Below are 115,343 nucleotides of genomic sequence, written 5' to 3'. Positions count from 1 at the left end.
TGGCGAATCAGGGTCGCGTGCCAGTTCTGGTTCAATTGACAGTCCTTGTACAGCGGGCGCCGGGGCTTCGATCAGCTCTTGGTCGAGAAGCGATAGCCGGTGCCGCGGACGGTTTGTACCAGATTTTCATAGGCTTCACCCAGCGCCTTGCGCAGGCGACGGATGTGCACGTCGACGGTGCGTTCCTCGACGTAGACGTTGCCGCCCCAGACCTGGTCGAGCAACTGGCCACGGGTGTAGGCGCGCTCCTGGTGGGTCATGAAGAACTGCAGCAGGCGGTATTCGGTAGGACCCATCTCGGCCGGCTTGCCGTCGATGGTCACGCGGTGACTGATTGGGTCGAGCAGCAGGCCGCCGACTTCGATCGGCGCCTCGCTGTCGCTCGGGCCGGTGCGGCGCAGCACGGCCTTCAGGCGCGCCACCAGCTCGCGGGGCGAGAACGGCTTGGTGATGTAGTCGTCGGCACCGACTTCCAGGCCCTGGATCTTGTTGTCTTCTTCACCCTTGGCGGTGAGCATGATGATCGGGATGTCGCCGGTCAGTTCGTCGCGCTTGAGGCGGCGGGCCAGCTCGATGCCCGAAGTGCCCGGGAGCATCCAGTCGAGCAGGATCAGGTCCGGCTTGCGGTCGACGATGATGGCGTGGGCCTGTTGCGAGTTCTCGGCCTCGAGGCAGTCATAGCCGGCCATTTCCAATGCAACGGCGATCATCTCGCGGATAGGCGCTTCGTCGTCGACGATCAGAATGTTTCTGCCAACCATGCTCAATTACCTCTCCCAGGAACGGTGTCTTGGCCCGCATTAGATAACGGAATTATTGCAGCTGTGTGACAGGGTGTTGGCCATTCTGGCGACATTGCGTGACTGGACTAGGCTTCAGGGGGCCGCCTGAGCGGCGTGCAAACCCTCCAACCCCCCGAAACAATGGTGATTCCAATGACACGACATACGCTGAGCTGGATGGCCCTTTGCGCTGCGCTGGCAGTGCCGGGGGTGGCGTCGGCTCATCACGCCATGGAAAAGGACGGCATGTGGGTCGATCATGACGGCATGACGCTGTACACCTTCGACAAGGATGCCGGTGGCAAGTCCATGTGCAACGGCGAGTGCGCCAAGAACTGGCCGCCGTTGATGGTGAAGAAGGACGACGAGGCGCCGAAGGACAAGTGGAGCCACGTCACTCGTGACGATGGCTCGATGCAGTGGGCCTATGACGGCAAGCCGCTGTACACCTTCGTCAAGGACAAGAAGGCCGGGGAGACCACCGGCGATGGCATGAAGGACGTCTGGCACGTCGCCAAGCCCTGAAGGTTGTTACCTGACCCTGTGGGAGCGGGTTTACCCGCGAATGCGATTTTCGCTGCACCATCGCATTCGCGGGTAAACCCGCTCCCACAGGGTGCGATGAAGTTCAGCGCAACGCGTAATCCAGCACCACCCCGCCAAAGATCAGCATCCCCGCCCAATGGTTGTGCAGAAACGCCTTGAAGCACGACTCCCGATCCAGCTTGCGTGTCGACCAGAACTCCCAGGCGAAGCACACCACCGCCGCCAGAAGCCCCAGGTGGAACCAGCCGCCCAGCTCGAAGCGGTTGCCCGCCAGCAGCAGGCAGCCCAGCGACAGCAGCTGCAAGGTCAGGATGATCACCCGGTCGGCCTCGCCGAACAGGATGGCGGTGGATTTCACGCCGATCTTCAGGTCGTCGTCGCGATCCACCATGGCGTAGTAGGTGTCGTAGCCCACCGTCCACAGCAGGTTGGCGATGTACAGCAGCCAGGCACTGGCCGGCAGCTCGCCGCCCGCGGCAGTGAAGGCCATCGGGATACCCCAGGAGTAGGCGGCGCCCAGCACCACCTGCGGGTAATAGGTGTAGCGCTTCATGAACGGGTAGCAGAACGCCAGGGCGACCGCGCCGAACGACAGCCACACCGTGGTGGCGTTGGTGCACAGCACCAGCAGGAAGCTTACCCCCACCAGCAGGGCGAACAACACCAGCGCTTCGCGGGGTTTGACCCGGCCGCTGGCCAGTGGCCGGTCGGCGGTGCGCTTGACGTGGCCGTCCACCTTGCGGTCGGCGAAGTCGTTGATGCAGCAGCCGGCGGCGCGCATCAGCACCACGCCGAGGCCGAAGATCAGCACGTTGGCCAGGGTCGGCGAGCCGTTGCCGGCGATCCACACCGCCGACAGCGTCGGCCACAGCAGCAGGTAGATGCCGATCGGGCGGTCCATGCGGCTCAGCTGGATGAAGTCCCAGGCCCGTGGGTGCAGGCGGTTGAGCGACTTGAGCAGTTGCAGGTACATCAGCGGTTCTCCTCCTTGGCCGCGTGCCACATAGCGGGCAGGAACACCTCGGCCACCAGCAGGTCGAGGCCGTCACGCTCGAAGCGCGAGCGTCGCCCCCAAAGCCCCGCGCTGGCGACCTCAGCGGGCAGCCAGGGCTGTGGATAACTGCACACTTCGATCGGGTGGCGGACGAACGCCTGGTCACAGAACAGCAGCTCGCCCAGCGAGCGGCTGCCTAGGGTCTCCAGGTCCAGCCCGCCGCGTTCCAGCGCCGTGCGGCTGGCCACGCTGCGGGCGAACACCCACGGATGGCCATGGCCGCGCAGGTAGACCTCGCGCACCCAGCCCTGGGCGCCGGGGGCAAGGCTCAAGGCGGCGCATTCGTCATCGCGCAGAGGCTGCCAGCCCTCGAACAGGGGGGTGACGCTGAAGTGGTCGTGGGAGAGGCGGGTCAGGCGACGGGTCAGGGAGCCTTCGTCGAACAGCCAGCCCAGGGTCGGCTGGTCGAGGCTGGTCGCCAGCTGCGGATACGCCAGCCACGCGACAGCGGCTGCTTGCGGGGTTTCGTACGGCACGTCGGTATGCTTGATACAGGCCAGAGAGGCGGCGAGCTTAGCATGTTTGCCCGGACTGCTTGCATACTGCTGGCAGGGCCAGTACAAAGCCCCCACGAATTGCGCGGTGGCCTCATCGCGGGGCAAGCCCGCTCCCACAGGTCCCCTGTAGGAGCGGGCTTGCCCCGCGATGAGGCCGTCAGCTGCAACGCACCCTTAAGCCTGACCGAGGAACAGCAGTAAATGAAGAAGTGGCAATGTATTGTCTGCGGCCTGATCTACGACGAGGCCCAAGGCTGGCCGGACGACGGCATCGCCCCTGGCACCCGTTGGGAGGACGTACCGGAAGACTGGCTGTGCCCCGACTGCGGCGTGGGCAAGAGTGATTTCGAAATGATCGCCATCGGCTGATCGCAACCCTGGCTTGAAGAAGGAATGCACGACATGACGTCCCCCGTGGTGATCATCGGTACCGGCCTTGCCGGCTACAACCTGGCGCGAGAGTTTCGCAAGCTCGACGGCGACACGCCGCTGTTGCTGATCACCTCCGACGACGGTCGCTCCTACTCCAAGCCCATGCTGTCCACCGGCTTCGCCAAGCAGAAGGACGCCGACGGCCTGTGCATGGCCGAACCGGGCGCCATGGCCGAGCAGCTCAAGGCCGAGATTCGCACCCATACCCGCATCAGCGGCATCGACCCGGGTCACAAGCGCCTGTGGATCGGCGAGGAAGCGGTGGAATACCGCGACCTGGTGCTGGCCTGGGGCGCGCAGACCGTGCAGGTGCCGGTCGAAGGCGATGCGGGCGAGCTGATCTTCCCGATCAACGACCTTGAGGACTATGCACGCTTTCGCACTGCGGCCGCGGGCAAGCACCGTGTGCTGATCCTCGGTGCCGGCCTGATCGGTTGCGAATTCGCCAACGACCTAAGCCTGGGCGGCCTGCAGTGCGAGGTCGTCGCCCCCTGTGAGCAGGTGATGCCGACCCTGCTGCACCCGGCTGCCGCCGCGGCCGTGCAGGCGGGCCTGGAAGGGCTGGGCGTGCGCTTTCACCTCGGCCCGGTTCTGACCCGCCTGCAGCGTGCAGGGGAGGCGCTCGAGGCGCACCTGTCCGATGGCAGCGTGATTCCCTGTGATCTGGTGGTCTCGGCCATCGGCCTGCGTCCGCGCACCGACCTGGCGGCGGCGGCGGGTTTGCAGGTCAATCGTGGCGTGGTGGTGGACCGCCAACTGCGCACCTCCCACGCCAACATCTTCGCCCTGGGCGACTGCGCCGAGGTCGATGGCATCAACCTGCTGTACGTCATGCCGCTGATGACCTGCGCCCGTGCCCTGGCCCAGACCCTGGCAGGCAACCCGACCGCGGTGGCCTACGGCCCGATGCCGGTCACGGTGAAGACCCCGGCCTGTCCGCTGGTGGTATCCCCGGTGCCGCCCGGCCACGAGGGCACCTGGGTGGTCGAAGGCAGTGGCGCCGACCTGAAAGTGCTTTGCCATGGCGCTAACGGCCAACTGTTGGGCTACGCCCTGACCGGCGGCGCGGTCATGGAGAAACTGGCGCTGAATCGCCAGTTGCCGCCCTTGATGGCGTAAATAGCGGGCGTTCTGTCGGAATTATCCTGTTCTTGCCGCGACAATGGCCGCCCAGATACTGGCGCGGCCCCGGTCGGCGTGCCATCCTCACTGGCGTCTGCCGCAGCCTAGAGCCTGCGGTGCCTTGAACGCTGCTCCTTTCGGCAGCACGGCATAACAACAAGAAATCCCGTCAAAGAGGCTTCACTATGCGTAAACCAGAACTCGCCGCCGTCATCGCCGAAAAGGCCGATCTGACCAAGGAAAAGGCCAACCAGGTCCTCAACGCGATTCTCGACAGCATCACCGGCGCGCTCGACAAGGACACCGTCACCCTGGTCGGTTTCGGCACCTTCGAAAAACGCCACCGTGGCGCCCGCACCGGCAAGAACCCGCAGACCGGCCAGCCGGTCAAGATCAAGGCCAGCAACACCGTCGCCTTCAAGCCGGGCAAGAACCTGCGCGACAGCGTCAACGCACCGGCCAAGCCTGCCAAGAAAAAGTGACCGAACAGGTTCACCAGACGGGCGCCTGGAGGCGCCCGTTGCGTTTCTGGTAAGCAAATGCGGCGAACTTGCATAAACAGGGCGAGAAACGGATAAACTGCGCGACTCAGTCACTTTTCATTCGAGGCGTGTTGATGAAGTTTCGCTTTCTTCTCTGGGCCATGGGGCTGCTGATGGCCAAGGCCAGCCGCAACAACCCGGCGTTCCAGCAGCAGCTGCAGGACAAGGACCTGGTCTTCCAGATGCAGACGCTCGACGGCAAGGTCGCCCGGCACTTCATCGTCAAGGACCTGCGCATCAGCAGCAAGGGCGGCCTGCACCCGCAGCCGGCCTTCGCCATCGCCTTCAAGGACGCCGCCTACGGCTTCGCCACGCTGCAGGCCGGTAACAAGCAGCTGGCGTTCATGCAGGGGATCCAGGAGAAGAACATCCAGATCAAGGGCAATCCGGCGCTGGTGATCTGGTTCCAGGGCTTGATGAAGTACCTGAAGCCGAAGAAGAAGGCCTGATATAAAACACAGAACAAAGCACCTGTGGGAGCGGGTTTACCCGCGAATACGGCGGTGGGTTCACCACCGCATTCGCGGGTAAACCCGCTCCCACAGGACACAGGCCCGGCTACATCAATGCGGCGCGTGGAACTGCGACGCCAGTTCGCGCAGCAGGGCCTCGGCCTCCAGCACCTTGTTCACCACCTCTTCGGCCTTCTCTCGAGTCAGCCCCAGGCGCTCGAGCAGGGCATCCGGGATCTCATCCTTCGGCCCCGAACCGATCCCCCGGGCGCGCAGCAGGCGCGTCGCCAGGCACACCAGGTTGGGGAACGCCGCATAATCGCCGTCGTACGCCGGGTCGTGCTGGAAACGCAGGGCCGTGGACAGCTCATCGGGCATGTCCCACAGCTTCATCAGCCAGGCCCCGATCTGTTCACGGCTGATCCCCAGCAGGTGCTGTTCCACATAGCTGTGGCATAGGTGCGGGTTGACCTCCAGGTGGCGGCAGATCAGCGAGAAATGCGGCGGGAAGACATGGGCCAGCAACAGGTAGCCGAAGTTGTGCAGCAGGCCGGCCAGGTAGGTCAGGCCCGCTTCCGGGCGCTCGGCGCGCGGCATGGCGCGGGTCAGGCCCTCGATCACCGCGGCGGTGTAGATCGACTGCTGCCAGTACGGCGTGGCCTGTTGCGGATGGTCCTTGGGCAGGCTCAGGGTCTTGCCCAGCGCCAGGCCGAGGGCCAGGTTGATCACCAGGTCGAAGCCCAGCACACGGACGATGGCGTCCTCCACCGAGCGAATCTTGCCGGGTGAGGCGTAGTACGGGGAGGCAGCCCAACTGACCACCTGCGCGGCCAGGGCCGGGTCGGTCTCCACCACGCCGGTGATGTCGTCGATGCTGGCATTGGGGTCGACGCGCAGCTTGATGATCTTCTGCGCGGTGTCGGCCAGCGGCGGAATCTCGATGGTCTGCTCCAGGCGTTGCTGGATGCGACGGGCGGTGAAGGCCTGGACGGCGCGGATGACTTCCTTGGGAGGGCCGTCCAACGGGTCGAAACTCAGGCGAATATCGCTGATCTGCTGGCCGAAGGTGCTGGCGCTGGCCTTGAACAGCATCTTCTTGAAGGCCGTCCTGCCGATTTCCAGGAGCAGGCCGGCTTCGCCGGACTGGATCAGTACCGTCTCGTTGTCGAGCAGGCTCTTCTCGTACTGGCACGGCGAGCTGGTCAGGGCGGGAATCGCCGGCAGGGCCTTGAGGTGATGCTTGTCGAGCATCTGCTTCAGGCGCTCCAGCGGCACGGCCTTGAGCTTGCGGCCGGTCAGCTCTTCGAGGCGCTTGAGGTCCAGCAACTGGCTTTGCGGGAACAGCACCATCAAGGCACCGATCTCGTCATCGAGCAGCACGGCCTGTACCCGCGAGGCGGCCGGCAGCCCCGGGTGCTCGGGCACCTCGCGGAAGCTGACGCCGAGCTTGTCGAGCAACAGCCGGATGACAGACGGTGCGTGTAGGGTTGCGGTATCCAGGGCAACTTCAGTCATGGCCTGTATCCAATCATTCTGTAAACGCGAAGTATAACCAGCCTGGCCGCCAAGCTGGATCCATTATGGGACGGGCGTCACACCTGGCCATATTGTTGACCGTGGCGCAGCCAGCGGTCGAGCAACGGGCTGACATGGTCGGGCCAACGTGCCAGCAGGGCCTGGGCGGCGTCGCGCACGGCCGGCAGCAGGTCAGCGTCGCGCATCAGGTCGGCGACCTTGAACTGCAGCAGGCCGGTCTGGCGGGTCCCGAGCATCTCGCCGGGCCCACGCAACTCCAGGTCCTTCTCTGCTATGACGAATCCGTCGTTGGTTTCCCGCATGATGCCCAGGCGTTCACGGCCGATCTGCGACAGTGGCGGGTGGTAGAGCAGCACGCAGTGGCTCACCGCGCTGCCACGGCCGACCCGGCCACGCAGCTGGTGCAACTGGGCCAGGCCCAGGCGCTCGGGGTTCTCGATGATCATCAGGCTGGCATTGGGCACGTCGACGCCGACCTCGATCACCGTGGTGGCCACCAGCAGTTGCAGGTCGCCGGCCTTGAACTCGGCCATCACCGCGGCCTTTTCCGCAGGCTTCATGCGCCCGTGGATCAGGCCCACGCGCAGCTCGCCCAGGGCGCTGCCCAGCTCCTCGAAGGTGCTCTCGGCAGCCTGGCAGGTCAGTTCCTCGGATTCTTCGATCAGGGTGCACACCCAATAGGCCTGGCGGCCTTCGTCGCAGGCAGCGCGGACCCGCTCGACCACCTCGAAGCGGCGGCTGTCGGCGACCAGCACGGTGTTCACCGGGGTGCGCCCGGGTGGCAGCTCGTCGAGGATCGAAGTGTCCAGGTCGGCATAGGCGCTCATGGCCAGGGTGCGCGGGATCGGCGTGGCGGTCATGATCAGCTGGTGCGGGCACAGCTGGCCCATGACGCCCTTCTTGCGCAGGGCCAGGCGCTGCTGCACGCCGAAGCGGTGCTGTTCGTCGATGATCGCCAGGGCCAGGTGCTTGAACTGCACTTCGTCCTGGAACAGCGCGTGGGTGCCGACCACCATGGGCGCGCCATTGGCGATCTGCTCCAGGGCGTTGGCGCGGGCCTTGCCCTTGAGCTTGCCGGCCAGCCAGGCGACCTCGATGCCCAATGGCTCGAGCCAGCGCTTGAAGGTGATGAAATGCTGCTCGGCGAGGATCTCGGTGGGCGCCATCAACGCCACCTGGTAGCCGGCCTCCAGGGCCTGCAGCGCCGCCAGGGCGGCGACCACGGTCTTGCCGGCGCCGACGTCGCCCTGCACCAGGCGCATCATCGGCTCCGCCTGGCTGAGGTCGTAGGCGATCTCGTTGCCGACGCGCTGCTGGGCGCCGGTCGGGCTGAAGCCGAGGTTGGCCAGGTACTGCGCCGGCAGCCGGCTGGCCTTGGGCAGTACAGGCGCCCGCAGGCTGCGCAGGCTCTCGCGCAGGCGTTGCTGCGAGAGCTGGTGGGTCAGCAGCTCTTCGAAGGCCAGACGATGCTGGGCCCAGTGATGGCCCTCGGCGAGCTCCTCGAGGTCGGCGTCTGCCGGCGGGTTGTGCAGGTAGCGGATGGCGTCGCTGAGCGGCGCCAGCTGGTAGTCGCGGGCCAGTTCGTCGGGCAGCCAGTCGGGCAGGCTGCGCGGGCCGAGCAGGCCGAGGCTCTGCTGGCACAGCAGGCGCAGGCGCTGTTGGGTCAGGCCTTCGGTGGTCGGGTAGATCGGTGTCAGCGTCTGTTCGACCGGCGGCGGTGCTTCGTCGCCGTTCAGCGCCCGGTATTCCGGGTGGTAGATCTCCAGCCCCGAAGCGCCGGGGCGGGCTTCACCATAGCAGCGCAGGTGGGTGCCACGCTTGAGGCCCTCCTTCTGCGCATTGCTGAAATGGTAGAAGCGCAGGCTCAGCGTGCCGCTGCCGTCGCCCAGGCGCACCACCAGGCTGCGGCGCTTGCCCATGGTCACGTCGGCCCCGCTGACCACGCCCTCGATCACCGCGTCCTGGCCCGGACGCAGCTGGCCGATGGGCACCACGCGGGTGCGGTCCTGGTAGCGCAGCGGCAGGTGGAACAGCAGGTCCTGCAGGTTCTCCAGGCCGACCTTGGCGAGTTTTTCCGCCATGGCGTCGCCTACGCCCTTGAGCGTGGTGACCGGGACGTTCGACAGCTCGGTCATGGGTTCAGGCCGGTTGTTCCACCGGCGGCTTGGCCACCGAGCAGAGGCGGATCGAGTCGGCGAGGATCTCGATGGCCTTCGGCCGCGGGAAGCTGGCGCGCCAGGCGATGGCCACGGTGCGGAACGGTGCGGGCGCGGTCAGCGGACGGACTTCGATGACGCCCGGCGCATAATGATGGCTGTGCACCGCCGACAGCGGCAGGATCGATACGCCCAGGCCCGAGGCGACCATGTGGCGGATGGTTTCCAGCGAGCTGGATTCCACCGTAGTGTGCTTGGCGCCTTCGCCGCCCTTGTTCAGCGTCGGGCAGGCCTCGAGCACCTGGTCGCGGAAGCAGTGGCCCTCGCCGAGCAGCAGCAGGCTCTTGTCGTTGAGCATGGCGGTGTCGATGGTGTCCTTGGCGGTCCACGGGTGGTCGGCCGGCATCAAGGCGCAGAACGGCTCGTCGTACAGCGGCAGGGTCAGCACGTCGGCCTCGTTGAACGGCAGGGCGATGATCACCGCGTCCAGTTCGCCGTTGCGCAGCTTTTCGCGCAGCACGTGGGTGAAGTTCTCCTCGATGTACAACGGCATCTGCGGCGCCACGCGGTGCAGCTGCGGGATCAGGTGCGGGAACAGATAGGGGCCGACGGTGTAGATGGCGCCGACCTTGAGTGGCGCAGTCAGCTGGTTCTTGCCGGCCTGGGCCAGCTCGCGGATGCCCTGGGCCTGCTCCAGTACCTTCTGCGCCTGGGCGACGATGCTCTCGCCGACCGGCGTGAGGCGCACCGCGCTCTTGCTGCGCTCGAAGATCAGCACGCCGAGTTCGTCCTCGAGCTTCTTCACGCCCACCGACAGGGTCGGCTGGCTGACGTGGCAACGCTCGGCCGCGTGGCCGAAGTGCTGCTCTTGCGCGAGGGTGACGATATAGCGAAGTTCGGTGAGGGTCATAACGTGCGTCCATGAAGTTGCGGCCCCAGCATAGCGGCTGCAATTGATAGACGCACGTTATCAGACTTGCCGTTTTGTGACAGAAACAAAAAACGTCAACGTCGGTCCAGCGAGTAGACGAACGGCGCGACGACTTCGATCGTGCCATTGTTCAGCAACTCCGCCGGAGGCTTGGGCACCGTGCCGGCACGGCGGATCATCTCCAGCGTGGCCCGGTCCAGCGCCGCGCTGCCTGAACCGCCGGCCAGCGCGTACGAGACCACCTTGCCTTCGGCGTCGACCACGAAGCGCAGGCGGTTGATGCCCTGCAGCCCACGACGGCGAGCGTCCTCGGGGTACTTCTTGTACTTGGCCAGGTGGCGCAGCAGGTCGCTCTGCCAGCTCGGCAGGGCGTTGCTGTTGGACGCGATGCTCGGCTGCGGCGCCGCCGACTTCTGCGGTGGCGTGTTGCTCGGCGGGGTGTCCGCGACATCGTCCTTGGCCGGTGGCTCGTCCTTCGGCGGCTCAAGCTTCTTCTCGGGCTTGGGCGGCTGTGGCTTGGCCTTGGGCTTGGGTGGCTTGGGGATGGCGATCTTCGGTTTCGGCGCCTCTGCCAGCTTCGGCAGCGGCGGTTCCTCGACCGGCGTCGGCGGTTTCGGGGCGGCCTTGGGCGGCGGCGGCGGCGCGGGCTCGGGCAGCGGTGCCAGCTCGACCATCATCGCTGCCGGCGGCAACTCGAGGGCCTGGGGCACCGACCAGTTGAGCGTCAGCAGCACGGCGACCGCGTGCACACCCAGCACGATCGCCAGGCTGCCACCGTAGCGCGCCATGTTTGAGCGCGTTTTCGTCATTTCTTGGCTGCCGTCTCGAGTCCGACCAGGCCGACCTTGAGGTAGCCGGCGGCGCGCATGGTGTTCATCACTTCCATCAGGTCGCCGTAATCGACGCCCTTGTCAGCCTGGAAGAAGATGGTGGTTTCCTTGTCGCCCTTGGTCTTGGCGTCGAGCATGGCGCCAAGCTGGTCGCGCTGGGCCACCTCGTCGTCGCCGAGGTAAAGCTTCTTGTCGGCCTTGACGCTGACGAACACCGGCTTCTCGGGCCTCGGCGCGGGCTTCGCGGTCGAGGCGGGCAGGTCGACCTTGATGTCGACCGTGGCCAGGGGCGCCGCGACCATGAAGATGATCAGCAGCACCAGCATCACGTCGATGAACGGCGTGACGTTGATTTCGTGGTTCTCGGCGAGGTCATCGCCACCTTCGTTGAGATGCAGGCCCATGGCTTACCCCACTTTCACCATGTGCGGGGCGGCGCGCTCGCTGCCCTGGTGGTCCAGATCGCGGCTGACCAGCAGCAGCACCTGGGCGGAGGCGTCGGACACCTGTGCCTTGTAGCCGGCGATGGAGCGGGCGAAGACGTTGTAGATGACCACGGCCGGGATCGCGGCGACCAGGCCCAGGGCGGTGGCCAGCAAGGCTTCGGCGATGCCCGGGGCGACCACGGCGAGGTTGGTGGTCTGGGTCTTGGCGATGCCGATGAAGCTGTTCATGATGCCCCACACGGTGCCGAACAGACCGACGAACGGTGCGGTGGAACCGATGGTGGCCAGCACGCCGGTGCCGCTGCTCATGGTCCGGCCACTGGCGGCTACCAGGCGCTCCAGGCGGAAGCTGACGCGTTCCTTGATGCCTTCCTTCTCGCGGGCGTTGGCTGACAGGCGCATCTCTTCGAGGGCGTCATGCACCAGGGTGTGGGCCAGGGTGCCTTCCTTGTTCGACGCTTCGCTGGCCTCTTTCAGGCTTACCGAGCGCTTCAGGGCCGCGATCTCGCCACGCAGGCGGCGCTTGGCGCCCATCAGCTCGAAGCCCTTGGCGATCCAGATGGTCCAGGTGATGATCGAGGCGATGGCCAGGCCGATCATCACGGCCTTCACCACCACGTCTGCGTTCTTGTACATGCCCCATGGGGACAGGTCGTGGGCCATGCCCAGCGAGGTGTCTTCGACCATCGCCTGCACGTTCTCGTCGGCTGGAGCCTGACCTTCCACCGGCGCATTTGCGTCAGCAGGCGCGGCGACCGGGGCCTGGCCTTCGGCGGCAGGCGTGGCCGGAGCGGCGGCAGCGGCGGGTGCCGGGGTGGCGGCGACAGGCTCATCGGCCATGGCCGCCGGGGCCAGTACCAGGCTGAACATCAGCGCGGCAATGGCGCGCCAGGCGCGCGACGGGGTTGGCGAAGCGGAAGGTTGAGTACGTGTCATGCTGGCCGGACCTGATGAAGAGAAATGGGTTGAGTTCTTCAAGGCCTCGAAGCAGGCCGAGAACAGACAGGGTCGCCATTATTGCAAGTAATTCTTGTTAACAAAAGTAATACTGTTGCTTTTTTTGACCTTGGTATAGCCGTTTATCGCGCTAACCCGATAGCCTGTGCCTTTCGCATTAGGAGGTTTGGTATGTCAGACGTTTCAGCTTTGATCGTGGGTTGCGGTGATGTGGGCAGCCGCCTGGCCCGTCAACTGCTTGCTCAAGGCTGGCAGGTCAGCGGCTTGCGCCGTTCGGTCGATCAGTTGCCCGAAGGGGTTCGGCCGATCGCCGCCGATCTGGCCGAGCCGCAGATACCGAGCGCCTGGCCTGAGCAAGGGCCTGATTACCTGGTGTATTGCGTGGCGGCCAGCCAGCACGATGAAGCCGGCTACCAGGCGGCCTATGTCGAAGGTTTGCGCCATGTGCTGGGATGGCTGGCGGCGAAAGGGCAGCGGCCGCGACGCCTGGTGTTCGTGTCCAGTAGCAGCGTGTATGCGCAGCAGGACGGTGAATGGATTGCCGAAGCGGCAGCCACGCAGCCCGAGGGCTATTCCGGCAAGGTAATGCTCGAGGCCGAGCGGCTGGCGCTGGACAGCGGCATTCCCGCGACGATCGTGCGCCTGACCGGCATCTATGGTCCGGGGCGCGAGTGGTTGCTGAGTCAGGTGCGCCAGGGTTATCGCGTGGCCGAGGAGCCACCGTTGTACGGCAATCGCATTCATGCCGAGGATGCCGCCGGCCTGATGGCGCACCTGCTGCGGGCCGATGCCCGGGGTGTTGCGCTGGATGACTGCTATATCGGCGTGGATGACGATCCGGCGCCGCTGGCCGAGGTGGTGGCCTGGCTGCGTGAATACCTGGGCGTTACCCAGTGGTCGGATGAGCAGCGGGTGAGGCGCACCGGCAGCAAGCGTTGCAGCAATGCGCGCGCGCGGGCGTTGGGGTGGGTGCCGCAGTACCCGAGCTATAAAGAGGGGTATGCGGCCATTCTCGAGGGAAGAAACTAACCTTCAAGGCTTGATGCGCCCCCCTGTAGGAGCGGCCTTGCGCCGCGAAAGGGCCGCGCAGCGGCCCCGGCAACTCTGAGATCCTGGGGCTGCTTCGCAGCCCTTTCGCGGCGCAAGGCCGCTCCTACAGAGGGCGTGCGTGCTTCAGTTTTTCTCCAGCACCCACTGCCGCGCACCGGCGGCCAGTTGCGGCATTTCATCCGGCTGGGCGCGGTTCACCGCCTGGAAGATTTCCAGGGTGTCGCCGTCGCGCTTGAATATCCACGGCGCGCCAAGCTGGTTGCGCTCCAGCCACAGGCTGTCGTTGCCATCGCCCATGGTCGCGCAGTCGCCCGCCAGGCACAGGGCGAAGCGGTCGGGGCCGGGCAGGCCGGTGACGTTGCCGGTGTCGCTGAAGCGCACCACGGCGCCCTTGCCCTGGCCTTCGACGATCTTCCAGTCGCCGCCCAGGTATTGCTGGTACAGCGCCTTCTCGAAGCTACCGCCCAGCGGCGTGTTCTGTGGGCCTTCGCTGCGCACGAAGGTCTGCTGGTGACCGGATGGGTCGATCGCCAGCAACTCGTCGCCGTCGAGCTTGAGCTGTTCGACCAGGCCACCTTCGAAGCTGACCTGCCAGTCTTTCTCGTTGGCGCTCAGGCGTCCGTCGGCAGCCTCGAAGCCATTGCTGAAGCTGGCCTGCTGGTTCTTGACGTCGATCTTCCATTCGAACACCGGGCCCTGGGCGTCGAGGGCCTGGCGCAGGCTGGTGCCTTTGCGGGCGGCGTCGATGGCGGCCTGGTTGATCCAGGTGCCGTTGAAGTCTTCGGGTTTGTGGCTGGCGCAGCCGCCCAGGAGCAGGGCTGCCAGCGCGAGAGGCAATGCGTGGCGCATGGGGGAAACCTTGGGGCAGGAGAGGATGGTGACGGGCGTGGCGCCCGTCACCGGGGGTATTACTCGAGGACCAGGATCGCGTCCATCTCGACCTGGGCACCCTTCGGCAGAGCAGCTACGCCGATGGCGGCGCGGGCCGGGTAAGGCTGTTCGAAGTAACGGCCCATGATTTCGTTGACCTTGGCGAAGTGGCTCAGGTCGGTGAGGAAGATGTTCAGCTTGACGATGTCCTTGAACGAACCGCCAGCGGCTTCGGCCACCGACTTCAGGTTCTCGAACACCTGGACGGTCTGGGCTTCGAAGCCTTCGACCAGCTCCATGGTCTTCGGATCGAGCGGGATCTGGCCCGACATGTACACGGTATTGCCAGCCTTGATCGCTTGCGAGTAGGTGCCGATGGCGGCAGGGGCCTTGTCGCTGGTGATGACGGTCTTGCTCATGATGACTCCTTGCGGTTGGCGGACTACGCACGCATCCGGGTGATGCGGACCACGCCGGTCAAGGTGCGCAGCTTCTTGATCACGCGGGCCAGGTGCACGCGGTCGTGCACGCTGACTACCAGTTGGACCACGCTGATACGGCCGTCGCGTTCGTCCATGCTGATTTTCTCGATGTTGCCGTCGGCGGCGTTGACGCTGCTGGCCAGCAGCGCGATCAGGCCGCGCTGGTGTTCCAGTTCGACGCGCAGTTCGACGTTGAACTCGCCGGTGATGTCCTTGGCCCAGGAGAGCTGCAGGCACTTCTCAGGGTTGTGGCGGACTTCACTGATGTTGCGGCAGTCTTCCAGGTGCACGACCATGCCCTTGCCGGCCGACAGATGGCCGACGATCGGATCGCCCGGGATCGGGGTACAGCACTTGGCGTAGCTGAGCACCAGGCCCTCGGTGCCGCGGATCGCCAGCGGGCCTTCCGGCGCCGGCAGTTGCTCGCCTTCGGCGGACAGCAGGCGGCGGGCGACCACGTAGGCCATGCGGTTGCCCAGGCCGATGTCCTCGAGCAGGTCCTCGAGCAGTTCCAGGCGGTACTCGGCGAGGATCGACTGGATGCGTTCCTGGGGGATCTTTTCCAGGCTGCTGTCGAAGCCGGTCAGCACCTTGTTCAGCAGGCGCTCGCCGAGGCTGATGGACTCGGAGCGGCGCTGTTGCTTGAGGGCGTGGCGGATGTGCGTGCGTGCCTTGCCGGTGACCACGAAATTGAGCCAGGCCGGGTTCGGCCGGGCGCCCGGGGCGCTGACGATCTCGACGGTGGAGCCGCTCTGCAGTGGCTCGGACAGTGGCGCCAGGCGGCGGTTGATGCGGCAGGCGATGCAGCTGTTGCCGACGTCGGTGTGCACCGCGTAGGCGAAGTCGACGGCGGTGGAGCCCTTGGGCAGCTCCATGATCCGGCCTTTGGGGGTGAAGACGTAGACCTCGTCCGGGAACAGGTCGATCTTCACGCTCTCGATGAATTCCAGCGAGTTGCCGGCGCGCTGCTGCAGCTCGAGGATGCCCTTGACCCACTGGCGGGCGCGGGCGTGGCTGCCCTTGGGTTGTTCTTCCTCGTTGGACTTGTACAGCCAGTGCGCGGCAATGCCGTTGTTGGCCATCTCTTCCATTTCGCGGGTGCGGATCTGGATCTCGATGGGCACGCCGTGCATGCCGAACAGCGTGGTGTGCAACGACTGGTAGCCGTTGGCCTTGGGGATCGCGATGTAGTCCTTGAACCGGCCCGGCAGCGGCTTGTACAGGTTGTGCACGGCGCCGAGCACGCGGTAGCAGGTGTCGACCTTGTCGACGATGATGCGGAAGGCGTACACGTCCATGATCTCGGTGAAGGCGCGGCGTTTGCCGCGCATCTTCTTGTAGATGCCATAGAGGTGTTTCTGCCGGCCGCTGACCTCGCCCTGGATGCCGTCGGCGGCCAGGCAGTTGGCCAGCGAGGTCTCGATCTTGGCGACGATTTCCTTGCGGTTGCCCCGCGCGCTCTTGACCGCCCGGTGGATCAGCGACGAACGCATCGGGTGCATGGCCTTGAAACCGAGGTCCTCGAACTCGACGCGCACGGTGTGCATCCCCAGGCGGTTGGCGATGGGGGCGTAGATCTCGAGGGTTTCCTTGGCGATGCGTCGGCGTTTTTCGCCGGACAGCACTTCCAGGGTGCGCATGTTGTGCAGGCGGTCGGCCAGCTTGACCAGGATCACGCGGATATCGCGGGCCATGGCCATGGCCATCTTCTGGAAGTTCTCGGCCTGCGCCTCGGCCTTGGTCTCGAAGTTCATCTGGGTCAGCTTGCTGACCCCGTCGACCAGTTCGGCGACGGTCTCGCCGAATTGCTGGCTCAAGGCTTCCTTGGCGATGCCGGTGTCTTCGATCACGTCGTGCAGCATGGCCGCCATCAGGCTCTGATGGTCCATGTGCATGTCGGCGAGGATGCTGGCGACCGCCAGCGGATGGGTCACGTAGGGCTCGCCGCTGCGGCGGCGCTGGCCATCGTGGGCCTGCTCGGCGTAGAAGTAGGCCCGGCGAACCAGGTTGACCTGTTCGGGGCCCAGGTAAGTCGACAGCCGTTCGGCGAGGGCTTCTATACCCGGCATGGTTTCACCTCTCGCTGAAGAAGAGGGCCTTGCGCCGCACGGTGTCGACTGGGCATCAATCAGACGGCCTCGTTGTTCTCGTCCTCGAACGCGGCGAATACCGGATCCTCGGTGACGATCTCTTCGGCGGCGATGAACTCTGGAGTGACGATGCCTTCGGCGATTTCACGCAGGGCGACGACGGTCGGCTTGTCGTTTTCCCACGCAACGCGTGGCTCTTTGCCGCCGGTAGCCAGCTGGCGGGCGCGCTTGGTCGAGAGCATGACCAGCTCAAAGCGGTTATCCACGTGTTCCAGGCAGTCTTCAACAGTTACGCGGGCCATGGTCTTCCTCAGTAGCAAATGCGGTAGGCGTGCGCCCAGAATGGGCAGGCGGACTCGATAGTTTAAAAAATCACCAGCCAATAGGGAAGGGCTGTTTTGTCGGGTGTGCCTGTGGCGCTTCTATCGCGGGGCAAGCCCGCTCCCACGTTCCCCGTTTCGGGGACACATTCGTGGGAGCGGGCTTGCCCCGCGATAGGGCCGATCCAGACGACTGGAGCCCACCGCCGATGCCCGACAATAGCCTGCCGTCCATCGCCGACACAACCGCCCCTGACGCGTTAACGCAACATTGCGTCGCGCAGGCGCGGGGTCAGCTCCTCGAACAGCGTCTGCACCGAGCGCAGGGCGCGGCAATCGGGTCGGGTCAGCAACCACAACTGCGTGTCACAGCCAGGCAGCGGGCCGCTCAGCGCCTCGACGCCGGGCAGGTCGTGGACCATGTAGTCGGGCAGTGCCGCCACGCCCAGGCCGGTGGTCACCAGTTGGGCGATGGTCGACATGCCGCTGCACTGGTAGCGCGGAATCAGCCCCGGGTGATGCTGGTTGCGCCAGACCACCGTGGCGTGGTCCTGCATGGAGTCGTCGGGGGCGATCCATGGCACGCTGGCGGCGGATTCCTGCAGGCGCTCGCGCAGCGTCGGCAGGCCGCAGACCACGTAGGAGGTCGAGCCCAGGCAGCGGCCGACGAGGTGTTCCGGCGGCGTGTTGGTCAGGCGCAGGGCGATGTCGGCATCGCGGCGGCTGAGGTTGGCAAAGGTGTTGGAGGTGCCCATTTCCAGCGACAGCGCCGGGTAGTTGGGCATGAACTCGGCCAGCGCCGGCAGCAGCAGGCTGTGCAGCACCGCCTCGGTGCAGGTCAGGCGCACGGTGCCGCTGACCACCTGCTCGCCGCTGGTCAGGGCGATGCGCGCCGCGTCCAGCGCCTGTTCGGCGCGCTCCGCCTGCTCGGCCAGGGCCTGGGCGGTGTCGGTGGGCAGGTAGCCCTTGCGGCTCTTGACGAACAGCGCGGTGCCCAGCGCCGACTCCAGTCGGCGGATCGAACGGAAGACCGTGGAAACGTCGACCTTGAGCAGTTCGGCGGCCTTGGCCAGGGAGCGGCCACGCTCCAGTGCCAGGACCAGGGCGAGGTCCGCATGGTTGATCTGATATTGCATCGATGCACGCTCTGCTTGCCGAAATGCCAATGTCTGTTGCGTTGGGGCCATTTTATAGTGAAACGGCCCCCGGGAATCAATGCAGCCGGTCGGCAATCAGCCCCCCACGATGGGCCAGTGAAAAGAACAACAGCAGCACCATCGTCGCCTTTCGAGGCGTCATCCGCAGTTCCCCACATCGCCGCTCCGAATCAAAGGATGTACAGCCATGACGTCGGTCTCCCCGTGCGCCAGTTCTTCCCGCGAGATGAATGAGTTCCTGGATGCCCATCCGGATACCCAGTACGTCGACCTGCTGATCTCCGACATGAACGGGGTGGTGCGCGGCAAGCGCATCGAGCGCGCCAGCCTGCACAAGGTGTACGAGAAGGGCATCAACCTGCCGGCCTCGCTGTTCGCCCTGGACATCAACGGCTCGACCGTCGAAAGCACGGGCCTTGGCCTGGACATCGGCGACGCCGACCGCATCTGTTTCCCGATTCCCGGCACGCTCTGCGACGAGCCGTGGCAGAAGCGTCCGACCGCGCAGTTGCTGATGACCATGCACGAGCTGGATGGCGCGCCGTTCTTCGCCGATCCGCGCGAGGTGCTGCGCCAGGTGGTGAGCCGTTTCGACGACCTGGGCCTGGATATCTGCGCCGCGTTCGAGCTGGAGTTCTACCTGATTGACCAGGACAACCTCAACGGCCGTCCGCAGCCGCCGCGCTCGCCGATTTCGGGCAAGCGCCCGCAGTCGACCCAGGTGTACCTGATCGACGACCTCGACGAGTACGCCGACTGCTTGCAGGACATGCTCGAAGCCGCCAAGGAGCAGGGCCTGCCCGCCGACGCCATCGTCAAGGAAAGCGCCCCGGCGCAGTTCGAGGTCAACCTGCACCACGTCGCCGATCCTTTGAAGGCCTGCGACTACGCGATCCTGCTCAAGCGCCTGATCAAGAACGTCGCCTATGACCACGAGATGGACTCGACCTTCATGGCCAAGCCCTATCCGGGCCAGGCGGGCAACGGCCTGCACGTGCACATCTCGCTGCTGGACAAGAAGACCGGCAAGAACATCTTCGCCCACGACGATCCGCTGCAGAGCGAGACCCTGCGCCACGCCATCGGCGGCGTGCTGGAGACCATGCCGGCGTCGATGGCGTTCCTGTGCCCGAACATCAACTCCTACCGCCGTTTCGGCGCCCAGTTCTACGTGCCCAACGCGCCGAGCTGGGGCCTGGACAACCGCACCGTGGCGGTCCGCGTGCCGACCGACAGCAGCGAGAACGTGCGCATCGAGCACCGCGTGGCCGGTGCCGACGCCAACCCGTACCTGATGCTCGCGGCGATCCTTGCCGGTATCCACCACGGCCTGACCAACAAGGTCGAGCCGGACGCGCCGATCGAAGGCAACTCGTACGAGCAGCTGGAGCAGAGCCTGCCGAACAACCTGCGCGACGCCCTGCGCGCGCTGGACGACAGCGAAGTCCTCAACCAATACATCAGCCCGGACTACATCGACATCTTCGTGGCCTGCAAGGAGAGCGAGCTGGCCGAGTTCGAAGTGTCGATCTCCGACCTCGAGTACAACTGGTACCTGCACACGGTATAAGCCCATGAGCGCAATTGCGGTCCCCTTGATCGGTGTCAGCGCCTGCCGCCAGCAGGTGGGGAAGAACTCGTCGCACACGGTGGGCGACAAGTATGTCGAGGCCGCGGGCTTTGCCGGGCTGCCGCTGATCCTGCCGGCGCGTGATGGCGGCAGCGACACCCAGGCGCTGCTGGCCCGGCTCGATGGCATTCTTTTTACCGGTTCGCCTTCAAATGTCGAGCCGCATCATTACAATGGCGCCCCCAGCGCGGAAGGTACCCGACACGATCTTGCACGTGATCGCCTGACCTTGCCGCTGCTGCAGGCGGCCATTGCCGCCGGTGTGCCGGTGTTGTGCATCTGCCGTGGCTTCCAGGAACTGAACGTGGCCCTTGGCGGCAGCCTGCACCAGCGCGTGCAGGAACTGCCCGGCTACCTGGACCACCGCGAACCTGAGGACGCACCCCTGGAGGTGCAATACGGCCCTCGTCATCCCGTCGCGGTCACCGCGGGCGGGTTGTTCGAGCGCCTGGGCCTGGCTGCGCAGTTCGAGGTCAACTCGCTGCACAGCCAGGGCATCGACCGCCTGGCCCCGGGCCTGCGTGTCGAGGCACGGGCCCCGGATGGCCTGATCGAAGCGGTGTCGATGCCTGATGCGCCGGGCTTTGTAGTCGGCGTGCAGTGGCACCCTGAATGGCGTTTCGCCGAAAACCCGGTCTCGCTGCGCTTGTTCGAGGCGTTCCGCGAGGCTTGCATTGCCCATGCTGCTCGGGAGGGTGTGCGTCAGGAAACACGCTGACGTTAGCCGAAGGTCCAGGATGACCGTGCCCCCACCACGAGCTTTCAATGAGTGAAAGCGGGCCCTCTACGGCGGGCCTGTGAGAACAATTCCAATAGTTACGGCACAGACTCATGAATGAATACACAGAAGCCGGACGCCCACCCGACGCGGCGTCCGACTCGGGCAACACCCAGCGCAGCAAGGGCCTGGCCAAGGGCCGCCTCGGCCTGCTGGCCAGCGTCGTGCTGGGCATTTCCACCATCGCCCCGGTCTACACCCTGACCGGCGCGCTCGGCCCGACCGTGCGCGAAGTCGGCGCCCACCTGCCGGCGGTGTTCATCGTCGGCTTCCTGCCGATGCTGCTGGTGGCCCTGGGTTACCGCGAGCTGAACTCGGCCGAGCCCGACAGCGGCACCTCCTTCACCTGGTCGGCCCGGGCCTTCGGTCCGATGATCGGCTGGATCGGCGGCTGGGGGCTGGTGGTCGCCACCACCATCGTGCTGTCCAACCTGGCGGGCGTGGCGGTGGACTTCTTCTACCTGTTCCTGGCCCAGATCACCGGCAACCAGGAGCTGGCGGCGCTGGCGGACAACCTGTTGGTCAACGTCACCACCTGTTGTGTGTTCATCGCCCTGGCGGTGTGGATCTGCTGTCGCGGCATGGCCACCACCATGACCGTGCAGTACGGCCTGGTGGCCTTGCAGCTGCTGGTGCTGATCGGCTTCGCCTTCGCCGCCTTCGGCGAGACGACGGCGCCGCCACCGCTGGCATTCGATCTTGCCTGGTTCAACCCGTTCGGCGTCGAGTCGTTCTCGGCGTTCGCCGCGGGCCTGTCGTTGTCGATCTTCATCTTCTGGGGTTGGGACGTGTGCCTGACCGTCAGCGAGGAGTCGATCGGCAGTGAGGAAGTGCCGGGCAAGGCCGCCACCTGGACGGTGTTGCTGATCCTTGGCCTGTACCTGCTCACCGCCATCGCCACCCTGCAGTTTGCCGGGATCAGCGAGGATGGCCTGGGCCTGGGCAACCCGCGCATCCAGGAGAACGTGTTCGCCCACCTGGCCGGCCCGGTCATGGGGCCGTTGGCAATCCTGATGTCGATCGCGGTGCTGGCCAGCACCGCGGCCTCGCTGCAGTCGACCTTCGTCTCGCCGGCGCGCACCCTGCTCGCCATGGGTTACTACGGCGCCGTGCCGCAGCGCTTCGCCACGGTCTGCCCGCGTTCGCAGACGCCGCGCTACGCAACCATCTGTGCCGGTATCGCCGCGGGCCTGTTCTACGTGACCATGCGTACCTTGAGCGAGAACGTGCTGGCGGACACCATCACCGCCCTGGGCATGATGATCTGCTTCTATTACTCGCTGACCGCGTTCGCTTGCGTGTGGTACTTCCGCCGCAGCCTGTTCGACAGCGTGCGCCACTTCTTCATGCGCGGCGTCTGCCCGCTGGTGGGTGGGGTGATCCTGTCGGTGATCTTCGTGCGCACGGCGATCGACAGCGCTTCGCCGGACTTCGGCAGCGGCTCGCATGTGGGCGGGTTGGGGCTGGTATTCGTGATCGCGGCGATCATCTCGGCACTGGGGATCGTGCTGATGATGCTGTCGCGGTTGCGGGCGCCTGCGTATTTCCTGGGGGCGACCCTGCGTCAGCAGGCGACCATTCAGTTGCAGGAATGACGCATGGGGGCGCTCTGCGCCCCTTTCGCGGCACAAGGCCGCTCCTACAGGCGATCGCGTCAATTTGGACTGATGCGATCACCTGTAGGAGCGGCCTTGTGCCGCGAAAGGGCCTCGTAGAGGCCCCGGCAATCTTCAGCCGATCAGTTGTTCCAGCAGCTCACCATGGCGCTGTTGCTGCTTCTTCAGCAGCAGGCGATTGGCCTTGAACACGGTTTTCAACTCTTCCAGCGCCACGTCGAAGTCGTCATTGATGATGACGTACTCATACTCGTCGTAGTGCACCATTTCGCTGACCGCTTCCTTCATACGCCCGGCGATGATCTCCTCGCTGTCCTGCCCGCGGCCATCCAACCGTTGACGCAGGGCCTCCTGGCTTGGCGGCAGGATGAAGATCGAACGCGCCTCGGGCATCAGCTTGCGCACCTGCTGGGCGCCTTGCCAGTCGATCTCCAGGATCAGGTCATAGCCCTGGTCGAGGGTTTCCTGCAGGGCGCTGCGCGACGTGCCGTAGAAGTTGCCGAACACTTCGGCGTGCTCGAGGAAGTCGCCTTGGGCGATCAATGCCTTGAATTCCTCGTGAACGACGAAGTGGTAGTTCACTCCGTGCTCCTCGCCCGGACGCATGGCGCGGGTGGTGTGGGAGACCGAGACGCGCACGTTGGCGTCGTCCTTGATCAGGGCCGTGACCAGGCTGGTCTTGCCGGCGCCGGACGGGGCCGAAACGATGTAGAGGGTGCCGCTGCTGTGATTCATGGTAGGGGTGGCCTTACTCGATATTCTGTACTTGTTCACGCATCTGTTCGATCAGCACCTTCAGGTTGACCGCCGCTTGCGTGCTGCGCGGGTCGAAGGCCTTGGAGCCGAGGGTGTTGGCTTCGCGGTTGAGCTCCTGCATCAGGAAGTCCAGGCGCCGGCCGGCGGCGCCGCCGGACTTGAGCACCCGGCGCACCTCGGTGACGTGGGTGCTGAGGCGGTCCAGCTCCTCGGCAACGTCGCTCTTCTGCGCCAGCAGGACCATTTCCTGCTCCAGGCGCTGCGGATCGAGCTCGGCCTTCATGTCGCCGAAGCGATCGAGGACCTTCTGCCGTTGCGCGGCCAGCATCTGCGGCACCAGGGTGCGCAGGGTGGCGACTTCGCCGGCCATGCTGTCCAGGCGCTCGTTGATCAGCCGGGCCAGTTCGGCGCCTTCGCGCTCACGGCCCGCCTTGAGTTCGGCCAGCGCCTCGTCGAACAGGGTGATGGCTTCGGCATTGAGCGCCTGCGGATCGTTGGCGTCGGCCACCAGCACGCCTGGCCAGGCCAGCACTTCCAGCGGGTTGAGCGGCGCCGGCTGCTTGATCAGGCCGGCGACGGTCTCGGCGGCGGCGACCAGTTGCGCGGCGCGCTCGCGGTCGACCTGCAACGGCTTGCCGGCGTTGTCCTCGCTCAGGCGCAGGGTGCACTCGACCTTGCCGCGGGACAGGCCCTGGCGCAGGCCCTCGCGTACCGCGCCTTCGAGGTCGCGCAGCGCCTCGGGCAGGCGCAGGTGGGGTTCCAGATAGCGGTGGTTGACCGAACGCAGCTCCCAGACCAGGGTGCCTTGGCTGCCAGCGCGCTCGACACGAGCAAAAGCGGTCATGCTATGCACCATGGGGAGTACCTCGCGTATTCAGGTGAACGGGGAGCCTGTCGGCTGCAAGGCGCAGGATTGTAGCGCAGTGCGGCCCGGGCGCCCAATCCACCCATGCTACCGGCCCTCTTCTGGCCTGTCGGAAAAGGCGACAGGCTGCGCGGGTACGACGACAGGCGTGCCTTCGGCGGGCGGCGGGCTCTATAATGCTCGGCAGATTCAAAGTCCCGGTACAGGTATCCCAGATGAAACGTCCAAGTGGTCGCGCCGCCGATCAGCTCCGCTCGATCCGCATTACCCGCAACTACACCAAGCACGCCGAGGGATCGGTACTGGTCGAGTTCGGTGACACCAAGGTCATCTGCACGGTCAGCGTCGAGAATGGTGTTCCCCGCTTCCTCAAAGGTCAGGGCCAAGGCTGGCTCACCGCCGAATACGGCATGCTGCCGCGTTCGACCGGCGAGCGTAACCAGCGCGAGGCCAGCCGCGGCAAGCAAGGTGGCCGCACCCTCGAAATCCAGCGCCTGATCGGCCGCTCCCTGCGCGCCGCGCTGGACATGAGCAAGCTCGGCGACATCACCCTGTACGTCGACTGCGATGTGATCCAGGCCGACGGCGGCACCCGCACCGCCTCGATCACCGGCGCCATGGTCGCCCTGTGCGACGCCCTGGCGGTGATCAAGAAGCGTGGCGGCCTCAAGGGCGGCAACCCGCTCAAGCACATGATCGCCGCGGTGTCGGTGGGCATGTACCAGGGCGAGGCCGTGCTCGACCTCGACTACCTCGAGGACTCCGCCGCCGAGACCGACCTGAACGTGGTCATGACCAGCGCCGGTGGCTTCATCGAAGTGCAGGGCACCGCCGAGGGCGCGCCGTTCCAGCCAGAGGACTTCAACGCCATGCTGGCGCTGGCGCAGAAGGGCATGACCGAGATCTTCGAACTGCAGCAGGCCGCATTGGCTGACTGACAGTTCCTGTAGACACGAAAAAGCCGACATCAATGTCGGCTTTTTCGTGTCTGGGCAGCACTCAGATGGTCAGCGTCCAGTCGTAGTCCACGATCAGCGGCGCATGCTGGGAGAAGCGCGGCTGGCGTGGCAGACGGGCGTTGCGCACGAAGCGGCGCAGGCCTGGGGTGAGGATCTGGTAGTCGAACCGGTAACCCAGGTTGAGCATCTCGGCCTGCTCGTTGTCCGGCCACCAGCTGTACTGGTCGCCTTCGCGGCTGACTTCGCGCAGGGCGTCGACATAACCCATGTCGCCGACGATGGCGTCCATCCAGGCGCGTTCCGGCGGCAGGAAGCCGACCGACTGCTGGCTGTCGCGCCAGTTCTTGATGTCGAGCTTCTGCTGCGCCACGTAGAACGAGCCGCAGTAGATGTATTCGCGACGCTTGCGACGCTGCTTGTCCAGGTACTTGGCGAAGTCGTCCATCAACTTGAACTTCTGGTTCAAGTCTTCGTCGCCGTGCATGCCCGAAGGCAGCAGCAGGCTGGCAATACTGACTTTGTCGAAATCTGCTTGCAGATAACGCCCGTAGCGGTCGGCTGTCTCGAAGCCCAGGCCGGTGATGACTGCCTTGGGCTGCATGCGCGAGTACAGTGCCACGCCACCTTGGGTGGGCACCTCCGCGTCGCAGGCGTAAAGGAAATAGCCATCGAGCTGGAAAGCTGGGTCGTCGAGTTCAAAGGCCGAGGCGCGGGTATCCTGAAGGCAGATGACGTCGGCATTCTGGGCTTGCAGCCAGCTGAGCAATCCACGCTCGGCCGCAGCCTGAATGCCATTTACGTTCACACTGATGATCCGCATAAATGGCCCCAAAAATCTCGTGCGTGTATGATACCCGAGCTCAACACATTTAGCTAAATCCGTGGTGTCCGGGACCTTTCATGCAGCCGTATCAGCGCGACTTCATCCGTTTTGCCATCGATCGCGGCGTTCTGCGCTTCGGTGAGTTCACCCTGAAATCGGGGCGTACCAGCCCGTACTTCTTCAATGCCGGCCTGTTCAACACAGGTTCCGCGCTGGCCCAGCTGGGGCGTTGCTACGCGGCGGCCATCGTCGACAGCAAGATCCCCTTCGACGTGCTGTTCGGCCCGGCCTACAAGGGCATTCCCCTGGCGGCGGCCACCGCCGTGGCCCTGGCCGAACAGCACCAGCTCGACATGCCGTGGTGCTTCAACCGCAAAGAGGCCAAGGATCACGGCGAGGGCGGCAGCCTGGTCGGCGCCCCGCTGGCCGGTGACGTGCTGATCATCGACGATGTGATCACCGCCGGCACCGCGATCCGCGAGGTCATGCAGATCATCAACGCCCAGCAGGCCAAGGCCGCTGGCGTGCTGATCGCGCTGAACCGCGAAGAGCGCGGCAATGGCGAGCTGTCGGCGATCCAGGAAGTCGAACGCGACTTCGGCATTCCCGTGGTCAGCATCGTCTCGCTGACCCAGGTGCTGGAATTCCTGGCTGACGATCCTCAGCTCAAGCAGCACCTGCCGGCGGTCGAGGCGTACCGCGCGCAGTACGGCATCTGAGACGTTGGCAGCACGAAAAAGGCGACCTGATGGTCGCCTTTTTCATGTCCGCGTGTCAGCGGCCGTTAGGGTAAGGGTCGCGCACCGCGTCGCCCTGCCCGCTGAGGATCTTCCAGCCGCGCAGCGGATGGGTCATGGGCTTGAAGTGGGGGCAGGGTGGCAGTGAGGTCTTGCTCTGGTTGGAATACTTGTGGCCGCAATCCGCGCAGGCATAGGTGCCAGCGGAAACGTCGCTGCCATATTTGACCAGGTTTTTTTGCGTCATGGATGAATCTCCTTGTAGGGAGATTCCATGCTAGTAGCGATTCTTGGGCGGCGGTTGTAGTACCGGTCCCGCTTTGGTGTGGGAAATTTCCCGGCAGAAAGCAAGCGCGCCTCTGATCGAGGCGCGCTTGTGCATCAGCGCTGCTTGCGGTTGGTGATCAGGGTACCCACGCCGCTGTCGGTGAAGATCTCCAGCAGCACGGCATTCGGCACGCGACCGTCGATGATGTGCGAGCTGTTGACGCCGCCCTGGACTGCGTCCAGCGCGCATTTGATCTTCGGCAGCATGCCGCCGTAGATGGTACCGTCGGCGATCAGTTCGTTGACCTGCTCGGTGGTCAGTCCGGTGAGGACCTCGCCCTGCTTGTCCATCAGGCCGGCGATGTTGGTCAGCAGCATCAGCTTCTCGGCCTTCAGCGCCTCGGCCACCTTGCCGGCCACCAGGTCGGCGTTGATGTTGTAGGACTCGCCGTTGGCGCCCACGCCGATCGGTGCGATCACCGGAATGAAGTCGCCCTTGACCAGCATGTTCAGCAGGTCGGTGTTGACGCTCACGACCTCGCCGACATGGCCGATGTCGATGATTTCCGGGGTGGTCATCTCCGGGGTCTGGCGGGTGACGGTCAGCTTCTTGGCGCGGATCAGCTCCGCGTCCTTGCCGGTCAGGCCGATGGCGCTGCCACCGTGGCGGTTGATCAGGTTGACGATGTCCTTGTTCACCTGGCCGCCCAGGACCATCTCCACCACATCCATGGTCGCAGCGTCAGTGACGCGCATGCCGTCGATGAAGTGGCTGTCGATCGACAGGCGTTTGAGCAGGTCGCCGATCTGCGGCCCGCCACCGTGCACCACCACCGGGTTGATGCCCACGGCCTTCATCAGCACGATGTCACGGGCGAAGCCGGTCTTGAGCTCCTCGCTCTCCATCGCGTTGCCGCCGTACTTGATCACCAGGGTCTTGCCGACGAAGCGGCGGATGTAAGGCAGTGCTTCGGACAAAACCTCGGCTACATGGGAAGCGGCATCGCGATCGAGGGTCATGCAGGGCTCCAGGTAAGGAACGTAAAGTCGTCAGAACGGCAGTTGCAGGCCGGGTTGGACCCGCAGCAACTGCGTGCGGAATACAGCCTTGATTCGGTCGAGCTCTGCCGCGCTGTCGGCCTCGAAGCGCAGCACCAGCACCGGCGTGGTGTTGGAGGCGCGGACCAGGCCCCAGCCGTGGGGGTAGTCGACCCGCACACCGTCGATGGTGGTCAGGTTGGCTTCGCCCCAGTCGGCGTCGCGTTGCAGTGCATCAATGATGCTGAATTTACCCTCGTCGGTCACATCAATATTGATTTCCGGCGTGGAAATATCGTCCGGGAACGCCGCGAACAGGCTTTCGGCGTCCTGGCCCGCCTTGCTGAGGATCTCCAGCAGGCGCGCAGCGCTGTAGATGCCGTCGTCGAAACCGTACCAGCGCTCCTTGATGAAGATGTGACCACTCATCTCGCCGGCCAGCAGCGAGCCGGTCTGCTTCATCTTCTTCTTGATCAGCGAATGGCCGGTCTTCCACATCAGTGCGCGGCCACCGTGCTGTTCGATCAGCGGGGTCAGGCGGCGGGTGCACTTGACGTCGAAGATGATCTCGGCGCCTGGGTTGCGCGACAGCACGTCCTGGGCGAACAGCATCAGCAGGCGGTCCGGGTAGACGATGCTGCCCGTGTTGGTCACCACGCCCACACGGTCACCGTCGCCATCGAAGGCCAGGCCGATGTCGGCACCGGTTTCCTTGACCTTGGCAATCAGGTCTTCGAGGTTTTCCGGCTTGCCCGGGTCCGGGTGGTGGTTGGGGAAGTTGCCATCCACCTCGCAGAACAGCGGAATCACTTCGCAGCCCAGGGCTTCGATCAGTTGCGGGGCGATGACGCCGGCCGCGCCGTTGCCGCAGTCCACCACCACCTTGAGCGGCTTGGCCAGCTTCACGTCGGCGACGATCTGCTGGAAGTAGCGCTCGAGGATCTCGACCTTCTGCACGCTGCCTTCGGCACGGGTCAGGTCGTTGGTTTTCAGGCGGGTCAGCAGCGCCTGGATCTGCTCGTTGGCCAAGGTGTCGCCAGCGATGACGATCTTGAAGCCGTTGTAGTCAGACGGGTTGTGGCTGCCGGTGAGCATCACCCCGGACTTGCCGGCGAGCACGTTGGCGGCGAAGTACAGCGCCGGGGTCGGCACCAGGCCGACATCGCTGACTTGGCAACCGGCGTCAGCCAGGCCCTTGATCAGTTGCTCGACCAGCATCGGGCCGGACAGGCGGCCATCACGGCCGACCGAAATCTGTGGCTCGCCCTGGGCGAGGGTCTGGGCGCCGATGGCGCGACCGATCCAGTAGGCGGTCTCGGCATGCAGGGTCTTGCCGACCACGCCGCGGATGTCATAGGCGCGGAAGATGCTGTCGGGCAGTGCGGGGACCAGCTGGGCCATGTCGTTCATCTCTGGGGACTCCATAAGTCAAAGGCTTCTGGGCAAGCGCAAACTGAACGCTTGGACGGCGGTTTCGCCAGAGAGTTCGCCATCCATGGCCCGAGCGGTCTGCTGTCGGCTCAGCGGGTGCCGGAGTGACCGAAGCCGCCGGCACCGCGCTGGGTCTCGTCGAACTGCTCGACGATGTCGAAGTGCGCCTGCACCACCGGCACCAGGATCAGCTGGGCGATGCGCTCGCCGACGGTGATGGTGAACGGCGTGTTGCCGCGGTTCCAGCAGGAGACCATCAGCTCGCCCTGGTAGTCCGAGTCGATCAGGCCGACCAGGTTGCCCAGCACGATGCCGTGCTTATGGCCCAGGCCCGAGCGCGGCAGGATCATGGCCGCCAGGCCCGGGTCGCCGATGTACACCGACAGGCCGGTGGGGATCAGCAGGGTCTGGCCCGGCTCGAGGACGGTGTCCTCCTTGAGCAGGGCGCGCAGGTCCAGGCCGGCGGAGCCGGGGGTGGCGTACTGCGGCAGGGGGAATTCGGTGCCCAGGCGTGGGTCGAGGATCTTGGCTTGAAGAGCGTGCATGTAACTTATTGAACCTGGTTGAGCCGTTCGGCGATGAAGGCAACCAGCTGGCGGGCGATCTTGCCCTTGCTGGTCTGCGCGAAGAGGGTCTGGTGCTGCTGGCGGTCGATCACGGTCAGTGCATTTTCCTCGCTGTTGAAGCCGATGCTGGGGTTGGCCACATCATTGGCGACGATCAGGTCGAGGTTCTTGTCCTTGAGCTTGCGCGTGGCGTAGTCGAGCAGGTGCTCGGTTTCGGCGGCGAAGCCCACGCTGAACGGGCGATCAGGCCGACCGGCAATGGTCGCAAGGATATCGGGATTGCGCACCATCTGCAGCAGCATGCCGTCGCCTGTGGTGGGATCCTTCTTGAGCTTCTGTGGGGCGACGACTTCCGGGCGGTAGTCCGCGACCGCGGCCGAGGCGATGAACAGGTCGCAGGGCATGGCCGCCTCGCAGGCCGCGAGCATGTCCCGCGCGCTGACCACGTCGATGCGGCTGACCCGGTCGGGCGTCTGCAGGTGCACGGGGCCGGTGACGAGGGTCACCCGGGCCCCGGCTTCGGCGGCGGCCTCGGCCAGGGCGAAGCCCATCTTCCCTGAACTATGGTTGGTGATGTAGCGCACCGGGTCGATGTTTTCTTGGGTCGGCCCGGCGGTAATCAGTACGTGCTTGCCGGTCAGGGCCTGGCGCTTGAAGCTCTCGGCGGCGCACCAGGCCAGGTCCGTGGCCTCGAGCATGCGGCCCAGGCCGACGTCGCCACAGGCCTGGCTGCCGGAGGCCGGGCCGAACACCTGGATGCCGCGACTTTTGAGCAGCTCGAGGTTGGCCTGGGTGGCCGGGTCGCGCCACATGGCCTGGTTCATCGCCGGGGCGACGGCCACGGTGGCGTCGGTGGCCAGCACCAGGGTGGTCAGCAGGTCGTCGGCCATGCCCTGGGCCATGCGCGCCATCAGGTCGGCGGTGGCCGGGGCGATCAGCACCAGGTCGGCCCATTTGGCCAGCTCGATATGGCCCATGGCTGCTTCGGCGGCGGGGTCGAGCAGGTCCATGTGCACCGGGTGGCCGGACAGCGCCTGCAGCGTGAGCGGGGTGATGAACTCGGCGCCACCACGGGTCATGACCACGCGCACCTGCGCGCCGTGTTCCAGGAGTCGGCGAATCAGCTCGGCGCTCTTGTAGGCGGCGATGCCGCCACCCACGCCGAGAACGATGCGCTTGCGATACAACCGCTGCATAGGCCTTGCCTTATTCCAGTGAAAGCGGGCGGCGACGATAGCTGCCTGCGGCAGATCGTCGCATTTTCGAAGCGAACTAGATTAACACAGCGCCCAAAAGGGCCGTAGTGGCAGGCGAGGAGGGGAAATGAACATCAGGGAGTGGCCGGCTGAGGAGCGGCCGAGAGAAAAGCTGTTGCAACGGGGCGCGTCGGTCCTTTCGGACGCGGAGTTGCTGGCCGTGCTGCTGGGCTCGGGGGTTGCCGGGCGCAATGTGCTCGATCTCGCCCGTGGCCTGTTGGCGAAGTTCGGCGGGCTTCGGCAGTTCCTCGAGGCGGACCGCGCCAAGGTGCTGCGCGAGCCAGGCCTGGGGCCGGTGCGGTATGCGCAGTTGCAGGCGTTGTTGGAGATCGGCAGGCGCTATCTGGACGAACACATCGAGCGTGCGTCGGTCCTGGAGAGTCCGGCCTCGGTGCGGCGCTATCTCAAGTCAATGCTGCGGCACGAGTCCAGCGAGGTGTTTGGCTGCCTATTTCTGGACACCAAGCACCGACCGTTGGCGTTCGAGATTCTGTTCCGCGGCACCATCGACCGCGCGAGCATCTATCCCCGCGAGGTCGTGCGCCGGTCCTTGCTGCACAACGCGGCGGCGCTGATCCTCTGTCATAACCATCCGTCGGGCAATTGCGAGCCGAGCCAGGATGACGTGCATCTGACGTTGATGCTCAAGCGCTCGCTGGCGCTAATCGATGTGCGGGTGATGGACCATGTCATCGTCGGCGATGGCGAGCCGTTGTCGATGCTCGAGCATGGGTGGTTGGCAGGTTAGTCGTGGGCAAGCTGCACCGGCCCTTTCGCGGGTAAACCCGCTCCCACAGGATTTGCGCGTTACCTGTGGGAGCGGGTTTACCCGCGAAGGGGTCGGTTCAGGTTGCGCATACGTCAACGGCTGACGGCGATCTTGCTGAAATCCTGCCGCCCGAACGGACTCACCTGATAACCCTCGACCCCTTTGTGCAGCAGCGCCGCCGCCGTCGGATGCGCCAGTGGCAGCCACAGCGCCTGCTGCTGGATCAGCGTCTGCGCCTGCTGGTACAGGCGGCTGCGCACGCTCTGGTCGTTGGTGGTGCGCCCGGCATTGATCAACTGGTCCAGGCGGCTGTCGCAGAAGCGCGCGAAGTTGGTCCCGGACTTGACCGCCGCGCAGGCAAATTGCGGGCTGAGGAAGTTGTCCGGATCGCCGTTGTCGCCGGCCCAGCCCATGAACAGCAGGTCGTGCTCGCCGGCCTTGGCGCGGCGGATCAGCTCGCCCCATTCGATGGTGCGGATCTCGGCCTTGATGCCGACCTTGGCCAGGTCCGCCTGGAGCATCTGCGCGCCGAGGCTGGGGTTGGGGTTGAGCAGGCTGCCCGCCGGTCGGGTCCAGATCGTGGTTTCGAAGCCCTTGGCCAGGCCGGCCTTGGCCAGCAGCGCCTTTGCCTTCTTCTGGTCCAGGGCATAGCCGGGCAGGTCCTTGGCGTAGCTCCAGGTGTTCGGCGGATAGGGGCCGTTGGCGGCGGTGGCGGTGTCTTCGAACACCGCCTTCAGGTAGGCGGCCTTGTCGAAGGCCAGGTTGATCGCCTGGCGTACCTCGGGTTTGTCCAGTGGCGGGTGCTGGCTGTTGATGGCGACGAAGGCGGTCATGAACGCCGGTGTGGTCACCACTTTCAGGTTGCCGTCCTTGCCGGCCTCGGCGATGTCCAGTGGCTTGGGCGACAGGGCCACCTGGCACTCGCCGCGCTTGAGCTTCTGCAGGCGCACGTTGGCGTCCGGGGTGATGGCGTAGATCAGCGGGTCGACGGACGGCTTGCCGGCGAAGTACTCGGGGTTGGCGCGCAAGCGCACCACGGCGTCTTTCTGGAAGCGCTGGAAGACGAACGGCCCGGTCCCCACCGGCTGGCTGTTGAGCTTGTCCGGGGTGCCGGCCTTGAGCAGCTTGTCGGCGTACTCGGCGGAGTAGATCGAGGCGAAGCCCATGCTCAGGGTGGCCAGGAAGGTGGCGTCGGCGTGGGTCAGGGTGAAGCGCACGGTGTGCGGGTCGGGTGCGTCGATCGCCTTGATCAGGCTGCCCAGCTGCAGCGACTGGGCGTGCGGGTAGCCGCCCGGGGCGGTCTTGTGCCAGGCGTGGGCCGGGTAGAGCATGCGCTGGAAGCTGAACAGCACGTCGTCGGCGTCCAGCTCGCGGCTCGGCTTGAAGTACGCCGTGGTGTGGAACTGCACGCCCTGGCGCAGCTTGAAGTCGTAGATCAGGCCATCGGCCGACACCGTCCAGCTTTCGGCCAGGCTCGGCACCACCTTGCCGAGGCCGGCGTCGAACTCGACCAGGCGGTTCATCAGCACATCGGCCGACGCATTGGTGGTGGTCAGCGAGTTGTACTGCACCACGTCGAAGCCCTCCGGGCTGGCTTCGGTGCACACCGACAGCGGTGCGGCCTGGGCCAGGCCGCCGGCGCACAGGGTGGTGAACAGGAGGGATAGGGCGGCGGCACGCATGGTGACTCCTTGGCTGGTCGGTGGCCCATCTGCCGGTGCAGTCTGGAAAATTCAGGAAATGTCCTACCCTAGTGCGGACATGGGCAAATGACCACACCCTTTCGCATTAATTCGGCGACGGGCGGTCGACAGCTTCCCGCCCCAGTCGTTATGCTGCCCGGGCGCGCTCGGCCCGACCGGAATACTCATCTTCTGTTGTTGTGGCAGAGTCTTTCTGGTATAAAGCAGCGCTCTTTTCTAGGGGCTCGGCCTGTCGCGTCAGCGGATACGGTCGATAAGACCTCCAGAATCACGGCGCCTGGCGCCAAAGACTGAGAGATTAAGCGGCCAACCCATGCCGGGTTGGGCATGTGGTTTTAGAGGGCTGAGTCATGTCGAGAGTCTGTCAAGTTACTGGTAAGGGTCCAGTAACCGGGAACAACATTTCCCACGCAAACAACAAAACCCGTCGTCGTTTCCTGCCGAACCTGCAGCACCACCGTTTCTGGGTTGAGTCCGAGAAGCGTTTCGTGCGTCTGCGCGTATCCGCCAAAGGCATGCGCGTCATTGACAAGCGTGGTATCGACGTAGTGCTGGCCGAGCTGCGCGCTCGCGGCGAAAAGTTCTAAGGAGAACGTCATGCGTGAATTGATCCGTCTGGTTTCGAGTGCCGGCACCGGCCACTTCTACACCACCGACAAGAACAAGCGCACCACTCCGGACAAGATCGAGATCAAGAAATACGATCCGGTCGTCCGCAAGCACGTGGTGTACAAGGAAGCCAAGATCAAGTAATTGATCGGCGACCTGAAAAAACCCGCTACCGCAAGGTGGCGGGTTTTTTTATGCCTGCGAATCAGCAGTCGCGGGGCTAGCCCGCTCCCACAAGGTTACTTTTGCTCGAACAGCACATAGATCTTGCGGCAGGGCTCCAGCACTTCCCAGGTGCCCTTGAAGCCGGCCGGAATGACGAACCGATCACCGGCACGCAGGGTCTTGGCGTTGCCTTCCTGGTCGCGCAGCACCGACACGCCCTGGACGATCTCGCAGTACTCGTGTTCGGTATAGCTCACCGTCCACTGGCCCACCTCGCCCTCCCAGACGCCGGCGGCGAACTGGCCGCAAGGGCTGGAATAGTGGTTGTAGACAGCCTGGTCAGGCTCGCCCTTGAGGATTTTCTCCGCCGCCGGGCGGTAGCGTTCGGCCTCGGTGAGAACCTGGGCAAAGTCGACGATACTGGCGATGCTCATGGTGATTACCCTGTTGTTGTTTAATAAAATGCACATCAGTAGGCGTTTAGGCCATTCGTGTCAAATATATTGATAGTTTGTCCGCCCTGGTTTAGGGTGTCGGATGCCGGTGTGCGTTCGTCGCCCGGCCAGAATTTCTGACAGCGCCCGTGAGTCCTCAGTGCGGCGTTGCACCTTAACAAGAGAGGAGTTTCCTATGACCACCCTGACTCGTGCGGACTGGGAACAGCGTGCCCAGCAACTGAAGATCGAAGGCCGCGCCTTCATCAACGGCGAATACACCGATGCCGCATCCGGTGAAACCTTCGACTGCCTGAGCCCGGTGGACGGACGCTTCCTGGCCAAGGTCGCCAGCTGCGACCTGGCCGACGCCAACCGCGCCGTCGACAACGCCCGCGCCGTGTTCGAATCCGGCGTCTGGTCGCGCCTGGCCCCGGCCAAGCGCAAGGCCAAGCTGATCCGCTTCGCCGACCTGCTGCGCAAGCACGTCGAGGAACTGGCCCTGCTCGAAACCCTCGACATGGGCAAGCCGATCGGTGACTCCTCCTCCATCGACATTCCGGGTGCAGCCCAGGCCATCCACTGGACTGCCGAAGCCATCGACAAAGTCTACGACGAAGTCGCCCCGACCCCGCACGATCAGTTGGGCCTGGTGACCCGCGAGCCAGTAGGCGTGGTCGGTGCCATCGTACCGTGGAACTTCCCGCTGCTGATGGCCTGCTGGAAGCTGGGCCCGGCCCTGGCCACTGGTAACTCCATCGTCCTGAAACCGTCGGAAAAGTCGCCGCTGACCGCCATCCGCATCGCCCAGCTGGCCATCGAGGCCGGTATCCCGGCGGGCGTGCTGAACGTGCTGCCAGGCTACGGCCACACCGTGGGCAAGGCCCTGGCCCTGCACATGGATGTCGATACCCTGGTGTTCACCGGCTCCACCAAGATCGCCAAGCAGTTGATGGTCTACGCGGGCGAGTCGAACATGAAGCGCGTCTGGCTGGAAGCCGGCGGCAAGAGCCCGAACATCGTCTTCGCCGACGCCCCTGACCTGCAGGCCGCCGCCGAGGCCGCCGCCAGCGCCATCGCCTTCAACCAGGGCGAGGTCTGCACCGCGGGTTCGCGCCTGCTGGTCGAGCGCTCGATCAAGGACAAGTTCCTGCCCATGGTGGTCGAGGCCCTCAAGGCCTGGAAGCCAGGCAACCCGCTGGATCCGGCGACCACCGTCGGCGCGCTGGTCGACACCCAGCAGATGAACACCGTGCTGTCGTACATCGACGCCGGTCACCAGGACGGCGCCAAGCTGCTGGCCGGTGGCAAGCGCATCCTCGAAGAGACCGGTGGCACCTATGTCGAGCCGACCATCTTCGACGGCGTGACCAACGCCATGAAGATCGCCAAGGAAGAGATCTTCGGCCCGGTGCTGTCGGTGATCACCTTCGACACCGCCGAGGAAGCCATCGCCATCGCCAACGACACGCCGTATGGCCTGGCCGCCGGCATCTGGACCGCGGACATCTCCAAGGCCCACAAGACTGCCCGTGCCGTGCGCGCCGGCAGCGTCTGGGTCAACCAGTACGACGGCGGCGACATGACCGCGCCGTTTGGTGGCTTCAAGCAGTCGGGCAACGGCCGTGACAAGTCGCTGCACGCCCTGGAGAAGTACACCGAGCTGAAGGCGACCTGGATCAAGCTGTAATCAGGTAGCGCCTTTTCGCGGGGCAAGCCCGCTCCCACGTCAGTCGTGGGAGCGGGCTTGCCCCGCGATGCTTTTTGCCAGATTTATTACCCGGAGGCCACTATGCGTTGGGGAACCTACTTTGCCGTGCTGGCGTCGGTGCTCAGTGTCGGGCTTGCCCTCGGCGTGAGCATGCCGCTGGTGTCCTTGCGCCTGGAGGGCTGGGGCTACGGCGGGTTCGCCATCGGCGTGATGGCGGCGATGCCGGCGCTGGGCGTGCTGGTGGGGGCCGCGGTAGCCAGTCGTCTGGCCGGTTGGGTCGGCGTGCCTGCGGCCATGCGCCTGTGCTTGTGGGGCGGCGCGGTATCCATTGCCCTGGTGGCGCTGCTGCCCAGCTACCCCTTGTGGCTGCTGCTGCGCCTGATGATCGGCATGTCGCTGACCGTGGTGTTCATCCTCGGCGAAAGCTGGATCAACCAACTGGTGGTCGAGCAGTGGCGCGGGCGGCTGGTGGCGCTGTATGGCAGCAGCTATGCCCTGAGCCAGCTGGCCGGGCCGCTGGTGCTGGGTTTCCTCGGCTCGGACGACGACTTCGGTTTCTGGGCCGCGACCGGCCTGCTGCTGGTTGCGCCTTTGATTTTGCTGGGTCGGGGAGGGGCGCCGACCACCGAGGCGTGCAGCGTGACCTTCAGTGACCTGTTCGGCTTCTGCCGACGATTGCCGGTGATCGCCTGGGCCATCGCGCTGTTCGCGGCGTTCGAGGCGATGATCCTGACGTTGCTGCCGGTGTACTGCCTGCAGCAAGGGTTCACCACGGAGGTGGCGTTGTTCATGGTCAGCACCGTGGTGGTGGGTGACGCGGTTCTGCAATTGCCGATTGGCGCCCTGGCCGACCGCATGTCGCGGCGCACGTTGTTCAGTGGCTGCGCGCTGACCTTGCTGGTTTCCAGCCTGGCGATCCCCTTGCTGTTGCACACACCGGTGATCTGGCCGCTGTGGGTGCTGTTCGGTGCCAGTGCGGGTGGCTTGTTCACCCTGTCGCTGGTGCTGATTGGCGAACGCTACCGGGATGATGAGCTGGTGCGGGCCAATGCCCATGTGGCGCAGCTGTGGGGCATCGGTTGCCTGCTTGGGCCGTTGCTGGCCGGGGCGGGGAGCCAGTGGATCAGCGGGCATGCGCTGCCGTTGCTGATGGCGGTGGGGGCGGCGGGGTTGGTGCTGCTGACCCGGCGGCGGGATGCCTTCGAGCCGGCGTCGGCCTGATCGATGGTAGTCGCGGGGGCAAGCCCGCTCCCACGACCGGCGTGGGAGCGGGCTTGCCCCGCGATGCGTTCTACAACATCTTCTCCAGCCCGACCGCCTTGCTGATCCAGGCATTGAAGCGTCGCCATATCCCTCCGGGCTCGGTCACCAGCACATGCCGCTGGCCGTTGTCCTCGGTCGCCCAGACCAGTTTCCCGTCCACCAGCTTCACCTCGTAGCTCAGCGCCGGAGCCATGCCCTGCACGGCCAGGTCGCGGGTGTATTCGGCCAGCTCCGGGCTGTCCACCAGCACCCCGACCTCGGTGTTCCACAGTACCGAGCGCGGGTCGAAGTTGAACGAACCGATGAAGGTCTTGCGCCGGTCGAACACCATGGCCTTGCTGTGCAGGCTCGAATCGGAGCTGCCATGCAAGCCCAGGCGTGGCCGAGGGGCGCCGGGCTGGCGGCGCAGCTCGTAGAGTTGCACGCCATGCTCGAGCAGGGCGCGGCGGTAGGGCGCGTAGCCACCGTGCACGGCAGGTACGTCGGTGGCTTCAAGGGCGTTGGTCAGCAGTTTCACCGAGGTGCCGGCGTCGGCGCGGCTGGTCAGGTACAGCAGCCCCGGTTCGCCCGGGACAAAGTAGGCCGAGACCAGGATCAGTTCCTTGTGCACACCGTTCAGTTCCGGAGCCAACTGTCGGCTCATCAGCAATCGTGGATCCGGCTCGTCGTCCGCCAGCACCTTGCTTGGGGCATCCCACAAGGCTTGGCTGTGGGCCCAGATCAGCTCGTTGCGCCATACGTCCAGGCGCGGCTGCGACTGGTAGGCCATCAGGCGGTCGTACAGCGCCTTGCGCTCGACCCGCGCCTCGGCCAGCGACACCTCCAGGCGCTGGCGGCTGGCGAACAGGTCGTCGGCATCGGGCTGGCGCCAGAGGAAGTCGCTGATGGGGCGGCTCAGGGCGCTGTTCCAGTACTGGTCGAAACTGTGGCCGAGCTGCTCGGCCACCGGGCCCACGCCGAGCAGGTCGATGTCGGTGAAGTTGAGATTGGGCTCGGCGTCGAAGTACTCGTCGCCCAGGTTGCGACCGCCGACGATAGCCATGCTGTTGTCCACCAGGAACAGCTTGTTGTGCATGCGCCGGTGCTGGCGCGACAGGTTGAACAGCCGCCCCACGGCGCGGGTGACGCCGGTGCTGCGCCCCAGGTGCAGCGGGTTGAACACACGGATGTGGATGTTCGGGTGGGCGGCGAGGGTGCCCATCAGGCTGTCCAGGCCATCGCTGGTGGTGTCGTCGAGCAGGATGCGCACGCGTACGCCGCGGTCGGCAGCGCGCAGCAGTTCGTGGACCAGGGCGCGGGTACTGAGGCCGTCATGGACGATGTAGTACTGCAGGTCGATGCTTGTCCGGGCGTTGCGGATCAGCTCGGCGCGGGCGCGGAACGCCTCGTTGCTGTTGGGCAGCAGGCGGAAGCCTGAGCGTCCTTCATAGGGCGCGGCCTGGCGCTGCACTGAGCGGCCGAACGCCGAGTCGCCGGCCGGCAGGGCCTGGCTGACTTCACGGGGCGTGCCGACGCTGGCACAACCCGTCAGGCCGAGCAGCAGTATCAACAGCAGAGGCAAGGCTCGCTGGAGTCTCAAGGGTGGATCGTCCTGTGCAGCAAGGGCTTATGGGGTTGGACAACGGCAGGCGGCGCAACGTTACCCGTCGCCGTGCTCGGCCTCCAGTAGACGAAGGGCGGTTTCACCGACCTTGCGCACGGCGGCTTCGATCTGCGCCGTGGGCCGGGCGGCGAAGTTCATGCGCAGGCAGTTGCGGTACTTGCCCGAGGCCGAGAAGATGCTGCCCACGGCAATCTGCACGCCCTGCTCCAGTAAAGCGCGGTTCAGGCGCAGCGTATCGAAACTTTCCGGCAATTCAACCCACAGCATAAAGCCACCCTGCGGGCGGCTGGCGCGGGTGCCCGGCGGGAAGTGGCGGGTCACCCAGTCGCACATCTGGTCGCGGCCGCGCTGGTACTGGCTGCGCATGCGCCGCAGGTGCGGCTGGTAGTGGCCTTCGGCGATGAAGTCGGCAATCGCCAGCTGCGGTTGGCAGGCGGTGCTGCCGGTGCTGATGTACTTCATGTGCAGCACCCGCTCCAGGTAGCGCCCAGGGGCTACCCAGCCGACCCGCAGGCCCGGGGCCAGGGTCTTGGAGAACGAACTGCAGAGCAGCACGCGGCCATCGTCGTCGAACGACTTGATGGTGCGCGGGCGTGGGTAGGTGTACGCCAGATCGCCATACACATCGTCCTCGAGGATCGCCACGTCGTAGCGCTGGGCGAGGGTCAGCAGGGCCTTCTTGCGTGCCTCGGGCATGATGTAGCCCATCGGGTTGTTGCAGCTTGGGGTGATCTGGATGAGCTTGATCGGCCACTGTTCAAGGGCCAGCTCCAGGGCCTCCAGGCTGATGCCGGTGATCGGGTCGGTGGGGATCTCCAGGGCTTTCATGCCCAGGCCCTTCAGTGTCTGCATGGCGCCGTGGAAGCTGGGCGAATCGACCGCGACGATGTCGCCGGGCTGGCACACCGCGCGAATGCTGCACGACAGCGCTTCGTGGCAGCCAGTGGTCACCACCAGGTCGGCCGGGCCCAGGCGGCAGCCGGAGTCGAGCATCAGCCTGGCGATCTGCTCGCGCAGCTGGGCGTTGCCGTGGATGTTGTCGTAATACAGGCCAGGCATGTCCATGCGTCGGCTGATCTGCGCCAGGCTGCGCAACAGTGGCTTGAGCGTGGGGCTGTCGACGTCGGGCATGCCGCGACCGAGCTGGATCACATCCGGGCGCGGGGTGGCGCGGACCAGTTCCAGCACCTGTTCCCACTGGGAGATATCCACAGGCCGCTGGGCGGGGCGACTGATGTCGGGCAGGGCCGGGAGCTGGCGATCCTCGGCGACGAAATAGCCGGACTTGGGCCGAGGCGATACCAGGCCGTTGTCCTCCAGCAGGCGGTAGGCCTGCTGGACGGTGCTCAGGCTCACGCCGTGCTCGACGCTCAGGGCGCGCACCGAGGGCAGGCGCTGGCCGGGGCGGTAGAGGCCTTGCTCGATACGCGAGCCGAGCAGTTCGGCGAGGTTGAGGTAGAGCGTCACGGCATACTCCTACGCGTTTGCGGGTCGATGACCGATACAGATTGTTGGAAAATACTTCATTCAACTGACTTTTTGCCAATTCTGTATGGGAATAATAAGCCTCCGTTGAGCCTGTATTGTCGAGGGCACGAGGGTGCATGCTTTCTCCACGGTATCAACTGATGGGAGAACGCAGTGATGGGTGGCTTGAGCGATGTGCGCTTGCAACTGTTGCCTGATGAGCTCGAGGCTGGGCAGCGGCCCAAGGTCTTCAATGCGCCGGCCGGCCTGAGTCGTTGGGGCCTGATGCTGCATCGCTGGCGGACCCGAAAGGCGCTGTTGCAACTGGATGATCGGCAGTTGCGCGATATCGGACTGACCTGGGAACAGGCGCGACAGGAAGGGCGCAAACCCTTCTGGAAGGATTGAGCCGATCTCCTGTAGGTGCGGCCTTGCCGAGGCGTCGGACCGGCCGGAAAGGGCTGCACAGCAGCCCCGGCAATCTTCAGTCTGATTCGAGACCCTGGGGCCGCGCTGCGGCCCTTTCGCGGCACAAGGCCGCTCCTACAGGGGTGTGCTGAATTCGACTCAAACCAGTTCCTTGAGCCGATACCAGAGCATCCCCAGTGCCAGCAGCGGCGAGCGCAGCAGCTTGCCGCCGGGGAAGGTGGTGTGTGGCACCTTGGCGAACAGATCGAAACGACCAGCCTGCTGGCCGCTGATGGCCTCGCCGAGCAGGCGCCCGGCCAGGTGGGTGGCGTTGAGTCCATGACCGGAATAGGCCTGGGCATAGTAGACGTTGGGCTGGCAGGCCAGACGGCCGATCTGCGGCAGGCGGTTGGCGCCGATGCCGATCATGCCGCCCCACTGGTAGTCGATGCGCACATCGGCCAGTTGCGGGAACACCTTGAGCATCTTCGGCCGCATGTAGGCGGCGATGTCCTGCGGGTCGCGCCCGGAGTAGTGGCAGGCGCCGCCGAACAGCAGACGCTGGTCAGCAGACAGGCGGTAGTAGTCCAGCGCCACGCGCTGGTCGCACACCGCCATGTTCTGCGGCAGCAGCTGGCGGGCGCGTTCTTCGCCCAGGGGCTCGGTGGCGATGATGTAGCTGCCAGCGGGCAGCACCTTTCCGCCCAGCTCGCGGTTGAGGTCGTTGTGGTAGGCGTTGCAGCACAGCACCAGGGTCTTGGCGCGCACCCGGCCCTGGGCGGTGTGTACCTTCACCTCGGGGCCATACTCGATGCGGGTCACTTCAGACTGCTCGTACAGGCCGACGCCCAGGCGGCTGGCCACGGCGGCTTCGCCGAGTGCCAGGTTGAGCGGGTGCAGGTGGCCCGAACCCATGTCGACCAGGCCACCGACATAGCGCTCGGAACCCACCACCGAGTGCATGTCGCCGGGCTGCACCAGGCGCAGTTCGTGACGATAACCCAGGCTGCGCAGTTCCTCGGCGTCCTCGGCGAAGCCTTCCAGTTCGGCGGGTTTGTTGGCCAGGTCGCAGTAGCCCCAGGTCAGGTCGCAGTCGATGCCATGGCGCTCGACGCGGTCGCGGACGATTTCCACGGCTTCCAGGCCCATCAGCTTCAGGCTGCGCACGCCTTCTTCACCGATCACCGGGAGAAACTGCTCGAGGCCGTGGCCGACGCCACGGATAAGCTGGCCACCGTTGCGGCCGCTGGCGCCCCAGCCAAGCTTGCGGGCTTCCAGGAGGATCACCGAGAAACCGCGCTCGGCCAGTTCGATGGCGGTGTTCAGGCCCGAGTAGCCGCCGCCGACAATGCATACGTCAGCGCTGTGCTCGCCTTGCAGGAACGGATGGTCTGGGTGTGGCGCGCTGCTGGCGGCGTAGTAGGAGGCGGCGTGCTGCGCGCTGTGGACCATGGGGCGATTCCTGGGTTGAGACGAAAGGGGGAGGATAGGCAACTGCCCAATCGCGGGGCAAGTCGCATCGGCGCACCGCCGCTCCCACGCCAGTACGTAAGCGTGGGAGCGGGCTTGCCCCGCGATTGGGCTTATAATTCAACCTCATTCATCGCACTGTCCTTGGTCATGTCCTGCAACCGCCACAAGATCCACTTCCTGCGCGAACTCATTCCCTCGTTCGAGTGCGAGCCCGGCTGTCACGATTGCTGCGGCCCGGTCACCACGTCCGCCGAGGAGATGGCCCGCCTGCCGCGCAAGACCCAGGCCGAGCAGGACGCCGCCCTGGAGCGCCTGGACTGCGTGCACCTTGGGCCGAACGGCTGCACGGTCTATGCAGAGCGCCCGATGATCTGCCGCCTGTTCGGCACCACCCCGCGCCTGGCCTGCCCCCGTGGTCGAGGGCCGGCGCAACCCATCGAGCCCGCGGCCGAGCAACTGGTCCACCAGTTCATCGCCACGACCCGTCAGGTGCTGGTCTGAAGCCTCAGTCCGGGATCGGCAGGCACAGGCTCTCTTTTACCTCTTCCATCACGATATAGCTCTTCGACTCGCGTACGTGGGGCAGCTTGAGCAGGATGTCGCCGAGCAGCTTGCGGTACGAGGCCATCTCCGAGATCCGCGCCTTCACCAGGTAGTCGAAGTCGCCCGACACCAGGTGGCATTCCAGCACATGGGGCAGCTTGAGCACGGCGCGGCGGAACTCCTCGAAGGTGTCGCCGGACTTGTAGTCCAGGCTGATCTCGACGAACACCAGCAGGCTGCCCTTCAGGTGCTGCGGATTGAGCCGGGCGTTGTAGCCCATGATGATCCCCTCGCGCTCCAGGCGCCGCACGCGCTCGGTGCAAGGGGTGGTGGACAGCCCGACCTTCTCGCCCAGTTCGGTGAAGGAAATACGCCCGTCATTCTGCAGGATCCGCAGGATGTTGCGGTCGATCTTGTCCAGTTCACGTTTGCTCTGGTGCTGGGTTCTCATAGGGGATGCCCCTCCGTGAAAGGCGATTTTGCCGAGAATTCTCGCCAAATATAGCTACTTATATAGTGAATAGCACTGGTCGGAGATTCATATACTGCGCGCATCCATGCCATTTCAACAAAAGACTGCGGCGAGCCGCGTGCGAGGGATACAACAATGCGAGTTCTGGTACTTGGTAGCGGTGTGATCGGTACCGCCAGTGCCTACTATCTGGCCCGGCAAGGTTTCGAGGTCACGGTGGTCGATCGCCAGCCGGCGGTGGCCATGGAAACCAGCTTCGCCAACGCAGGCCAGATCTCGCCCGGCTATGCCTCGCCCTGGGCCGCCCCGGGCGTGCCGCTCAAGGCCATCAAGTGGCTGCTGGAGCGCCACGCGCCCCTGGCCATCAAGCTGACCGGCGACGTCGACCAGTACCTGTGGATGGCGCAGATGCTGCGCAACTGCACCGCCAGCCGCTACGCGGTGAACAAGGAGCGCATGGTGCGCCTGTCCGAGTACAGCCGCGACTGCCTCGACGAGCTGCGCGCCGAAACCGGCATTGCCTACGAAAACCGCAGCCTGGGCACCACCCAGCTGTTCCGCACCCAGGCCCAGGTCGACGCCGCGGCCAAGGACATCGCCGTGCTGGAACAGTCCGGCGTGCCCTACGAGCTGCTCGACCGCGACGGCATCGCCCGCGTCGAACCGGCCCTGGCCGGGGTGAAGGATATCCTCGCCGGTGCCCTGCGCCTGCCCAACGACCAGACCGGCGACTGCCAGCTGTTCACCACCAAGCTCGCCGACATGGCCATCAAGCTGGGCGTCGAGTTCCGCTTCGGCCAGGACATCCAGCGCCTGGACGTCGCCGGCGACCGCATCAATGGCGTGTGGATCGACGGCAAGCTGGAAACCGCCGACCGCTACGTGCTGGCCCTGGGCAGCTACTCGCCGCAACTGCTCAAGCCTTTGGGCATCAAGGCCCCGGTCTACCCGCTCAAGGGCTACTCGCTGACCGTGCCGATCACCAATGGCGACATGGCGCCGACCTCGACCATCCTGGACGAGACCTACAAGGTCGCCATCACCCGTTTCGACGACCGCATCCGTGTCGGCGGCATGGCCGAGATCGCCGGTTTTGACCTGTCGCTGAACCCGCGTCGACGCGAAACGCTGGAGATGATCGTCAACGACCTTTATCCTCGCGGCGGCGACCTGAGCCAGGCGAGCTTCTGGACCGGCCTGCGCCCGGCCACCCCGGACGGCACCCCGATCGTCGGGGCGACCAAGTTCCGTAACCTGTTCCTCAACACCGGTCACGGCACCCTGGGCTGGACCATGGCTTGCGGTTCCGGTCGCCTGCTGGCAGACCTGATCGCGCGCAAGAAACCGCAGATCAGTGCCGAAGGCCTGGACATCTCGCGTTATGGCAACAGCCGCGAGATCGCCAAGCATGGCCAGCCGGCGCCTGCGCACCAGTAAGCGGGCGTCTGCGCCGGCCCTTTCGCGGGTAAACCCGCTCCCACAGGTTTTGTGCAGTCCCCTGTGGGAGCGGGTTTACCCGCGAAAAAGCCCACACCGATTCACCTGTTCCCTCACCCCGGCGCGGTGGGTACCTACCCCCATCTGCCGCGCCGGGGCTTTATCGATAACCAGAACTGCCAGAAGGCTGCCGCCATGCGTCCCGCCCGTGCCCTGATCGACCTCCAAGCCCTCCGTCACAACTACCGCCTGGCCCGTGAGCTGACCGGCGCCAAGGCCCTGGCCGTGGTCAAGGCCGACGCCTATGGTCATGGCGCGGTGCGTTGCGCCCTGGCGCTCGAGACCGAGGCCGACGGTTTTGCCGTGGCCTGCATCGAGGAAGCCCTGGAGCTGCGCGCGGCGGGCATCAAGGCACCGGTGCTGCTGCTCGAAGGCTTCTTCGAGGCCAGCGAGCTGGCGCTGATCGCCGAGCACGACCTGTGGTGCGTGGTGCATTCGCTGTGGCAGCTGGAAGCGCTCGAGCAGACCTCGGTGCGCAAGCCGCTGACCATCTGGCTGAAGATGGACACCGGCATGCACCGCGTCGGCGTGCACCCCAAGGATTACCACGACGCCTACCAGCGTCTGCTGGCCAGTGGCAAGGTGTCGCGCATCGTGCTGATGAGCCACTTCGCCCGCGCCGACGAACTCGATGCCGCCGCCACCGAGCAGCAGGTCGCCGTGTTCGAGGCCGCGCGCCAGGGCCTGGCCGCCGAGTGCAGCCTGCGCAACTCCCCGGCGGTGCTGGGCTGGCCGAGCATCAAGAGCGACTGGGTGCGCCCGGGCATCATGCTCTATGGCGCCACGCCGTTCGAGGTGGCGCAGGCCGAAGCGGCCCGCCTGCAACCGGTGATGACCCTGCAATCGCGGATCATCAGCGTGCGCGAGCTGCCGGCCGGCGAGCCGGTGGGCTACGGCGCCAAGTTCGTCAGCCCGCGCCCGACCCGCGTCGGCGTGGTCGCCATGGGCTATGCCGACGGTTACCCACGCCAGGCGCCCACCGGTACCCCGGTGGTGGTGGCCGGCAAACGCACCCAGCTGATCGGCCGAGTGTCGATGGACATGCTCTGCGTCGACCTCACCGAGGTGCCCGAGGCCACTGTCGGCAGCCCGGTGGAGCTGTGGGGCAAGCAGGTCCTGGCGAGCGATGTGGCGCTGCAGGCAGGGACCATTCCGTACCAGATCTTCTGCAATCTCAAACGCGTGCCACTGGACTATATCGGCGAATAAGGCGCTGAAGCGGACAGGCTGCGGGGCTGTGTGTTGTAAATACTGAACGGCATTGCCATCATATCGTTCACACTACCCCCATCTCGACCGATTCAGGAGGCTCCAGCTTTGGACGTCGGTGAACGACTGCAAGCCATCCGCAAGCTCAAGGGCCTGTCCCAGCGCGAACTCGCCAAACGCGCGGGGGTAACCAACAGCACCATCTCGATGATCGAGAAGAACAGCGTGAGCCCGTCGATCAGCTCCTTGCGCAAGGTGCTCAGCGGCATCCCCATGTCGATGGTCGAGTTCTTCTCGGTGGAGCTGGCGCCTGAGAGCCCGACCCAGATCGTCTACAAAGCCCACGAGCTGATCGACATCTCAGATGGCGCGGTGACCATGAAGCTGGTCGGCAAGTCGCACCCCAACCGGGCCATCGCCTTCCTCACCGAGGTCTACCCGCCGGGCGCCGACACTGGCGCGGAAATGCTCACCCACGACGGTGAAGAGACCGGCATCCTGCTCGAAGGGCGCCTGGAGCTGGTGGTCGGCACCGAGATCTTCATTCTCGAAGCCGGTGACAGCTACTACTTCGAAAGCACCCGTCCACACCGCTTTCGCAACCCGTTCGAGGAACCGGCGCGCTTGATCAGTGCGGCGACCCCGTCGAACTTTTGATCCAGCGCAGTGCATTGATTCGCCAATACCCTTTCCCTGAGTGTGGTCGTTTCACGCCTTCCGGGTTCCCGCTATACTTTTCAACGCTCGCAATTCCGTGGCCGCGGGCGTGATTAGCCACCATGAGGGTGTTCGCGTGAACCAAATCAAGAAGATGCTGGCCGTACCAGCAGCCGTATTCGCCCTTTGGGCAATGAGCGCAACCGCTGCAACCAACGACGACATCGCCAAGCGCCTCGAGCCGGTCGGCCAGGTGTGCGTCCAGGGCCAGGAATGCAAGGGCATGGAAGTGGCCGCCACTGCCGGCGGCGGCGGTGCCAAGACACCGGACGAGATCATCGCCAAGCACTGCAACGCCTGCCATGGCACCGGCCTGCTGAACGCGCCGAAAATCGGCGACACCGCGGCGTGGAAAGAACGCGCCGATCACCAGGGCGGCCTCGATGGCATCCTGGCCAAGGCCATCACCGGGATCAACGCCATGCCACCGAAGGGCACCTGCGCCGATTGCTCGGATGAAGACCTGAAGGGCGCGATCAAGAAGATGTCGGGGCTGTAAGACATAGATGAAATCCACGAGGCCCGCCTATCCTGGCGGGCTTTGTTTTTTGCGCCTCCAGTTGTTTAGGCTGATACCTGGTATTTTTACCAGTACTCTGTTTCAGGCGCGGTCATGATAATGGTGCACCCAGCCGCGGCAGAGGGTGCGTCATGCTAAGCGACAAAAGAGTTAGTGCTTTGTTGGCGGTGGTTCAACAGGAATCAATTCTGACTAGAGTCAACCCCTGCTGTTTGCCGCAGAGCTTTACCTATTCACCTTATGGCTACCATCCTGAGCTGAAGATTACCCTCGGCTTTAATGGGGAGCGGTTAGAGCCGATAACAGGGCACTATCTTTTGGGTAATGGCTATCGAGCATTTAGTCCAATGCTGATGCGATTCAACAGTCCAGATTCTATGAGCCCATTCGCGGATGGTGGTTTGAACGTATATGGTTACTGCTTGGGTGATCCAATAAATGGCCGAGATCCAAGTGGGCACACCACCGTAGGGAAAATTTTGGTGGATAATGGTAGAAAATTTTATCAAGCACATCATACCGGTAAGCTCTACTTGCTTGAAAGAGTCGTGCAGCTCGCAACCCCCAGTACTGCTAAAGCAATCTTGAAAGACTACAGTCCGATAGCCATGCATGGTACTTCAAATAAATTTGTTCCGGTGTTGGAAAATAAAGTCGATCTGAAGTCAGGAATAAGGCAGGCAGAAGGGCCGGCTTTCTATGCAACGCAGGATCTTTTTAAAGCCCTAGAGTACGCTTCACAGCATGATGACCCTAGAGTCGTCATGGTCTTTAAGCTAAGGAAGGCAATTTGGAAGTCTGGAGAGCACTTCACACAAAATTCCTTGGATGTGTTGGCGATCAGAGAGGCGGGGCTTGGGGAGATCAAGGTGCAAAAAGATCTTGTTTTCCCAATGGAGTTCATGGATGAATTTGTTAGGTACTCTCGCTTCCTCGGGTATAAACGTTTGGGGCATGATTTGATTTCTCCTAATCCTGCCTCTGACTGAGATGCAGGCAGCCGAAGCGCAACTAACCCGCTTGTATTCATGTCCAACCCTGAACCCATGGACGACTCAGGAGGCCGAGATGCATCGCTGCTCCATTGATCAGGCTGTTGAGCTGGCACTATCACGCCTTCCAGCCCACATCCACATGGGCCTTCCCTTGGGCCTGGGCAAGCCCAATGCCTTCGTCAACGCGCTGTGCGCGCGGGTTCGCGATCTCCCCGAGCGCCGACTGACGATCTACACCGCCCTTTCCCTCGGCCGGCCCGCGCTGGGTGACGGTCTGCAACGTCGTTTCCTCGAACCCTTCGTCGAGCGTGTGTTCGCCGACTACGAAGAGCTCACCTACCTGGCCGACCTGCGTGCCGACCGACTCCCGCCAAACATCCGCGTCGAGCAGTTTTTCATGCAGCCCGGCAGCCTGCTGCACAGCGAGGCGGCGCAGCAGGACTACGTCAGCAGCAACTACAGCCACGCCGCCCGCGACATCAACGCCAAGGGCCTGAACCTGGTTGCGCAACTGGTGGCGGCCACGCCTGAACGGCCCGACCACCTGAGCCTGGCCTGCAATCCCGACATCACCCTCGACCTGCTGCCGATGATCGCCCGGCGCCGCGCCGCCGGTGAGACCATCCTGGTGCTCGGCCAGATCCACGACGAACTGCCCTACATGCCCGGAGACGCGGAGCTGGGTCTGGAGCAGTTCGACCTACTGATCGACCAGCCCGAACAACGTCGGCTGTTCTCCACGCCGAACATGCCGGTGAACACCCAAGACCATTGCATCGGCCTGCATGCCAGCGCCCTGGTGCGCGACGGCGGCACCCTGCAGATCGGCATCGGTGCCATGGGCGATGCGATAACGGCGGCACTGCTGGCGCGCCAGGGCGACAACGAGGGCTATCGTGCGCTGCTCGATGAGCTGGACATCGGCCCATGGCAGGCGCTGATCGAGCGGGAAGGGGGGCTGGATACCTTCGGCCAGGGGCTGTACGGCTGCAGCGAGATGTTCGTCAATGGCCTGCTGGCGCTGGCCGACGCCGGGGTCGTGCGCCGCCCTGCCGACGAGCAGGGGGTGCTGATCCATGGCGGGTTCTTCCTCGGGCCGCAGGCGTTCTACCAGCGCCTGCGCGAGATGCCGTTGGAACAGCGCGCCCGGTTCGCGATGAGCGCCATCAGCTTCATCAACGAACTCTATGGCCAGGAGGCGCGCAAGCGTCGCCAGCGTCGGGATGCACGCTTCGTCAACACGGTGTTCGGCATGACCCTGCTGGGCGCGGGGGTTGCCGACCAGCTCGAGGATGGCCGGGTACTCAGCGGCGTGGGCGGGCAATACAACTTCGTCGCCCAGGGGCATGCGCTGGAGGGCGGTCGCTCGATCCTGTTGCTGCGCAGCTGGCGCGAGGCCGGGGGCGAGGTCACCTCGAACCTTTACTGGACCTACGGCCATTGCACCATCCCCCGGCACCTGCGGGACATCGTGATCACCGAGTACGGCATCGCCGACCTGCGTGGGCAGACCGACAGCGAGGTGATCGCACGGTTGCTGGCGATCAGTGACTCACGTTTTCAGCCCGAGCTGATGGAGCAGGCCAAGGCGGCGGGCAAGCTGGCCAAGGACTTCGAGCTGGATGCGCGGTTCATGGACAATACGCCTGAGCGGCTCGAGACAATCCGGGCACGGCATGCACGGCTGTTCCCTGAGTATCCGCTGGGGACTGATTTCACGGCAGAGGAGCGGGATCTGTTGCGGGCGCTGAACTGGTTGAAGAGCAAGTTCAAGCTGAGCGAGGTCTTGGAGCTGGGCAAGGCGGCGTTGGATGCGCCAGGGCCCGAGAGGTATGCGGCACAGTTGGCGCGGATGAAGCTGGATGACCCGCAGGGTTTGAAGGAGGAGCTGTATCAGCGGTTGCTGCTGGCGGGGTTACAGGCGACTGGCCCCCTGTAGGAGCGGCCTTGTGCCGCGAAAGGGCCGCAAAGCGGCCCGGCGATCTATGCATGAACGCTGAAATCCTGGGGCCGCTACGCGCCCCTTTCGCGGCACAAGGCCGCTCCTACAGGGTAAGGGCAAGGCTTTACTCGATGAAGGTGACCACGCCGCCTTCCAGCGACTTGACCCGGGCCAGCGATTCGACGCGGTAGCCCTGGCTGTCCAGCTCGGCACGGCCGCCCTGGAACGACTTCTCGATGACGATGCCCAGGCCCGCCACGGTGGCGCCGGCCTGCTTGATGATCGAGATCAGTGCCTGGGACGCCTTGCCGTTGGCCAGGAAGTCGTCGATCACCAGCACGCGGTCGCTGCTGTTGAGATGGCGCGGCGAGATGGCCACGGTGTTCTCGGTCTGCTTGGTGAAGGAGTACACCGAGGCAGTCAGCAGGTTCTCGGTCAGGGTCAGCGATTGGTGCTTGCGGGCGAAGATCACCGGTACGCCGAGCTTCAGGCCGGTCATCACCGCCGGGGCGATGCCGGAGGCTTCGATGGTGACGATCTTGGTCACGCCCGAATCGGCGAACAGGCGGGCGAACTCATCACCGATCAGCTGCATCAGCGCAGGGTCGATCTGGTGGTTGAGAAACGCATCGACTTTGAGTACCTGGTCGGAAAGCACGATGCCTTCTTCGCGAATCTTCTGCTGCAGTGCTTCCACTGTGTGTCTCCGATGTAACAAAGGTGGCCGCACGAAGCGGCAAAGTTAAAGAGTAATGGTTGATCAGCGTTTGAGCATCGCCCGGATATCGGCCAGGGCGTTGTTGCCGCGCGCGGCTTTCACTTCCACGGGCGCATCGTCCAGGCCTTCCCAGGCCAGGTCGTCCGGCGGCAGTTCGTCGAGGAACCGGCTCGGGGTGCAGTCGATGATCTCGCCGTACTGCTTGCGCTTGGCGGCGAAGGTGAAGGCCAGGGTCTGGCGTGCGCGGGTGATGCCCACGTAGGCCAGGCGGCGTTCCTCTTCGATGGTGTCGGCCTCGATGCTCGAGCGGTGGGGGAGGATTTCCTCCTCCATGCCCATGATGAACACGTAGGGGAACTCCAGGCCCTTGGAGGCGTGCAGGGTCATCATCTGCACGCCCTCGGCGTTTTCTTCCTCTTCCTGCTGGCGCTCGAGCATGTCGCGCAGCACCAGCTTGCCGATGGCGTCCTCGATGGTCATGTCACCCTCTTCATCCTTCTCGAGGGTGTTCTTCAGCGCTTCGACGAGGAACCAGACGTTGCTGATGCGGAACTCCGCAGCCTTGTCGCTGGCGGTCTGCTGGCGGATCCAGTTCTCGTAGTCGATGTCGCGGATCATCTCGTGCAGCGCGGCGATCGGGTCTTCCAGGGCGACCTTGTGGCGCACCCCGTCGAGCCAGTGCTTGAAGCGCTGCAGGCGCTCGGTGTAGCGGGCGTCCAGGTGCTCGCCCAGGCCCAGCTCCTCGCTGGCGGCGTACATCGAGATGCCGCGCTCGGTGGAATAGTTGCCGAGCTTTTCCAGGGTGGTCGAGCCGATCTCGCGGCGCGGCACGTTGATCACCCGCAGGTAGGCGTTGTCGTCGTCCGGGTTGACCAGCAGGCGCAGGTAGGCCATCAGGTCCTTGACCTCCTGGCGGCCGAAGAAGCTGTTGCCGCCGGACAGGCGGTACGGCACCTGGTGGTGCTGCAGCTTCAGTTCGATCAGCTTGGCCTGGTAGTTGCCCCGGTAGAGGATGGCGAAGTCGCTGTACGGGCGGTTGGTGCGCAGGTGCAGGGTGAGGATTTCCATGGCCACGCGCTCGGCCTCGGCTTCCTCGTTCTTGCAGCGAATCACGCGGATCTCGTCGCCGACGCCCATCTCGCTCCACAGTTCCTTCTCGAAGGCGTGGGGGTTGTTGGCGATCAGCACGTTGGCGCAGCGCAGGATGCGGCTGGTGGAGCGGTAGTTCTGCTCGAGCATGACGATCTTCAGGGAGGGGTAGTCCTCCTTGAGCAGCATCAGGTTCTCGGGGCGGGCGCCGCGCCAGGCGTAGATCGACTGGTCATCGTCGCCGACCACGGTGAACTGGTTGCGCATGCCGATCAGCATCTTCACCAGCAGGTACTGGCTGGCGTTGGTGTCCTGGTATTCGTCCACCAGCAGGTAGCGCACGCGGTTCTGCCAGCGTTCGAGTACGTCGGGGTGCTCCTGGAACAGCTTGACCGGCTGCAGGATCAGGTCGTCGAAGTCCACCGCGTTGAACGCCTTGAGCGTGCGCTGATAGTGGGTGTAGACGATGGCCGCGGTCTGCTCGCGCGGGTTGCGCGCCTTTTCCAGGGCCTCGGGTGGCAGGATCAGGTCGTTCTTCCAGGCACCGATCATGTTCTTGATCTCGTCGATGCCGTCGTCGCCGGAATATTCCTTCTGCATGATGTCCGACAGCAACGCCTTGATGTCGGACTCGTCGAAGATCGAGAAACCCGGTTTGTAGCCCAGGCGCTCGTGCTCCTTGCGGATGATGTTCAGGCCCAGGTTGTGGAAGGTGCACACCGTCAGGCCCCGGCCTTCTCCCGGACGCAGCAGGGTGCCGACCCGCTCCTTCATCTCGCGCGCGGCCTTGTTGGTGAAGGTCATCGCCACGATGTACTGGGCGCGGATGCCGCAGTTCTGGATCAGGTGGGCAATCTTGCGCGTGATCACGCTGGTCTTGCCGGAGCCTGCACCGGCGAGCACCAAAAGAGGGCCGCCGACGTAGTCTCGGGCTTCCTGTTGCCGGGGATTGAGTCGGGACATGCTAGAAACCGGGGGTAACCAGAAAATAGCCGCGCATTCTAGCAGGCATGGGGCCGTTAATGCGCGACCGTCTGACGTTGTGATGCAGGGCGCGAATCGGATTTGCCGCATCTGCTACTTTCGCGCAGGATGCACGTCAGATTGCGTCGGGATGGCGGCCAGGGAAGGGCAACGACTAAAAGTGAAAATCATTTCCAATTAATCGGGTAGGATTGCCCGCGCTCGCCGTTCCACCGCCCATGTCTAAGGAGCCCGCTTGTCCACGCCTGTCGAACCCCTGCGTTTGCTGCTGTTGGCTGATGAGCCGGAGTGGGCCGTGCATCTGCGCGAATGCCTGCAGCCGATGGGCGGCAGCGTCGTGCTGCTGACCGCGCCGAACTGGGCGGCGGTGGACAGCCTGTTCGCCAACGACCGCCAGGCTGTGGTGCTGGCCACGCCCGAGCTGCAGCCGGCGCCGGGGCGTTGCGAGCTGCCGACGATCCTGCTGCTGGAGCAGGAGCCGGCCAGCGCGCCGCTGGGCGTCAGCGACTGGCTGGTGCTGGCGCAGCTGACCACCGACACCCTGCGTCGCTCCCTGCGCCATGTGCGCGAGCGCGGCGTGCTGGTGGCCACCCTGCAACGCCTGGCCGAACAGGACCCGCTGACCGGCATTGCCAACCGCCAGGGCTTCCAGGCACTGCTGACCGCGCGTCTGGCCGAGAACGAAGGCCGCGGCCTGGCCCTCGGCCATCTCGACCTGGACAACTTCCGCCACGTCAACGACGCCCTCGGCCACCAGGGCGGCGACCGCCTGATCTTGCAGGTGGTCGCCCGGCTCAAGCACCAGCTGGAGGCGAGCGACCAGCTGGCGCGCCTGGGCAGCGATGAGTTCGCCCTGCTGATCGACACCCGGCGCGACCCCAATCGCGCCGAGTGGATGGCCGAACGCATCACCGAGGCGCTGACCGAGCCCTACTGGATCGACGGCGAGAGCTTGCTGCTCGGCTGCAGCCTGGGAATCGCCCATGCCCGCGCCCAGGCCGGCGCCGACCCGCTGATGTGGCACGCGCACATCGCCATGCGCCAGGCCAAGAGCAGCCAGGGCTGCACCTTCCATGTGTTCAACGAGCGCATCAACCGCAACGCCCGCAGCCTGGCCGACCTGGAAAGCGAGCTGCGTCGCGCCCTGCGCCGCGACGAGCTGGAGTTGCACTATCAACCGCGGCTCAATCTCGCCGACGGCCGTATCGTCGGTCTGGAAGCGCTGGTGCGCTGGAACCATCCAGAGCGCGGTCTGCTGGCGCCGAGCGAATTCGTGCCGCTGGCCGAACAGAGCGGGTTGATCGTGCCGTTGGGCTACTGGGTGATCTCCCGGGCCCTTAGCGACATGCAGGCCCTGCGCGAGCGCGGCCTGGCGCCGCTGCACATGGCGGTGAACCTGAGCTTCCGCCAGTTCCAGGACAGCCAGTTGCTCGCCACCCTGAGCCGGCTGATCGTCGAGCACGGCGTCGATGCCCGCTGGCTGGAGTTCGAGCTGACCGAGACCGCCGTGATGCGGCGCAACGAGCTGGTGCGCCAGACCATGGACGCCTTGGGGCGCCTGGGGGTGCGTTTTTCGCTGGACGATTTCGGGACCGGTTTCTCGTCGTTCGTGCACCTGAACAGCCTGCCGATCACCCTGCTCAAGGTCGACCGCAGCTTCGTCGGCGGCATGGAGCAGCGCGAGGAGAACGCCAAGCTGGTGCATGCGATGATCAACCTGGCGCACAACCTCAACCTGGAGGTGGTGGCCGAAGGGGTGGAGAGCGAGGAGCAACTGGCGCTGCTGCGGGCGTTCGGTTGCGACCAGGTGCAGGGGTTCCTGGTGAGCCGGCCGTTGCCGGTGGAGGCGTTGATCGAGTACCTGTTGCAGGTGCCGAGTCCGGGTCTGGTGCAGACCTTGTAGATCCCATGCAGCCTTTTCGCGGCACAAGGCCGCTCCTACAGGTGATCGCGGTCTTCTGTAGGAGCGGCCTTGTGCCGCGAAAAGGGGCGCAAAGCGCCCCCAGCAATTTCAAACCGTGAAGATGATCAACCGACCAACATCCGCCCGGTCTCTTCCAGGTTTTCATGCCAGCTCAAGGCTTCGCGCAGGATATGCGGGGTATGCCCGCCACGCTGGCAGGCGCGCTCGAAGTAATCGTTCAGCGCGGCGCGGTAGTCCGGATGCACGCAGTTGTCGATGATCACCCGGGCGCGTTCGCGCGGCGCCAGGCCACGCAGGTCGGCCAGGCCCACCTCGGTCACCAGGATGTCCACGTCGTGCTCGGTGTGGTCGACGTGGCTGACCATCGGCACCACGCTGGAAATCGCGCCGCCCTTGGCGATCGACTTGGTGACGAAGATCGCCAGGTGTGCGTTGCGGGCGAAGTCGCCCGAGCCACCGATGCCATTCATCATCTTCGTGCCGCAGACGTGGGTGGAGTTGACGTTGCCGTAGATGTCGAACTCCAGCGCCGTGTTGATGCCGATGATGCCCAAGCGACGCACCACTTCAGGGTGGTTGGAGATCTCCTGCGGACGCAGCACCAGCTTGTCCTTGTAGCGCTCCAGGTTGCCGAACACATCGGCGTTGCGGCGGCTCGACAGGGTGATCGAGCTGCCCGAGGCGAAGCTCAGCTTGCCGGCATCGATCAGGTCGAAGGTCGAGTCCTGCAGCACTTCGGAGTACATGGTCAGGTTTTCGAACGGCGACTCGATCAGGCCGCACATCACCGCGTTGGCGATGCTGCCGATGCCGGCCTGCAGCGGGCCGAGATTGTTGCTCATGCGCCCGGCGTCCACCTCGCCCTTGAGGAAGGCGATCAGGTGATCGGCGATGCCCTGGGTCTCGTGGTCAGGCGGCAGCACGGTGGACGGTGAGTCCGGCTGGTCGCTGATGACGATGCCGACGATCTTGGCCGGGTCGATCGGGATCGCGGTGCTGCCGATGCGGTCGTCGACCTTCACCAGCGGGATCGGCGTGCGGGTCGGGCGGTAGGTCGGGATGTAGATGTCGTGCAGGCCTTCGAGGTTGGCATGGTGCGACAGGTTGATCTCGACGATGACCTGCTTGGCGAAGATCGCGAAGCTGGCCGAGTTACCGACGGAGGTGGTCGGCACGATATGGCCTTGCTCGGTGATCGCCACCGCTTCGATGACCGCGATGTCCGGCAGGGTGAGCTGTTTGTTGCGCAGCTGCTCGACGGTTTCCGACAGGTGCTGGTCGATGAACATCACCTTGCCGTCGTTGATGGCCTTGCGCAGGGTGCTGTCGACCTGGAACGGCATGCGCCGGGCCAGCACGCCGGCCTCGGTCAGTTGCTTGTCCAGGTCGTTGCCCAGGCTGGCGCCGGTCATCAGGCTGATCTTCAGCGGCGACTGTTTTGCACGCTCGGCCAGTGCGTGGGGCACGGCCTTGGCTTCGCCGGCGCGGGTGAAACCGCTCATGCCGACGGTCATGCCGTCCTGGATCAGGCCAGCGGCGTCAGCCGCACTCATAACCTTGCTGTGCAGGGAGGACAAGCGGATACGATCACGGTACATGGATTGTTATCTCAGGCTACTGAAGCTACTGGAAGCGCAGTCTAGAGATTTAGCCCGGAACCGTCCCGCGACCATGGTCGTAGGCGAAGGCCGGAAGTAGAGCCGTTGATCTGGATCAAGCAAATGAAAAGGCCCCTGGGAATATTTCCGCAGGGGCCTTATGCGCTTCTATATGGGTAGGACCAGGTCAGTCCACGGCCTTGACCATGTCCTCGATGACTTTCTTGGCATCACCGAACACCATCATGGTCTTGTCCAGGTAGAACAGTTCGTTGTCCAGGCCCGCGTAGCCGCTGGCCATGGAGCGCTTGTTGACGATGATGGTCTTGGCCTTGAAGGCCTCGAGGATCGGCATGCCGGCGATCGGTGACTTCGGATCGTTCTTCGCCGCCGGGTTGACCACGTCGTTGGCGCCCAGCACCAGCACCACGTCGGCCTGGCCGAACTCGGCGTTGATGTCCTCCATCTCGAACACCTGGTCGTACGGCACCTCGGCTTCGGCCAGCAGCACGTTCATGTGCCCGGGCATGCGCCCCGCCACCGGGTGGATCGCGTACTTCACGGTCACGCCGTTGTGGCTCAGCTTCTCGGTCAGTTCCTTGAGCGCGTGCTGGGCGCGGGCCACCGCCAGGCCGTAGCCTGGGACGATGATCACGCTGTCGGCGTTGCTCAGCAGGAAGGTGGCGTCATCGGCCGAGCCGGACTTCACCGGGCGCTGCTCCTTCGTACCTTGCGCAGCGCCGACATCGGTATCGCCACCGAAGCCGCCGAGGATGACGTTGAAGAACGAACGGTTCATCGCCTTGCACATGATGTACGAGAGGATCGCGCCGCTGGAGCCCACCAGGGAGCCGGCGATGATCAGCATCGAGTTGTTCAGCGAGAAGCCGATACCCGCCGCGGCCCAGCCCGAGTAGCTGTTGAGCATCGACACCACCACCGGCATGTCGGCGCCGCCGATCGGGATGATGATCAGCACGCCCATGACGAAGGCCAGGGCCAGCATCAGGGTGAAGGCGCTGTAGTGGCCGGTGAAGGTGAACAGCAGGCCCAGGGCGATGGTCGCCAGGCCCAGGATCAGGTTCAGCTTGTGCTGGCCGGCGAACTGTACCGGTGCGCCCTGGAACAGGCGGAACTTGTACTTGCCCGACAGCTTGCCGAAGGCGATCACCGAGCCCGAGAAGGTGATCGCACCGATGGCCGCGCCGAGGAAAAGCTCCAGGCGGTTGCCGGTGGGGATCGGGTCGCTGATGCTGGCGACGATGCCCAGCGATTGCGGCTCGAGCACGGCGGCGATGGCGATGAACACCGCGGCCAGGCCGATCATGCTATGCATGAAGGCGACCAGCTCGGGCATTTTGGTCATCTCGACGCGCTTGGCCATGATCGAGCCGGCGCTGCCGCCGACCAGCAGGCCGACGATGACGTAGCCGATACCGGCAGTCGCCAGCTCCGCGCCAAGCTTGTAGATCAGGCCGACGGTGGTGAGGATGGCGATACCCATGCCGATCATGCCGAACAGGTTGCCACGGCGTGAGGTGGTCGGGTGCGAGAGGCCCTTGAGCGCCTGGATGAAGCAGACCGAGGCGACCAGGTACAGAAGCGTTACCAGATTCATGCTCATGCTTACTTCTGCCCCTCGTTCTTGGTTTTCTTCTTGAACATTTCCAGCATGCGGCGAGTGACCAGGAAGCCACCGAACACGTTCACCGCGGCCAGCGCCACGGCCAGGGTGCCCATGACCTTGCCGGCCGGGGTGACGGTCAGCGCCGCGGCCAGCATGGCGCCGACGATGACGATCGCGGAAATGGCGTTGGTGACCGCCATCAGCGGGGTGTGCAGGGCCGGGGTGACGTTCCACACCACGTGGTAACCCACGTAGATGGCCAGCACGAAGATGATCAGGTTGTAGATGCCGTGGGAAATCAGCATGTCTTCCATTGTCGTGCTCCTCAGCCGTTCTTGCGCACGACCTGGCCGTCGCGGCACATCAGGCACGCGGCGACGATGTCGTCTTCGAGGTTGATGACCAGGTTGCCGTCCTTGTCGAACAGCAGCTTCATGAAGTCCAGCAGGTTGCGCGCGTACAGTGCCGAAGCATCGGCGCCGACCTGGGCCGGCAGGTTGGTCGGGCCGACAATGGTTACGCCGTTGTGCAGGACGACCTGATCGGCCACGGTCAGCGGGCAGTTGCCGCCCTGGGCCGCGGCGAGGTCGATGACCACCGAGCCGGGTTTCATCTGCGCCACGGTTTCGGCGCTGAGCAGGGTCGGCGCCTTGCGCCCGGGAATCAGCGCGGTGGTGATGACGATATCGGCCTGCTTGGCGCGCTCGTGCACGGCCTGGGCCTGACGCTGCATCCAGCTGGCCGGCATCGGCCGGGCATAGCCGCCGACGCCTTCGGCGCATTCGCGTTCTTCATCGGTCTCGTAGGGCACGTCGATGAACTTGGCCCCCAGTGACTCGATCTGCTCCTTCACCGCCGGGCGCACGTCCGACGCTTCGATCACCGCGCCCAGGCGCTTGGCCGTGGCGATGGCCTGCAGGCCGGCGACGCCGGCGCCGAGGATCAGCACGCGGGCGGCTTTCACCGTACCTGCGGCGGTCATCAGCATGGGCATGAAGCGTGGGTAGTGGTGGGCCGCCAGCAGCACGGCCTTGTAGCCGGCGATGTTGGCCTGGGACGACAGCACGTCGAGGCTCTGTGCCCGCGAGGTGCGCGGCGCGGCTTCCAGGGCGAAGGCGGTGATGCCGCGCTCGGCCATCTTGCCGATCAGTTCGTTGTTGAAGGGGTTGAGCATGCCCGCCAACAGACTGCCGCTATTGATCAGCGCCAGTTCCTGGTCATTGGGCGCGACCACCTTGAGTACCAGCTGCGCGCCAAAGGCGTCAGTGGCTTCGCCCAGGGTGGCGCCCACGGCTTCATAGGCACTGTCCGGGATGCTGGCGTTGAGCCCTGCCCCCCGTTGCACGGTGACCTGATGGCCCTGGCCTACCAGTTTCTTGATGGTTTCCGGGGTCGCGGCGACCCTTGTCTCACCCGTCTGCGTCTCGAGAGGAACACCAATGTGCACGACTATGTCTCCTGCGGTGACCTTTATTGTCTTTATGGAAACCAGCGCACTTCGGGTGGTGCGGCTGGGCGGCCGTAGAGCACGACTCCGCCTGGTTCGAGGCGGGAGAGGCATTTTGCAGACGAACCCAGGGGCCTTCAACAGGTTCTGAAGCGAAACGAACTTAAAACTACAAGTCACCCTGTGACCGTATGTCGCAACGATTCTGGTCCAGCCCGTCAAGTACGCGCTATTCGCAGCTTAGGGGAAAAAATGAAAAAATTTCGGCCGTTTTCGTTCATGGCGTTGTGAATTTCGCAAAATAAGCCGCAAACCCGCGCAGTCACTAGGGTTGCTACGGTTTTTCCGCTATACGGAACAGATTGCGAATTTGCGACAAATCCATATATCTGTAGGTGTTTAAAATAATTGACTACGGGGTCAATTTTTAGATTAATGGCCTTATCCGGCGGCGGTGTACTGCTTGGCCTGTGCCACCAGCCAGTCGCGAAACGCCCGCAGCGAAGCGGACTCCACCTTTCGCTCGGGGATCATCAGATGGTAGGCCTTGTCGCTGGACAGGGCATGCCTGTTAGCGACCAGCAATCGACCTTCCTGCAACTCGCGCTGGATCAGGAACGGTGGGATCAGCGCGATACCCATGTCATGCATGGCGGCCTGGGCCAGCATGGAGAACAGTTCGTAGCGCGGGCCGGTCATGTCCCGTTCGACGCTCATGCCCAGGCCGTCGAACCACTGCCGCCAGGCATAGGGGCGCGTGGTCTGCTGCAGCAGGGGCAACTCGGCGATGCGCCGGGCGTCGAGGCTGGCTTGCCCGTCCAGCAGCGCGGGGCTGCACACCGGCATGGGGTTCTCGCCCATCAGGCGGTGGGACTGGGTGCCGGACCAGTCGGCGTCGCCGAAGTAGATGGCGGCGTCGAAGGGCGTGTCGGCGAACAGGAAGGGGCGGGTGCGGTTGGTCAGGTTGACCGTGACCTCCGGGTGACGCTGCTGGAAGTCCTTCAGGCGCGGCAGCAGCCATTGCGTGCCGAAGGTCGGCACCACCGCCAGTTCGATCACGTTGGCGCCCTGCTGGCGCATCACCGAAAGCGTGTCGCGCTCCACCGCATCCAGCTGCGCAGCCACCTGGCGGCTGTAGGACAGCCCGGCTTCGGTCAGTTTCACGCCCCGGCGCGAGCGGCGAAACAGTTCGACATTGAGGAAGGCCTCCAGGCCACCGATCTGCCGACAGACGGCGCCCTGGGTCAGGGCCAGCTCCTGGGCAGCCTTGGTGAAACTCTCGTGGCGCGCGGCCGCCTCGAAGCAGACCAGGGCGGTGGTGCTGGGGATCTTGCGGCGCATGTACGTCAACCTCACTTGTAGGGCGTTGAACAGGGCATTTCGATGATTGCGAAGTGAGAAAATATCACTAAACCGTGCGCAATCCTCGTTTGTCCCGCAGGCCGATCAGGCCTAGGATCAATCCAGCACAACAATTCGTTCCCATCTTTCGAGGAATCCGCACATGGCTGGCAAGGCAAGCTTCAACTGGATCGACCCGCTGCTGCTGGATCAGCAGCTCACTGAAGAAGAGCGCATGGTTCGCGACAGCGCCTATCAGTTCGCCCAGGACAAGCTGGCACCCCGTGTGCTGGAGGCGTTCCGCCACGAGCAGACAGACCCGGCGATTTTCCGCGAGATGGGTGAAGTCGGCCTGCTCGGCGCGACCATTCCCGAGCAGTACGGCGGCAGCGGCCTGAACTACGTGTGCTACGGCCTGATCGCCCGCGAGGTGGAGCGCATCGACTCCGGCTACCGTTCGATGATGAGCGTGCAATCGTCGCTGGTCATGGTGCCGATCAACGAGTTCGGTACCGAGGCGCAGAAGCAGAAGTACCTGCCGAAGCTGGCCAGTGGCGAGTGGATCGGCTGCTTCGGCCTGACCGAGCCCAACCATGGATCCGACCCGGGCTCGATGATTACCCGCGCCCGCAAGGTCGACGGTGGCTATCGCCTGACCGGCAGCAAGATGTGGATCACCAACAGCCCGATCGCCGATGTCTTCGTGGTCTGGGCCAAGGACGATGCCGGTGATATCCGCGGCTTCGTGCTGGAGAAAGGCTGGGACGGCCTCAGCGCCCCGGCTATCCATGGCAAGGTCGGCCTGCGCGCCTCGATCACCGGCGAGATCGTCATGGACAACGTATTCGTGCCGGAAGAGAACATCTTCCCGGACGTGCGAGGCCTCAAAGGCCCGTTCACCTGCCTGAACTCGGCCCGCTATGGCATCTCCTGGGGCGCCCTGGGCGCCGCCGAGGCCTGCTGGCACACCGCGCGCCAGTACACCCTGGACCGCCAGCAGTTCGGCCGCCCGCTGGCTGCCAACCAGCTGATCCAGAAGAAACTGGCCGACATGCAGACCGAGATCACCCTGGCCCTGCAGGGCTGCCTGCGCCTGGGGCGGATGAAGGACGAAGGCACCGCGGCGGTCGAGATCACCTCGATCATGAAGCGCAACTCCTGCGGCAAGGCCCTGGACATCGCCCGTCTGGCCCGCGACATGCTGGGCGGCAATGGCATCTCCGACGAGTTCGGCGTGGCCCGCCACCTGGTCAACCTCGAGGTGGTCAACACCTATGAAGGGACCCATGACGTGCATGCGCTGATCCTCGGGCGTGCGCAGACCGGCATCCAGGCGTTCTATTAATAGAGGACCAGGCCATGGGCGCGCTTTCCCATCTGCGGGTGTTGGATCTCTCCCGGGTACTGGCCGGGCCCTGGTCCGGCCAGATCCTGGCTGACCTTGGCGCCGATGTGATCAAGGTCGAACGTCCGGGGGCGGGTGACGACACCCGCTCCTGGGGGCCGCCTTTCCTGCGCGATGTTCAGGGCGAGAATACCAGCGAGGCGGCCTACTACCTGTCGGCCAACCGCAACAAGCGCTCGGTGACCATCGACTTCACCCAGCCGGAAGGCCAGCGCCTGGTGCGTGAGCTGGCGGCGAAGTCGGATATCGTCATCGAGAACTTCAAGGTAGGCGGGCTGGCGGCCTATGGGCTGGACTATCAAAGCCTGAAGGCGGTCAACCCGAAGCTCATCTACTGCTCGATCACCGGCTTCGGCCAGACCGGGCCATATGCCAAGCGTGCCGGCTACGACTTCATGATCCAGGGGCTGGGTGGGCTGATGAGCCTGACCGGTCGCCCGGAGGGGGAGGAGGGCGCCGGGCCGATGAAGGTCGGGGTGGCCCTGACCGACATCCTCACCGGGCTGTATTCCACCGTGGCGATCCTGGCGGCCCTGGCGCACCGTGACCAGGCCGGTATTGGCCAGCACATCGACATGGCGTTGCTGGATGTCCAGGTGGCCTGCCTGGCCAACCAGGCAATGAACTACCTCACCACCGGTACCGCGCCTCGTCGGCTGGGCAATGCGCACCCGAACATCGTGCCGTACCAGGATTTCCCGACGGCCGATGGCAACTTCATTCTTACCGTGGGCAATGACGGGCAGTTCCGCAAGTTCGCGGAAGTGGCCGGGCAGGCGCACTGGGCGGATGATCCACGCTTTGCCACCAATAAACAGCGGGTGGCCAATCGCGCCGAGCTGATTCCGCTGATTCGCCAGGCCACGGTGTTCAAGACTACGGCCGAGTGGGTGAGCGAGCTGGAGAAGGCAGGCGTGCCGTGCGGACCGATCAACGACCTGGCACAGATGTTCCAGGATCCGCAGGTGGTGGCCCGTGGGCTGGCAGTGAATGTTCCTCATCCGTTGGCAGGGAGCGTGCCGCAGGTGGCCAGCCCGATCCGGTTGTCGGAGACGCCGGTGGAATATCGGCAGGCGCCGCCGTTGCTGGGGGAGCATACCGAGGCGGTGCTTGGCGATGTGCTGGGGTTGGATGAGGCAGCGGTGCAGCGACTCCGGGCTGCCGGGGTGTTGTGACGCGCTACCTATATAGGAAGGGGTGGGGAGGCCGATAGGCCTCCCTGCTTTTGTTTTGGGGCTGCTTATATAGGTACCAGGGCTCCTGACGCGATCTTTTTGATTTTTATGAAATTAACGGTTGACGCCCTCTCAGATCCCCTTATAATGCGCCCCACTTCCAGCGACATCGGGACGAAAAACTCCTTGAATATCAATGAGTTGATTGTTGAAGAGGGTTGCGGAGGTGCTTCGATCATCTGATCGGCAGCGGCGAAAAAGGCAGTTGACAGCAGGTTGTAACGCTGTATGATTCGCCTCCCGCTACGAGAGATCGCAGCGAGTCAAGTGTTTGAAGTGAAACGAAAAACTTCAAAATAAACGCTTGACACGAAATGAGGAAAGCGTAGAATGCGCGCCTCGGTTGAGACGAAAAGCTCTTAGCCAAACGCTCTTTAACAAATTGAATCAAGCAATTCGTGTGGGTGCTTGTGAGTATGGACTGATAGTCGCCAAGATTATCAGCATCACAAGTGGCCATGCGAGAAATCACATAGTCATTTGAGATTGCTGAGCCAAGTTTAGGGTTTCTTAAAAACCCAAGCAGTATTGAACTGAAGAGTTTGATCATGGCTCAGATTGAACGCTGGCGGCAGGCCTAACACATGCAAGTCGAGCGGATGACGGGAGCTTGCTCCTTGATTCAGCGGCGGACGGGTGAGTAATGCCTAGGAATCTGCCTGGTAGTGGGGGACAACGTTTCGAAAGGAACGCTAATACCGCATACGTCCTACGGGAGAAAGCAGGGGACCTTCGGGCCTTGCGCTATCAGATGAGCCTAGGTCGGATTAGCTAGTAGGTGAGGTAATGGCTCACCTAGGCGACGATCCGTAACTGGTCTGAGAGGATGATCAGTCACACTGGAACTGAGACACGGTCCAGACTCCTACGGGAGGCAGCAGTGGGGAATATTGGACAATGGGCGAAAGCCTGATCCAGCCATGCCGCGTGTGTGAAGAAGGTCTTCGGATTGTAAAGCACTTTAAGTTGGGAGGAAGGGCAGTAAGTTAATACCTTGCTGTTTTGACGTTACCGACAGAATAAGCACCGGCTAACTCTGTGCCAGCAGCCGCGGTAATACAGAGGGTGCAAGCGTTAATCGGAATTACTGGGCGTAAAGCGCGCGTAGGTGGTTCGTTAAGTTGGATGTGAAAGCCCCGGGCTCAACCTGGGAACTGCATCCAAAACTGGCGAGCTAGAGTATGGTAGAGGGTGGTGGAATTTCCTGTGTAGCGGTGAAATGCGTAGATATAGGAAGGAACACCAGTGGCGAAGGCGACCACCTGGACTGATACTGACACTGAGGTGCGAAAGCGTGGGGAGCAAACAGGATTAGATACCCTGGTAGTCCACGCCGTAAACGATGTCAACTAGCCGTTGGAATCCTTGAGATTTTAGTGGCGCAGCTAACGCATTAAGTTGACCGCCTGGGGAGTACGGCCGCAAGGTTAAAACTCAAATGAATTGACGGGGGCCCGCACAAGCGGTGGAGCATGTGGTTTAATTCGAAGCAACGCGAAGAACCTTACCAGGCCTTGACATGCAGAGAACTTTCCAGAGATGGATTGGTGCCTTCGGGAACTCTGACACAGGTGCTGCATGGCTGTCGTCAGCTCGTGTCGTGAGATGTTGGGTTAAGTCCCGTAACGAGCGCAACCCTTGTCCTTAGTTACCAGCACGTTATGGTGGGCACTCTAAGGAGACTGCCGGTGACAAACCGGAGGAAGGTGGGGATGACGTCAAGTCATCATGGCCCTTACGGCCTGGGCTACACACGTGCTACAATGGTCGGTACAGAGGGTTGCCAAGCCGCGAGGTGGAGCTAATCTCACAAAACCGATCGTAGTCCGGATCGCAGTCTGCAACTCGACTGCGTGAAGTCGGAATCGCTAGTAATCGCAAATCAGAATGTTGCGGTGAATACGTTCCCGGGCCTTGTACACACCGCCCGTCACACCATGGGAGTGGGTTGCACCAGAAGTAGCTAGTCTAACCTTCGGGAGGACGGTTACCACGGTGTGATTCATGACTGGGGTGAAGTCGTAACAAGGTAGCCGTAGGGGAACCTGCGGCTGGATCACCTCCTTAATCGAAGACATCAGCCTGCTGATGAGCTCCCACACGAATTGCTTGATTCATATGTGAAGACGATCAAGACCCTATATAGGTCTGTAGCTCAGTTGGTTAGAGCGCACCCCTGATAAGGGTGAGGTCGGCAGTTCAAATCTGCCCAGACCTACCAATATGCGGGGCCATAGCTCAGCTGGGAGAGCGCCTGCCTTGCACGCAGGAGGTCAGCGGTTCGATCCCGCTTGGCTCCACCACTTTCTGTTGTGTCTACTTGATCAGAACTTAGAAATGAGCATTCGTTGATGAATGTTGATTTCTGACTTTTGTCAGATCGTTCTTTAAAAATTCGGATATGTGATAGATAGACTGAATACCAGTTTCACTGCTGGTTATTCAGGCTAAGGTAAAATTTGTGAGTTCTGCTCAGCAATGAGCGAAATGCGAATTTTCGGCGAATGTCGTCTTCACAGTATAACCAGATTGCTTGGGGTTATATGGTCAAGTGAAGAAGCGCATACGGTGGATGCCTTGGCAGTCAGAGGCGATGAAAGACGTGGTAGCCTGCGATAAGCTTTGGGGAGTCGGCAAACAGACTGTGATCCAGAGATCTCTGAATGGGGGAACCCAGCCAGCATAAGCTGGTTATCTTGTACTGAATACATAGGTGCAAGAGGCGAACCAGGGGAACTGAAACATCTAAGTACCCTGAGGAAAAGAAATCAACCGAGATTCCCTTAGTAGTGGCGAGCGAACGGGGACCAGCCCTTAAGCTGGTTTGAGATTAGTGGAACGCTCTGGAAAGTGCGGCCATAGTGGGTGATAGCCCCGTACACGAAAATCTCTTGCCAGTGAAATCGAGTAGGACGGAGCACGAGAAACTTTGTCTGAACATGGGGGGACCATCCTCCAAGGCTAAATACTACTGACTGACCGATAGTGAACCAGTACCGTGAGGGAAAGGCGAAAAGAACCCCGGAGAGGGGAGTGAAATAGAACCTGAAACCGTATGCGTACAAGCAGTGGGAGCCTACTTTGTTAGGTGACTGCGTACCTTTTGTATAATGGGTCAGCGACTTATATTCAGTGGCGAGCTTAACCGAATAGGGGAGGCGTAGCGAAAGCGAGTCTTAATAGGGCGCTTTAGTCGCTGGGTATAGACCCGAAACCGGGCGATCTATCCATGGGCAGGTTGAAGGTTAGGTAACACTGACTGGAGGACCGAACCGACTACCGTTGAAAAGTTAGCGGATGACCTGTGGATCGGAGTGAAAGGCTAATCAAGCTCGGAGATAGCTGGTTCTCCTCGAAAGCTATTTAGGTAGCGCCTCATGTATCACTGTAGGGGGTAGAGCACTGTTTCGGCTAGGGGGTCATCCCGACTTACCAAACCGATGCAAACTCCGAATACCTACAAGTGCCGAGCATGGGAGACACACGGCGGGTGCTAACGTCCGTCGTGAAAAGGGAAACAACCCAGACCGTCAGCTAAGGTCCCAAAGTCATGGTTAAGTGGGAAACGATGTGGGAAGGCTTAGACAGCTAGGAGGTTGGCTTAGAAGCAGCCACCCTTTAAAGAAAGCGTAATAGCTCACTAGTCGAGTCGGCCTGCGCGGAAGATGTAACGGGGCTCAAACCATGCACCGAAGCTACGGGTATCACCTCTGGTGATGCGGTAGAGGAGCGTTCTGTAAGCCTGTGAAGGTGAGTTGAGAAGCTTGCTGGAGGTATCAGAAGTGCGAATGCTGACATGAGTAACGACAATGCGAGTGAAAAACTCGCACGCCGAAAGACCAAGGTTTCCTGCGCAACGTTAATCGACGCAGGGTTAGTCGGTCCCTAAGGCGAGGCTGAAAAGCGTAGTCGATGGAAAACAGGTTAATATTCCTGTACTTCCAGTTATTGCGATGGAGGGACGGAGAAGGCTAGGCCAGCTTGGCGTTGGTTGTCCAAGTTTAAGGTGGTAGGCTGAGATCTTAGGCAAATCCGGGATCTCAAGGCCGAGAGCTGATGACGAGTGCTCTTTAGAGCGCGAAGTGGTTGATGCCATGCTTCCAAGAAAAGCTCCTAAGCTTCAGATAACTGGGAACCGTACCCCAAACCGACACAGGTGGTTAGGTAGAGAATACCAAGGCGCTTGAGAGAACTCGGGTGAAGGAACTAGGCAAAATGGCACCGTAACTTCGGGAGAAGGTGCGCCGGTGAGGGTGAAGCACTTGCTGCGTAAGCCCACGCCGGTCGAAGATACCAGGCCGCTGCGACTGTTTATTAAAAACACAGCACTCTGCAAACACGAAAGTGGACGTATAGGGTGTGACGCCTGCCCGGTGCCGGAAGGTTAATTGATGGGGTTAGCGCAAGCGAAGCTCTTGATCGAAGCCCCGGTAAACGGCGGCCGTAACTATAACGGTCCTAAGGTAGCGAAATTCCTTGTCGGGTAAGTTCCGACCTGCACGAATGGCGTAACGATGGCGGCGCTGTCTCCACCCGAGACTCAGTGAAATTGAAATCGCTGTGAAGATGCAGTGTATCCGCGGCTAGACGGAAAGACCCCGTGAACCTTTACTATAGCTTTGCACTGGACTTTGAGCTTGCTTGTGTAGGATAGGTGGGAGGCTTTGAAGTGGGGACGCCAGTTCTCATGGAGCCATCCTTGAAATACCACCCTGGCAACCTTGAGGTTCTAACTCAGGTCCGTTATCCGGATCGAGGACAGTGTATGGTGGGTAGTTTGACTGGGGCGGTCTCCTCCCAAAGAGTAACGGAGGAGTACGAAGGTGCGCTCAGACCGGTCGGAAATCGGTCGTAGAGTATAAAGGCAAAAGCGCGCTTGACTGCGAGACACACACGTCGAGCAGGTACGAAAGTAGGTCTTAGTGATCCGGTGGTTCTGTATGGAAGGGCCATCGCTCAACGGATAAAAGGTACTCCGGGGATAACAGGCTGATACCGCCCAAGAGTTCATATCGACGGCGGTGTTTGGCACCTCGATGTCGGCTCATCACATCCTGGGGCTGAAGCCGGTCCCAAGGGTATGGCTGTTCGCCATTTAAAGTGGTACGCGAGCTGGGTTTAGAACGTCGTGAGACAGTTCGGTCCCTATCTGCCGTGGACGTTTGAGATTTGAGAGGGGCTGCTCCTAGTACGAGAGGACCGGAGTGGACGAACCTCTGGTGTTCCGGTTGTCACGCCAGTGGCATTGCCGGGTAGCTATGTTCGGAAGAGATAACCGCTGAAAGCATCTAAGCGGGAAACTTGCCTCAAGATGAGATCTCACTGGAGCCTTGAGCTCCCTGAAGGGCCGTCGAAGACTACGACGTTGATAGGTTGGGTGTGTAAGCGCTGTGAGGCGTTGAGCTAACCAATACTAATTGCCCGTGAGGCTTGACCATATAACACCCAAGCAATTTGCAAAGCGCAGATTGCGGTGGTGAAGACGAAAGAACCGAAAGTTCGCAACATCACAAATCGCATATCCGAATTCGCTGGAGTATCCATCTGGATGTTCTGGCAACAGAATTTCTTGACGACCATAGAGCATTGGAACCACCTGATCCCATCCCGAACTCAGCAGTGAAACGATGCATCGCCGATGGTAGTGTGGGGTTTCCCCATGTGAGAGTAGGTCATCGTCAAGATTCATTTCGCAAAACCCCTATCTGCGCGAGCAGGTAGGGGTTTTGTCTTTAAGTAGAGAGTACAGAGATTCGCTGGCACGTCCCTCGGACGGACCGGCACACAGAATTTCTTGACGACCATAGAGCATTGGAACCACCTGATCCCATCCCGAACTCAGCAGTGAAACGATGCATCGCCGATGGTAGTGTGGGGTTTCCCCATGTGAGAGTAGGTCATCGTCAAGATTCAATTCCAAAGCCCCTGATCGCGATGCGGTCGGGGGCTTTGTCTTTTCAGGGCTTCGATGATCGAGCTCCCTGGGCTGTCGCGAAGGGAACAGCATTCCCAGGCACAGCACGGCCCCTGTGGGAGCGGGTTTACCCGCGAAGAATCCAACGCGGAGCCTGGCACCGGCTACGCCGGTGTTCGCGGGTAAACCCGCTCCCACAGGGGCGCGGATTACCAGTGAACTCTGTTCCTTGCACGTCAGCGTAGCCCGAACGTCTATCCCCCGACCCTTGATATCCAAGACAAAAAAAGGCCGCTCCCGGTTGGGAGCGGCCTTTTTGCTCTCGGGGCATACGCCCCTGCCAGTGGGATCAGCTCAGCAGATTACGCACATTGCCCATCGCCTCGTCGGCAAAGCCCTGCAGGAACGCCTGGAAGCCCGGCAGGGCCTCTGGACCACCCTCCCAGGGCTCGGCCTGGATGGTCCAGGTCGCACGGCTGCGGCTGGCATCGATCACCTGCACTTGCATGGCAGCCCACAGGTTGCCGATATTCAGGCTGGTGTAGATCAGGCTCCAGGTCATGTGCATGGCCTGCTCGTCACGGCTGTTCAACTGCTCGATCACCACGTTGCCATCCTTGAACAGCTTCTTGCGCACTGAGCGCACGCCAGTGCCGGTCATCTCGATATGCGCCAGCGCCGGGATGAACACCGGGAAGCCAGCGAAATTGCCGACGATGTTCCACACGCTGGCGGCCGGGGCGGCGATTTCGACGCTGGAAACCACCAGGCAGCCTTGCGGGTTGCGGATCAGGGTGTCGGGTTTGAGTGCTTGCATGGGATGTTGCTCCTGTTGTGGATAAAAGGGGTCAGATGAAGCCGATGTCGGCCAGGTAGCGGCAGCCGCGGCTGAGCAGCGCCGGGTCCTTGCTCGGGTAACGGGCGCCCATGCGCTGAACGCCGGCACGGGCGTTGTCGTGGGCGATACCGGAGATGTCGCCGATGTCTTCCTCGAAGCCGTCCAGGTAGAAGCCCAGGACGTCGTACAGCGCGTTATCGCGGTCGACGCGGGCCAACTGGCGTTGCCACTGCTCGACGCTGACCAGCTCGAAGGCGTGGCCCTGTGCATGGAACGACGCCAGGTAGTCACGCCAGCGCAGCGGTTCGGGGTTGTGCAGGTTGAACACGCATTGGCCAGCCTGGTGGCGGCTGCTGTGGAAGGCGATGAAACGGGACAGGAAGTCCACCGGCATGAGGTCGAAGTCGATCTCCAGCCCCGGCACCTGGCCCAGTTGCAGCGAACCCTTTAGCATCAGCATCAGCCGGTTGCGCTGGGGCTGGCAGGCGCCCGTACGGCTGTCGAAAGTGATGTTGCCGGGGCGGAACAGGTTGACCCACACGCCCTGCTCGCGGGCGCGGCTGAGGATGCGCTCACCGACCCATTTGCTCAGGTTGTAGCCATTGCGGATGTAGATCGGCGGGGTACTGGCGGGGTCGCTTTCCAGCACGCGGCCGTCGTTGTCCACCGCGCTGCACGCGGACAGGGTCGAGACGAAGTTGAAGATCTTCTTGCGTCGGCCTTCGCACAACCGCAGGCACTCGAACAACGGCTCGATGTTGTCGGCGGCCAGCACCTCGTAGTCGAGCACATGGTTGACCTGCGCGGCGTTGTGCAGCAGGGCGCCATAATGGTTGTCCAGGTCGTCGTAAGCGGCCTGGGACAAGCCCAGCAGCGGCTTGCGCAGGTCCGCCTCGAACACCCGTACGCGGCTCAGGTCCAGGGCAATATGGTTGTCCCGCAAGGCCTGGGCGAAGCGCTCCTCGGCGGACTGCCCACCGGCGCGGCGTACCAGGCAGGCGACTTCGGTGGCGCCCCACTCCAGCAGGGCTTCGACCAGGTGCACGCCAAGGAAGCTGTTGGCCCCGGTGACGATGACCTTGTGCACATCGCCCAGACGCTCCATCGGCAGCACCTGCAGGCCGAGATCGCGGTTGGCGTCCTGCTCCAGGCGCGCCAGGGAGGTCCGCAGCGCATCATCGTTGCCGTCGAGCAGCGCGCCCAGGCGCTGCAGGGTCGGCTGCTCGATGAAACGGTTGATCGCCACACCCTGGCCGAAGTGTTCCCGGACCTCCAACAACAGGCGCGATAGCAGGATCGAGTGCCCGCCCAGGTTGAAGAAGCTGTCGTCCATGGAGATGTCGGCTGGCGGCAGTTCCAGCAATTCGCTCCACAGCTGCAGCAGGCGCTTCTCGGTCTCGGTCGTCGGCGTGATGCGCGCGTGCGTCGGCAGGGTCAGTGGCCGTGCCGACAATGCCCGGCGGTCCACCTTGCCGTTGGCCGTATAGGGCATGTGCTCCAGCATTTGGTAGAACATCGGGCGCATGTAGTCGGGCAGGTGCCGTTCGGCATGATCGCGCAGCAAGGCTTGTGCATCGGCCCGCTGCGGATAGGCGAGGAAGGCCAGGATCCGGCGCTGTGCGTCGATCACCACCGCCACCTGGGCGAACAGCTGGCTGTCGCGCAGGCAGTGCTCGATCTCCTCGGGCTCGACCCGGAAACCTCGGATCTTCACCTGATTGTCACGCCGTCCGCACAGCTCGATGCCCTGGGCGGTCCACTTGCCGATGTCTCCGGTGCGATAGGCACGCAGCGTGCGGCCGGCGGGCAGGCTCAACTCGACGAAGCGTTCGGCGGTGAGTGCCGGCTTGTTCAGATAGCCCAGGCCGACACCGGGCCCGGCGATGTAAAGCTCGCCCGGGGTCTGCTCCGCTACCGGTTGCAGTGCCTGATCGAGTATCAGCACCTGGGTGTTGGCGATCGGCAGGCCCAGGTTGCGGTTGCTGTCGCCGCTGGCGAACACCCGGGTGGTGGCCAGCACGGTGGTTTCCGTCGGCCCGTAGATGTTGTGCATCCGGCACTGACCGGCCAGGCGGGCGATGACCTCCGGCTCACAGACGTCGCCGCCGGTGATCAGGTGGCGCAGGCCGAGATGGAGATCGCGTGGCAGGATGCTCAGCAGGGCCGGTGGCAGGAACGCGTGGCTGACTTCCTGGCTGTGGATAAGTTGTACCAATTGCTGCGGATCACGGCGCTGGTCCTCGCTGGGCAGCACCAGTTCGGCACCGCAGGCGAAGGTCGGCAGGATGTCCAGCAGCGAGGCATCGAAGCCGATGGTGGAGAACTGCAGCACCCGGCTGTGTCCGTCCAGGGCCACATGCTCGCGGTACCAGGCCATGAAGTGCGCCAGGTTGCGCTGGCTGAGCAGCACGCCCTTGGGCTGGCCGGTGGTGCCGGAGGTGTAGATCGCCACGCAGGCCTGCTCGGCGCCGGCCTGGCGCAGCGCCAGGCCAGGCAACGGCATGTCTGACGTCGTTGCGAGGCTGCGAACATCCACATGGGGGATATCCACAGGCACATGCCCGTCATGCAGCACGACGCAGGCACCGGCATCCTCGAGGATCGACTGGCGTCGTTCGGCCGGTGTGGCCGGGTCCAGCGGCAGGTAGATGGCCGCACAGCCCAGTACCGCCAGCAGGCTGGCATAAAGGTCGGGCGTCTTGTCCATGCACACGGCGACCACCGGTGGCTGTTCACCGGGTTCGGGCAGCAACGGCGCCAGGGTCTGTTGGATGGCGACGGTGCGGGCATGCAGCTGGCGATAGCTTGTGCGCTGGCCGGCGTGGTTCAGGGCGGAGCATTCGGCATGCAGGCGCAGGCTGTGCTCCAGTGTTTCGACCAGGCTCGTCTCGGCCTTCTCCAGCAGGTCGGCGCGCAGCGTGCGGTTGAACGGGTGGCGGTAGGCCAGTGCTTCCAGCCAGTCCAGGCCATGCTCGCGCTCCTGGTCGCCGGGGCTTACCGCGGGCGCTTCCTGCAAATGTGCAGGATTGCGGGCAAAGCGGGTGACCTGCAGGGCCAGTTGATCACACAAGGCCTGCAGGGCGTCTTCACGCAACTGCTGGCCGTTGCCGGAGCTTGGCGCGTGGATCGCCGCTCGCTGGATCAGCCGCTGGGCGCTGGCACTGCCGCACCAGCACAGGGCTTCGAGTTGCGGCAGGGGCTCGGCGAAGCTGGCGCCCAGGCGCAGCCTGAGAAGCGGCGTGTCACCCAGGGTCTGCCAGTCGCTGCTGCCCAGGGCCAGGCTGCCATCTTCCACCACCAGGTCCGGCCGGGCCGACAGGTGCTGGCGCAAGGCTTGCGCGCTGTCGGCGGTGGCCGAGCCATGGCCGTGCTCGTCGAGCAGGCGGGCGAATGCCTCCAGGGTGGGGCTGATGCCCACCAGGAGTATGTCGAGGCGTCTCATGTCCAGGTCCTCAGGGCAGGTAGTCGCGCAGGGCGTCTTGCACGCAGGGCGACTCGAGCATCGAGCTGCTGCGGAAGAAACGCAGGATGTTGCCCAGCAACGGATGCTGGTGATTGATCGGGTAGGCCAGGCCTTGCGCTTCCTCGCGCAGGGCCTGGCGCACCGTTTCGTTCACCGGCAAGGCGGCGATCAGGGCGCAGTCGAAAGCCTGCTGGATGTCGCTGGTCAGGTACTGGCGCAGGAACAGCGGCAGTACCTTGGCGATCGCCTGGCGATCCGCTTGCGGCGCGGTGTGCCAGTAGATGCGCGTCAGCCGCGCCCAGAAGCTGGAATGGCGGCCTTCATCCAGCAGGTGATCGGCCATCAGTCCCTTCACCGAGGGCTTGACCGAGTCGTCCTTGGCAAAGGCCGCGACATCGTCGGTCAGGGTGTTCTCGGCGATGCCCACGCAGATCAGCTCCAGCGCATCGCGCAGTGCCTCGGGCACTTGGTCCAGCACGGCCGGAATGGCGCGGCTGAGTTCGATCTCCTGGGGCAGGGCGATCGGCTCGATGCCGGTCAGGGCGATGGTCTGCTGCAGGAAGTCCATCGCCACCAGGGCGTGATAGTCCTCGTCCACCACCACGGTCATCGCGTCGTAGCGGCAGGCGAACGGGAAACGCACGGCAAAGCGATCCTTGGCGATGCGCCGGGCGGTGCGATCGACGATCTCGGTCTCGAAGATCACCACATCGTTGATGAACTTGTAGAGACTTTGCACCAGCACGAAATCACGCAGCTGCGGACATTCGCGCTGGAACGTCGCGCCGAGCACCAGGGGTTGGCGGCTCAGGGGGTAGATCAGTCGCTGGTCATCCTCCACCAGGCGCCGGGGCCGGGTGCGGATGGTCGCCCGAGCCTCCCAGGCCTCGGCAAAGGAGCGGTACTCGAGGGCATTCATGGGGTGACCTCGGCGACAGGTGTCTGCAGCGAGGCCCGCAGGCGGTCCCACAGCGCCATGCGGCTGTCCACCGCGGCGATGGCGGCCACGTAGACGTCCTCCTGGCGCAGTGGGTCGTGATCGACCAGGCGGGCCAGCAATTGTTCGGCGGCAGGCCCATGGTCCTCGGAGTCCACCTCGATGTGGCGTTGCAGGTAGTAACGGAAGGTCGGCGCCTGCTCGGTGCCGATGCCCCACTCGTCGAGGATCTGCTGGAACATCGCCGGGATCACGCTTTCCCGGCCGTGCAGGAAGGCGGCCGCGACCCGATGGGCCGGTGCGTCGAGGGCCACCTCGAGGGTGTCGCGGACGAATCGCTGGGCGGCTTCACTGGCACCGCAGCGCTGCAGGGCTTCGATGGCCGTGATGCCCTGCTGCTGCAGGCTGATGAAGCGGTCGATGGCCTGGGTGCTGGCGCCGACTTCGCGCATGGCATCCAGGTACAGCTCGAAGTGGCTGTAGTGGCCGTGGTCGAGACGGTCGTCCGATTCTTCGCCCAGCACGATCTCGTTGATCAGACGCGCAGCGGCCGGATCCGCCGGCGGTAGCCAGGGCAGGCTGACGCAGGTCAGCTCCTGCTGCAGGCGCTTGGTCAGTGACATGAAGTCCCAGACTGCAAAAACATGGGTTTCCATGAATCGGCGCAGTGTCTGCAGCGAGTCGATTTCGGAAAAGAGCGGGTGCAGGGAAAGTTCATGTTTTTTGTCGGAAAGTGTGCGCTTCAATGTGCTCATGATGAGGTCCGTTATGGATGGCATTCAGGGGTTAAGTTGCTCTGCACATCGTTCGTTATATAAATTCCAGGCGAAGTGATGCCTCGAATGAAATTTCGACATCGAACAACGAGTAGAGGCCGGCAGGGCTTGTCTGGCAAGGCGTCCACGGTGATGCCTGGCCGCCCTTGGCTGGCGCTATAAAAGTTAGAACAACTTCAAAGTTTGCCGCAATTGTTTTTTTGATTATTTTATGCTCGGACTTTTCTTGAAATATAAGTGCCCGAATAAAACTTTGAGTAAGTTTTATTTTGGCAATATGTGCTCCTTCCGATAAATAACGATCAGAAAAATAGACACAGAGTGAATGCCTCACTCGGAGCACTGATGAACGGAGATGGGAGAGTGACTATTGGAGGGCGGCTGATCGCGTGCGGTCCTTGCCCTGGTGCCAGATTCCTTCTGCAGGTGAATGAGGAGGCAGGCGGCCAGGTCCACGTCTGATGATCAGCGGCCGCTGCGGGGAGTAGAGTGTGCCCAAAATGCTGGCACTGCCATGGCCGTCAGCAGGCAGGGCAGAGGAAATATCCGCTTGGTCTGCGCCAGGAGGGCGGGGGAAGGGTCAGTAGCTGAGCAGCCCGAGGTGGCTGTTGAAGATGCGCACCAGGCGCTGGTTGAGCAACGAGGCATCGACCGATGGCAGCGGCAACTCGATCAGCTCAAGCTCCCGACGCACCAGGCTGTGCCAGCCGAGCATCGCCGCCAGGGAGCCAGGCGGGTAGAGCACGGTCATCGGTACATGCAAGGGCAGGTTGGTCGTGCTGAACTGTGGGCTGTCACAGCTTGAAACAAACAAGTGACGGGTCTGCCCCGGGCAAGCCTCCTGCACCTGCTGGATCAGGGCCAGGGCGATGTGTGCACCCAGCCCCTGGGCGAACATGGCGTGGGGCTGTCCGAGATAGGGTTGAAGCTGTTCGCGCAGGGCCTGGGTCAGGCGCCCGGCCACGGGCAGCGCGGCGGACTGTTCCAGGTCGGCAATGCTCGGGACATCGACCGCGACCAGTTCGATGGGGTCGCTGAGGGTCCTGGCCCAGGTGCGGTACTGGGCAAGTTGCTGCCGGGTGCTGGCCAGGCAGATCAGGCGGATCCTGGACGGTTGGTCGGGCGTGGTTTCCTGTCGCGTCTGCACGTGCACTGCCGTTCCTTGTGGCGGATCGTGTCTGCGCAGCGACGCGGTCGCTGAGGTCGGCTGCGCGGTTGAGCAGGGATCAGTTGCCCGATTGCCTGTCGAGGTAGCTCCTGATGGTGCGCGCGGCGTGATTCAGGTGCTCTTCCAGAAGCTCGATGGCCCTTTCCACCAGTTTGTCGCTGGCGGCGTCGACCAGGGCAATGTGGTCGTCCTGGGTGAGCTTGCCCAGCCCCATCGAGGACAGGTGGAAGCGCAGGAAGCGTTCCTCCTCGTTGAGCTCGATCTCGATCATGCGCAGCAGTTTCTGGTTTTGCGCCTTGCTGTAGAGGGCCATGTGGAACAGACGGTTGAGCCGGCCGATCTCGGCGTGGCGGGTCTCGCTCTCCAGCTGGCGGATATACGCCCTGGCCTGGGCGATGTCGTCGGCATCGAGCAGGGGGATCGACTGGCGCAGCGCCTCGGTCTCGAGCAGTACGCGCAGGGCGTAGGTGTCGACGGCGTCCTCGCCGATCAGTGGCGCCACCACGGCGCCTTTGTGCATCACCACCTGCAGCAGGGACTGCGCCTCGAGCTGACGCAGCGCTTCGCGCACGGGCATGCGGCTGACGCCGAACAGGGTCGCCAGCTCTTGCTGGCGCACGGCGGTGCCCGGTGGCAGGCGGCCGTCGAGGATGGCACTGCGCAGGCGCTCTTCTATGACACTGCGGGCCAGGTGCGGCGGTACCTGCTCGCTGCCCAGCACGGTGCTCAGGAGTTTGGGTTTCTCAGCCACGCGGGGTTCGCCTCGGCAACATGAAAATTGGATCCAATAACCCTAGTGAGGGAAGGGGGCGCTTGTCAAACGGATTGATCAAGCGGGTGCGCCATGGCGCACTCACGAAACGCGGCTATCGTGAAGCAAGTTGCCGGCATTGGGAAGATGGCCAAGGTCGCCAGCCCTTGTACGAAGCGGGTTTGCCGACAGTTGGCAGCACGGGCACCCGATGCCATTGTCTTTTCCCGCGCCAGCCCGCACCATCGCTGCTTTCGACTGATCTGAACGGGTGTCCGTAGTGGCGATACCTTGGCCTCGCAATGCAACCGTACGCCGGCTCGGCCTCGCCGTGCTGCTCGGCTGCCTGTGGCTGGGCGCTACCCAGGCGGATTGGGACTTCTCGCAGATCAGCCGCCGTGCGCAGGCATTGTATGGCCCGCTGGGGCCGGGGCAGGGGCGCATCGATGCCTGGCAGAACCTGCTGGCGGCGCAGAAGCAGGGCAGCGAGCTGGAGCAGTTGCAGGTGGTCAACCTGTTCTTCAACAAGCAGTTGCGCTACGTCGAGGACATCGACCTGTGGCACGAGGTCGACTACTGGGCCACGCCGGTGCAGTCGCTGATCAAGGGTGCGGGCGACTGCGAGGACTATGCCATCGCCAAGTACTTCAGCCTGCGGCGCATGGGCATCCCGGCGGAAAAGCTGCGCATCACCTACGTCAAGGCCTTGCGCCAGAACCGTGCGCACATGGTCCTGACCTATTATTCAAGCCCACAGGCCCAGCCTCTGGTGCTCGACAGCCTGATGGACGCGATCAAGCCGGCCAGCCAGCGCACCGACCTGCTGCCGGTGTATGCCTTCAATGGTGAAGGCCTGTGGCTGACCGGCGCTGGCGGCAACAAGAAGGTCGGCGACACCAAGCGCCTGTCGCGGTGGCAGGACTTGCTGAAGAAAATGCAGGCCGAAGGGTTCCCGGCCGAACCGGTTTACTGAAGGAGCACAGATGTCACTGTTCAAACAATTGCTGCTAGCCATTTGCCTGTTCCTGGTGGTCGCCTTCAGTGGCAGCTTCATGGTCAGCCTGGAGAGCTCGCGCAGCCAGTACGTCAACCAGCTGCGCTCCCATGCCCAGGATGCGGCGACCGCGCTGGCGCTGTCGCTGACACCGAACATCGACGACCCGGCGATGGTCGAGCTGATGGTCAGTTCGATCTTCGACAGTGGCTACTATTCGAGCATCAAGGTCATCGACCTGGACTCCAATGCCGTGCTGGTCGAGCGCCATGCCGAACCCGACGCGGGTGGCGTGCCGGGTTGGTTCATCCAGCTGATCGGCCTGGACCCGGCCGGTGGCGACGCCATCGTCAGCCGCGGCTGGCAGCAGGCGGCGCGGGTCGAGGTGATCAGCCATCCGATGTTCGCCCTGGCCAAGCTCTGGCAGAGCGCCCTGGGCAGCCTGGGCTGGCTGCTGCTGTGCGGCGCGGCAAGCGCGGTGCTCGGGGCGCTGCTGTTGCGTCGCCAACTGCGCCCGCTCGACTACATGGTGGCGCAGTCCCACGCCATTGCCCGCCGTGAATTCCTCAGCCTGCCGGAATTGCCGCGCACGCCCGAGCTGCGTCGGGTGGTGCAGGCGATGAACCAGATGGTCGAGAAACTCAAGGCGCTGTTCACCGAGCAGGCCGAGCGCAGCGAGAAGCTGCGTGCCGAGTCGTACCAGGACAGCCTTACCGGGTTGGCCAACCGTCGTTACTTCGAAATGCAGCTCAACGCCCGGGTCAGCAATCTGGAGGAGGCCCGTGCTGGCTACCTGCTGTTGCTGCGGGTCCAGGACCTGGCGGGCCTGAACGCGCGCCTGGGTGGCCAGCGCACCGACCAGCTGCTGCAGGCGGTGGGCGAGCAGTTGCGCCGCACCTGCGCGAACTTCCCCGAGACCAACGACCTGATCACCCGCAGCCGTGGCGGCGAGTTCGCGGTGCTGGCGCCGGGGATGGTGCATGACGAAGCGATCCAGCTGGCCCAGGCCCTGGAGACCACCTTGCAGAGCCTGCACGAGACCGGCGCCAGCGATGTCGACCCGGTAGCCTGCATCGGCCTGGCGCCCTACAGCCCCGGGGATGCCCCGCAAGCGCTGCTCAAGCTCGCCGACGAGGCCCTGGCTCGTGCCGAGAGCCAGCCCGCGCCGGGCTGGGTGTGCCTGGAGCAGGGCGCCGCAGGCCAGGCCGCCGACAGCCACCACGCCTGGCACACACGCCTGGACCAGGCGTTGGACAAGGGACAGTTCGAGCTGTTCTTCCAGCCCGTCGTGGACGCCAGGGCGCCAGAGCGGGTGCTGCACTACAAGGTCATCTCGCGCCTGCACGACGAGCAGGGCGAAGCCCTGGCCGCAGGCCGCTTCCTGCCGTGGCTGGAGCGCTTCGGCTGGATGGCGCGGCTGGACCTGCTGGTGCTGGAAAAAGTGCTCAAGCACTTGCAGGGGCATGGCGAGGCGCTGGCGCTGAACCTGTCGGCCGCGACCCTGGCCGATCCCAAGGCGCTGCAGCGGGTCTACGAGCTGCTGGGGCAGCATGGGGCGCTGGGACGGCGGCTGACCTTCGAGATCGGCGAGGAGCAACTGCCCGAACAATCGGTGCTGGAGCAGCTGACCCGACGCCTGCGCGCCCTGGGCTTCAGCCTGGCGCTGCAGCGCTTCGGCGGGCGCTTCAGCATGATCGGCAACCTCGCCCACCTGGGCCTGGCCTACCTGAAGATCGACGGTGGTTATATCCGCAACATCGACCAGGAGCGGCACAAGCGCCTGTTCATCGAGGCCATCCAGCGGGCGGCGCACAGCATCGACCTGCCGCTGATCGCCGAGCGGGTGGAGACCGAAGGGGAGCTGAAGGTACTACGGGAGATGGGCGTGCAGGGAATTCAAGGGCAACTGGTAGGTGGGCCGGCACCCTGGCGTTAGGTTAAAGCCTGTGGGAACGGATAAACCCGCTCTCATGGAACAAAACACTTGACTGAGGCAGCGTGGGAGCGGGCTTGCCCCGCGATGCGACGTTTGGCACCGGCTACGCCGGTGATCCGGGCGGTGCGGCGTTCCGACAAGCCCGCTCCCACGCTGGAACTCTGTTACCTGCGAGACAGCGTAGCCCGAAGGGCTGGGTGATCAGATCAACCCGCCGTTCTCATCGTCCTCGATCAAGTTGTTCAGGCCGCCTAGCGCCTCACGTGCGCTGGCACGACTGAGCAGCTTGGCCTGGGCGCCGGGCGGCAGGTCGGTGATACTGAACACCCCCTTGGCGGTCAGTACCTCGATCAGGTCCTCCAGCACCCGGATCATGTCCAGGTCGCTCTGCTTGAGCTGCTTGAGGCTGTTCTCGACAACGTTGTCGGCGAACCATTCCTGGATCTCGGCATTGTCTGCCGGGACCATGTCGTTGAAACCACCGAATTCGGCGGCTTCCACCCGCAGCAAACGGCCGTCAGCGTCGCGTTGCACGTAGAACATGGCGGCGTCCCTCGTCACGATGAATCCTTTTTGGTAGTCAGCAGCATAGGCAAAGTTCACCGGGCATGTAAGCCCGGTGCACGAGTATGCGCGTGAAGGGATGGCTGGAAAAGCCCGCGCCCCCGACGCCGGCCCTTGCGGGCCGAGGTCGGGGGTGAGAGATCAGCTGTTGGAGTTGTCGATCTTGATGGTCGGGTCGGCACCGCTGATCAACGAGTTGATCGTGGTGTTGGACCAGTTCACGCCCTCGAGCTTGATGGTTACGTCGGCGTTGGCCAGGCCACCGGCGGCGTTGAGCTTGCCTTCGGTACTGACCTGCAGGGTCGACTCGCCATTGACCGTGGTGATCTTCAGGAAGTTGTCGATGGTGCTGGCCTTCTCGCCCTGGAGCAGGTCGCTCAGGTCGAGGCGGTCACCCTCGCTGGCCTTGAAGTCCTTGATCACGTCCTTGCCCAGGTCGCCGGCCTTCCACACGAAGGTGTCGGCGCCGCTGCCACCGGTCATGATGTCGTCACCCTTGCCGCCGATGAGGATGTCATTGCCGGCACCGCCGAACAGGATGTCGTTGCCTTCGCCGCCGAGCAAGGTGTCGTTGCCGGTGCCACCGAGCAGGATGTCGTTGCCCTTGCCGCCGTCGATGTAGTCGTTGCCACCCTGGCCGAAGATGATGTCGTTGCCGTTGCCGCCCAGCAGGGTATCGGCGCCGTCGTTGCTGCGCGAGACATCGAACTCGGCGTAGTTCTCGGTGATGTACTTGTGCATCGCCCGTGCGTCCACGCTGCCCGCGTCGACGCCCAGCTTGTCGGCGACATAGCCGCGGATCGCCTCGACACCGGTGCCGGCAACACCGTCGAAGACCATCAGGTCGCCGAAGATGATGTCGTTGCCGTCGCCGCCGTTGACCGTGTCGTTGCCCGGCTGGGTGACTTCGGTATGGCCGAGGATGGCCTCGGCCAGCTTGCTCGGGTCGATGTTGGTCTGTGGCTTGCCGTCGGTGTCGTACGGCTTCAGGTCGTTGGTGTTGACGCCGTTGTTGAGGCCGATGGCCTCGACTTCGGACAGGCCGGAGAGCAGCTTGAAGCTGTCCTGCGAGTTATTCACGGTCGCGTTGTCGGTGTAGCTGCCGTAACCATTACGCGAAGAGAGTTCGTAGCCACCGTTACCTTCGGCGCGGACATCGCCGGAGGTCGTCACGTTCCAGCGACCGCTCCAGCTGTTGTAGGTCTGCACGCTCAACGAACCGTTGCTGTCGATGGATAGATAGTTGGTATTGTCCAGATACTTGCCGACCGTAGTGCCAGGCTTCCAGTTGATCGAAGTCAAGTAGCTGTCCAGGGTGATGCTGGTGTTGCCCAGGGTCGGGTTGCCCTGCTCGCCGCTCTGGTAGTAGGTCGGCTTGCCATCGGTGATGAAGAACGTCTGGTTGCTGCCGGTATTGCCACCATTCTTGAGGTTCTGGAACCAGTTGGCGGTGGTCTTGAAGGCGTCCTCGTAGTTGGTGCCGCCGTCTGCCCGCAGGTTGTTCAGGGCGTTGAGCAAGGTTTGCAGGCCTGCATCGTTCAGGGTCACCGCAACGCTGCTCTTGACCTGGGTGGCGAAGTCCACCAGCAGGATATTCACGGTACCCGACTGGTCACCCTTGACGCTGGCGGCCAGGGTCTTGAACACCGACTCCAGGGACTTCTTCGCCGCATCCACGCCGGACGAGCCCATGCTGCCCGAGGTGTCGACGATGAAGGCGAGGTTGTAGTCCTGGCCCGGTACCACGTGCAGGCCGGTGACGTCAGCCACCACCACATCGTTGCCGTCGGTGCCGGTGATGTTGTCGCTGTCCGAGGACAGGTTGCTGGTGGTGTAGGACTGCGGGTAGACCGTGACCTTGATGGTGCCTTCGCTGGTCGCGGTGCTGCCGCCGACGCTCTCGGTGGAGGTCGAGCTGACCTTCACGTCGAACTGGCCGGCGTAGTAGGCCGGTGGCTTGATGGTCAGGCCGCCCAGGTTCCAGCCGGTGACGTCCACCGCGTCCTTGCCGACGGTGATGGTGTGGCCGGCGTTGTCGGCCAGCACCGAGCCTGCCGGGATGCCGCTGAGCTTGACGCTCAGGGACTCGGAGCCATCAGTGTCGGTCAGGTTGGTGCTGATGCCCACCAGCTTGACCGGGGCGCCGTTCTCGCTGCCTTCGTTGAGCTTGTAGCCGTCGTAGTAGCCCTGGTTGTTGCTGCCGTGCAGGTCGCCGACGGTCACGCCGGCGTTGGTCAGGTCCTTGACGCTCGGGTACATCGGGATGTTCGAGCTGTTGAGGTCGGTGACTGCGCCATTGCCCACCTTGATGTTGACGTCCAGGCTGCCGGGGCCAGCCTGGTTGGCGTTGTAGATCTCCAGGGTGTAGTAGCCGCTGGTGGTCGGGGTGAAGCTGCCGGAGATGGCGCCGCTGCCCGAGCCCCAGGTGCCGCTGGCGACGTTCTTGCCACCGACGACGATCTGCAGGCTGTCGTCGGCGGTGCCGCTGAACGCATAGGTCTTGCCGGCTTCCAGGTAGATCAGGCCGGAGGTCTTCGAGCCTGTGCCAGGCGACACGGTGGCGACCGTGTCGACGCCGGTGACGGTCTCGCTCTTGCTGGCATTGCCGGAGTTGGCGAAGACGTTCTTCAGCGCATCGCCGGTGATGCCGTTGCCGCCGTTGCCCAGGCCCGTGAGGCTGTTCCAGGTTTCCTTGAGCAGGCCGATGGAGTTGACGTTGTTGTTGCCGATGTTCAGGTCAGGCTTGTCGGCCACAGGCGCGATATCGACCTTCATGGTCACTTCGCTACCGGCGTTGGTGCCGTCGTTGGGCTTGTACTTGATCTGCGCGTAGTCGGCCTGCTTGTTGCCCACGCCGCTGCCGCCATAGCCGTCGACGCCCGACTGGTTGGCGAGTGGCACGAACTTGAGCTTGCCGGCGGCGATGTCGGCCTGGCTGATGTTCTGGTTCAGCGACACATCGACCCACGAGGTGCCGTTGAAGAACTTCAGGTTGCCCAGGTCCGGCAGCTTGCTGATGGTCACCGACAGGCCGGTGTTGCCATCGGCGTCGCTGACGTTGAAGTCGCCCCACTTGAACACGTAGTCGGTGTCTTCGCTGCCGGTCACGGCGCCACCGGTCGACACCGGCGCGTGGTCGTTGTCGATGATGGTGGTGGTGACGCTGGACTTGCCGGCGTCGACCTGCAGGTTCTCGAAGCCGCCGCCGGTGGCGCCGGTGATCTTGACCGTGAAGTTCTCCGAACCCTCGACCAGCTTGTCGTCGATGGTCTTGATGTCGAAGGTGGTGCCGCTGCTGCCCGCCGGGATCTTCACGGTGACCACACCGGTGAAGTCCTGGCCGTCGGTGGCGGTGCCGCTGTAGGTCAGGGTGATGGTCACCTCGGACTTCGACGGGTTGCTCAGGGTCAGGTTGTAGTGGGCGGTATCGCCTTCGGTCACCGAGGTGTCGCCGCTGATGCCGACGGTGGTCAGGTCGCCCTGGCCGCTCGGCTCGTCGGTGACGCTGGTGGTGACGGTGTTGCTGCCCAGGGTCAGCTTCTCGAAGTTGTCGCCACCGGCGACCGATTCGATCTTGTTGACGATGTTCGGCTGGCCACCGACGTACGGGTCGTCCTTGGCGGTGATGGTGAAGGTGCCGCTGGCGCTGCCGGCCGGAATGCTGACCTTGGTGCCATCGGTCAGGGTGAAGGTCAGGCCGTTGTGGCCAGTGACCGACAGGCCCTGGGCGTTGGTCAGGGTCACGGTGTAGGTGATCTGGCCGCCTTCGCTGACGGTGGTCTTGTCGGCGGAAAGGGTGGCCACGACTTCACTGATGGTGTCGGTGATCTGCACGGTGGCGTTGCCGCCCAGCTCGAGGTTCTCGAAGGTCTTGCCGGTGACAGCGGCATCGGTGATGCCGACGGTCAGCGAGCTGCCATCCTTGAACACGTCGTCGCCTTGGGCGGAGGCCTTGTACTCGACCTGGGTCTGGCCAGCCGGAATGATTACCTTGGCACCGTTGCTCAGGGTCACGGTCAGGTCCTGGTCGAGCTTCTGGCTGACCTTGACGCTGAACGATGGCTGCTGGTCTTCGGTAACGTTGCCGTTGCCGACGATGGTGACCGAGACCTTGTCGCCCTGGTTGCCGGTGCCCGGGATGCCCGATCCTGGCTCGTCAGTGACGGTAGTCTTCACTTCGTTCTGGCCCAGGGTCAGTTTTTCGAAGTTGTCGCCGCCAGTGACGCTGGTGATCTTGTTGCTGATGGTCGGCTGGCCACCGACGAACACGTCGTCCGCAGCGGTGATGGTGAAGGTGCCGCTGGCGCTGCCGGCCGGGATGCTGACCTTGGTGCCGTCGGTCAGGGTGAAGGTCAGGCCGTTGTGGCCGGTGACCGACAGGCCCTGGGCGTTGGTCAGGGTTACGGTGTAGGTGATCTGGCCGCCCTCGGCAACGGTGGTCTTGTCGGCAGACAAGGTGGCCACGACTTCGCTGATGGTGTCGGTGATCTGCACGGTGGCGTTGCCGCCGAGTTCGAGGTTCTCGAAGGTCTTGCCGGTGACTGTGGCGTCGGTGACACCTACGGTCAGCGAGCTGCCGTCCTTGAACACGTCGTCGCCTTGGGCGGCGGCCTTGTACTCGACCTGGGTCTGGCCGGCCGGAATGACTACCTTGGCGCCATTGCTAAGGGTGACGGTCAGGTCCTGGTCGAGCTTCTGGCTGACCTTGACGGTGAACGATGGCTGCTGGGCTTCGTTGACATCGCCATTGCCGACGATGGTGACCGAGACCTTGTCGCCCTGGTTGCCGGTGCCTGGAGTGCCCGAGCCCGGTTCATCGGTCACCGTGGTGGTCAGGGTATTGCTGCCGAGCGTCAGCTTCTCGAAGTTGCCGCCACCGGTGACGGACTCGATCTTGTTGACGATGCTCGGCTGGCCGCCGACGAATACGTCGTCCTTGGCGGTGATGGTCACGGTGCCGCTGGCGCTGCCCGCCGGGATGGTGACCTTGGTGCCGTCGGACAGGGTGAAGGTCAGGCCGTTGTGGCCGGTGACCGACAGGCCCTGGGCGTTGGTCAGGGTCACGGTGTAGGTGAACTGGCCACCCTCGGCAACCGTGGTCTTGTCGGCGGACAGGGTCGCGACGACTTCGCTGATGGTGTCGGTGATCTGCACGGTGGCCGAACCGCCGAGCTCGAGGTTCTCGAAGGTCTTGCCGACCACGCTGGCATCGGTGATGCCGACGGTGAGCGGGCCGCCATCCTTGAACACGTCGTCGCCCTGGACCGGCGCCTTGTACTCGACCTGGGTCTGGCCAGCCGGGATGATTACCTTGGCGCCATTGCTCAGGGTCACGGTCAGGTCCTGGTCGAGCTTCTGGCTGACCTTGACGGTGAACGACGGCTGCTGGGCTTCGTTGACATCGCCATTGCCGACGATGGTGACCGAGACCTTGTCGCCCTGGTTGTCGGTGCCTGGAGTGCCCGAGCCCGGTTCGTCGGTGACCGAGGTCTTCACTTCGTTCTGACCCAGGGTCAGTTTCTCGAAGTTGTCGGCACCGGTGACGCCGGTGATCTTGTTGCTGATGGTGGCCTGGCCGCCGACGAACACATCGTCCGGCGCGTTGATGGTGGCGGTACCAGTGGCGCTGCCGGCCGGGATGGTGACCTTGGTGCCGTCGGACAGGGTGAAGGTCAGGCCGTTATGACCGGTGACCGACAGGCCCTGGGCGTTGGTCAGGGTCACGGTGTAGGTGACCTGGCCACCTTCGGTGACGGTGGTCTTGTCGGCGGACAAGGTGGCGACCACTTCACTGATGGTATCGGTGATCTGCACGGTGGCGTAACCGCCCAGCTCGAGGTTCTCGAAGGTCTTGCCGGTGACAGCGGCATCGGTGATGCCGACGGTCAGCGAGCTGCCATCCTTGAACACGTCATCGCCTTGGGCGGCGGCCTTGTACTCGACCTGGGTCTGGCCAGCGGGAATGATCACCTTGGCGCCATTGCTCAGGGTCACGGTCAGGTCCTGGTCGAGCTTCTGGCTGACCTTGACGGTGAACGACGGCTGTTGGTCTTCGGTAACGTTGCCGTTGCCGACGATGGTGACCGAGACCTTGTCGCCCTGGTTGCCGGTGCCCGGTGTGCCTGATCCTGGCTCGTCAGTGACGGTAGTCTTCACTTCGTTCTGACCCAGGGTCAGTTTCTCGAAGTTGTCGGCACCGGTGACACCGGTGATCTTGTTGCTGATGGTCGGCTGTCCGCCGACGAACACGTCGTCCGCAGCGGTGATGGTGAAGGTACCGCTGGCGCTACCGGCCGGGATGGTGACCTTGGTGCCATCGGTCAGGGTGAAGGTCAGGCCGTTGTGGCCGGTGACCGACAGGCCCTGGGCGTTGGTCAGGGTCACGGTGTAGGTGATCTGGCCGCCCTCGGAAACGGTGGTCTTGTCGGCGGACAAGGTGGCCACGACTTCACTGATGGTGTCGGTGATTTGCACGGTGGCGTTGCCACCCAGCTCGAGGTTCTCGAAGGTATGGCCCGGAACCGTGGCATCGGTGATACCGACGGTCAGCGAGCTGCCGTCCTTGAACACGTCGTCGCCCTGTGCGGCGGCCTTGTACTCGGCCTGGGTCTGACCGGCCGGGATCACCACCTTGTCGCCGTTGGACAGGGTGACGGTCAGGTCGTAGCCAAGCTTCTGGCTGACCTTGACGGTGAACGACGGCTGCTGGTCTTCGGTGACGTTGCCGTTGCCGACGATGGTGACGGACACCTTGTCGCCCTGGTTGTCGGTGCCTGGAGTTCCGGTGCCCGGCTCGTCGGTCACGGAAGTCTGCACTTCGTTCTGACCCAGGGTCAGTTTCTCGAAGTTGTCGGCACCGGTGACGCCGGTGATCTTGTTGCTGATGGTAGCCTGGCCGCCGACGAAGACGTCGTCAGGCGCCGTGATGCTGGCGTTACCGCTGGCGCTGCCGGCCGGGATGGTGACCTTGGTGCCGTCGCTGAGGGTAAAGGTCAGGCCGTTGTGGCCGGTGACCGACAGGCCCTGGGTGTTGGTCAGGGTCACGGTGTAGGTGATCTGGCCGCCTTCGGACACGGTGGTCTTGTCGGCGGACAGGGTGGCGACCACTTCACTGATGGTATCGGTGATCTGCACGGTGGCGTTGCCACCCAGCTCGAGGTTCTCGAAGGCCTTGCCGGTGACAGCGGCATCGGTGATGCCCACGGTCAGCGAGCTGCCATCCTTGAACACGTCGTCGCCCTGGGCTGCGGCTTTGTACTCGACCTGGGTCTGGCCGGCCGGGATCACCACCTTGTCGCCATTGCTCAGGGTGACGGTCAGGTCCTGGCCGAGCTTCTGGCTGACCTTGACGGTGAACGACGGCTGCTGGTCTTCGGTGACATTGCCGTTGCCGACGATGGTGACCGAGACCTTGTCGCCCTGGTTGTCGGTGCCTGGCGTGCCAGTGCCTGGCTCATCAGTCACACTCGTGGTGACGGTGTTGTCACCCAGCGTGAGCTTCTCGAAGTTGTCTGCACCGCTGACACCCTCGATCTTGTTGACGATCGAAGGCTGGCCGCCGACGAATACATCGTCAGGGGCGGTGATGGTGAAGGTGCCGCTGGCGCTGCCGGCTGGAATGGTGACCTTGGTGCCGTCGGTCAAGGTGAAGGTCAGGCCATTGTGGCCAGTGACCGACAGGCCTTGGGCGTTGGTCAGGGTCACGGTGTAGGTGATCTGGCCGCCTTCGGTGACGGTGGTCTTGTCGGCGGTGAGGGTGGCGACCACTTCGCTGACAGTGTCGGTGATCTGCACCGAGGCATTGCCGCCCAGTTCAAGATTTTCGAAGGCCTTGCCATCGACAGCGGCATCGGTGATGCCGACGGTCAGGGTATCGCCGTCCTTGAAGACGTCGTCGCCTTGGGCTTTCGCCTTGTACTCGGCCTCGGTTTGACCGGCTGGAATGACGACTTTGTCGCCATTCGACAGGGTCACGGTCAGGTCGTGGTCCAGCTTCTGGCTGACCTTGACGGTGAAGGCCGGCTGCTGGTCTTCGGTGACATCGCCCTTGCCGACGATGGTGACGGTGACCTTGTCGCCCTGGTTATCGGTACCCGGAGTGCCGGTGCCCGGTTCGTCAGTGACGGAGGTCTTCACTTCGTCCTGACCCAGGGTCAGTTTTTCGAAGTTGTCAGCACCGGTGACACCTTCCAGCTTGTTGGTGATGGTCGGTTGACCACCAACGAACACGTCGTCCGGAGCGGTGATGGTGAAGGTGCCGCTGGCGCTACCGGCTGGAATGGTGACCTTGGTGCCGTCGGTCAGGGTGAAGGTCAGGCCGTTATGGCCGTTGACCGGCAGACCTTGGGCGTTGGTCAGGGTCACGGTATAGGTGATCTGGCCGCCTTCGGTGACGGTGGTCTTGTCGGCGGTCAGGGTGGCGACCACTTCGCTGACAGTGTCGGTGATCTGCACCGAGGCGTTGCCACCCAGCTCCAGGTTCTCGAAGGCTTTGCCATCAACGGCAGCATCGGTGATGCCGACGGTCAGGGTGTCACCGTCTTTGAAGACGTCATCACCTTGGGCCTTTGCTTTGTACTCGGCTTCAGTCTGACCGGCCGGAATGACGACTTTGTCGCCGTTCGACAGGGTCACGGTCAGGTCGTGGTCCAGCTTCTGGCTGACCTTGACGGTGAAGGCCGGCTGCTGGTCTTCGGTGACATCGCCTTTGCCGACGATGGTGACGGTGACCTTGTCGCCCTGGTTGTCGGTGCCAGGAGTACCAGTGCCCGGTTCGTCAGTGACGGAGGTCTTCACTTCGTCCTGACCCAGGGTCAGTTTTTCGAAGTTGTCGGCACCGGTCACGCCTTCCAGCTTGTTGGTGATGGTCGGTTGACCACCAACGAACACGTCGTCAGGAGCCGTAATGGTGAAGGTACCGCTGGCGCTGCCCGCTGGAATGGCGACCTTGGTGCCGTCGGTCAGGGTGAAGGTCAGGCCGTTATGGCCGTTGACCGGCAGACCTTGGGCATTGGTCAGCGTCACGGTGTAGGTGATCTGGCCGCCTTCGGTGACGGTGGTCTTGTCGGCGGTCAGGGTGGCGACCACTTCGCTGACAGTGTCGGTGATCTGCACCGAGGCGTTGCCGCCCAGTTCCAGATTCTCGAAGGCCTTGCCGTCAACGGCAGCATCGGTGATGCCGACGGTCAGGGTATCGCCGTCCTTGAAGACGTCGTCGCCTTGAGCCTTGGCCTTGTACTCGGCTTCGGTCTGACCAGCAGGGATCACGACCTTGTCGCCATTCGACAGAGTCACGGTCAGGTCATGGTCCAGCTTCTGGCTGACCTTGACGGTGAAGGCTGGCTGCTGGTCTTCGGTGACATCGCCTTTGCCAACGATAGTAACGGTGACCTTGTCGCCCTGGTTGTCGGTACCAGGAGTACCAGTGCCAGGTTCATCAGTCACGGTCGTGGTGACGGTGTTGTCGCCGAGGGTCAGCTTCTCGAAGTTATCGCCACCGGCAACCGATTCGATCTTGTTGACGATGCTCGGCTGGCCACCGACGAATACGTCGTCAGGGGCGGTGATGGTGAAGGTGCCGCTGGCGCTGCCGGCTGGAATGGTGACCTTGGTGCCGTCGGTGAGGGTGAAGGTCAGGCCATTGTGGCCATTGACCGGCAGACCTTGGGCATTGGTCAGCGTCACGGTGTAGGTGATCTGGCCGCCTTCGGTGACGGTGGTCTTATCCGCAGTCAGGGTCGCAACGACCTCGCTGACGGTGTCGGTGATCTGGACGGAGGCGTTGCCGCCCAGTTCCAGGTTTTCGAAGGCCTTGCCATCGACGGCGGCATCGGTGATGCCAACGGTCAAGGTATCGCCGTCCTTGAAGACGTCATCGCCCTGAGCCTTGGCCTTGTACTCGGCTTCGGTCTGGCCGGCCGGAATGACGACCTTGTCGCCGTTGGACAGGGTCACGGTCAGGTCGTGGTCCAGCTTCTGGCTGACCTTGACGGTGAAGGCTGGCTGCTGGTCTTCGGTGACATCGCCTTTGCCCACGATGGTGACGGTGACCTTGTCGCCCTGGTTGTCAGTGCCTGGAGTACCGGTACCCGGCTCGTCAGTCACGTTTGTGGTGACCGAGTTGTCGCCAAGGGTCAGCTTCTCGAAGTTATCGCCACCGGCAACCGATTCGATCTTGTTGACGATGCTCGGCTGGCCGCCCACGAACACATCGTCCGGTGCGGTGATGGTGAAAGTGCCGCTGGCGCTGCCGGCCGGGATGGTGACCTTGGTGCCGTCGGTGAGGGTGAAGGTCAGGCCGTTGTGGCCGTTGACCGGCAGACCCTGGGCGTTGGTCAGGGTCACGGTGTAAGTGATCTGACCGCCTTCGGTGACGGTGGTCTTGTCAGCGGTCAGGGTCGCGACGACTTCACTGACGGTGTCGGTGATCTGCACGGTGGCGTTGCCGCCCAGTTCCAGATTCTCGAAGGTCTTGCCATCAACGACTGCATCAGTGATGCCGACGGTCAGCGAGCTGCCATCCTTGAAGACGTCATCCCCCTGGGCATCCGCCTTGTACTCGATCTGGGTCTGGCCAGCCGGAATCACCACCTTGGCGCCGTTGCTCAAGGTGACGGTCAGGTCCTGTTCCAGCTTCTGGTTGACCTTGACGGTAAAGGACGGTTGCAGGTCTTCGGTGACATCGCCGTTGCTGACAATGGTGACGGACACCTTGTTGCCGGTATCCGGATCATCAGTGACGGTGGTGGTGAGTGTTTCCTTGCCGAGGGTCAGCTTCTCGAAGTTGTCCGCGCCGCTGACACCTTCAAGCTTGTTCACGATCGAGGGCTGGCCGCCGACGAATACGTCGCTCGGGGCGGTGATGGTGAAGGTACCGCTGGCGCTGCCAGCTGGAACGGTGACCTTGGTGCCATCGGTCAGGGTGAAGGTCAGGCCGTTATGGCCGTTGACCGGCAGACCCTGGGCATTGGTCAGCGTCACGGTGTAGGTGATCTGGCCGCCTTCGGTGACGGTGGTCTTGTCGGCGGTGAGGGTTGCGACGACTTCGCTGATGGTGTCGGTGATCTGCACCGAGGCGTTGCCGCCCAGCTCCAGATTCTCGAAGGCCTTGCCATCGACGGCGGCATCGGTGATACCGACGGTCAGGGTGTCGCCGTCCTTGAAGACGTCATCGCCCTGGGCCTTGGCCTTGTACTCGGCTTCGGTCTGGCCGGCCGGGATCACCACCTTGTCGCCATTGGACAGGGTGACGGTCAGGTCATGGTCCAGTTTCTGGCTGACCTTGACGGTGAAGGCCGGCTGCTGGTCTTCGGTGACATCGCCCTTGCCGACGATGGTGACGGTGACCTTGTCGCCCTGGTTGTCGGTACCTGGAGTGCCAGTGCCCGGCTCGTCAGTGACGGAGGTCTTCACTTCGTCCTGACCCAGGGTCAGTTTTTCGAAGTTGTCGGCACCGGTCACGCTTTCCAATTTGTTGGTGATGGTCGGTTGACCACCAACGAACACGTCGTCCGGTGCAGTAATGGTAAAGGTACCGCTGGCGCTACCGGCCGGAATGGTGACCTTGGTGCCATCGGTCAGGGTGAAAGTCAGGCCATTGTGGCCGTTGACCGGCAGACCTTGGGCATTGGTCAGCGTCACGGTGTAGGTGATCTGGCCGCCTTCGGTGACGGTGGTCTTATCCGCAGTCAGGGTCGCAACGACCTCGCTGACGGTGTCGGTGATCTGGACGGAGGCGTTGCCGCCCAGTTCCAGGTTTTCGAAGGCCTTGCCATCGACGGCGGCATCGGTGATGCCGACGGTCAGGGTGTCGCCGTCCTTGAAGACGTCATCGCCCTGGGCCTTGGCCTTGTACTCGGCTTCGGTCTGGCCGGCCGGGATCACCACCTTGTCGCCATTGGACAGGGTGACGGTCAGGTCATGGTCCAGTTTCTGGCTGACCTTGACGGTGAAGGCCGGCTGTTGGTCTTCGGTCACATCGCCCTTGCCGACGATGGTGACGGTGACCTTGTCGCCCTGGTTGTCGGTACCTGGAGTGCCAGTGCCCGGTTCGTCGGTCACGCTCGTGGTGACTGTGTTGTCGCCGAGGGTCAGCTTCTCGAAGTTGTCGCCACCGGCAACCGATTCGATTTTGTTGACGATGCTCGGCTGGCCGCCGACGAATACGTCGTCCGGCGCGGTGATGGTGAAGGTGCCGCTGGCACTGCCCGCGGGGATCGTCACCTTGGTGCCATCGGTCAGGGTGAAGGTCAGGCCATTATGGCCATTGACCGGCAGGCCTTGGGCGTTGGTCAGCGTCACGGTGTAGGTGATCTGGCCGCCTTCGGTGACGGTGGTCTTGTCGGCAGTCAGGGTCGCAACGACCTCGCTGACGGTGTCGGTGATTTGGACGGAGGCATTGCCACCCAGCTCCAGATTCTCGAAGGCCTTGCCATCGACGGCAGCGTCGGTGATGCCAACGGTCAAGGTATCGCCGTCTTTGAAGACGTCATCACCTTGGGCTTTGGCTTTGTACTCGGCTTCGGTCTGACCGGCTGGAATGACGACTTTGTCGCCGTTCGACAGGGTCACGGTCAGGTCATGGTCGAGCTTCTGGCTGACCTTGACGGTGAAGGCCGGCTGCTGGTCTTCGGTGACATCGCCTTTGCCGACGATGGTGACGGTGACCTTATCGCCCTGGTTGTCGGTGCCTGGAGTGCCGGTACCAGGCTCATCGGTCACGGTTGTGGTGATCGTGTTGTCGCCGAGGGTCAGCTTCTCGAAGTTGTCGCCGCCGGCAACCGACTCGATCTTGTTGACGATGCTCGGCTGGCCACCGACGAATACATCGTCCGCAGCGGTTATGGTGAAGGTACCGCTGGTGCTACCGGCCGGAATGGTGACCTTGGTGCCATCGGTCAGGGTGAAGGTCAGGCCGTTGTGGCCGTTGACCGGCAGACCTTGGGCGTTGGTCAGCGTCACGGTGTAGGTGATCTGGCCGCCTTCGGTGACGGTAGTCTTGTCGGCAGTGAGGGTCGCAACGACTTCACTGACGGTGTCGGTGATCTGGACAGAAGCGTTGCCGCCCAGCTCCAGATTCTCGAAGGCCTTGCCGTCAACGGCAGCATCGGTGATGCCGACAGTCAGGGTGTCGCCGTCTTTGAAGACGTCGTCGCCCTGAGCCTTGGCTTTGTACTCGGCTTCGGTCTGACCGGCTGGGATGACCACCTTGTCACCGTTGGAAAGGGTGACAGTCAGGTCGTGGTCGAGCTTCTGGCTGACCTTGACGGTGAAGGCGGGTTGCTGGTCTTCGGTGACATCGCCTTTGCCGACGATGGTAACGGTGACCTTGTCGCCTTGGTTGTCGGTGCCCGGAGTGCCGGTGCCCGGTTCATCAGTGACGGAGGTCTTCACTTCGTCCTGACCCAGGGTCAGTTTTTCGAAGTTGTCGGCGCCGGTGACGCCTTCGATCTTGTTGACGATCGAAGGCTGGCCGCCGACGAATACGTCGTCAGGGGCGGTGATGGTGAAGGTGCCGCTGGCGTTGCCGGCCGGAATGGTGACCTTGGTGCCGTCGGTGAGGGTGAAGGTCAGGCCGTTATGGCCATTCACCGGCAGACCTTGGGCGTTGGTCAGGGTGACGGTGTAGGTGATCTGACCACCTTCGGTGACGGTAGTCTTGTCGGCGGTGAGGGTCGCGACGACTTCACTGACGGTGTCGGTGATCTGCACCGAGGCGTTGCCGCCCAGTTCCAGATTCTCGAAGGACTTGCCATCAACGGCAGCATCGGTGATGCCGACGGTCAGAGTATCGCCGTCCTTGAAGACGTCATCACCTTGAGCCTTGGCCTTGTACTCGGCTTCGGTCTGGCCGGCCGGAATGACGACCTTGTCGCCGTTGGACAGGGTCACGGTCAGGTCGTGGTCCAGCTTCTGGCTGACCTTGACGGTGAAGGCTGGCTGCTGGTCTTCGGTGACATCGCCTTTGCCCACGATGGTGACGGTGACCTTGTCGCCCTGGTTGTCAGTGCCTGGAGTACCGGTACCCGGCTCGTCAGTCACGTTTGTGGTGACCGAGTTGTCGCCAAGGGTCAGCTTCTCGAAGTTATCGCCACCGGCAACCGATTCGATCTTGTTGACGATGCTCGGCTGGCCGCCCACGAACACATCGTCCGGTGCGGTGATGGTGAAAGTGCCGCTGGCGCTGCCGGCTGGGATGGTGACCTTGGTGCCGTCGGTGAGGGTGAAGGTCAGGCCGTTGTGGCCATTCACCGGCAGACCCTGAGCGTTGGTCAGGGTGACGGTGTAGGTGATCTGACCACCTTCGGACACCGTGGTCTTGTCGGCGGTGAGGGTCGCGACGACTTCACTGACGGTGTCGGTGATCTGCACCGAGGCGTTGCCACCCAGCTCCAGATTTTCGAAGGCCTTGCCGTCGACGGTGGCATCGGTGATGCCGACGGTCAAGGTATCGCCGTCTTTGAAGACGTCATCGCCTTGAGCTTTCGCTTTGTACTCGGCTTCGGTCTGACCGGCCGGAATAACGACTTTGTCGCCGTTCGATAGGGTCACGGTCAGGTCATGGTCCAGCTTCTGGCTGACCTTGACGGTGAAGGCTGGCTGTTGGTCTTCGGTGACATCGCCTTTGCCGACGATGGTAACGGTGACTTTGTCGCCCTGGTTGTCGGTACCAGGAGTACCAGTACCCGGTTCATCGGTCACGGTCGTGGTGACGGTGTTGTCGCCGAGGGTCAGCTTCTCGAAGTTATCGCCACCGGCAACCGACTCGATCTTGTTGACGATGCTCGGCTGGCCACCGACGAACACATCGTCCGGAGCTGTAATGGTGAAGGTGCCGCTGGCGCTGCCGGCTGGAATGGTGACCTTGGTGCCGTCGGTCAAGGTGAAGGTCAGGCCATTGTGGCCAGTGACCGACAGGCCTTGGGCGTTGGTCAAGGTCACGGTGTAGGTGATCTGGCCACCTTCGGTGACGGTGGTTTTGTCGGCGGTGAGGGTCGCGATCACTTCACTGACGGTGTCGATGATCTGCACAGTGGCATCGCCACCCAGTTGCAGGTTCTCGAAGGTCTTGCCCGCCACGCTGGCATCGGTCACGCCAAGGGTCACCGAGCTGGCGTCCTTGAACACGTCGTCGCCCTGGGCCGGCAGGCTGTAGGTGGCCTGGGTCTGGCCGGCGCTGATGACCACGGTGGCGCCATTGGACAGGGTCACGGTCAGGTCATGATCGAGCTTCTGGCTGACCGACACGGTGAAGGTCGGCTGTTCGGCCTCGGTGACATTGCCATTGCTGGCGATGCTGACGGTCACCGTGTCGATGCTGTCGCTGATCACGGTCTGGGTCGGCGTGGTGTCGGGCTCCAGCTTCTCGAAGTTGCCGCCGGTGGCTCCGGTGATGCTGGTGCTGACCGTGCTGCCATTGACGAACACATCGTTGGCCGGGGTCTGGAAGTCGACGCTGCCGGTGCTTTCGCCGGCCTTGACGGTGATGGTCTGGCCGTTGGACAGGGTGACGGTGACCGGAGTCTGGGCCGGGTTGGTCAGGGTCACGGTGTAGGTGATCACGCCGCCTTCGGTGACGCTCGGGGTCGCGGTCAGGGTGGCGGTGGTGGTGTCGATCGAGTCGTTGATCAGCGTCTCGGCTGGCGTCGGGTTCGGCTCCAGTTTCTCGAAGTTACCACCCGTTGCCCCCGTGATCGTGGTGCTGACGGTGCTGCCGTTGTTGTAGACGTCATTGGCCGGGGTCTGGAAGTCGACGCTGCCGGACGACTTGCCGGCTTCGATGGTGACGGTCTGGCCATTGGACAGGGTGACGGTGACCGGGGTCTGGGCCGGGTTGGTCAGGGTCACGGTGTAGGTGATCACGCCGCCCTCGGTCACGCTCGGAGTCGCGGTCAGGGTGGCGATGGTGGTGTCGACAGAGTCGTTGATCTTCGTTTCAGCGGGTGCCGGGTTCGGCTCCAGTTTCTCGAAGTTGCCACCCGTTGCCCCCGTGATCGTGGTGCTGACGGTGCTGCCGTTGTTGTAGACGTCATTGGCCGGAGTCTGGAAATCGACGCTGCCGGATGACTTGCCGGCCTCGATGGTGACGGTCTGGCCATTGGACAGGGTGACGGTGACCGGGGTCTGGGCCGGGTTGTTCAAGGTCACGGTGTAGGTGATCACGCCACCTTCGGTCACGCTCGGGGTCGCGGTGAGCGTGGCGGTGGTGGTGTCGATGGTGTCGGTGACCTGGGTCACCGCCGGGGTGGTGCTTGGCGTGACGATCAGGCCGTTACCGCCAGTCGTGCCGGTAATGGTCGCGGAGATCTGGCCGCCATCGATGTAGGGCGTGTCGTTGGCCGGGATGTCGACGTTGACGGTGCCGGTGGTCTGGCCGGCCGGGATCACGATGACGGCGCCGTTGGACAGGGTCACGGTCAGGTTGGTCAGCGGTGGCTGGCCAACGGTGGCGGTATAGACGATGACGCCACCCGCCTCGGTGATCGTGGGGGTGGCGCTCAGGGTCAGCCCTGTCGTGAGCGGGACGTTGGTCGTGTTGGTGCTGGCAGCGTTGCCGTCCAGCCCGCCCAGCTCCTCGACCGCCAGGCCGTTGGCGAAGCCTATCGGGCCGGTGGGGAAGCCGATGCTCGGGTCGACTACCCCGGCGGTCTCCTCGAGCAGGACGAAGCTGTGCCCGCCGCCAACCGAGCCGCCGCCTGCCGCGGCCGGGCCGGCTGCGGTGGCTTCGAGTTCGGTGGTCGGGTCGACACCGGCGGCGATGGCCTGTTGCAGCTCTTCGACCGAGGGCGCGGCTTGCGCGGTGGCCTGGCTCAGGTCAGTGCTGCTGTCGGGCGCGTCGGCGCTCCACTGTGTGTCGCGGCCCAGGTCGAGCACGCGGCCGTCGGCCAGCTCCAGGGTGACCGCGCCGCCCGCGCCGGTGTCTACCTGTTCACCCGCCAGCAGGCGATCGCCTTCGATCAGTACGCGCCGGATGCCTTCTGGGGAAACTGCGATGACTTGGCCAACAATGCTTTTGACGATGGCGACAACAGTGCTCATTGGACTCTCCGGGCTACCTGTTCAGTTGGCTTCCATGCCTGGCCGGCGTTCGAGGGCGGCGACTGATGGAATGTTTCAAATATGTTTTTGACGCTGATTTGCGTCAATTTTACGTCTATAATTTCTGGCTATTAAGTTTATGCCAAACTATTGACCTTCTGGCTGCCATCCTAAACAATCGCCAAGGTAATGTCACATTGATATTTGGCCAGCTAAGCCCTTTCTTTTGTATTAATCGCACTGCCTATTCGGAAGCTTCCTACATACAGGATCAGGGTTTGCCATTTTCCAGGGCAGGCACGGCTTCGGCTGTGATTTGGGACAACAGCTCTCTCGGGAACCAGTAAAAATGCGTGCGTCACTGTTCACCGCTCTTCCTTTCGCTCTCGCCGCCACATTCGTTCAAGCACAAACCTTGCCCGAAGCCATGCAGAAGGCCCTTGAGGTCCATCCGGAAATCCAGGCCGGCGTGAACGCCCGCACGGCTGCGGACTATCAGCTGCGCGCCGCCCAGGGCGGCTATTTGCCGCGGGTCGACGTGACCGCCGGCTATGGTCGTGAGGGCACCGACAGCCCGAGCACCCGCAACCGCTGGGAGACCCTGAACCGTGGCGAGTCGGCCATCCGCCTGCGGCAGATGGTCTTCGACGGCTTCGCCACCTCCAGCGAGGTCGGCCGTCAACAGGCCACCGTCAACGCCCGCGCCTACTCCCTGCTGGGGACCTCCGAGCGTACCGCGCTGACCGTCGCCCAGGTCTACCTGGACGTGCTGTCGCGCCGCGAGATGGTGCGCCTGGCCGAAGACAACCTGCGCAACCACGAGCGCATCCTCGACCAGATCAAGCTGCGCACCAGCCGTGGCGTCGGCCGCCTGGCCGACCTCGACCAGGCCGAGGCGCGCCTGGCCCAGGCCCGCAACAACCTGATCACCGAGCAGACCAACCTGGCCGACGCCAACACCAACTACCTGAGCGTCGTCGGGCAAATGCCCGACGAGTTAAGCACGCCCGCGCCATTTGTCGACCTGCTGCCGGCCACCCTCGACGAGGCCCGCCACCAGCTGGTCGAGGAAAGCCCGATCCTGCGCTCGGCCGAGTCGGACATCGCCGCCGCCGAGAAGCAATACGAAGCGGCAAAGTCTACGTTCTATCCACGATTCGATGCCGAACTCGGACGAACGGCCGACAACAACCTCGACGGCGCCGTCGGCCACAACAACGAATGGCAGGCCATGCTGCGCATGAACTTCAATTTGTACGCCGGTGGCAGCAACAAGGCCGACCTGGAATCGAAGTCGTACCTGGCCAACCAGGCCCTGGACATTCGCAACAACGCCTTGCGCCAGCTCAATGAGGAGTTAGGCTTGGCATGGAATGCTCTGGAGAACGCCAACGCCCAGGTGCCGATTGCCCAGCAGTACGTCGATCACAGCAACCGCGTGCGCAGTGCCTACCAGCAGCAGTTCGGCCTGGGCGAGCGTACCTTGCTCGACCTGCTCGACAGCGAGAATGAAACCTTCACCGCCCAGCGTCGCCTGGTAGAGGTGAAGAACACACAAATGTTTACTCAGTATCGAATCAAGGCGACCATTGGTCAGCTGCTCAAGAGCCAGGGTGTCGTAGCACCGATGGCGTCCGTTGTGCAGAACGACCTGAAACCCAAGGTGAACCTGCCAGGCATGAACTGAAAGGCGCACCTTGAATCACCCCCGCAAGGATGAAGAGAGCGCCGCGTGGAATCCGAAGTCAGTCGAGTCCAACTCAGCCACGATCCACGCAGTCAGCATGACGACCCGCTGCTGGACAGTCTGCTGACCCTGTGTGTCCTGCACCAGAAGCCCGCCAGCCGGGCCATGCTGACCACCGGGCTGCCCTTGCCCTCGCAGCGCCTGACCCCCGAGCTGCTGCCCCGCGCAGCCGCCCGGGCCGGGCTGCAGGGGCGTCTGCTGCAGCGCAAGCTCGAACAGATCCCCAGCATCGCCATGCCGGCGATGCTGCTGCTCAAGGAAGGCCGCTGCGCCGTCCTGCTCGGCTGGGAGAACGAAGACACCGCGCGCCTGCTGCTCAGCGAGAGCGACGGCGGCGAGGTGCATGTCACCCGTGAGGCGTTGCAGGGCGACTACAGCGGCAAGGTGTTCTTCGCCCAGCCGCAGCACAAGTTCGACGTCAACCACGGCAACCTGATCCCGCGCGCGCGCTCGTGGTTCCGCGACACCCTGCTGCGTAGCAAGTGGCTGTACATCGATGCCATCGCCGCCAGTTTGGTGATCAACCTGATTGCCCTGGCCGCGCCGTTGTTCGTGATGAACGTGTACGACCGCGTGGTACCCAACCAGGCCACCTCGACGCTGTGGGTGCTGGCGGTCGGCATTGCAGGTGCCTATGTCTTCGACCTGATTCTCAAGGGCTTGCGCAGCCTGTGCCTGGACCTGGCCGGCAAGAAGACCGACCTGATCATATCGGCGACGCTGTTCGAGCGCATCGTCGGGATGTCGATGAAGTACCGCCCGGCGCGGGTCGGCAGCTTTGCCCAGAACATCCACGAATTCCAGGGCCTGCGCGACTTCCTCGCCTCGCTGACCCTGACCAGCCTGATCGACCTGCCGTTCACGTTCCTGATCCTCATGGTCATTGCCATCATCGGCGGGCACCTGGTGTGGATTCCGATCCTGGCCTTCCCGTTGGCGCTGGGCATCGGCTATGCCCTGCAGAAGCCGTTGATGGCAACCATGGAGCGCACCATGGCCCTGGCCTCCGAGCGCCAGTCGAGCCTGATCGAGACCCTCGCCGGGCTGGATGCGGTCAAGGTCAACAACGCCGAGAGCGAGCGCCAGTACATGTGGGAGCAGACCCTCGGCACCCTGAGCCGCCTGGAGCTGCGGGTGAAGGTACTGTCGGGCCTGGCCATGAACATCACCGCGCTGATCCAGCAACTGGCCGGCGTGGCGATGATCTGCGTGGGTGTGTACCTGATCATCGACGGCAACCTCAGCATGGGCGGCCTGGTGGCCTGCTACATGCTCAGCGGTCGCGCCCTTGGCCCGCTGGGCTCGCTGAACGGCCTGCTGGCCCGCTACCAGCAGGCCAAGGTGACCATGGTCGCCACCGACCAGATGATGGAACTGCCCCAGGAGCGCAACTTCGAGGAGCGCCCGCTGAGCCGCCAGGTGCTGCAGGGCGCCATCGAGTTCCGTGGTGTCGAGTTCACCTACCCGAACCAGCAGAACCAGGCGCTCAAGGGCATCAACCTGAACATTCGCCCGGGCGAGAAGGTCGGTATCATCGGCCGCAGCGGCTCGGGCAAGAGCTCCCTGGCCAAGCTGATCGTCGGCCTGTACGAGCCGGACAACGGCTCGCTGCTGGTCGATGGCGTGGACATTCGCCAGATCGACGTCAGCGAACTGCGCCACAACATCGGCTACGTGCCCCAGGACATCCAGCTGCTGGCTGGCACCCTGCGCGACAACCTGGTCAGCGGCGCCCGCTACATCGAGGACGAGCTGATCCTCCAGGCCGCGGAACTGGCCGGCGTGCATGAGTTCGCCCGCCTGCACCCCGACGGCTATGAGCTGCAGGTCGGCGAGCGTGGCCAGAACCTCTCCGGCGGTCAGCGGCAGAACGTCGCACTGGGCCGGGCGCTGCTGCTCAACCCGCAGATCCTGCTGCTCGACGAACCCACCAGCGCCATGGACAACACCGGCGAGGAGCGTCTCAAGCAGCGCCTGGCCGCGGTGATCGAGAACAAGACCGTGCTGCTGGTCACTCACCGGGCGTCGTTGTTGTCGCTGGTGGACCGGTTGATCGTCATCGATCGTGGACAGATTGTCGCGGATGGCCCGAAAGCCGCCGTCATGGATGCGCTGAAGAAGGGGCAGATCAGTGTTGCATAAGCTGGATATCGGGCGTTTCAAGGACAACCTGCGCCGCTACTTCAAGGGCTCCGAGTCGCTGGCCGGCCAGCCGCTGCCCGAGGTCAACAAGGCGTTGATCGAGGACGCGCCACGGGTGGTGCGCCTGACCATCTGGGGCGTGATCGCGTTCTTCCTGTTCCTGATCATCTGGGCCAGCGTTGCGCCCATCGACGAGGTGACGCGCGGCGAGGGCAAGGCCATCCCGTCGTCCAAGGTGCAGAAGATCCAGAACCTCGAGGGCGGCATCGTCGCCGAGATCTTCGCCAAGGAAGGGGAGATCGTCGAAGTCGGCCAGCCGCTGCTGCGCCTGGATGAAACCCGCTTCGCCTCCAACGTCGACGAGACCGAGGCCTCGCGCCTGGCCATGGCCCTGCGCGTGCAGCGCCTGACGGCCGAGGTCGAGGACAAGCCGTTGCAGATCGACGAAGAGCTGCGCAAGGCCGCGCCGAGCCAGGCCGCCAACGAACAATCGCTGTACCAGAGCCGTCGCCAGCAGCTGCAGGACGAGCTTGGCGGCCTGCAGCAGCAGCTGGTGCAGAAGCAGCAGGAGCTGCGCGAGTTCAACTCCAAGCGCGCCCAGTACGCCAACAGCCTGCAGTTGCTGCGCCAGGAAATCGCGATGTCCGAGCCGCTGGTGGCCCAGGGCGCGATCTCCCAGGTCGAGGTGCTGCGCCTGCGTCGCGCCGAGGTCGAGAACCGTGGCCAGATGGACTCCACCGCCCTGGCCATCCCCCGTGCCGAGGCGGCGATCAAGGAAGTCGAGAGCAAGATCGAGGAGACCCGCGGCAAGTTCCGCAGCGAGGCGCTGACCCAGCTCAACGAGGCCCGCACCGAGCTGAACAAGGCCACCGCCACCAGCAAGGCGCTGGACGACCGCGTGCACCGCACCATGGTTACCTCGCCGGTGCGCGGCATCGTCAAGCAACTGCTGGTCAACACCATCGGCGGGGTGATCCAGCCGGGCAGCGACATCATCGAGATCGTGCCGCTGGACGACACCCTGGTGGTCGAGGCGAAGATCCTGCCCAAGGACATCGCCTTCCTGCACCCTGGCCAGGAAGCCACGGTCAAGTTCACCGCCTATGACTACACCATCTACGGCGGCATGAAGGCCAAGCTCGAGCAGATCGGCGCCGACACCATCACCGACGAAGACAAGAAGACCACCTACTACCTGATCAAGCTGCGTACCGACAAGAGCCACCTGGGCACGGACGAGAAGCCGCTGCTGATCATCCCGGGGATGGTGGCCACGGTGGACATCATGACCGGCAAGAAGACCATCATGAGCTATCTGCTCAAGCCGATCATCAAGGCCCGTTCGGAAGCCTTGCGCGAGCGTTGATCGTGTCTGCGCGATCCCTGTAGGAGCGGCCTTGTGCCGCGAAAGGGCCGCGAAGCGGCCCCAGGGCGTCTGCGTTGATGCAAAGATCGCCGGGGCCGCTTTGCGGCCCTTTCGCGGCACAAGGCCGCTCCTACAGGTCGGCGCATGGGCTGAAGTGCAACCCCTTCATATGGATATTCCCTAAAGGTATTTAAAATCCTATTATTATGACTTTATAGTCACCCCACTGCGTACCCGCCGACCAATCGGCGCGCCGCACGACTCGAACCCACACGGGCAATCCCCGTGCGTTTCCGATCGTTGCGCGCCCTGAAGTCGCGCACTGCGTGGGAGTGAACAATGCCAGCCGCCTCGAACGCCTTGTCGACCATCGACAGCGCCCTGCCGCAAACCTTCGACATCCGTCCGTTCCCCGGCGCCGTCGGTGCCGAGATCATCGGCCTCGACCTGGCCCGTGCGGTCAATGCCGAGGATTTCACCCGTATTCACCGCGCCCACCTGGACCATCATGTCCTGGTGTTTCGCGACCAGCGCATCACCCCCGAACAGCAAATCGCCTTCAGCCGCCGTTTCGGCGAGCTGCAGATCCATGTGCTCAAGCAGTTCCTGCTCGCCGGCCATCCCGAGATCCTGATCGTTTCCAATATCGTCGAGGACGGCCGCAACGTCGGCCTGGGCGATGCCGGCAAGTTCTGGCATTCGGACCTGTCGTACAAGGAACTGCCAAGCCTGGGCTCGATGCTGCACGCCCAGGAGCTGCCCAGCGAGGGCGGCGACACCTTGTTCGCCGACATGCACAAGGCCTGGGACGCGGTGCCCGAGGCCCTGCGCCGGGTCGTCGAGGACCGCAGCGCCGCCCACTCCTACACCGCCCGTTACGCCGAGACCAAGTTCGAAGGCAACTGGCGCCCGACGCTGACCGCCGAGCAACTGGCCCAGGTCCAGGAGGTCATCCATCCGGTGGTGCGTACCCACCCGGAAAACGGCCGCAAGGCGCTGTTCGTCAGCGAAGGCTTCACCACCCGCATCGTCGGCCTGCCGGATGACGAAAGCCGCGACGTGCTGCAACAGCTGTACGCCCTGAGCGTGTTGGAGCAGAACATCTATCGCCACCAATGGCAGCCCCACGACCTGGTGTTCTGGGACAACCGCTCGCTGATCCACCTGGCCACCGGTTGCCCCGCGAACCTGCGCCGCAAGCTGTACCGCACCACCATCCAGGGCGATGCCCCGTTCTGACGACTGAGGAAACACACCATGCGCAACTCCATCAGCCGCCTGGCGGCAAGTATCGGCCTGGGCGTGAGCCTGGGTCTAGGCAGCCTGGCGGCGCCGGCCGTGGCCCACGCCGAAGGGCAGATTCGCATCGCCGAGCAGTTCGGCATCGTCTACCTGCTGCTCAATGTGGTGCGTGACCAGCAACTGATCGAGAAGCACGGCAAGGAGCAGGGCCTCGACATCAAGGTCGACTGGGCCCAGCTGTCCGGTGGCGCGGCGATCAACGATGCGTTGCTGTCCGGCTCGGTGGACATCGCCGGCGCCGGTGTCGGGCCGCTGCTCACCGTGTGGGATAGAACCCGCGGCCGGCAGAACGTCAAGGCCGTGGCCTCGCTGGGCAACTTCCCGTACTACCTGGTCAGTAGCAACCCCAATGTGAAGACCATCGCTGATATCTCCGACAAGGACCGTATCGCCGTGCCAGCGGTGGGCGTTTCGGTGCAGTCGCGCTTCCTGCAGTACGCCGCCGCCCGCCAGTGGGGCGACAAGGAGTACAACCGCCTCGACAAGTACACCCTGGCCGTGCCGCACCCGGACGCCACCGCGGCCTTGCTGGCCGGCGGCACCGAGCTCAACGGGCACTTCTCCAACCCGCCGTTCCAGGACCAGGTGCTGGCCAACAAGAATGTGCACGTGGTGCTTAACAGCTACGACCTGCTCGGCCCCAACTCACCGACCCTGCTGTTCGCCACCGAGAAATTCCGCAAGGACAATCCCAAGACCTACAAGGCCTTCGTCGATGCCCTGGCCGAAGCCGCCGACTTCGCCCAGAAGGACAAGGCCGCCGCCGCCGATACCTATATCCGCGTGACCAAGGCCAAGATCGACCGCGAGGCGCTGATCAAGCTGATCGACAACCCGCAGTACGAATTCACCGTCACGCCGAAGAACACCTACAAGCTGGCCGAATTCCTCTACCGGGTCGGCGCGATCAAGAACAAGCCCGAATCGTGGAAGGACTACTTCTTCCAGGATGAACGCCCGTTGCAGGGGAGCTGAGCGCCGATGACCGCCCCATTGCCAGGCCACACGGCCAGCAACCTGAGCCGTGTCGCCACCCCACCGCTGCTGGCGGTGGACAACTTGAGCCTTGAATACCGCACCGCCCAGCGCGTGGTGCGGGCCAGCCACCAGGTCAGTTTCGAGGTCGACCGCGCCGACCGTTTCGTCTTGCTCGGCCCGTCCGGCTGCGGCAAGTCCACCTTGCTCAAGGCCGTGGCCGGCTTCATCGAGCCACGGGAAGGGCAGATCCTGCTCCAGGGCCAGCCGGTGCGCGGCCCGGGGCCGGACCGCATCGTGGTGTTCCAGGAGTTCGACCAGTTGCCGCCGTGGAAGACGGTGAAGCAGAACGTGATGTTCCCGCTGCTGGTGTCCGGCCAGCTCAAGCGCGCCGAGGCCGAGGAGCGGGCGCTGCATTACCTGGAGAAAGTCGGCCTGGCCGCCTTCGCCGACGCCTACCCGCACACCCTGTCCGGTGGCATGAAGGCCCGCGTGGCCATCGCCCGGGCACTGGCCACACAGCCGAAGATCCTGCTGATGGACGAGCCGTTTGCCGCGCTCGATGCCCTGACCCGGCGCAAGATGCAGGAAGAGTTGTTGCTGCTTTGGGAGGAGGTGCGCTTTACCCTGCTGTTCGTCACCCACTCCATTGAAGAGGCGCTGGTGGTGGGCAATCGCATCCTGCTGCTGTCGCCACACCCCGGGCGGGTACGGGCCGAGGTGCACAGCCACCAGTACGACCTCGGCAGCCTCGGTGCCAGCGACTTCCAGGCCAGTGCCCGACGTATCCACCGGCTGCTGTTCGACGAGGCCGATGCCTCGACGCCAGCGGACGATCTGGGCTTCAACGATATCCGTATCGCCTACTGACGGGAGCCAGGGCATGACGACGACACTTGTACGCCAGGAATACGAAGTGCAGCTGCAACCCTTGCCGGGTGTGCCGCTGGAGCGCGAGCTGCCGCTGGTGCAACGCTTGTGGCAACAGGGCTGGCTGCGCAAGGCCGTGATCCTGGTACTGCTTGCGGTGGTCTGGGAGGCAGTGGCCCGCTATACCGGCAACGACCTGCTGCTGCCAGGCTTCCTGCAGACCGCCAGCGCGTTGTGGGACGGGCTGCTCAGCGGCGAGCTGCCGGCCAAGGTCGGTGTATCGCTGGTGGTGCTGCTCAAAGGCTATGTGCTGGGCATCGTCCTGGCCTTCGGCCTGACCAGCCTGGCCGTCTCGACGCAAGTGGGGCGCGACCTGCTGGGCACGCTGACCTCGATGTTCAACCCGCTGCCGGCCATTGCCCTGTTGCCGCTGGCCTTGCTCTGGTTCGGCCTGGGCGACAACAGCCTGATCTTCGTGCTGGTGCACTCGGTGCTCTGGGCGCTGGCGCTGAACACCTACGCGGGCTTTCTCGGCGTGTCCGAGACCCTGCGCATGGCCGGGCGCAACTACGGGCTGCGCGGCCTGCGCCTGGTGCTGCACATCCTGGTGCCGGCGGCGCTGCCGTCGATCCTGTCGGGGCTGAAGATCGGCTGGGCCTTTGCCTGGCGCACGCTGATCGCCGCCGAGCTGGTGTTCGGCGCCAGCAGCGGCAAGGGCGGGCTGGGCTGGTACATCTTCCAGAACCGCAACGAGCTTTACACCGACAAGGTGTTTGCCGGGCTGGCGGTGGTGATTCTGATCGGCCTGCTGGTGGAGGGGCTGGTGTTCAACACCCTGGAGCGGCTGACGGTGCGGCGGTGGGGGATGCAGCGCTAGATCACGCAGAACTCAATCCCGATACTGCGCCGCAGCACTGTCCAGCGTCCGCGCAATCTCCTCGCGCAGCGCCTGCGGCGCTTCCACCACCAGCCCCTCCCCCTGGCTCAGCAACCACCAGCGCAGGGGCCAGCCATCCGCTACCGTCGCCCGCAGCCGGTGCCCCTGTTCCAGGGCGGTCAGCTGCATGTCGGCGGTCAAGGGCGCTTCGCGCAGTCGGCGGGCCAGCAGGTCGCTGATCCATGCCTGCAATTCGACGCCTTCCCCTTGCCCGGGCTGCAGCGTATCGCCGCGCAGATAACCCTGCAGGTCGAAATTCCCACGTAGTTCGGCACCGGCATTGGCCGACCAGTGCCAGCCGAACGGAATGCTCTTGTCGTTGCGCTCCAGTGGGAAGATCAGCGACAGCTCGTTGAGGTCGCGCTCGACCGTGCGCTTGCTGACGCTGAAGCCCACGTCACGCAGACGCCACACCAGTTCGGCACTGGTGATCCCGGGGGAGCGGCTGGGCAGTTGGCGGAGCAAGGCCCATTGGCGGCTGAGGGTGGCGCGGGTGGTGGCGAAGGGCAAAAGGAAACGTCCTTGTCTAGGCTTGCCGGCATAGGATGGCGGCACGGGCAGGGCATGGCAATTGGCCACGGCCTGCTCAGATCAAGGAAGATGCAATTGGTTGCCTGGGATCAATTCGTTCGCGACAGGTTTTGTCGTGGCATCGCGCAGAATCACGCCTCACCACAGTGGAGGTTGGAGCTGTGGGTCGTTCAATGAGGATGAACATGTCTGCCGCCAGCAATATCCATTCGCTGCTTGCCCGGCTTCTCCCCGAGCGGGTCGTCCCGGCCCCGGCACGCCCCGGACAGCGCCACAGGCTGTTCGCCGGGATCGGCATGCCCAGCCAGCAGGCCTTGAGCGGCGAGCGCTTCGGCCTGACCGACCGGCTGGACGAGGCGGTCGACCTGCAGGCGGTCTACCACGACCTGTGCCGCCAGGCATTGCTGGGCAATGTCGCGGCGCTCAACGACCTGGGCTGGATCTGGCTCAATGGCAAGTACTGGCGCGGCGATACCGTGCTCGCCGGCCACCTGCTGCGCATGGCCGCGCTGCAGGGCAATGCCGCGGCCTGGTTCAACCTTGGCCAGCAGCAATATTTCGGCAAGGGTGTCGATGTCTCATACGCCAACGCGGCCGAATACTACCGGCATGCTTTCGAGCGGGGCATGGTGCATGCCGCTGCGGCGCTGGGCGACCTGTACGAGGAAGAGGTGTGCGACGGCGACCAGGTGTGGCAGGTCGACCTGCTCGAGGCCTATCAGTGGTTTCTTCGCGGCGCCCAGCGCGGCGAGACGCGCTGCCGCTTCGAGGTGGGCTACCGGTTGTTGCATGGGCTGTATGTCGAGGCGGACACCAAGGCCGGGCTGTATTGGCTGGAGCTGGCGGCGGCGACTGGCGTGATGCAGGCGGCCGAGGAGCTGGCGGTCCACTTCAGCAGCCGTGACGCGGCGCGCTACCTGGGCTGGCGCGACCAGGCGATCCAGATGGGCAGCACGCTGGCGCTGACCATGAAGCTGGAAGATCAGATCCAGCCGTGAGGCAAGGGACATCGCGCCTCCTGTAGGAGCGGCCTTGTGCCGCGAAAGGGCTGCGTAGCAGCCCCGGCGATATCAGCTTGATGCACGAATCTTGGGGCGCTTCGCACCTCTTTCGCGGCGCAAGGCCGCTCCTACAGAGATCGTGATATCCGGGCAGATGAACAACCTTTCATCTACTCCCTCCGTCACCCCCGGTTGACGACAGGGGTAGGGCAGGGCGTATATTGATAGTTAGCAAACTATGAATATCCTCGGTTCCCACATGTCCCTTGACGCACTGCACCTGAAAATCAGCAGCGGAATGGTCGTGGCCGCCCGTCACTGGCGTCGCCTGTGCCAGGGCGCCCTGACCGGCTACGGCATTTCCGAAGCCTGCGCCGTGCCGCTGCTGATGATCGTGCGCCTGGGCGACGGCGTGCACCAGGTGGCGGTGGCGCAGGCCGCCGGGCTGGAAAGCCCGTCGCTGGTGCGCCTGCTCGACCAGCTGTGCAAGGCCGGGCTGGTCTGCCGCAGCGAGGACCCGCTGGACCGCCGCGCCAAGGCCCTGAGCCTGACCGTCGAGGGGCGCGCCCTGGCGGAGTCCATCGAAGGTGAACTGGTGCGCCTGCGCCGTGAGGTGCTCGGCGGTATCGACCAGGCCGACCTGGACGCCACCTTGCGGGTGATCCAGGCGTTCGAAGCCGCGGGCGTGATGCCATGAGCGGCTTCTTCAGCTCGGTGCCCCCGGCCCGCGACTGGTTCTACGGCGTGCGCACCTTCGCCGCGTCGATGATTGCCCTGTACATCGCCTTGCTGATGCAGTTGCCGCGTCCCTACTGGGCCATGGCCACGGTGTACATCGTCTCCAGCCCGTTCCTCGGCCCGACCACCTCCAAGGCGCTGTACCGGGCCCTGGGTACGTTGCTGGGCGCCGGCGGGGCGATCCTCCTGGTGCCGCCGCTGGTGCAGTCGCCGCTGTTGCTGAGCATTGCCATCGCCCTGTGGACCGGTACCTTGCTGTTCCTTTCGCTGAACCTGCGCACGGCCAACAACTACGTGTTGATGCTCGCCGGCTACACCCTGCCGATGATCGCCCTGGCGGTGGTCGACAACCCACTGGCAGTGTTCGACGTGGCTTCCTCCCGCGCCCAGGAAATCTGCCTGGGCATCGTCTGCGCGGCGGTGGTCGGCGCGATCTTCTGGCCGCGCCGGCTGGCGCCGGTGGTGGTCGGTGCGACCGGCAACTGGTTCGCCGAGGCGATCCGCTACAGCGATACCTACCTGGCCCGCGAGGCCAGCGCCGACAAGGTCGGCGGCATGCGTGGCGCGATGGTCGCCACCTTCAACTCGCTGGAACTGATGATCGGCCAGCTCGGCCACGAAGGCGCCGGCCCGCACACCCTGAAAAATGCTCGTGAGCTGCGTGGCCGCATGATCCACCTGTTGCCGGTGATCGATGCCCTGGACGACGCCCTGATCGCCCTCGAGGGCCGTGCCCCGGCCCAGTTCGCCCAGTTGAAGCCGGTCCTCGATGCTGCCCGTGAATGGCTCAAGGGCACTGCCGACAGCGCCTCGGTGGCGCGCTGGACCGCCCTGCACGAGCAGATCGACCGCCTGCAGCCCGGCGCCGCCGCCATCGACCAGCGCGCCGAACTGCTGTTGTCCAACGCCCTCTACCGCCTGACCGAATGGGCCGATCTCTGGCAGGACTGCTGCACCCTGCAGCACGCCCTGCGCAAGGACGACGCCACGCCCTGGCGCGCGGTCTACCGTCACTGGCGCCTGGGCCGGCTGACACCGTTCTTCGACCGTGGCCTGATGCTCTATTCGGTGTTCTCCACCGTGACCGCCATCATCGTCGCCTGCGGCCTGTGGATCGGCCTGGGCTGGAACGACGGCGCCAGCGCGGTGATCCTCGCCGCGGTGTCGTGCAGTTTCTTCGCCGCCATGGACGACCCGGCGCCGCAGATCTACCGGTTCTTCTTCTGGACCCTGATGTCGGTGATCTTCTCCAGCCTGTACCTGTTCCTGGTGCTGCCCAACCTGCACGACTTCCCGATGCTGGTGCTGGCCTTCGCCGTGCCGTTCATCTGCGTCGGCACCCTGACCGTGCAGCCGCGCTTTTACCTCGGCACCCTGCTCACCATCGTCAACACCTCGACCTTCATCAGCATCCAGGGCGCCTACGACGCCGATTTCTTCACCTTCATCAACGCCAACCTGGCCGGCCCCGTAGGCTTGCTGTTCGCCTTCATCTGGACCCTGGTGGTACGCCCGTTCGGCGTGGAGCTGGCGGCCAAGCGCATGACCCGCTTCACCTGGCGCGACATCGTCGAAATGACCGCGCCGGCCACCCTGGCAGAGCACCGCCAGGTCGGCGTGCAGATGCTCGACCGCCTGATGCAGCACCTGCCGCGGCTGTCGCAGACCGGCCAGGACAGCGGCGTGGCCCTGCGCGACCTGCGCGTGGGCCTGAACCTGCTCGACCTGCTGGCCTACCTGCCGCGTGCCGGCGCCGAGGCCCGCGAGCGCCTGCGCACGGTAATCGAGGAGGTTGGCAGCCACTACGCCGCTTGCCTGCGCGCCGGCGAGCGCCTGCATGCCCCGGCGGCGCTGCTGCGCAACATGGAGCGTGCGCGCCTGGCGCTGAACCTGGACGAATTGTACGAACGCGGCGACGCCCGCACCCACCTGCTGCACGCCCTGAGCGGCCTGCGCCTGGCGCTGCTGCCGGGCGTGGAAGTGATGCTCGAGCCTGCCGAGCAAACGCAACTGCCCCCCGGGCTCGACGGAGCGCCCCTGTGATCGGTGAACTGGATATCAGCGGGGTGTTCCTGCCCACGCTGCTGGTGATGATGTTTGGCACCTACCTGCTGTTTCTCGGGGTGCACGCGGTGCTGGTGCGCCTGCATTTCTACCGCCTGGTCTGGCACCGGGCGCTGTTCAACGTTGCCCTGTATGCCGTGCTGCTTGGCGCGGTGGACCACTTTTGCCGAAGCCTGATGCTGCCATGAAAAAACCTTTGCTGACCCTGGGCCGCGTGGTCCTGACCTTGCTGGTAGTGACCTTCGCCGCCGTGCTCGTGTGGCAGATGGTGGTGTACTACATGTTCGCCCCCTGGACCCGCGACGGTCATATCCGCGCCGACGTGATCCAGATCGCCCCGGATGTGTCCGGGCTGATCCAGAAGGTCGAGGTGCGTGACAACCAGACCATCAAGCGCGGTGACGTGCTGTTCACCATCGACCAGGACCGTTTCACCCTGGCCCTGCGCCAGGCCAAGGCGACCCTGGCCGAGCGTCAGGAGACCCTGGCCCAGGCCTCCCGCGAGGCGCAGCGCAACCGCAAGCTGGGCAACCTGGTGGCGGCCGAGCAGGTTGAAGAGAGCCAGTCCCGCGAGGCCCGTGCCCGCTCGGCGGTGAACGAGGCCCAGGTGCAGGTGGATGTGGCCCAGCTCAACCTCGACCGTTCGGTGGTGCGCAGCCCGGTGGACGGCTACCTCAACGACCGCGCCCCGCGTGCCCACGAGTTCGTCAGCGCCGGGCGTCCGGTGCTGTCGGTGGTCGACAGCGCTTCGTACCACGTCGATGGCTACTTCGAAGAGACCAAGCTGGGCGGTATCCATATCGGCGACGCCGTGGAGATCCGCGTGATGGGCGACAACACCCGCTTGCGTGGCCGGGTGCAGAGCCTGGCCGCTGGCATCGAGGACCGCGACCGCAGCAGCGGCGCCAACCTGTTGCCCAACGTCAACCCGGCGTTCAGTTGGGTGCGCCTGGCCCAGCGGATTCCGGTGCGCATCGCCTTCGATGAAGTGCCGGAAGACTTCCGCATGATCGCCGGACGAACCGCCACGGTGTCGATCATCGAGGGGCAGCATCCATGAAGCAGCTGATCCTGGCCGGGCTGTGCCTGTCCCTGGGGGCCTGCATGATGGTCGGGCCTGACTACGAGCTGCCCAAGGACGCCGCCGTGCAGCGTGGTGACCTCAATGGCCCGCTGCGCCAGGACGCCGACAGCGTGGTCTCGGCGCCGGTGCCCGAGGATTGGTGGCAGCTGTACCAGGATCAACGGCTCAACGAGCTGGTGCGCCAGGCCCTGAGCGCCAACACCGAATTGCGTGTGGCCGCCGCCAACATCGCCAAGGCCCGTGCCCAGGTGGAGGTGGCCGAGTCCCAGGGTGGTTTCAACGGTGGCGTCAAGCTGGGCGCCCAGCGCCTGCAGGAGTCCGGCGAGGCCTTCCTGCAGCCGGAGAAGGTGCCGGTGGCCAATATCGGCGAAGCGATCATCAGCGCCAGCTACCAGTTCGACCTGTGGGGTACCTTCAAGCGTGGTACCGAGGCCGCCAAGGCCAGCGCCGACGCGGTGCAGGCCGCCGCCGACACCGCGCGCATCACCCTGGTGGCCGATGTGGTCAAGGCCTATACCCAGGTGTGCTCGGCCAATGAGGAATACCACATCGCCCGCGAGTCGCTGGACCTGCAGCAGCAGAGCGTGCAACTGACCCAGCGCCTGCGCGACGCCGGGCGTGGCGACGAGACCCAGGTCACCCGTTCGCAGACCCAGTTCAAGTCCCTGCGCGCCGAGCTGCCGCGCTTCAAGGCCGAGCGTGAGGCGGGCCTCTACACCCTTGCCGCGTTACTGGCCAGGCCGGTCGAGCAATTGCCCGCCGGCACCGCCGATTGCGCCGAGCTGCCCCACCTGTCGCAGCTGGTGCCGGTCGGTGACGGCGCCGCGCTGCTCAAGCGCCGCCCGGACGTGCGTCAGGCCGAGCGCCAGCTGGCGGCGGCCACCGCCAGCATCGGCGTGGCCACCGGCGCGCTGTACCCGGATATCAGCATCGGCGCCCAGGTGGGCACCATCGGCATTCTCGAGAATCTCGGCGAGCCGGCCACCAACCGCTGGGGCTTCGGCCCGCAGATCAGCTGGAACATCCCCACCAACGGCACCCGCGCGCGCATCCGCATGGCCGAGGCCTCGACCCAGGCGGCGCTGGCGCATTTCGACGGGGTGGTGCTCAACGCCATTCGCGAAACCCAGACCCGCCTGGCGCAGTACAGCGCACTGCTGGACCGGCGCGACGCACTGGCCGAGGCGGAGCGTTCCGCCAAGGAGTCGGCGGACCAGACGCATCTGCGTTACCAGGTTGGGCGTGAGTCGTTTCTGGCCGATCTGCAGGCGACGCGGACCTATACAGACGTAAGGGCGCAGCTGGCGGCGGCCAACAGCCAGGTGGCGATGGGGCAGATCGGCGTATTCCTGGCCTTGGGTGGCGGCTGGAAGGACAGCGCCAGGCCTTGATGGCTGCGAATACGGACCCCTGTAGGAGCGGCCTTGTGCCGCGAAAGGGGTGCGAAGCGCCCCCATGATTCGTGTATCAAGCTGATATCGCCGGGGCTGCTACGCAGCCCTTTCGCGGCACAAGGCCGCTCCTACAGGGATTGCGTGTGGCTCAGGGGGCTCAGTTCAGCACCCGCGCCGGCTCATCCGGCGGCAGGTTGTCCCGGCCACGCGGCTGTTTCGGCTGCCCAGGCACCGAGCCGCCCAGCTGCTCGGCCAGCTGCTGCGCCACATCCTCGCCCAGCGCCTTCGACACATCCCGCACCACCCGCGGACGGTTCAGCGTCACGCGGCGGTCCTGACCCTTCACCAACTTGGTGTCCTGCCCCTCACCCATGGCGGTGAACGCCGAGGTGATCTCGTAGGTGCGGGTGTTGATCAGGCTGAAGTCGGCGACCACGGTCAGGCCCAGCACCGCCGAGTAGCTGTCGGTGTGGTCCAGCGAGTTGATGTCCTGCTGGAAGTCGATGTCCGACAGGGTTCCGAACAGCACGTAGTCGGCGCCCTTGAACGCGCCGTTCTTGATGCGGCGGATCACGTCGTACACGTCTTCCTTCGAGTCGGCGGTGTAGGGGCGGCCCTGGACCAGCTGGAACATGCCGGTCTTGAGGATCTCACCCTTGATGTCGCCACCGAACTTGCGCAGCTCGGTCTGCTCGATGTAGCTGTTGAGGCTCTCGTACTCGCTGTAGCTCGACTGGCCGCTGGCGTGGTACATGCCGGCCTGGCCGCTGCTCTGGGCGTTGATGGTGTGGATGTACTCCTCCACCTGCGCCTGGTAGGCGAGGTCGGTTACCGCCACCTTGGGGGCCGCCTGCGCGCCGAAGGCGCAGGCCAGGCCGATGATTGCCATCCATGCACGCATCGATCAACGCTCCGTGGTCTTGCGGATTTCTTTTTCGTCCATCCACTCGGCCAGGCCGCTTTCCACGTCGA

87 protein-coding genes, 2 tRNA genes, 4 rRNA genes and 1 pseudogene (1 of these 94 cut by a window edge) are annotated in these 115,343 nt (G+C 64.0%); 48 read left to right on the top strand and 46 right to left on the bottom strand.

Annotation, left to right across the window (positions count from 1 at the left end; translation table 11 throughout):
- Positions 1 to 71: 71 nt before the first annotated feature.
- Positions 72 to 761, bottom strand: coding sequence for a phosphate regulon transcriptional regulator PhoB (gene phoB / locus K2O50_RS26175; RefSeq protein WP_003253341.1), 690 nt, complete (start codon positions 759 to 761; stop codon positions 72 to 74).
- 174 nt (positions 762 to 935) lie between these two features.
- On the opposite strand from phoB, the gene K2O50_RS26170 reads away from it, so the two are divergent.
- Positions 936 to 1,307 carry a hypothetical protein gene (locus K2O50_RS26170; RefSeq protein WP_050707546.1) on the top strand — a complete coding sequence of 124 codons (372 nt, stop codon included), beginning with the start codon at positions 936 to 938 and terminating at the stop codon, positions 1,305 to 1,307.
- Between the two features lie 103 nt (positions 1,308 to 1,410).
- Here K2O50_RS26170 and ubiA read toward each other — a convergent pair whose 3' ends face one another.
- Together ubiA and K2O50_RS26160 are read right to left on the bottom strand one after the other, a co-directional pair.
- On the bottom strand, positions 1,411 to 2,301 hold the full coding sequence (gene ubiA / locus K2O50_RS26165) for a 4-hydroxybenzoate octaprenyltransferase (protein WP_050707545.1): 891 nt from the start codon (positions 2,299 to 2,301) through the stop codon (positions 1,411 to 1,413).
- Complete coding sequence (locus tag K2O50_RS26160) at positions 2,301 to 2,858, bottom strand: chorismate lyase (protein WP_050707624.1); 558 nt, start codon at positions 2,856 to 2,858, stop codon at positions 2,301 to 2,303. Before K2O50_RS26160 ends, ubiA begins: the two co-directional genes overlap by 1 nt.
- Positions 2,859 to 3,080: 222 nt before the next feature.
- On the opposite strand from K2O50_RS26160, the gene K2O50_RS26155 reads away from it, so the two are divergent.
- The 4 genes from K2O50_RS26155 (at position 3,081) to K2O50_RS26140 (ending at position 5,424) form a co-directional block, all read left to right on the top strand.
- Positions 3,081 to 3,248: a rubredoxin gene (locus K2O50_RS26155; RefSeq protein ID WP_028689962.1), complete on the top strand. Its 168-nt coding sequence runs from the start codon at positions 3,081 to 3,083 to the stop codon at positions 3,246 to 3,248.
- Positions 3,249 to 3,281: 33 nt separating this feature from the next.
- Positions 3,282 to 4,430, top strand: a complete 1,149-nt coding sequence (locus K2O50_RS26150; RefSeq protein ID WP_050707544.1) for an NAD(P)/FAD-dependent oxidoreductase — start codon at positions 3,282 to 3,284, stop codon at positions 4,428 to 4,430.
- Between the two features lie 188 nt (positions 4,431 to 4,618).
- Positions 4,619 to 4,915, top strand: coding sequence for an HU family DNA-binding protein (locus K2O50_RS26145; RefSeq protein WP_050707543.1), 297 nt, complete (start codon positions 4,619 to 4,621; stop codon positions 4,913 to 4,915).
- A 134-nt stretch (positions 4,916 to 5,049) separates the two neighbouring features.
- Positions 5,050 to 5,424, top strand: coding sequence for a hypothetical protein (locus K2O50_RS26140; RefSeq protein WP_050707542.1), 375 nt, complete (start codon positions 5,050 to 5,052; stop codon positions 5,422 to 5,424).
- Positions 5,425 to 5,538: 114 nt separating this feature from the next.
- On the opposite strand, the gene K2O50_RS26135 is transcribed toward K2O50_RS26140, so the two are convergent.
- The 6 genes from K2O50_RS26135 to exbB form a co-directional block, all read right to left on the bottom strand.
- Positions 5,539 to 6,942, bottom strand: a complete 1,404-nt coding sequence (locus K2O50_RS26135; protein WP_050707541.1) for an aminoacyl-tRNA deacylase and HDOD domain-containing protein — start codon at positions 6,940 to 6,942, stop codon at positions 5,539 to 5,541.
- Between the two features lie 77 nt (positions 6,943 to 7,019).
- Positions 7,020 to 9,098: an ATP-dependent DNA helicase RecG gene (gene recG, locus K2O50_RS26130; protein ID WP_050707540.1), complete on the bottom strand. Its 2,079-nt coding sequence runs from the start codon at positions 9,096 to 9,098 to the stop codon at positions 7,020 to 7,022.
- 4 nt (positions 9,099 to 9,102) lie between these two features.
- Positions 9,103 to 10,029, bottom strand: a complete 927-nt coding sequence (locus K2O50_RS26125; protein ID WP_050707539.1) for a hydrogen peroxide-inducible genes activator — start codon at positions 10,027 to 10,029, stop codon at positions 9,103 to 9,105.
- Positions 10,030 to 10,124: 95 nt separating this feature from the next.
- Positions 10,125 to 10,859: an energy transducer TonB gene (locus K2O50_RS26120; RefSeq protein WP_028689955.1), complete on the bottom strand. Its 735-nt coding sequence runs from the start codon at positions 10,857 to 10,859 to the stop codon at positions 10,125 to 10,127.
- Positions 10,856 to 11,284 carry a TonB system transport protein ExbD gene (gene exbD, locus K2O50_RS26115; protein ID WP_023632733.1) on the bottom strand — a complete coding sequence of 143 codons (429 nt, stop codon included), beginning with the start codon at positions 11,282 to 11,284 and terminating at the stop codon, positions 10,856 to 10,858. Before exbD ends, K2O50_RS26120 begins: the two co-directional genes overlap by 4 nt.
- Before the next feature lie 3 nt (positions 11,285 to 11,287).
- Positions 11,288 to 12,262 (bottom strand): tonB-system energizer ExbB, encoded by a 975-nt coding sequence (gene exbB, locus K2O50_RS26110; protein WP_050707538.1) that lies wholly within the window; start codon positions 12,260 to 12,262, stop codon positions 11,288 to 11,290.
- 192 nt (positions 12,263 to 12,454) lie between these two features.
- Here exbB and K2O50_RS26105 point away from each other — a divergent pair, with 192 nt between their 5' ends.
- Positions 12,455 to 13,312, top strand: coding sequence for an SDR family oxidoreductase (locus K2O50_RS26105; protein ID WP_050707537.1), 858 nt, complete (start codon positions 12,455 to 12,457; stop codon positions 13,310 to 13,312).
- 144 nt (positions 13,313 to 13,456) lie between these two features.
- Here K2O50_RS26105 and K2O50_RS26100 read toward each other — a convergent pair whose 3' ends face one another.
- From K2O50_RS26100 to K2O50_RS26080, 5 genes are all read right to left on the bottom strand, one after another.
- Positions 13,457 to 14,182: a hypothetical protein gene (locus K2O50_RS26100; RefSeq protein WP_050707536.1), complete on the bottom strand. Its 726-nt coding sequence runs from the start codon at positions 14,180 to 14,182 to the stop codon at positions 13,457 to 13,459.
- Between the two features lie 59 nt (positions 14,183 to 14,241).
- Positions 14,242 to 14,622: a RidA family protein gene (locus K2O50_RS26095; protein ID WP_028689951.1), complete on the bottom strand. Its 381-nt coding sequence runs from the start codon at positions 14,620 to 14,622 to the stop codon at positions 14,242 to 14,244.
- 23 nt (positions 14,623 to 14,645) lie between these two features.
- Entirely contained in the window at positions 14,646 to 16,754 is a 2,109-nt protein-coding gene (gene spoT / locus K2O50_RS26090; protein ID WP_028689950.1) for a bifunctional GTP diphosphokinase/guanosine-3',5'-bis pyrophosphate 3'-pyrophosphohydrolase, read from the bottom strand.
- A gap of 59 nt (positions 16,755 to 16,813) precedes the next feature.
- Complete coding sequence (gene rpoZ, locus K2O50_RS26085; RefSeq protein ID WP_008091595.1) at positions 16,814 to 17,077, bottom strand: DNA-directed RNA polymerase subunit omega; 264 nt, start codon at positions 17,075 to 17,077, stop codon at positions 16,814 to 16,816.
- A 278-nt stretch (positions 17,078 to 17,355) separates the two neighbouring features.
- Positions 17,356 to 18,231 (bottom strand): LysR family transcriptional regulator, encoded by an 876-nt coding sequence (locus tag K2O50_RS26080; RefSeq protein WP_050707535.1) that lies wholly within the window; start codon positions 18,229 to 18,231, stop codon positions 17,356 to 17,358.
- A 208-nt stretch (positions 18,232 to 18,439) separates the two neighbouring features.
- Between K2O50_RS26080 and K2O50_RS26075 the strand changes: the two genes are divergently transcribed.
- The 3 genes from K2O50_RS26075 to K2O50_RS26065 all read left to right on the top strand — a co-directional run bounded on the left by K2O50_RS26075 (position 18,440) and on the right by K2O50_RS26065 (position 22,255).
- Positions 18,440 to 19,822: a glutamine synthetase family protein gene (locus tag K2O50_RS26075; RefSeq protein ID WP_050707534.1), complete on the top strand. Its 1,383-nt coding sequence runs from the start codon at positions 18,440 to 18,442 to the stop codon at positions 19,820 to 19,822.
- Positions 19,823 to 19,826: 4 nt separating this feature from the next.
- Complete coding sequence (locus K2O50_RS26070; RefSeq protein WP_050707533.1) at positions 19,827 to 20,600, top strand: gamma-glutamyl-gamma-aminobutyrate hydrolase family protein; 774 nt, start codon at positions 19,827 to 19,829, stop codon at positions 20,598 to 20,600.
- Between the two features lie 113 nt (positions 20,601 to 20,713).
- Positions 20,714 to 22,255, top strand: coding sequence for an APC family permease (locus K2O50_RS26065; protein ID WP_050707532.1), 1,542 nt, complete (start codon positions 20,714 to 20,716; stop codon positions 22,253 to 22,255).
- Between the two features lie 135 nt (positions 22,256 to 22,390).
- On the opposite strand, the gene gmk is transcribed toward K2O50_RS26065, so the two are convergent.
- A complete protein-coding gene (gene gmk, locus K2O50_RS26060; RefSeq protein ID WP_050707531.1) occupies positions 22,391 to 23,011 on the bottom strand; it encodes a guanylate kinase in 621 nt (206 codons plus the stop codon).
- A 13-nt stretch (positions 23,012 to 23,024) separates the two neighbouring features.
- Complete coding sequence (locus K2O50_RS26055) at positions 23,025 to 23,888, bottom strand: YicC/YloC family endoribonuclease (RefSeq protein WP_050707530.1); 864 nt, start codon at positions 23,886 to 23,888, stop codon at positions 23,025 to 23,027.
- A 224-nt stretch (positions 23,889 to 24,112) separates the two neighbouring features.
- Between K2O50_RS26055 and rph the strand changes: the two genes are divergently transcribed.
- A complete protein-coding gene (rph, locus tag K2O50_RS26050; protein WP_009681991.1) occupies positions 24,113 to 24,835 on the top strand; it encodes a ribonuclease PH in 723 nt (240 codons plus the stop codon).
- A gap of 61 nt (positions 24,836 to 24,896) precedes the next feature.
- On the opposite strand, the gene K2O50_RS26045 is transcribed toward rph, so the two are convergent.
- Positions 24,897 to 25,676, bottom strand: a complete 780-nt coding sequence (locus K2O50_RS26045; protein WP_028689942.1) for an exodeoxyribonuclease III — start codon at positions 25,674 to 25,676, stop codon at positions 24,897 to 24,899.
- 80 nt (positions 25,677 to 25,756) lie between these two features.
- Between K2O50_RS26045 and pyrE the strand changes: the two genes are divergently transcribed.
- Positions 25,757 to 26,398 (top strand): orotate phosphoribosyltransferase, encoded by a 642-nt coding sequence (gene pyrE / locus K2O50_RS26040; protein WP_050707529.1) that lies wholly within the window; start codon positions 25,757 to 25,759, stop codon positions 26,396 to 26,398.
- 55 nt (positions 26,399 to 26,453) lie between these two features.
- On the opposite strand, the gene K2O50_RS26035 is transcribed toward pyrE, so the two are convergent.
- From K2O50_RS26035 to coaBC, 5 genes and pseudogenes are all read right to left on the bottom strand, one after another.
- Positions 26,454 to 26,663: a hypothetical protein gene (locus tag K2O50_RS26035; protein ID WP_050707528.1), complete on the bottom strand. Its 210-nt coding sequence runs from the start codon at positions 26,661 to 26,663 to the stop codon at positions 26,454 to 26,456.
- 134 nt (positions 26,664 to 26,797) lie between these two features.
- Positions 26,798 to 27,703 (bottom strand): acetylglutamate kinase, encoded by a 906-nt coding sequence (gene argB / locus K2O50_RS26030; RefSeq protein WP_050707527.1) that lies wholly within the window; start codon positions 27,701 to 27,703, stop codon positions 26,798 to 26,800.
- Positions 27,704 to 27,733: 30 nt separating this feature from the next.
- A pseudogene (locus K2O50_RS26025) lies at positions 27,734 to 29,107 on the bottom strand (phosphomannomutase/phosphoglucomutase); the annotation flags it as partial.
- Positions 29,108 to 29,241: 134 nt separating this feature from the next.
- Positions 29,242 to 29,697, bottom strand: coding sequence for a dUTP diphosphatase (gene dut / locus K2O50_RS26020; protein ID WP_050707525.1), 456 nt, complete (start codon positions 29,695 to 29,697; stop codon positions 29,242 to 29,244).
- Between the two features lie 5 nt (positions 29,698 to 29,702).
- A complete protein-coding gene (gene coaBC / locus K2O50_RS26015; protein ID WP_050707524.1) occupies positions 29,703 to 30,914 on the bottom strand; it encodes a bifunctional phosphopantothenoylcysteine decarboxylase/phosphopantothenate--cysteine ligase CoaBC in 1,212 nt (403 codons plus the stop codon).
- A 127-nt stretch (positions 30,915 to 31,041) separates the two neighbouring features.
- On the opposite strand from coaBC, the gene radC reads away from it, so the two are divergent.
- Positions 31,042 to 31,722 (top strand): RadC family protein, encoded by a 681-nt coding sequence (radC, locus tag K2O50_RS26010; protein WP_050707523.1) that lies wholly within the window; start codon positions 31,042 to 31,044, stop codon positions 31,720 to 31,722.
- 113 nt (positions 31,723 to 31,835) lie between these two features.
- Here the strand turns inward: radC and K2O50_RS26005 are convergent, their stop codons facing one another.
- On the bottom strand, positions 31,836 to 33,425 hold the full coding sequence (locus K2O50_RS26005) for an ABC transporter substrate-binding protein (protein WP_050707522.1): 1,590 nt from the start codon (positions 33,423 to 33,425) through the stop codon (positions 31,836 to 31,838).
- 371 nt (positions 33,426 to 33,796) lie between these two features.
- On the opposite strand from K2O50_RS26005, the gene rpmB reads away from it, so the two are divergent.
- Together rpmB and rpmG are read left to right on the top strand one after the other, a co-directional pair.
- Positions 33,797 to 34,033 (top strand): 50S ribosomal protein L28, encoded by a 237-nt coding sequence (rpmB, locus tag K2O50_RS26000; protein WP_003258972.1) that lies wholly within the window; start codon positions 33,797 to 33,799, stop codon positions 34,031 to 34,033.
- A gap of 10 nt (positions 34,034 to 34,043) precedes the next feature.
- A complete protein-coding gene (rpmG, locus tag K2O50_RS25995; protein ID WP_003253507.1) occupies positions 34,044 to 34,199 on the top strand; it encodes a 50S ribosomal protein L33 in 156 nt (51 codons plus the stop codon).
- 95 nt (positions 34,200 to 34,294) lie between these two features.
- Here rpmG and K2O50_RS25990 read toward each other — a convergent pair whose 3' ends face one another.
- Entirely contained in the window at positions 34,295 to 34,654 is a 360-nt protein-coding gene (locus K2O50_RS25990) for a cupin domain-containing protein (protein ID WP_050707521.1), read from the bottom strand.
- 196 nt (positions 34,655 to 34,850) lie between these two features.
- On the opposite strand from K2O50_RS25990, the gene K2O50_RS25985 reads away from it, so the two are divergent.
- Together K2O50_RS25985 and K2O50_RS25980 are read left to right on the top strand one after the other, a co-directional pair.
- Complete coding sequence (locus tag K2O50_RS25985) at positions 34,851 to 36,344, top strand: aldehyde dehydrogenase (RefSeq protein WP_050707520.1); 1,494 nt, start codon at positions 34,851 to 34,853, stop codon at positions 36,342 to 36,344.
- Between the two features lie 102 nt (positions 36,345 to 36,446).
- Complete coding sequence (locus K2O50_RS25980) at positions 36,447 to 37,586, top strand: MFS transporter (RefSeq protein ID WP_186712304.1); 1,140 nt, start codon at positions 36,447 to 36,449, stop codon at positions 37,584 to 37,586.
- A gap of 70 nt (positions 37,587 to 37,656) precedes the next feature.
- On the opposite strand, the gene K2O50_RS25975 is transcribed toward K2O50_RS25980, so the two are convergent.
- Both K2O50_RS25975 and K2O50_RS25970 read right to left on the bottom strand, forming a co-directional pair.
- Positions 37,657 to 39,207: a phospholipase D family protein gene (locus tag K2O50_RS25975; RefSeq protein WP_050707518.1), complete on the bottom strand. Its 1,551-nt coding sequence runs from the start codon at positions 39,205 to 39,207 to the stop codon at positions 37,657 to 37,659.
- A 60-nt stretch (positions 39,208 to 39,267) separates the two neighbouring features.
- A complete protein-coding gene (locus K2O50_RS25970) occupies positions 39,268 to 40,698 on the bottom strand; it encodes a PLP-dependent aminotransferase family protein (RefSeq protein WP_050707517.1) in 1,431 nt (476 codons plus the stop codon).
- A 177-nt stretch (positions 40,699 to 40,875) separates the two neighbouring features.
- Here K2O50_RS25970 and K2O50_RS25965 point away from each other — a divergent pair, with 177 nt between their 5' ends.
- On the top strand, positions 40,876 to 41,106 hold the full coding sequence (locus tag K2O50_RS25965; RefSeq protein WP_050707516.1) for a DUF1127 domain-containing protein: 231 nt from the start codon (positions 40,876 to 40,878) through the stop codon (positions 41,104 to 41,106).
- A 159-nt stretch (positions 41,107 to 41,265) separates the two neighbouring features.
- Here the strand turns inward: K2O50_RS25965 and K2O50_RS25960 are convergent, their stop codons facing one another.
- Positions 41,266 to 42,558 carry an FAD-binding oxidoreductase gene (locus K2O50_RS25960; protein ID WP_050707515.1) on the bottom strand — a complete coding sequence of 431 codons (1,293 nt, stop codon included), beginning with the start codon at positions 42,556 to 42,558 and terminating at the stop codon, positions 41,266 to 41,268.
- Between the two features lie 168 nt (positions 42,559 to 42,726).
- On the opposite strand from K2O50_RS25960, the gene K2O50_RS25955 reads away from it, so the two are divergent.
- Positions 42,727 to 43,080, top strand: coding sequence for a YkgJ family cysteine cluster protein (locus K2O50_RS25955; protein ID WP_050707514.1), 354 nt, complete (start codon positions 42,727 to 42,729; stop codon positions 43,078 to 43,080).
- A gap of 4 nt (positions 43,081 to 43,084) precedes the next feature.
- Here K2O50_RS25955 and dadR read toward each other — a convergent pair whose 3' ends face one another.
- Complete coding sequence (dadR, locus tag K2O50_RS25950) at positions 43,085 to 43,573, bottom strand: transcriptional regulator DadR (RefSeq protein WP_003258963.1); 489 nt, start codon at positions 43,571 to 43,573, stop codon at positions 43,085 to 43,087.
- A 156-nt stretch (positions 43,574 to 43,729) separates the two neighbouring features.
- Between dadR and dadA the strand changes: the two genes are divergently transcribed.
- The 6 genes from dadA to K2O50_RS25920 all read left to right on the top strand — a co-directional run bounded on the left by dadA (position 43,730) and on the right by K2O50_RS25920 (position 50,471).
- Complete coding sequence (dadA, locus tag K2O50_RS25945; RefSeq protein WP_050707513.1) at positions 43,730 to 45,031, top strand: D-amino acid dehydrogenase; 1,302 nt, start codon at positions 43,730 to 43,732, stop codon at positions 45,029 to 45,031.
- A 195-nt stretch (positions 45,032 to 45,226) separates the two neighbouring features.
- Positions 45,227 to 46,300: an alanine racemase gene (alr, locus tag K2O50_RS25940; RefSeq protein WP_050707512.1), complete on the top strand. Its 1,074-nt coding sequence runs from the start codon at positions 45,227 to 45,229 to the stop codon at positions 46,298 to 46,300.
- Between the two features lie 108 nt (positions 46,301 to 46,408).
- On the top strand, positions 46,409 to 46,957 hold the full coding sequence (locus K2O50_RS25935; RefSeq protein WP_023629132.1) for a cupin domain-containing protein: 549 nt from the start codon (positions 46,409 to 46,411) through the stop codon (positions 46,955 to 46,957).
- Positions 46,958 to 47,111: 154 nt separating this feature from the next.
- A complete protein-coding gene (locus tag K2O50_RS25930; RefSeq protein WP_036985953.1) occupies positions 47,112 to 47,516 on the top strand; it encodes a cytochrome c5 family protein in 405 nt (134 codons plus the stop codon).
- Between the two features lie 152 nt (positions 47,517 to 47,668).
- Positions 47,669 to 48,526 carry an RHS repeat-associated core domain-containing protein gene (locus tag K2O50_RS25925; RefSeq protein ID WP_082337834.1) on the top strand — a complete coding sequence of 286 codons (858 nt, stop codon included), beginning with the start codon at positions 47,669 to 47,671 and terminating at the stop codon, positions 48,524 to 48,526.
- A gap of 79 nt (positions 48,527 to 48,605) precedes the next feature.
- Positions 48,606 to 50,471 carry an acetyl-CoA hydrolase/transferase C-terminal domain-containing protein gene (locus tag K2O50_RS25920; RefSeq protein WP_050707510.1) on the top strand — a complete coding sequence of 622 codons (1,866 nt, stop codon included), beginning with the start codon at positions 48,606 to 48,608 and terminating at the stop codon, positions 50,469 to 50,471.
- A 127-nt stretch (positions 50,472 to 50,598) separates the two neighbouring features.
- Here the strand turns inward: K2O50_RS25920 and K2O50_RS25915 are convergent, their stop codons facing one another.
- Positions 50,599 to 51,171 carry a xanthine phosphoribosyltransferase gene (locus tag K2O50_RS25915; RefSeq protein WP_011536381.1) on the bottom strand — a complete coding sequence of 191 codons (573 nt, stop codon included), beginning with the start codon at positions 51,169 to 51,171 and terminating at the stop codon, positions 50,599 to 50,601.
- Between the two features lie 63 nt (positions 51,172 to 51,234).
- The gene (rep, locus tag K2O50_RS25910) at positions 51,235 to 53,244 is read right to left on the bottom strand and encodes a DNA helicase Rep (protein WP_050707509.1); all 2,010 of its coding nucleotides are present in this window, start codon (positions 53,242 to 53,244) and stop codon (positions 51,235 to 51,237) included.
- A gap of 256 nt (positions 53,245 to 53,500) precedes the next feature.
- On the opposite strand from rep, the gene K2O50_RS25905 reads away from it, so the two are divergent.
- Positions 53,501 to 55,168 carry a bifunctional diguanylate cyclase/phosphodiesterase gene (locus K2O50_RS25905; protein WP_050707508.1) on the top strand — a complete coding sequence of 556 codons (1,668 nt, stop codon included), beginning with the start codon at positions 53,501 to 53,503 and terminating at the stop codon, positions 55,166 to 55,168.
- Positions 55,169 to 55,293: 125 nt separating this feature from the next.
- On the opposite strand, the gene K2O50_RS25900 is transcribed toward K2O50_RS25905, so the two are convergent.
- From K2O50_RS25900 to K2O50_RS25880, 5 genes are all read right to left on the bottom strand, one after another.
- A complete protein-coding gene (locus K2O50_RS25900; protein ID WP_050707507.1) occupies positions 55,294 to 56,787 on the bottom strand; it encodes an acetyl-CoA hydrolase/transferase family protein in 1,494 nt (497 codons plus the stop codon).
- Between the two features lie 187 nt (positions 56,788 to 56,974).
- The gene (locus K2O50_RS25895) at positions 56,975 to 58,411 is read right to left on the bottom strand and encodes an NAD(P)(+) transhydrogenase (Re/Si-specific) subunit beta (protein WP_050707506.1); all 1,437 of its coding nucleotides are present in this window, start codon (positions 58,409 to 58,411) and stop codon (positions 56,975 to 56,977) included.
- 2 nt (positions 58,412 to 58,413) lie between these two features.
- The gene (locus tag K2O50_RS25890) at positions 58,414 to 58,728 is read right to left on the bottom strand and encodes an NAD(P) transhydrogenase subunit alpha (RefSeq protein ID WP_023631272.1); all 315 of its coding nucleotides are present in this window, start codon (positions 58,726 to 58,728) and stop codon (positions 58,414 to 58,416) included.
- Positions 58,729 to 58,739: 11 nt separating this feature from the next.
- A complete protein-coding gene (locus tag K2O50_RS25885; protein WP_050707505.1) occupies positions 58,740 to 59,861 on the bottom strand; it encodes a Re/Si-specific NAD(P)(+) transhydrogenase subunit alpha in 1,122 nt (373 codons plus the stop codon).
- A gap of 441 nt (positions 59,862 to 60,302) precedes the next feature.
- Positions 60,303 to 61,202, bottom strand: coding sequence for a LysR family transcriptional regulator (locus K2O50_RS25880; protein WP_050707504.1), 900 nt, complete (start codon positions 61,200 to 61,202; stop codon positions 60,303 to 60,305).
- Between the two features lie 163 nt (positions 61,203 to 61,365).
- Here K2O50_RS25880 and K2O50_RS25875 point away from each other — a divergent pair, with 163 nt between their 5' ends.
- The 8 genes from K2O50_RS25875 (at position 61,366) to rrf (K2O50_RS25840) (ending at position 69,751) form a co-directional block, all read left to right on the top strand.
- A complete protein-coding gene (locus tag K2O50_RS25875; protein WP_028689912.1) occupies positions 61,366 to 62,547 on the top strand; it encodes an acyl-CoA dehydrogenase in 1,182 nt (393 codons plus the stop codon).
- A 14-nt stretch (positions 62,548 to 62,561) separates the two neighbouring features.
- Positions 62,562 to 63,782 (top strand): CaiB/BaiF CoA-transferase family protein, encoded by a 1,221-nt coding sequence (locus K2O50_RS25870; RefSeq protein ID WP_050707503.1) that lies wholly within the window; start codon positions 62,562 to 62,564, stop codon positions 63,780 to 63,782.
- Positions 63,783 to 64,372: 590 nt separating this feature from the next.
- Positions 64,373 to 65,909, top strand: a 16S ribosomal RNA gene (locus tag K2O50_RS25865).
- A 77-nt stretch (positions 65,910 to 65,986) separates the two neighbouring features.
- A tRNA-Ile gene (locus K2O50_RS25860) sits at positions 65,987 to 66,063 on the top strand.
- 6 nt (positions 66,064 to 66,069) lie between these two features.
- Positions 66,070 to 66,145, top strand: a tRNA-Ala gene (locus K2O50_RS25855).
- Between the two features lie 242 nt (positions 66,146 to 66,387).
- Positions 66,388 to 69,280 (top strand): 23S ribosomal RNA (locus K2O50_RS25850).
- 130 nt (positions 69,281 to 69,410) lie between these two features.
- A 5S ribosomal RNA gene (rrf, locus tag K2O50_RS25845) occupies positions 69,411 to 69,526 on the top strand.
- Positions 69,527 to 69,635: 109 nt separating this feature from the next.
- Positions 69,636 to 69,751: ribosomal RNA gene (rrf, locus tag K2O50_RS25840) — 5S ribosomal RNA — on the top strand.
- The 16S, 23S and 5S rRNA genes sit together here with 2 tRNA genes alongside, the layout of an rRNA operon.
- A 354-nt stretch (positions 69,752 to 70,105) precedes the next feature.
- Here the strand turns inward: rrf (K2O50_RS25840) and K2O50_RS25835 are convergent.
- The 6 genes from K2O50_RS25835 to K2O50_RS25810 form a co-directional block, all read right to left on the bottom strand.
- Positions 70,106 to 70,573, bottom strand: a complete 468-nt coding sequence (locus K2O50_RS25835; RefSeq protein ID WP_050707502.1) for an SRPBCC family protein — start codon at positions 70,571 to 70,573, stop codon at positions 70,106 to 70,108.
- Positions 70,574 to 70,604: 31 nt separating this feature from the next.
- Positions 70,605 to 74,036: an amino acid adenylation domain-containing protein gene (locus tag K2O50_RS25830; protein WP_050707501.1), complete on the bottom strand. Its 3,432-nt coding sequence runs from the start codon at positions 74,034 to 74,036 to the stop codon at positions 70,605 to 70,607.
- A gap of 10 nt (positions 74,037 to 74,046) precedes the next feature.
- The gene (locus K2O50_RS25825; protein ID WP_050707500.1) at positions 74,047 to 74,976 is read right to left on the bottom strand and encodes a diiron oxygenase; all 930 of its coding nucleotides are present in this window, start codon (positions 74,974 to 74,976) and stop codon (positions 74,047 to 74,049) included.
- Entirely contained in the window at positions 74,973 to 75,749 is a 777-nt protein-coding gene (locus tag K2O50_RS25820) for a DUF3050 domain-containing protein (RefSeq protein ID WP_050707499.1), read from the bottom strand. Before K2O50_RS25820 ends, K2O50_RS25825 begins: the two co-directional genes overlap by 4 nt.
- A 601-nt stretch (positions 75,750 to 76,350) precedes the next feature.
- Positions 76,351 to 76,917: a hypothetical protein gene (locus tag K2O50_RS25815; protein ID WP_156329681.1), complete on the bottom strand. Its 567-nt coding sequence runs from the start codon at positions 76,915 to 76,917 to the stop codon at positions 76,351 to 76,353.
- Positions 76,918 to 76,996: 79 nt separating this feature from the next.
- Positions 76,997 to 77,689, bottom strand: a complete 693-nt coding sequence (locus K2O50_RS25810; RefSeq protein WP_050707497.1) for a GntR family transcriptional regulator — start codon at positions 77,687 to 77,689, stop codon at positions 76,997 to 76,999.
- Between the two features lie 271 nt (positions 77,690 to 77,960).
- Between K2O50_RS25810 and lapG the strand changes: the two genes are divergently transcribed.
- Complete coding sequence (gene lapG, locus K2O50_RS25805; RefSeq protein ID WP_256206043.1) at positions 77,961 to 78,662, top strand: cysteine protease LapG; 702 nt, start codon at positions 77,961 to 77,963, stop codon at positions 78,660 to 78,662.
- Positions 78,663 to 78,672: 10 nt separating this feature from the next.
- Entirely contained in the window at positions 78,673 to 80,619 is a 1,947-nt protein-coding gene (gene lapD / locus K2O50_RS25800) for a cyclic di-GMP receptor LapD (protein WP_050707495.1), read from the top strand.
- A gap of 201 nt (positions 80,620 to 80,820) precedes the next feature.
- Here the strand turns inward: lapD and K2O50_RS25795 are convergent, their stop codons facing one another.
- Positions 80,821 to 81,162: a hypothetical protein gene (locus K2O50_RS25795; RefSeq protein WP_050707494.1), complete on the bottom strand. Its 342-nt coding sequence runs from the start codon at positions 81,160 to 81,162 to the stop codon at positions 80,821 to 80,823.
- 162 nt (positions 81,163 to 81,324) lie between these two features.
- A complete protein-coding gene (locus K2O50_RS25790) occupies positions 81,325 to 98,220 on the bottom strand; it encodes an immunoglobulin-like domain-containing protein (protein ID WP_220689956.1) in 16,896 nt (5,631 codons plus the stop codon).
- 349 nt (positions 98,221 to 98,569) lie between these two features.
- Here K2O50_RS25790 and K2O50_RS25785 point away from each other — a divergent pair, with 349 nt between their 5' ends.
- From K2O50_RS25785 to K2O50_RS25755, 7 genes are all read left to right on the top strand, one after another.
- On the top strand, positions 98,570 to 99,907 hold the full coding sequence (locus tag K2O50_RS25785) for a TolC family outer membrane protein (protein ID WP_110735609.1): 1,338 nt from the start codon (positions 98,570 to 98,572) through the stop codon (positions 99,905 to 99,907).
- A gap of 45 nt (positions 99,908 to 99,952) precedes the next feature.
- Positions 99,953 to 102,109, top strand: a complete 2,157-nt coding sequence (locus tag K2O50_RS25780; protein WP_050707490.1) for a type I secretion system permease/ATPase — start codon at positions 99,953 to 99,955, stop codon at positions 102,107 to 102,109.
- The gene (locus K2O50_RS25775) at positions 102,099 to 103,475 is read left to right on the top strand and encodes an HlyD family type I secretion periplasmic adaptor subunit (RefSeq protein WP_028689255.1); all 1,377 of its coding nucleotides are present in this window, start codon (positions 102,099 to 102,101) and stop codon (positions 103,473 to 103,475) included. The genes K2O50_RS25780 and K2O50_RS25775 overlap by 11 nt, the downstream gene beginning before the upstream one ends.
- Positions 103,476 to 103,814: 339 nt before the next feature.
- A complete protein-coding gene (locus K2O50_RS25770; RefSeq protein ID WP_050707489.1) occupies positions 103,815 to 104,714 on the top strand; it encodes a TauD/TfdA family dioxygenase in 900 nt (299 codons plus the stop codon).
- Between the two features lie 18 nt (positions 104,715 to 104,732).
- Positions 104,733 to 105,752: an ABC transporter substrate-binding protein gene (locus K2O50_RS25765; protein WP_050707488.1), complete on the top strand. Its 1,020-nt coding sequence runs from the start codon at positions 104,733 to 104,735 to the stop codon at positions 105,750 to 105,752.
- A gap of 6 nt (positions 105,753 to 105,758) precedes the next feature.
- Positions 105,759 to 106,622 (top strand): ABC transporter ATP-binding protein, encoded by an 864-nt coding sequence (locus K2O50_RS25760; RefSeq protein ID WP_050707487.1) that lies wholly within the window; start codon positions 105,759 to 105,761, stop codon positions 106,620 to 106,622.
- 13 nt (positions 106,623 to 106,635) lie between these two features.
- Positions 106,636 to 107,499, top strand: a complete 864-nt coding sequence (locus K2O50_RS25755; protein ID WP_050707486.1) for an ABC transporter permease — start codon at positions 106,636 to 106,638, stop codon at positions 107,497 to 107,499.
- A gap of 12 nt (positions 107,500 to 107,511) precedes the next feature.
- Here K2O50_RS25755 and K2O50_RS25750 read toward each other — a convergent pair whose 3' ends face one another.
- Entirely contained in the window at positions 107,512 to 108,069 is a 558-nt protein-coding gene (locus tag K2O50_RS25750; protein WP_050707485.1) for a WYL domain-containing protein, read from the bottom strand.
- Between the two features lie 206 nt (positions 108,070 to 108,275).
- On the opposite strand from K2O50_RS25750, the gene K2O50_RS25745 reads away from it, so the two are divergent.
- The 6 genes from K2O50_RS25745 to K2O50_RS25720 all read left to right on the top strand — a co-directional run bounded on the left by K2O50_RS25745 (position 108,276) and on the right by K2O50_RS25720 (position 114,368).
- Complete coding sequence (locus tag K2O50_RS25745) at positions 108,276 to 109,088, top strand: tetratricopeptide repeat protein (protein ID WP_050707484.1); 813 nt, start codon at positions 108,276 to 108,278, stop codon at positions 109,086 to 109,088.
- Positions 109,089 to 109,350: 262 nt separating this feature from the next.
- Entirely contained in the window at positions 109,351 to 109,788 is a 438-nt protein-coding gene (locus K2O50_RS25740) for a MarR family winged helix-turn-helix transcriptional regulator (protein WP_028689248.1), read from the top strand.
- A complete protein-coding gene (locus K2O50_RS25735) occupies positions 109,785 to 111,872 on the top strand; it encodes an FUSC family protein (RefSeq protein WP_050707483.1) in 2,088 nt (695 codons plus the stop codon). The genes K2O50_RS25740 and K2O50_RS25735 overlap by 4 nt, the downstream gene beginning before the upstream one ends.
- Positions 111,869 to 112,081: a DUF1656 domain-containing protein gene (locus tag K2O50_RS25730; RefSeq protein WP_016392395.1), complete on the top strand. Its 213-nt coding sequence runs from the start codon at positions 111,869 to 111,871 to the stop codon at positions 112,079 to 112,081. The genes K2O50_RS25735 and K2O50_RS25730 overlap by 4 nt, the downstream gene beginning before the upstream one ends.
- On the top strand, positions 112,078 to 112,953 hold the full coding sequence (locus K2O50_RS25725) for an HlyD family secretion protein (protein ID WP_050707482.1): 876 nt from the start codon (positions 112,078 to 112,080) through the stop codon (positions 112,951 to 112,953). The genes K2O50_RS25730 and K2O50_RS25725 overlap by 4 nt, the downstream gene beginning before the upstream one ends.
- Positions 112,950 to 114,368, top strand: coding sequence for an efflux transporter outer membrane subunit (locus K2O50_RS25720; protein WP_050707481.1), 1,419 nt, complete (start codon positions 112,950 to 112,952; stop codon positions 114,366 to 114,368). Before K2O50_RS25725 ends, K2O50_RS25720 begins: the two co-directional genes overlap by 4 nt.
- 160 nt (positions 114,369 to 114,528) lie before the next feature.
- Here the strand turns inward: K2O50_RS25720 and K2O50_RS25715 are convergent, their stop codons facing one another.
- Together K2O50_RS25715 and lpoB are read right to left on the bottom strand one after the other, a co-directional pair.
- Positions 114,529 to 115,272, bottom strand: coding sequence for a hypothetical protein (locus K2O50_RS25715; RefSeq protein ID WP_050707480.1), 744 nt, complete (start codon positions 115,270 to 115,272; stop codon positions 114,529 to 114,531).
- A 3-nt stretch (positions 115,273 to 115,275) separates the two neighbouring features.
- Positions 115,276 to 115,343, bottom strand: partial view of a penicillin-binding protein activator LpoB gene (gene lpoB, locus K2O50_RS25710; protein WP_028689243.1) — the 3' portion only. It continues 520 nt past the right edge of the window; the window shows 68 of its 588 coding nt (coding positions 521-588); its start codon lies beyond the right edge, outside the window; it ends in the stop codon at positions 115,276 to 115,278.

Origin of the sequence: Pseudomonas sp. 2hn, assembly GCF_019646095.1 — a bacterium.
Lineage (GTDB): Bacteria > Pseudomonadota > Gammaproteobacteria > Pseudomonadales > Pseudomonadaceae > Aquipseudomonas > Aquipseudomonas peradeniyensis.
This window is presented reverse-complemented; position numbering and strand designations above follow the sequence as displayed.

Bases quoted from the DNA above. Each gene is read 5' to 3' on its own strand.
- K2O50_RS25900 (WP_050707507.1), bottom strand. From the start codon at position 56,787: ATGTACCGTGATCGTATCCGCTTGTCCTCCCTGCACAGCAAGGTTATG.
- K2O50_RS26035 (WP_050707528.1), bottom strand. From the start codon at position 26,663: ATGACGCAAAAAAACCTGGTCAAATATGGCAGCGACGTTTCCGCTGGC.
- dut (WP_050707525.1), bottom strand. From the start codon at position 29,697: ATGCACGCTCTTCAAGCCAAGATCCTCGACCCACGCCTGGGCACCGAA.
- K2O50_RS26080 (WP_050707535.1), bottom strand. From the start codon at position 18,231: ATGCAATATCAGATCAACCATGCGGACCTCGCCCTGGTCCTGGCACTG.
- K2O50_RS25870 (WP_050707503.1), top strand. From the start codon at position 62,562: ATGGGCGCGCTTTCCCATCTGCGGGTGTTGGATCTCTCCCGGGTACTG.
- K2O50_RS26145 (WP_050707543.1), top strand. From the start codon at position 4,619: ATGCGTAAACCAGAACTCGCCGCCGTCATCGCCGAAAAGGCCGATCTG.
- K2O50_RS26135 (WP_050707541.1), bottom strand. From the start codon at position 6,942: ATGACTGAAGTTGCCCTGGATACCGCAACCCTACACGCACCGTCTGTC.
- K2O50_RS26005 (WP_050707522.1), bottom strand. From the start codon at position 33,425: ATGCGTGCCGCCGCCCTATCCCTCCTGTTCACCACCCTGTGCGCCGGC.
- K2O50_RS25875 (WP_028689912.1), top strand. From the start codon at position 61,366: ATGGCTGGCAAGGCAAGCTTCAACTGGATCGACCCGCTGCTGCTGGAT.
- K2O50_RS25930 (WP_036985953.1), top strand. From the start codon at position 47,112: ATGCTGGCCGTACCAGCAGCCGTATTCGCCCTTTGGGCAATGAGCGCA.
- K2O50_RS25895 (WP_050707506.1), bottom strand. From the start codon at position 58,411: ATGAGCATGAATCTGGTAACGCTTCTGTACCTGGTCGCCTCGGTCTGC.
- exbD (WP_023632733.1), bottom strand. From the start codon at position 11,284: ATGGGCCTGCATCTCAACGAAGGTGGCGATGACCTCGCCGAGAACCAC.
- K2O50_RS25825 (WP_050707500.1), bottom strand. From the start codon at position 74,976: ATGAATGCCCTCGAGTACCGCTCCTTTGCCGAGGCCTGGGAGGCTCGG.
- K2O50_RS25920 (WP_050707510.1), top strand. From the start codon at position 48,606: ATGCATCGCTGCTCCATTGATCAGGCTGTTGAGCTGGCACTATCACGC.
- K2O50_RS26075 (WP_050707534.1), top strand. From the start codon at position 18,440: ATGACGTCGGTCTCCCCGTGCGCCAGTTCTTCCCGCGAGATGAATGAG.
- K2O50_RS25925 (WP_082337834.1), top strand. From the start codon at position 47,669: ATGCTAAGCGACAAAAGAGTTAGTGCTTTGTTGGCGGTGGTTCAACAG.
- K2O50_RS25835 (WP_050707502.1), bottom strand. From the start codon at position 70,573: ATGCAAGCACTCAAACCCGACACCCTGATCCGCAACCCGCAAGGCTGC.
- rph (WP_009681991.1), top strand. From the start codon at position 24,113: ATGAAACGTCCAAGTGGTCGCGCCGCCGATCAGCTCCGCTCGATCCGC.
- K2O50_RS25890 (WP_023631272.1), bottom strand. From the start codon at position 58,728: ATGGAAGACATGCTGATTTCCCACGGCATCTACAACCTGATCATCTTC.
- K2O50_RS25790 (WP_220689956.1), bottom strand. From the start codon at position 98,220: ATGAGCACTGTTGTCGCCATCGTCAAAAGCATTGTTGGCCAAGTCATC.
- spoT (WP_028689950.1), bottom strand. From the start codon at position 16,754: ATGCCGGGTATAGAAGCCCTCGCCGAACGGCTGTCGACTTACCTGGGC.
- alr (WP_050707512.1), top strand. From the start codon at position 45,227: ATGCGTCCCGCCCGTGCCCTGATCGACCTCCAAGCCCTCCGTCACAAC.
- phoB (WP_003253341.1), bottom strand. From the start codon at position 761: ATGGTTGGCAGAAACATTCTGATCGTCGACGACGAAGCGCCTATCCGC.
- K2O50_RS26155 (WP_028689962.1), top strand. From the start codon at position 3,081: ATGAAGAAGTGGCAATGTATTGTCTGCGGCCTGATCTACGACGAGGCC.
- K2O50_RS26065 (WP_050707532.1), top strand. From the start codon at position 20,714: ATGAATGAATACACAGAAGCCGGACGCCCACCCGACGCGGCGTCCGAC.
- recG (WP_050707540.1), bottom strand. From the start codon at position 9,098: ATGACCGAGCTGTCGAACGTCCCGGTCACCACGCTCAAGGGCGTAGGC.
- K2O50_RS25955 (WP_050707514.1), top strand. From the start codon at position 42,727: ATGTCCTGCAACCGCCACAAGATCCACTTCCTGCGCGAACTCATTCCC.
- K2O50_RS26095 (WP_028689951.1), bottom strand. From the start codon at position 14,622: ATGAGCAAGACCGTCATCACCAGCGACAAGGCCCCTGCCGCCATCGGC.
- rpmG (WP_003253507.1), top strand. From the start codon at position 34,044: ATGCGTGAATTGATCCGTCTGGTTTCGAGTGCCGGCACCGGCCACTTC.
- K2O50_RS25740 (WP_028689248.1), top strand. From the start codon at position 109,351: ATGTCCCTTGACGCACTGCACCTGAAAATCAGCAGCGGAATGGTCGTG.
- K2O50_RS25965 (WP_050707516.1), top strand. From the start codon at position 40,876: ATGGGTGGCTTGAGCGATGTGCGCTTGCAACTGTTGCCTGATGAGCTC.
- K2O50_RS25980 (WP_186712304.1), top strand. From the start codon at position 36,447: ATGCGTTGGGGAACCTACTTTGCCGTGCTGGCGTCGGTGCTCAGTGTC.
- K2O50_RS26105 (WP_050707537.1), top strand. From the start codon at position 12,455: ATGTCAGACGTTTCAGCTTTGATCGTGGGTTGCGGTGATGTGGGCAGC.
- exbB (WP_050707538.1), bottom strand. From the start codon at position 12,262: ATGACACGTACTCAACCTTCCGCTTCGCCAACCCCGTCGCGCGCCTGG.
- coaBC (WP_050707524.1), bottom strand. From the start codon at position 30,914: ATGCAGCGGTTGTATCGCAAGCGCATCGTTCTCGGCGTGGGTGGCGGC.
- rpmB (WP_003258972.1), top strand. From the start codon at position 33,797: ATGTCGAGAGTCTGTCAAGTTACTGGTAAGGGTCCAGTAACCGGGAAC.
- K2O50_RS26140 (WP_050707542.1), top strand. From the start codon at position 5,050: ATGAAGTTTCGCTTTCTTCTCTGGGCCATGGGGCTGCTGATGGCCAAG.
- K2O50_RS26055 (WP_050707530.1), bottom strand. From the start codon at position 23,888: ATGGTGCATAGCATGACCGCTTTTGCTCGTGTCGAGCGCGCTGGCAGC.
- K2O50_RS25830 (WP_050707501.1), bottom strand. From the start codon at position 74,036: ATGAGACGCCTCGACATACTCCTGGTGGGCATCAGCCCCACCCTGGAG.
- pyrE (WP_050707529.1), top strand. From the start codon at position 25,757: ATGCAGCCGTATCAGCGCGACTTCATCCGTTTTGCCATCGATCGCGGC.
- K2O50_RS26045 (WP_028689942.1), bottom strand. From the start codon at position 25,676: ATGCGGATCATCAGTGTGAACGTAAATGGCATTCAGGCTGCGGCCGAG.
- K2O50_RS25745 (WP_050707484.1), top strand. From the start codon at position 108,276: ATGTCTGCCGCCAGCAATATCCATTCGCTGCTTGCCCGGCTTCTCCCC.
- K2O50_RS25760 (WP_050707487.1), top strand. From the start codon at position 105,759: ATGACCGCCCCATTGCCAGGCCACACGGCCAGCAACCTGAGCCGTGTC.
- dadR (WP_003258963.1), bottom strand. From the start codon at position 43,573: ATGAGAACCCAGCACCAGAGCAAACGTGAACTGGACAAGATCGACCGC.
- ubiA (WP_050707545.1), bottom strand. From the start codon at position 2,301: ATGTACCTGCAACTGCTCAAGTCGCTCAACCGCCTGCACCCACGGGCC.
- K2O50_RS25785 (WP_110735609.1), top strand. From the start codon at position 98,570: ATGCGTGCGTCACTGTTCACCGCTCTTCCTTTCGCTCTCGCCGCCACA.
- K2O50_RS25985 (WP_050707520.1), top strand. From the start codon at position 34,851: ATGACCACCCTGACTCGTGCGGACTGGGAACAGCGTGCCCAGCAACTG.
- K2O50_RS25795 (WP_050707494.1), bottom strand. From the start codon at position 81,162: ATGTTCTACGTGCAACGCGACGCTGACGGCCGTTTGCTGCGGGTGGAA.
- dadA (WP_050707513.1), top strand. From the start codon at position 43,730: ATGCGAGTTCTGGTACTTGGTAGCGGTGTGATCGGTACCGCCAGTGCC.
- K2O50_RS26120 (WP_028689955.1), bottom strand. From the start codon at position 10,859: ATGACGAAAACGCGCTCAAACATGGCGCGCTACGGTGGCAGCCTGGCG.
- K2O50_RS26070 (WP_050707533.1), top strand. From the start codon at position 19,827: ATGAGCGCAATTGCGGTCCCCTTGATCGGTGTCAGCGCCTGCCGCCAG.
- K2O50_RS26100 (WP_050707536.1), bottom strand. From the start codon at position 14,182: ATGCGCCACGCATTGCCTCTCGCGCTGGCAGCCCTGCTCCTGGGCGGC.
- K2O50_RS25725 (WP_050707482.1), top strand. From the start codon at position 112,078: ATGAAAAAACCTTTGCTGACCCTGGGCCGCGTGGTCCTGACCTTGCTG.
- K2O50_RS25770 (WP_050707489.1), top strand. From the start codon at position 103,815: ATGCCAGCCGCCTCGAACGCCTTGTCGACCATCGACAGCGCCCTGCCG.
- rep (WP_050707509.1), bottom strand. From the start codon at position 53,244: ATGTCCCGACTCAATCCCCGGCAACAGGAAGCCCGAGACTACGTCGGC.
- argB (WP_050707527.1), bottom strand. From the start codon at position 27,703: ATGACCCTCGATCGCGATGCCGCTTCCCATGTAGCCGAGGTTTTGTCC.
- K2O50_RS26170 (WP_050707546.1), top strand. From the start codon at position 936: ATGACACGACATACGCTGAGCTGGATGGCCCTTTGCGCTGCGCTGGCA.
- K2O50_RS25820 (WP_050707499.1), bottom strand. From the start codon at position 75,749: ATGAGCACATTGAAGCGCACACTTTCCGACAAAAAACATGAACTTTCC.
- K2O50_RS26125 (WP_050707539.1), bottom strand. From the start codon at position 10,029: ATGACCCTCACCGAACTTCGCTATATCGTCACCCTCGCGCAAGAGCAG.
- gmk (WP_050707531.1), bottom strand. From the start codon at position 23,011: ATGAATCACAGCAGCGGCACCCTCTACATCGTTTCGGCCCCGTCCGGC.
- K2O50_RS25755 (WP_050707486.1), top strand. From the start codon at position 106,636: ATGACGACGACACTTGTACGCCAGGAATACGAAGTGCAGCTGCAACCC.
- K2O50_RS25960 (WP_050707515.1), bottom strand. From the start codon at position 42,558: ATGGTCCACAGCGCGCAGCACGCCGCCTCCTACTACGCCGCCAGCAGC.
- K2O50_RS25715 (WP_050707480.1), bottom strand. From the start codon at position 115,272: ATGCGTGCATGGATGGCAATCATCGGCCTGGCCTGCGCCTTCGGCGCG.
- rpoZ (WP_008091595.1), bottom strand. From the start codon at position 17,077: ATGGCCCGCGTAACTGTTGAAGACTGCCTGGAACACGTGGATAACCGC.
- K2O50_RS26150 (WP_050707544.1), top strand. From the start codon at position 3,282: ATGACGTCCCCCGTGGTGATCATCGGTACCGGCCTTGCCGGCTACAAC.
- K2O50_RS25880 (WP_050707504.1), bottom strand. From the start codon at position 61,202: ATGCGCCGCAAGATCCCCAGCACCACCGCCCTGGTCTGCTTCGAGGCG.
- K2O50_RS25720 (WP_050707481.1), top strand. From the start codon at position 112,950: ATGAAGCAGCTGATCCTGGCCGGGCTGTGCCTGTCCCTGGGGGCCTGC.
- K2O50_RS25765 (WP_050707488.1), top strand. From the start codon at position 104,733: ATGCGCAACTCCATCAGCCGCCTGGCGGCAAGTATCGGCCTGGGCGTG.
- K2O50_RS25990 (WP_050707521.1), bottom strand. From the start codon at position 34,654: ATGAGCATCGCCAGTATCGTCGACTTTGCCCAGGTTCTCACCGAGGCC.
- K2O50_RS25735 (WP_050707483.1), top strand. From the start codon at position 109,785: ATGAGCGGCTTCTTCAGCTCGGTGCCCCCGGCCCGCGACTGGTTCTAC.
- radC (WP_050707523.1), top strand. From the start codon at position 31,042: ATGAACATCAGGGAGTGGCCGGCTGAGGAGCGGCCGAGAGAAAAGCTG.
- lapD (WP_050707495.1), top strand. From the start codon at position 78,673: ATGTCACTGTTCAAACAATTGCTGCTAGCCATTTGCCTGTTCCTGGTG.